Source organism: Paraburkholderia sp. J11-2, from assembly GCF_905220185.1.
Lineage (GTDB): Bacteria > Pseudomonadota > Gammaproteobacteria > Burkholderiales > Burkholderiaceae > Paraburkholderia.
In genome coordinates this window covers 229,833-345,175 of sequence record NZ_CAJMYY010000003.1, presented here as the reverse complement: position 1 = coordinate 345,175, position 115,343 = coordinate 229,833, and the positions used below count along the sequence as shown (strand labels likewise).

The window sequence follows — 115,343 nt, the reverse complement described above, 5'->3', positions numbered from 1 at the left end:
CACTTCGTGCCCGGTTTCCCCGTGATGGCCTGGCCGATGATCGAGTGGGTGCTCGACACGAAGTACGCGCACCTGCATCACCAGACGCCGCACGCCGAGAAGTCGCTGCTCGTGTTCGAGTTGCCGGAGTCGACGCTCACGCCGCTCATGGAGTGCATCGAGCGCGATTTTCCGGGCGTGCGGGTGTTCAGCCTGCCGAGCGTCGGCGATACGGAGCGCGGCGGCATTTACGCGCGCCGGCATATCGATCTGGGTGTGAAGGGCGAGCCCGAGGCCGTGGCGGCCGCCTTCGTGAAGCTGCGCGAAGGCGTGCACGAACTGGGCGGCGATGTGGTCGAGCCGCCGGCGCCGGGCGAGGGCGCGCCCGATCGCGAGCGCCGCAGCGGGCCGCGCGCCGGTTTTTGAGTCAGCGAGTCAAGGTGCGCCGCGTAGCGCGGTAGGGCTGGCGGCGCATCATCGGCGTGTCACACGGGGCGCTCAGAGTGGCCCGTTGGGTTGCAGCGGGCCAGTTTCAGGGCTTTATGCGCCGATCCACGGCAAGCCGCGGAAGCACCAGCCTGTGACGGTTTTGCGGTGTCCCTGGCCGTCTTTGTCGCCTTCGAAACCTTCGAGCAGGTCATAGGCTTTCGTGAAGCCGGCCTTTGCGGCTTCGATGGCGGCGAGCTTGGAGCGTGCGGCGCTGCGGCACAGGAACAGCACGGGTGCGTCGGTTTCCACGGCGCTCTTGAGCTGGGTGAGGAACTCGGCGTTGGGCACGCCTCCCGGATAGCGGGTCCATTCGACGTGCGAGTATTGGCCGTCGCCCACGACGGGACGGCCGACCCAGTCGAGTTCAGCGCGCGTGCGCACGTCAACGAGGCGCGCACGCGGGTCGAGCTGCAGAAGCTCGAATGCCTCTGCGGGCGATACCGCGCCCGCGTAGGGCAGCTGGTTCTCGACGCGGCGCTTCTCGGCCTGGGCGTACAACTGTTCGAGCGTACTCATGACAACGGATCTCCTGTTTCGCGTTGGACCAAAAAACCATTCTAGCGCGTGGGGACGGAGCGAGGCGGCCAGTCCGGGCAACGCAAAACCGCAACCGCGCGGTGCTTGACCAACATAAAGGGCGGAATGCATTAAGTTGGTGCATGCGAGGCGTTTTGCACCATAATAAAGAGAGATTCGCGCGCCAAATTCGGGATTGCACGAATTTGGTGCCGATGAGTCGCCACCTTGGTGGCTCCACAAAAGCGCGGCGCACGATTTTTGATTGCAAGTGTGTGTCGCGAAAGGGATTTGCGCCACGTTGGCGCATGCATGGCACGGAAGCTGCTTTATATGTCTCGATCGATTCGCAGCCGGCCAGTCGAGGTCAGCAGGACGGACCTGGGAAGGAGGCGGCCGGCGAGGATCAACAAGATTGGGACGGCGGCAGCGTTCGCCGAAATCGTTAATCAGGAGAATAGGTTATGAGTAAATCCGTGGCCGACGTCATGCAACTCGTCAAGGACGAAGACGTCAAGTTTGTCGACTTCCGCTTCACGGACACGCGCGGCAAGGAGCAGCACGTTTCGGTTCCGCTGTCGGCATTCGACGAAGACAAGTTCGAGTCGGGTCATGCGTTTGACGGTTCGTCGATCGCCGGCTGGAAGGGCATCGAAGCCTCGGACATGCTGCTCGTGCCGGACCCGAACACGGCCTTCATCGACCCGTTCTACGAAGAATCGACGCTGGTCCTGACCTGCGACGTGGTTGAGCCGGCCGACGGCAAGGGCTACGAGCGCGACCCGCGCTCGCTGGCAAAGCGCGCTGAAGCCTATCTGAAGAGCACGGGTCTCGGCGACACCGCCTTCTTCGGTCCGGAGCCGGAATTCTTCATTTTCGATTCGGTCCAGTGGAACACGGATCAGTCGGGCTGCTTCGTGAAGATCGGCTCGGATGAAGCACCGTGGTCGTCGGGTCGCGAAATCGAAGGCGGCAACACGGGTCACCGTCCGGGCACGAAGGGCGGCTACTTCCCGGTCGCGCCGGTCGACACGTTCCAGGACATCCGTTCGGAAATGTGTCTGCTGCTCGAGCAGATCGGCATTCCGGTCGAAGTGCACCACCACGAAGTGGCGGGCCAGGGCCAGAACGAAATCGGCACGAAGTTCTCGACGCTGGTTCAGCGCGCGGACTGGACGCAGCAACTGAAGTACATCGTCCACAACGTGGCGCACACGTACGGCAAGACGGCGACGTTCATGCCGAAGCCGGTCGTTGGCGACAACGGTTCGGGCATGCACGTTCACCAGTCGATCTGGAAGGACGGCCAGAACCTGTTCGCGGGCAACGGCTACGCAGGCCTGTCGGAATTCGCGCTGTTCTACATCGGCGGCATCATCAAGCACGCTCGCGCGCTGAACGCCATCACGAACCCGGGCACGAACTCGTACAAGCGTCTCGTTCCGCACTTCGAAGCGCCGGTCAAGCTCGCTTACTCGGCACGCAACCGTTCGGCGTCGATTCGTATTCCGCACGTGTCGAACCCGAAGGGCCGCCGTATCGAAACGCGCTTCCCGGATCCGCTCGCCAACCCGTACCTGTGCTTCTCGGCACTGATGATGGCAGGTCTGGACGGCGTGCAGAACAAGATCCACCCGGGCGAAGCCGCCGACAAGAACCTGTACGACCTGCCGCCGGAAGAGGATGCAAAGATCCCGACCGTTTGCGCCGGCCTCGACCAGGCGCTCGAAGCGCTCGACAAGGATCGCGAGTTCCTGACGCGCGGTGGTGTGTTCACCGACGGCATGATCGACGCGTACCTCGCGCTGAAGGAAAGCGAACTGCAACGCGTGCGTATGACCACGCACCCGGTCGAGTTCGAACTGTACTACTCGCTGTAATTGGCGATGGCGCTTCGCTGCACGCTGTACAGCGAAGCGCCGGTTCAGTTTGTACGACTCGCAGGACGCTTAGGCGTTGGTCTCCAAGGGACGGCGGTGCCGTCCCTTTTTCGTTGGGCGCTTGATGCACGCCGACCCGCTCATTGAACAGTACTAACGACCAGGACCGTAGCCGGTGCGCCGCGTGGCGGCCGGCCTGAAACATGGTGCTCAAGAATCTGATCAAGGCAAGAAAGGGCCACGCCGAACCGCTCTCCGGCGACGCGCCGCTCATCGAGTCGGGCCTGTTGCCCGGCTTCGAGGCGCTGCCCACGGTCGTGCTCGTGCTCGACAAGCGCACGCTGCGTGTCGCCTTCGCGAATCCTTCGGCGGAGGCGATGCTCGATCTCTCGCGCCGTCAACTCGCGCAGATGGCGTGGTCGGATCTCTTCTCGAACGCGGACGAATTGCTTTCGACGATCGCGTCGATCGCCGAGCATCGCTTTCACGCAACGCGGCTCGACGCTTCGCTAGAACGCCTTGGCCGCGAGCCGCTGAACGTGCATGTGGTGGTGGGCTTTCTCGAAAGCGCGCCCGACTATGTGTTGCTCGAACTGTTCGAGAACGAGCGGCATCTGCGCAGCGATCGCGAGGAGCGCATTCACGACCTCACGGCCGTGAACAAGCATTTGATTCGCAATCTCGCGCACGAGATCAAGAACCCGCTCGGCGGCATTCGCGGCGCCGCGCAACTGCTCGAATTCGAGCTTGGCGCGCTGGAGCGCGACGAATTGCGCGAGTACACGCAGGTGATCATCAAGGAGTCGGACCGCCTGCAAACGCTCGTCGACCGGCTGCTGGAGCCGCACCGTCATCCGCATATCGTGGGCGACGTGAATATTCACGAAGTGTGCGAACGCGTGCGCGCCGTGATCCTCGCGGAATTCCCGCGCGGCCTCACGATCGAGCGCGACTACGACGTGAGCGTGCCCGACCTGCGCGGCGACAAGGAGCAGCTGATCCAGGCACTGCTGAACATCGTGCGCAACGCGGCGCAGGCGCTGCGCGAGCGTATCTCGCAGGGCGACGCGCGCATCGAATTGCGCACGCGTGTTGCGCGCAAGATCACGATTTCGAAACGCCTGTGCAAGCTGGCATTGGACTTGCATATCACTGACAACGGACCCGGCATTCCCGAAGATATTCGCGACCGCATCTTCTATCCGCTCGTTTCCGGACGCGAGGATGGCAGCGGTCTCGGCCTTACGCTCGCGCAGACGTTCGTCCAGCAGCACGACGGACTCATCGAAGTGGATAGCCGGCCGGGCCACACCGAGTTTCAGATATTGCTGCCGCTTGATAGTTGAACAAACAACGACTCAAGTTGTTAACGGATTTACCGATACCGCACGCCACCAGGACTTCTGACCGATCTTATGAAGCCGATCTGGATAGTAGACGACGACCAATCGATACGCTGGGTGCTCGAAAAGGCCCTTGCCCGCGAGAACTTCGCGACCCGCAGCTTTTCGAACGTGCGCGAAGCCGCGAGCGCGCTCGATCACGACAGCCCGCAGGTGCTCGTCTCCGACATCCGCATGCCGGGCGGCTCGGGCCTCGAGCTGCTGCAAACGGTGCGCGAGCGTGTGCCGGGGTTGCCCGTCATCATCATGACGGCGTTCTCGGACCTCGACAGCGCGGTCGCCGCGTTTCAGGGCGGCGCGTTCGAGTATCTCGCCAAGCCTTTTGACGTCGACAAGGCCGTCGAGCTGATTCGCCGCGCCGTGGACGAAAGCATGCGCGGCGAGCAGCAGTGGGACGAGCGTCCCGCTGAGGCGCCCGAGATGCTCGGCCAGGCGCCGGCCATGCAGGACATGTTCCGCGCCATCGGACGGCTTTCGCATTCGGCGGCCACCGTGCTCATCACGGGCGAGTCTGGCACCGGAAAGGAGCTTGTCGCGCGCGCCTTGCACCGACATAGCCCACGCGCGAACGGTCCGTTCATTGCGCTGAACACTGCCGCCATTCCGAAGGATCTTCTGGAATCCGAACTGTTTGGCCACGAGCGCGGTGCGTTCACGGGCGCGCAGGCCATGCGCCAGGGCCGCTTCGAACAGGCCGAGAACGGCACGTTGTTCCTCGACGAAATCGGCGACATGCCGTTCGATCTGCAAACGCGCCTCTTGCGTGTGCTCTCGGACGGGCAGTTCTACCGCGTGGGCGGACACAATCCGCTGCGCGCGAACGTGCGCGTGATCGCCGCGACGCACCAGAATCTCGAAACGCGTGTGCGCCAGGGCCTCTTCCGCGAGGACTTGTATCACCGGCTCAACGTGATTCGCCTGCGTTTGCCCGCGCTGCGCGAACGCAGCGAGGACATTCCGTTGCTCACGCGCCACTTCCTCCAGAAGAGCGCGCGCGAACTGGGCGTGGAGCCCAAGCGCGTCTCCGACGAGGCGCTTGCCTGGATGTCCGCGCTGCCGTTTCCGGGCAACGTGCGCCAGCTCGAGAATCTCGCGAACTGGCTCACGGTGATGGCGCCCGCGCAGACCATCGAGATCAAGGATCTGCCGCCTGACCTCGTGCCTGCGCACGGCTCTGCGAGTGCGGCGGCGCATCTCGGCGATGCCGCGGCCGAAGCCAGTGCGGCGGCCAATGGCGCGAGCGCTGCATCGCCCGTTGCGGGTGCTTTGGCGGGCGCGGGCTTGCCTGGCGCCATGGGCGGCGTCTCGGGCGGCGTGGTGTTCGGCACGCCTGCGTTCGGCGCGTCTAACGGTGCCGCGGCTGCCGTGGCGACGCTGAGCGTGTGGGAGAGCGGTTTGCGCACGGAAGTCGCGCGTCTCTTGCGCGAGAACAGCGCCGACGTGATGGACGAACTCTCGCGGCGCTTCGAAGCCGCCGTGATCCGCGAGGCGCTGGATTTCACGCGCGGTCGCAAGGTCGAGGCCGCCGAGCGTCTTGGCATTGGACGCAACACCATTACGCGCAAGATCCAGGAACTCAATCTGGAATGAGCGTGCGTTAGCATGTGGCAACGGGCCGGCCTCGCGCAATGCGAGCCGGCCCGCTGCGCAGTGCGCCGGTGCGCACACAGGGCATAATCGACGCTGTTTTCCTGTCGACGACCGATCATGCCCGTGACTTCTCCCTGGCCCGCCGAGGCCGACCCCTTCCTTTCGCTCGAATCGCTCGACGACCCCGCCGTCATGGCCTGGGTCGAGTCGCAGAATGCGCGCACGCGCGCCGCGTGGCAGGGCGGTGCGCGTTTCGAGGCGCTGGAAAAGCGCCTCGCGCAGGCCTACCTGCCTCGCGAGCGGCCCGTGATCCCGAGCCGCTGGCAGCAGTGGGCCTACGACCTGTGGGAGGACGAGGACAATCCCAAGGGCCTGTGGCGCCGCGCGCTCTGGGCCGACTGGCGCGCTCACAAGCCGCAGTGGCAAACGCTCATCGACTTCGACGCGCTCGGTGCGAAAGAAGGGAAGCCATGGGTGTGTGCGGGTATCGACGTCCTTTACCCGGACGGCGACCGTGCGCTGATCCAGCTCTCCGATGGCGGTTCCGACGCAGTCATCGTGCGCGAGTTCGATATCGTGAAGCGCGAATTCGTGAGCGATGGCTTCGCGATTGCGAAGGAAGGCAAGCACATCATTTCGTGGATCGATCGCGATACCGTGTACCTGGGCTGGGATGCGGGCGGCAAAGCCGGCAAGAAGATGCTCACGCGCTCGGGCTACCCGCGCGAGGTGCGCCGCTGGACGCGCGGCACGGCGCTCGCGGACGCGCCGGTGGTATTCAGCGGCGAGTTCGACGACATCAGCGTCGAGGGCGACTACGACCCGGTTGAAAAGCGCCACGACGTGGTGCGCAGCGTCGACTTCTTCGATTCCTATACCTATCGCCTGGATGAGCGTGGCGACTGGCAAGTGTACGACGTGCCCACGCATGTCTCGGTGGGCGCGTGGCATGGCTGGCTGCTGCTCGAACCGCGCCTCGACTGGACCGTTGCGGGCGTGACGTACAAGGGCGGCGCGTTGCTCGTGATTCGCGAGGACGCTTTCCTCGCAGGTGACCGCGCCTTCACGGCGCTCTTCACGCCGACTCCCGTTACGTCGGCATGCGACTGGACCAATACGCTAAACGTCCTGATCGTCTCCTGGCTCGACGACGTGGAGAGCCGCACGATGCTCTGGCAGCCGCGGCAGGAGGATGGCGCGTGGCGCTGGGAGTCTCGCGTGTTTCCCGCACGTGCGAGTTCGCAGGTGGACGTCTCGCCCATTGAAGACACGCTCAACGACGAGGTATTCGTCGACGTCGACGATTACCTGCTGCCGCCCGAATACTGGTTGGCCGATCTCGCGCAAACCGATCTCCAGCAGTGGGAATTGCTCGACCGCTGGCCCACGCAGTTCGATGCCGGACCGCTCACGGTCATTCGCTCGCACGCGCGCTCGGCCGACGGCACGAGCGTACCGTTCACCGTGATTGGTCCGAAGGCCGTATTGGACGCCGGTTCCCGCCAGGCGTCGCCGTGCCTGCTCACGGGCTATGGCGGCTTCGCGATCGCGCTCACGCCGCAATATCTGGTGGGCTCGGGCATCGGCTGGCTGGAGCAGGGCGGTGTCGTGGCGATCGCGCACATTCGCGGCGGCGGCGAGTACGGCACGGCCTGGCACGTCGAGGCGCAGCGCGAGCATCGCCAGCGCTCGTTCGACGACTTCATCGCCGTGGCCGAACAGTTGATCGCCGATGGCTATACGAGCGCTGCGCAACTGGGTATCAAGGGCGGCAGCAACGGCGGACTGCTTGTGGGTGCGTGCATGGTGCAGCGTCCCGAACTGTTTGGCGCGGTGGTGTGCGAGGTGCCGTTGCTCGACATGCAGCGTTACCCGCTGCTGCATGCGGGCGCGTCATGGATCGACGAATATGGCGATCCTGAGGATGCCGAAGAATCGCGCGCACTCGCCGCTTACTCGCCTTACCACCATGTTAAGCCCGGTGTTGCGTATCCGCCGTCGCTGTTTACCACGTCGACGAGCGACGACCGCGTCCACCCCTCGCACGCGCGCAAGATGGTCGCGCGCATGGAGAAGCAGGGGCACGCGAACGTCTGGTATCTGGAGAACACCGAAGGCGGCCACGGCCCCGGCAGCGATTCGCTCGAGCGCGCAGAATATGACGCGCTCGTCTATCGCTTTCTGTGGACCACGCTCGCGGGAAGCTGGTAAGGCGGGCGTTTAGCCGGCGACATCGAGCGTGGCGATGACCGGCGTGTGATCCGAAGGCTGTTCCCACTTGCGCGGCACCTTGTCGACTTCACATGCGGTGAGGTGCCCCGCGAGCGCGGGCGAAAGCAGAATGTGATCGATGCGCAAGCCCGCGTTGCGGCGAAACGCGAACATGCGGTAATCCCACCACGTGAAGATCTTTTCGGGCTGCTCGAACTGGCGGAACGCGTCGACGAAGCCCAGTTCGATCAGCCGGCGGAACTGCGTACGTTCTTCGGGCGAGACGAGGTTCTGGCCTTCCCAGGCCTTCGGATCGTGCACGTCGCGGTCTTCGGGCGCGATGTTGTAGTCGCCGAGCAGCGCGAGCTTCGGGTAGCGCTGCATTTCCTGCGCGAGCCAGTCGTGCATGGCGTCGAGCCATTGCAGCTTGTACGCGAACTTCTCGGTGCCCGGCGCCTGGCCGTTCGGGAAATAGGCGCTCACCACGCGCACATCGCCGATGGTCGTCGCGATCACGCGCTGTTGCGGATCTTCGAAGCCAGGAATGTTGCGCACGACCGTGGCTTCGTCGACGAAGAGGCCTTCGCGCACGAGAATGCCCACGCCGTTATAGGTCTTCTGGCCCGCGAACCAGCTGCGATAGCCGTGCGCCTCGAGGTCGGCGCGGGGGAACTTGTCGTCGGTGAGCTTCAGTTCCTGGAGGCAGAGCACGTCGGTCTTGCTCTCGTTGAGCCAGTCGATGACGTGCTGCAGACGGACCTTGAGGGAATTGACGTTCCACGTTGCGATTTTCATGTGAGGCTCGATAGGGTGACGGTGTGCTTTCTGTGCACTTCGGCGCCATTATCGCCTGCGCCGATGACCGGTACGGCTTTCTTTGCATCATGGTGCTTGTCTCGCGCTCGTTGATGGCAGCCCGGTTTCCGGTATCTTAGGATGTCGGCGTGCGTGGGCAAAGCTGCGCAAATTTACATAGGGGAGACACAATGGGTGACGTCAACGTGCAGTTTCTGTTCGACTTCGGCAGTCCTAACGCGTATCTGTGCCATAAGGTGATCGGCGACATCGAGGCGCGCCAGCAGGTGCGTTTCGACTATGTGCCGATACTGCTTGGCGGCCTCTTCAAGCTAAGCGGCAACCGCTCGCCGGGCGAGGCGTTCGCGGGTGTCGAAAACAAGCAGAAGTTCATGATGCTGGAGATGCGGCGCTTCGTCGAGCGGCATGGACTCACGGCTTATCGGCGCAATCCGCACTTTCCGGTGAATACGCTGCAAATCATGCGCGGCGCGATTGCCGCGCAGCGTAACGGCACGTTCGAACGCTACGTCGACCGTATGTTCGCGCACATGTGGGAAGAGGGGCTCAAGATGGACGACGCTGCGGTGATCCGCACAGCGCTCCAGGCAGATGGTCTCGACGCCACCGCGTTTGAAACGGCGATTCAGGACGCCGACGTGAAAGCCGCGTTGCTGGCGAATACGCAGTTGGCGTTCGAGCGCGGCGCATTCGGTTCGCCGACGTTCTTTGTCGGTGACGAAATGTACTTCGGCAAGGATCAGTTGCGCGACGTCGAAGAGGAAATCGCGCGCGTGAAATTGCGCACATAACGCGCGCGCACAAGGCGCGCTGCTTCATGACGAAGCGAGGCGGGCGCGGCATGATCGCCCCCGCCTCGCGCCGCGCATCAAAGCGCGGCTTGCTCCTCGGCTTGCGGTGCGGTGGCCACGCCCAGACGCACGCGCGCTGCCTGATATTCGAGCTTCAAACGCTCGATGAGTTCGGCGGCCGGCACGACGCTCTTCACCGCGCCAATGCCCTGGCCCGAGCCCCAGATATCCTTCCACGGCTTCACGCGCGTCGAGCCGAAATTCATCGCCGACGGATCCGACTGCGGCAACGCTTCCGGATCGAGGCCGCTCGCGACGATGCTCTGGCGCAGATAGTTGCCGTGCACGCCGGTGAAGAGATTCGAGTAGACGATGTCGCCCGCGGCGCCGTCAACGATCATCTGCTTGTACGCGTCGACGGCATTCGCTTCATGCGTGGCGATGAACGCCGAGCCGATATAGGCGAGGTCTGCGCCTGCTGCCTGCGCCGCGAGAATCGCGTTGCCGTTGCCGATCGCGCCCGAAAGCAGCAGGGGGCCGTCGAACCATTCGCGAATCTCGTGGATCAGCGCGAACGGCGAGAGCACACCTGCATGGCCGCCGGCACCGGCGGCCACGGCGATCAGGCCATCCGCGCCTTTTTCGATCGCCTTCTTCGCGAACGTGTTGTTGATGACGTCGTGCAGCACGATGCCGCCCCATGCGTGGATCGCATGGTTGACTTCTTCACGCGCGCCGAGCGACGTAATGACGATCGGCACCTTGTATTGCGCGCAAACGCCCAGGTCGTGCTCGAGGCGGTCGTTCGACTTGTGCACGATCTGGTTCACGGCGAACGGCGCAGCCGGCGCGTCCGGGTGCTTCGCGTTGTATTCGGCGAGTTCGGTGGTAATGCGGTCCAGCCATTCACCGAGCACGGGCTCGGGCCGCGCATTGAGCGCAGGGAACGAGCCGACCACGCCCGCCTTGCACTGGGCGATCACGAGATCGGGATTCGAAATGATGAAGAGCGGCGAGCCGACGACCGGAATCGACAGGCCGCGGCGCAGCACGGCGGGCAGGGACATCCATATCTCCTTGACAGGGGCGGCGGCCGGGTGCGGCTGCCGTCGCGTGATTTGTTGCGTGACGCGTTGCAAGACGCGTTGCGCCGGCGTGGGCGCCGGCTGGCAGGCTTAAACATAGCAAAGCCGCCGAAACTATGCAACCAGTTGCATAGTGGAAAAATTCGATCCGCAACAGATCCGGCATGGGGTGGGGCGTGGTTTAGAATCGCCGCATGTCGACGCCCCACGCCATCCTCATCGCCTTGCTGGAGAAGCCTTCGTCGGGCTACGACCTCGCGCGCCGCTTCGATCGCGCGATCGGCTACTTCTGGCATGCCACGCATCAACAGATCTATCGCGAACTGGGCCGCATGGTCGAGGCGGGGTGGGTGTCGGTCGTCGAGGACGAGACGGCTGCCGCGTCGCGCAAGAAGGTGTATTGCGTGTTGCCGGTGGGGCGCGATGAGGTGGCGCGCTGGGCGCGCGAGACGGTGCTCGACCTCGACTCGCGCAACGTGTTCCTGCTCAAGCTGCGTGCCGATGCCGTGATCGGGCCGCTCGGCCTCGCCGAGGAGCTCGCGCGGCTCATCGCCGAAAATCGCGCGCGGCTCACGACTTATCGGGAGATCGAGCAACGCGATTTTGGATCGCCTTCGCTCACGCGCGGGCAGCAGTTGCAGTATGCGATCCTCAAGGCGGGCATTCACACGCAGGAGATGTGGCTGGCCTGGGCGGAAGAGGTGTGGCCGCTGGTGGAGCCTGCGCAGGCGTAGTCCAATTTGCCAGGGTGTCCGAAGCAATCGCGGTGTGACGAGCGCTCGCTCGATGATGGTCGAAGGCGTGATGTGTCACCTGAATGAAAAAGATGTTTGACGGAAGGCCTTCGATACCTTATACTTCTTTTCTCTGACGGACGCGGGGTGGAGCAGTCTGGCAGCTCGTCGGGCTCATAACCCGAAGGTCGTAGGTTCAAATCCTACCCCCGCAACCAAAGCCTAATCAGGCTTTTCGTACAAACCGTCACGCAAATGAACCCGCTCTTGAGCGGGTTTTTTGTTGCCCAGCGAAATCCGGTACGAACGGCTCCGCAGTCGTCGCCACTCACACATCTTCCTCGTATCGCAGGCGCGAAGCTTCCTCCGTAACCCGTTGCGGCAAGCCTTTGTGCCGATCCATGAAACCGCCGCGAGCGGTTTTTTCTACCTTACGCATCCCGCTCATCAAGACGGCCGACTCGCGCATAGTGACCACCATCGCTCGCATGACGTCAGCGCTCACAGGGTGGATTCATTCGACGTTTCCGGCGTGTCCGGGCCGACTTGACCGCTGACAAGTCGAGGCGACTTCCGACTTTGTCCGATGTCCAGCAGCCCTTAACCTTCTCTGCCTGCCGGCGCTTGCTGACCAGCCGACCGGCAGGCGGCAGCCTTTTCGTCTCTTGTCGCCCCCCGAACGTGCGTACCGTTTTGCCCGCAACCCCATGAAGAAACCCGTCACTTCCGATACCCATCAGTCGGCGCTCGAGCGCGTTCTGGATGGCTTCGTCGATGCGAGCGAGTCAGACATTGTGCTTCTGAGCGATCTCGTCAGCAGGATCCGCCCACGCCGCGCCTTCCATGGCGAGGCGGCCAGACATGCGGTCTACACGCTTTGCTTTCTGCTCGAGCACCGCAGCGACTATCGAGCCGCGCTGCGCGGCGCGCTGCGGCGCCTGCTGACCGAGCGCAAGCAGGTGGCACTGTATACGGACGTTGGCATTTTCCCGAACAACGGTTTTTTCACCGAAGTGACGCACCGGCTCGTTCGCAGCACGCTGCTGCCCGATTTGCTCGATCTGGGCCAGTTGCGCGATGTGATCGCCAAGGTCTTCGGGCGCGCAAGCGATCATCTGTGGGTGCGCGAGGTGGGTGTCGACGCGTGGACCGACCTGCTGCGCGCGCTGCGATTCGACGAAGACGCAGAGGAAGAATGCGCACGCGACGCGCCGGGCGCGGTGCAGCCTCTGCATCAAGTGCTCGAAGCGTTGCGCGTGCTGTCTTACCGGATTGCCGCCATTGGCCTCGAGCCCGAAATGCTGCGGCACGACCCGATGCTCGAATCGGAACGCTCGCCATTCATCGCGCAAAATCAGGAAATACTGGCCTACATTGCGAGCTTCGAGACGTCGCCCGCCCGCACCGCCGGCATCGACTCGCAACACGTTGCGGTGCTGCTGGATCAGTGCCGCGCCGTCGGCGACCGGATTCGCAAACGCGCGGCGCGCGCTGGCACCAGCGTCTCGCTGACATTGCATCTGCTGCGCTTGAACCAGCATCTCTCCCGTGCCGAAACGCTGATCGACCTGGTGGCGGCGCTGCGCGAGTCGCTCGAGGCCGATATCGTGCTGCCGATGATCGCCGACCTCGCATCCGGGCTCATTCAGGCGGAATGCTGCCGCAACAATTTGCGCGATTACTTCCGCCAGAATGTCGAGTTGATCGCACTGCGCGTGACCGAAAATGCCGGCCATGCGGGCGAGCACTATATTGCGGCAAGCCGCAAGGATTACTTTGCGCTGCTACGTTCGGCGCTGCTCGGCGGTTCCATCATCGGTTTCATGTCGGCGCTCAAGTTCATCATTGCCGGGTATGGCTGGACGCCGCTCAACGAATCGTTCGCCTTCGGGCTCAACTACGGGCTCGGCTTCGTGCTGATTCACATCCTGCGCGGCACCGTAGCCACCAAGCAGCCCGCGATGACGGCCCATGTACTGGCCGCGGCAATCAAGGACAGCAGCCGCAAGGGCGGGCGCGACCTCGAGCACCTCGTGACGCTGGTTGTGCGAACCATGCGCAGCCAGACCGCGGCGATCTTCGGCAACGTGGCGCTGGCCGTGCCGGTCGCGATGTTGATCGGGCTTGCGTACCGGTGGGCGACAGGGCATCCGCTGATCAGCGCCGCCAGGGCCACGGGACTGCTCAACGAGGTGGCGTTCAAACCGTCCACGCTGGTCTACGCAGCACTTGCGGGCGTCTGTCTTTTCCTTGCCGGTCAGATCAACGGCTACTGCGACAACCTGTGCATCTACGAGCGCATTCCCGAGCGGATTACACACATCCGCTGGGCGAGGCGTGTGTTCGGCGAGCGCAATCTGCAACGCATTGCCAACTATGTCAGAGGTAACCTCGGTGCGTTGATCGGCAACCTCGTATTCGGTTTCATGTTGAGCGCGGTATGGGTGGCCGGCATGCTGCTCGGGCTGCCGCTCGACATCCGGCACGTCGCATTTGCGTCCACGTACTCCGGTTTCGCGAGCGTTTCGCTCGATTTTGCGGTACCCCAGACCTTGCTCCTGGGCGCCATGGCGGGAACCTGGGCGATCGGCACGATTAACCTGTTCGTGAGCTTCAGTCTTGCGATGTGGGTCGCGCTGCGCGCGCGCAACGTCACCTTTGGCGAGACGCGCCGGCTGTTCGGCGACGTGTTGAGTCGCCTGCGCCGTCATCCCAGGGACTTCTTTTTCCCGCCGCGCACACATCTCGCAGCGGGTCATGATGTGCCAGGCGAGACAGGCGGTTAGCCCCCCAATGACCAATCCACCGCGGCCTGCGCATGTAACGCGGTGGTGTCGAATACCGGCAGGGTCGAATCTTTCGGGCCAATCAGCAGCGTGATTTCCGTACAGCCGAGAATGACGGCCTGCGCGCCGCGCGCGGCGAGGTCTTCTATGACGCGCTGGTAGACACGGCGCGATTGCGCATTCACATTGCCGTGACACAACTCGTCATAGATGATGCGATGCACATCCGCGCGATCGTGTTCGTTCGGTACGATCGCTTCGATACCGTGTGCTTCGCGCAGCCGTCCCACATAAAAGTCCTGCTCCATCGTGTAGCGCGTGCCGAGCAGCGCCGCGCGCGTGACGCCGGCGGCGCGCAATGCCTGGCCGGTCGGGTCCGCGATATGCAGGAAGGGAATGGAGATTGTCGCCTCGATCGCCGCGCATACGCGGTGCATGGTGTTCGTCGCGAGCAGCACGATGTCCGCGCCGCCGCGTTCGAGCTGGCGGGCGGCGTCGGCCATCTGCACGCCGAGCGCGTCCCAGTCGCCCGCGCGCTGGCGTTCCTCGACTTGCGCGAAGTCCACGGTCACCATCAGGCTGCGTGCGTTGTGATGCCCGCCCAGACGCGCTTTCGCATGGCGGTTCAGCAGCCGGTAGTACTCGGCCGACGATTCCCAGCTCATTCCTCCGATCACGCCGATCGTCTTCATCGATTTCCCTCTCACGCTCTTGGACTAGTCAGTCCGCACGAGTATAGGCGTGTCCGGCGCGCGGTACAGGTACGCTCGGGCCGATCCGACGCAGTACGGTCATGGGCGCGGCCCGCATACAGTCCGTTTGTTAAGTACCCGGACCGTGAAAGCGCATGCTTGCGACCTCGCGCCGCCGGTTACGGTGATGGCGGCGCTATTCTGGCGTCGCTAGAATCGAAGCGAAAGGCACTCGCCGCCCGACCAGAACAAGGAGCCGCAGATGGACCTGATCATTCGCCGCGCGGTGCTCGCGCATGCCCATCCCGCCGGGTATCCCACGGTGGATATCGGCATCGACGGCGGGCGCATTGCCGCCGTGGAACCGCATCTCGCGGCGGCGGCACGCGAGGAGATCGATGCGGCGGGTGCGCTCGTGAGCGCACCGTTCGTCGACGCGCATTTCCACATGGACGCCACGCTCTCGTATGGCCTGCCGCGCGTGAATGCGTCGGGCACGCTGCTGGAGGGCATTGCGCTGTGGGGCGAGCTCAAGCCGCATCTCACGCAGGAGGCGCTCGTCGAGCGCGCGCTTCAGTACTGCGACTGGGCCGTCGCGCGCGGGCTGCTCGCCATCCGCTCGCACGTCGATGTGTGCGACGCGCGGCTGCTCGCGGTCGAAGCGCTGCTCGAAGTGAAGCGCCGTGTCGCGCCGTATCTCGATCTCCAGCTTGTGGCGTTTCCGCAGGATGGCGTCTTGCGCAGCCCCGGCGCTTTCGACAATCTCAAGCGCGCGATCGCGATGGGCGTGGACGTGGTAGGCGGCATTCCCCACTTCGAGCGCACGATGGCGGAGGGCGCCGAATCGGTGCGCCTGCTCTGCGAGTTCGCCGCCGAAAAGGGCCTGCGCGTGGACATGCATTGCGACGAATCCGACGACCCGCTTTCGCGCCACATCGAAACGCTCGCGGCGCAAACGCATCGCCTGGGCCTGCACGGGCGCGTGACCGGCTCGCATCTCACGTCGATGCATTCGATGGACAACTACTACGTGAGCAAGCTGATTCCGCTCATGTGCGAATCCGGTGTCGCGGCGATTGCGAATCCGCTCATCAACATCACGCTGCAGGGGCGCTCCGATACCTACCCGAAGCGCCGCGGCATGACGCGCGTGCCTGAGTTGATGGCGGCAGGCGTGACTGTTGCATTCGGCCACGATTGCGTGATGGACCCGTGGTACAGCTTCGGCTCGGGCGACATGCTCGAAGTCGCGCATATGGGTCTGCACGTCGCGCAGATGACGGGCACCGACGCCTCGCGCGCCTGCTTCGATGCGGTGACCGTGAATGCCGCGACGATCCTTGGCCTTGAAGGCTATGGCGTGGCGCCCGGGTGCGCGGCGAACCTCGTCGTGCTCGACGCGCGCGATCCCATCGAGGCGATCCGGTTGCGCGCAGCGCGGCTCGCAGTCGTGAGCCGGGGCAGGGTGGTGAGCCGGCAACCTGCACAGCGCGCGGCGCTTTCGCTCGAGGGGCGGCCGGAAAGCGTCGATTTCAGGCTGCATCGATAAAACGCAAAGGCAACAAAAAACCGCGCATGGGTTGCACACCCATGCGCGGTTTTAGTTCGGATCGCTTACGAGCGAGTCACGTGATCATGACTGTGCCGGCGGCTGCTCCATGCCGTTGTGACGCAGCAGCGCGTCGATGTTCGGCTCGCGGCCGCGGAAGGCCTTGAACGACTCCATCGCCGGGCGGCTGCCGCCCACTTCGAGAATTTCCTTGCGGTAGCGCGTGCCGGTCGCTTCGTCGAGCACGCTCGACTTCGCGGCCTGCGCGGCTTCCTCGAAGGCTGCGTAGGCGTCGGCGGAAAGCACTTCGGCCCACTTGTAGCTGTAGTAGCCGGCCGCATAGCCGCCCGCGAAGATATGGCTGAACGTGTTCGGCCAACGCGAGAACGAAGTCTGCGGAATGACGTGATAGCGCTCGTTGATCTCGCGCGCCAGGTCGTTCGCGCTCTTGCCCTTCGAAGCGTCGAAGTCGACGTGCAGCGCCATGTCGAACATCGAAAACACGATCTGGCGCAGCGTGCCGAGACCGCTCTGGAAGTTCTTCGCGGCGAGCATCTTGTCGAAGAGTTCGCGCGGCAGCGGCTTGGCGGTTTCAACGTGCGAACTCATCTCGCGCACCACGTCCCATTCCCAGCAGAAGTTCTCCATGAACTGCGAGGGCAGTTCGACGGCGTCCCACTCCACGCCGTTGATGCCCGATACGCCCAGTTCATCGACACGCGTGAGCATGTGGTGCAGGCCGTGGCCGAACTCGTGGAAGAGCGTGATGACTTCGTCGTGCGTGAAGCACGCGGGACGGCCGCCCACCGGCGCCGAGAAGTTGCACGTGAGATACGCGACGGGCGTTTGCACGCCGTTGCCTTCGAGCTTGCGGCGCGAGCGTGCGTCGTCCATCCATGCGCCGCCGCGCTTGCCTTCACGCGCGTAGAGATCGAGATAGAACTGCGCGACGAGCGTGCCGTCCGCATTTTCCACGCGGAAGAAACGCACATCGGGATTCCACACCGGCGCGCTGTCTGCGCGGATACGCACGCCGAACAGCGTTTCCGTGACCTTGAACAGGCCCTGCAGCACGAAGTCTTCGGGGAAATATTGCTTTACCTCGTTCTCGGAAAACGAGTAGCGCTTCTGGCGCAGGCGCTCGGCGGCGAACGCCATGTCCCACGGTTCGATCTGCGCGAGGCCCAGTTCGCTCGCGGCAAATTCGCGCAGCTCTTCCCAGTCCTTTTCGGCGTGCGGGCGCGCGCGCGTGGCGAGGTCCTCGAGGAAGCTCATGACCTGGGCCGGCGTTTCCGCCATCTTCGGCGTGAGCGAGACTTCAGCGAAGTTGTTGTAGCCGAGCATCTTCGCTTCTTCGGCGCGCAGCTTCAGTTGCTCCTCGATGATCGCCGTGTTGTCCCATTCGGCCTTGCCGCCGCCGTAGACGGGACCGAGTTCCGATGCGCGCGTGACGTAGGCGCGGTACATCGTTTCGCGCATCGCGCGGTTTTCCGAGTACTGCAGCACCGGGAAGTACGAGGGGAAGTGCAGCGTGAATTTCCAGCCTTCCTTGTTCTCGCGCTCGGCGGCTTCACGCGCGGCGGCGATCACGTCTTCGGGCAGGCCCACGAGATCGGCTTCGCTCGTCGCGTAGAACGCGTACCCATTGGTCGCGTCGAGCACGTGGTCGGAGAAGGCTTTGGCGAGCGCGGCCTGGCGCTCCTGCAGTTCGGCGAAACGCGGCTTCTGGTCTTCGGGCAACTCCGCGCCCGAGAGGCGGAAGTCGCGCAGCGAGTTGTCGAGGATCTTCTTGCGCTCGCCCGAAAGCAGTTCGAACGAGTTGTGATTCGTGATGGCCTTGTACTTCTTGAACAGTTCGAGATTCTGGCCGACGCTCGACCAGAATTCGGTCACACGCGGCAGGTTCTCGCCGTGGGCGGCGCGCAGTTCGGGTGTGTCGGCGACGGCGTTCAGGTGACCGACTACGCCCCAGGCGCGCGAAAGCGGCTCGCTCGCTCGCTCGACCGGCTCGACCACGTCGCTCCATTGCGAGGGCGTCATGGGCTGCGCGGCGCGCTCCACCGCGGCCTTTGCGTTCGCGAGCAGCACGTCGAGCGCGGGCGTCACATGCTCGGGGCGGATTTCGCCAAAGCGCGGCAGGCCGGTGAAATCGAGGAGCGGATTGTCGGAGGGGGTAGTAGCCATGATGCTTCCTGTTCCTGTCTGTCGCGGGTTAGGGGACCGGGGCGCGGCATGCGCGCGCGTGCCCGATATTTCGGTTATTGGGGCGCCAAGTGCACTTTCCAACCGGGCTATCCGAGCAAATTAACAGATGTGGCGCAACGGCGGCGAAATCCCTGCCCGCGTGACGCGCGCGGGCGGTCGTCGCAAAAAGAAAGCGGCCCGTAATGGGCCGCTTCCGGAACGTCATGCTGTAACGCGCGCTCGCACAATGCTTATGCTGCGGCCGCGCGCTCCGCCGCTTCGATCGTGTTCACGAGCAGCATGGTGATGGTCATCGGGCCGACGCCGCCCGGCACCGGCGTGATGAAGCCGGCCACGTCCTTGAGGCCAGCGAAATCGACGTCGCCGCAGAGCTTGCCGTTGTCGTCGCGGTTCATGCCCACGTCGATCACGGTGGCGCCGGGCTTGATCATGTCGGCGGTCAGCACGTTGCGTTTGCCCACCGCGGCGACCACGACATCGGCGTCGCGCGTGTGCTTCGCGAGGTCGCGCGTCTTGCTGTGGCAGATCGTGACCGTCGCGCCCTTTTCGAGCAGCAGCAGCGCCATGGGCTTGCCGACGATGTTCGAGCGGCCGATCACCACGGCGTTTGCGCCTTCGAGTGGGATCTTGTATTCCTCGAACATCTTCATCACGCCATAGGGCGTGCACGGGCGAAAGAGCGGTTGGCCCGTCATGAGCGCGCCCGCGTTGGCGACGTGAAAGCCGTCAACGTCCTTCTCGGGCGCGATCGCCTCGATGACCTTGTGGCTGTCGATGTGCTTGGGCAGCGGCAACTGCACGAGAATGCCGTTGATCTTCGGGTCGCGGTTCAGTTCGTCGATGCGCTTGAGCAGGTCGGCTTCGGAAAGCGACTCGGGATAGCGGTCGTACGACGAGTAGAGGCCGTTGTCTTCGCAGGCTTTGACCTTGTTGCGCACGTAGACTTCGCTCGCCGGATTGTCGCCGACCAGCACGACGGCGAGTCCCGGCTGATGGCCGCGGGCGGTGAGGGCGGCGGCGCGCATGGCGACGTCGGCGCGCAGTTTCTTGGAGAGGGCGTTGCCGTCGATGATAGTGGCAGTCATGGTCGGTCGGGGTCGAGAGTGGGCAATGCGGGCTCGTGGGGGCGCGAGCGCTGGCGCGCGTGGGGTGCGGGCGAGCGGCATAGGGCGGGCGCCATTCGAAGGCCGACATTATACCCGCGCGCAGGGCGGGCTCTGACCTGAACGGGCGATGGGCGAAGCAGGAGGGTCGCGGCGAGACGCCGCGGGCTGCATTGGCGCGCTGAGGCGCGCGCCAATGCAGCGCGGGAAGGGGGCGCTTACTGCTGCGCCTGTTGCGGCTTGTTGGAGAGCGCGAGACGCAGCAGGTCGGCGACCGTGTTGACGTTGAGCTTCTCCATGATGTTGGCGCGGTGCGCCTCCACCGTTTTGATGCTGATGCCAAGGTCGTCGGCGATTTGCTTGTTCAGGCGGCCCGCGATGATGCGCTCGAGCACCTGGTGCTCGCGCGCCGTGAGCTTGCCGAGGCGTTCGGCGGCCGCGCGCTGTTGCTGCACGTTCGTGCTTTCGTTGCGCGCCTTGTCGAGCATGCGCTCCACGAGCTTGCGCAGTTCGGCTTCGTCGAAGGGCTTCTCGATGAAGTCCATCGCGCCCTTCTTCATGGTCGAAACGGCCATCGGCACGTCGCCGTGGCCCGTCACGAAGATGGTCGGCAGCGCGGCGTTTTCTGCGATCAGACGTTCCTGCAATTCGAGACCGCTCATGCCCGACATACGCACGTCGAGAATCAGGCAGGCGATCTGGCCGGCCTGTTGTGCCGGCTGGTAGGCCTCGAGGAACTCCTCCGCGCTATTGAAACACTGGACGCGGTAGCCGTTCGCTTCGAGGAGCCATCGCAGGGAGTCTCGTACGGCCTCGTCGTCATCGACAACAAAGACGGTTTCCTGGGTGGTGACTGGGCTGTTCATGGCTCTCCCGTAACGGTTTGTGGAGTCGGTTCGTCGGTGTTCCGCGAGGGGGTGTCCGATTCGCCGATGGGCAGACTGCAATGGAACGTTGCGCCGCTGATGTGGCCGTCGGATTCGACGTTGTTGACCACCCAGAGACGCCCGCGGTGCGATTCAATGATGGAACGGCAGATGTTCAGGCCCATGCCCATGCCGTCCGATTTGGTGCTGTAGAAGGGTTCGAAGAGGCGCTCGGCCGTGGCTTCGTCCACGCCCGGGCCCTGATCGACGACGCTGATGCACACGTTGCCGCCTTCGCGTTTCACGATCACGCGGATCACCGGGTCGATCGCATTCGGGCGCGCATCGGCCATGGCTTCTGCTGCGTTCTTCAGCAGATTGACGAGCACCTGCTCGATCAGCACCGGATCGACGTAGATCACGGGCATGCGCGAGCGCATGTCGGTCACGATGCGGATGCGGCGCTTGCGCGCCTCGATCTCGGCAAGACCTACCGCGTCGGCGACGATGTCGGCCACACGCGCGGCCTGCCGCTTCGGTTCGGAGCGCTTCACGAATTCGCGGATGCGCTTGATGATCATGCCGGCGCGCACGGCCTGCTGCGCCGTTTTTTCGAGCGCGGGCAACAGGTTCTCGGGCGCGCCGCGGCCCGACTTCACGAGCGCGACGGTGCCCGAGGCATAGTTGTTGATGGCGGCGAGCGGCTGATTCAGTTCGTGCGCGAGCGACGAGGCCATTTCGCCCATCGTCATCAGGCGGCTCGTGAACTGGAGCTTTTCGTCCTGCTGGCGGGCCAGTTCCTGCGCCTGCTTGCGCGTGGTGATGTCGGTCGCGATCTGCATCTGCGCGAGGTGGCCGTCGACCCACTGGATGTACTGGCGGCGCACTTCGAACCACTTCTGGATGCTCTCGACGTACACCTCCTGGGCATCCGCCGTGCTTTCGGTGAGCGCGGTGGCGGGCAGGCCGGCGAACGCGTCGACCATGTCGATCGAGTCCGAGGAAGCGCTGGCCGAATCGAAGCCGCCACCGCCCGCGAGTTCCAGATGGCCGTCCGGGCGGATGCCGAACAGGTGGCGGTAGTAGCGGTTCGCAAACAACAGTTCGGCTTCGTCGGCGGCGAGCACCGAGACGGCGGCGTCGAGGCTTTCCAGCACCGTGGTGAAGCGCTCGTGCGCGGCGGCGAGTTCTTCGCGTGCGCGCTTGGGTTCCGTGATGTCGGTCATCGACGACATCCAGCCGGTCTGGCGGCCTGAGCTATCGATGAGCGGCGAGACATAAAGCCGCGCGTGGAATTGCGAGCCGTCCTTGCGGCGCACGCGCAACTCGAAGCCTGAGGAGGGCGCCTTGCCGCGCAGCGTCATGTCGAGCTGGCGCTGCATTTCGGGGTAGGCGTCGCGCGGCCAGTAGGGGAACGGTGCGTTCTTGCCCACGAGGTCGCTTTCGTCCCAGCCGGTCATGCGGCAGAACGCCGGGTTCACGTGCGTGATGCGCCCATGCATGTCGAGCACACGCATGCCGATCAGCACCGAATTTTCCATGGCGCGGCGGAAGAACGCTTCCGCGTAGAGCGCCTGCTGCGCCTCGAAGCGCTGGCGCGTGTGCTTCCACAGGCTCCAGAGACTCCACAGCACGAAACACGACAGACCGGCAACCAGCCACACGAGCGTGTTGTTCGTGAAGTTGGTCATCTGCGGGTACGAGTACACGCGCACCGAAACGCCCTGGCCCGGCGGGTCGAGCGGCAGGTCGTAGTAGACGTCGCGCGGCAGGCGCGGGCGCGTCGAGGTGGTGGCGAGCTCGCGGTTGTTCGCGTCGAGAATCGAGATCTTGTACTTGGCCGACAGCTCGGGCGGGATGTCGTGCTTCAGGATGCCTTCGACTGAGAACACGGCCGCGATCGAACCAAGGAATTCCCGATCGCGGTATACCGGCGTTTGCAGCGTGATGTAACCGTTACCGACGTCGTCGTAAATGAGCGGCGAATACACCTGGCGGCGCGTGGCGCGCGCCTCGGCGAATGCGGCCTTCACGGCCTCGTCCATTTGCGCGTCGTTCGGCTTCGCGAGGCGCTGGCCGAATACCGGCATCGCCGTGTTGGGCCAGCGCGGCTCCTCCTGGCTCGTGTACCAGTTGAGATAGAGGATCTCGGGATGGCCCTGCATGATGTCCGTCGTGGACGTCTGGAAATACTGCGGGTCGCTATGCCCCGCGGCCAGGTCGCGAGCCAGCGCCTGCAGCTGCTCCTGCGCGCCTGTCATGGAAAGCCGGATCTGCTGCTGGGCCCACGCCACGTTGCGGTAGAGCGTGTCTTCCTGCTGCTGTTGCTCGCGGCGGTTCAGGCTCCACAAGATCAGGCTCATGACGATCAAAAACACGAGGATCGACAGGAGCGGCGTCAGCAAATAGGAATTCGACCACCAGGGTCCGTGGTGCCAGCGAGATGGCGACGACTCGCCGGGCGTTCCGGGCGGCCGCGCCGAGCGTGCGAAAAGCCGTTCGGTCAACATGGCAAGGATTGTAGCTCAGCGTAAGACGCCGAAATGCCGTGAAAAAAGCCGTAAATCGCCGATAAACGGGTGCAAACTGGCCGTTATCGGCACAGGGGCACGAACGATTAAGCGTGCGCTGCAGCAATTTTTCACATTATAAAATTGCATCTCGCAATTCGAAAATTTTGTTGCGCGATGGTCAGGGGGGTCATTACAATCGCCCCGAAGCTGCTGCGGTTGGCCCGGTCACGTCTTAAGCGTCGCCGCCCGCATGGTCCGATCAACAGCGTTCCCCTACATCCAGGAGACGAGCATGTCCGCTGTACCCGACGAAGTCCTCAAGTACGTTGCCGCCGACAAGGACGAGGATCCCCAGGAAACCGCCGAATGGCTCGAAGCGCTGGATGGCGTGATTTCGACGGTCGGCCCTGATCGCGCCCACTACCTGATCGAAAAGCAGATCGAATTCGCCCGCGTGCACGGCGAGCATCTGCCGTTCTCGGCGAACACGCCGTACATCAACACGATCCCCGTCGCCAACCAGGTGCAGAACCCGGGCGACCAGGACATCGAACACCGCATTCGCTCGTACACGCGCTGGAACGCCATGGCCATGGTGCTGCGTGCGGGCAAGCACACGAACGTGGGCGGCCACATCGCGTCGTTCGCCTCGGCGGCCACGCTTTACGACGTCGGCTACAACCACTTCTGGCGCGCGCCCTCGGCTGAGCATGGCGGCGACCTCGTGTTCGTGCAGGGCCACTCGTCGCCTGGCGTCTACTCGCGCGCGTTCCTGCTGGGCCGCCTGAGCGCGAACCAGCTCGACAACTTCCGTCAGGAAGTGGACGGCGGCGGCATTTCGTCGTACCCGCACCCGTGGCTGATGCCGGACTTCTGGCAGTTCCCGACCGTCTCGATGGGTCTCGGCCCGATCATGGCGATCTACCAGGCGCGCTTCATGAAGTACCTGCAGGCGCGCGGCATTGCGAAGACCGACGGCCGCAAGGTCTGGGCCTTCCTCGGCGACGGCGAGACGGACGAGCCGGAATCGCTCGGCGCGATCGGCATGGCCGGCCGCGAGCACCTGGACAACCTCGTGTTCGTCATCAACTGCAACCTGCAGCGTCTGGACGGCCCGGTGCGCGGCAACGGCAAGATCATCCAGGAACTCGAAAGTGAGTTCCGCGGCGCCGGCTGGAACGTCATCAAGGTCATCTGGGGCAGCCGCTGGGACGCCCTCTTCGCACGCGACAAGACGGGCGCGCTGATGCGCCGCATGATGGAAGTCGTCGACGGCGAATACCAGACGTACAAGTCGGAGTCGGGCGCGTTTGTTCGCGAACACTTCTTCAATACGCCTGAACTGAAGGCACTCGTCGCCGACTGGTCCGACGACGACATCTGGAACCTGAACCGCGGCGGCCACGACCCGCACAAGATCTACGCGGCGTTCCATCAAGCCCAGCACGCGAAGGGTCAGCCGACCCTCATCCTCGCGAAGACGATCAAGGGCTATGGCATGGGCGAAGCTGGCCAGGCCATGAACATCACCCACCAGCAGAAGAAGATGCAGGTGGATCAGCTCAAGAAGTTCCGCGACCAGTTCCGCCTGCCGATCACGGACGAGCAGATCGTCGACGTGCCGTACCTCACGTTCGAGGAAGGTTCGAAGGAACTGGACTACATGCGCCAGAAGCGCATGGATCTCGGCGGTTACCTGCCGGCGCGCCGCCAGAAGGCCGAGTCGCTGCCGGTGCCGGCGCTCGACGCGTTCGAGCCGCTGCTCAAGGGCACGGGCGAAGGCCGCGAGATCTCCACGACGATGGCGTTCGTGCGGATCCTGAACATCCTCTTGAAGGACAAGGCGCTCGGCAAGCGCGTCGTGCCGATCGTGCCGGACGAGTCGCGTACCTTCGGTATGGAAGGCCTGTTCCGCCAGATCGGTATCTGGAACCAGGAAGGCCAGAAGTACGTGCCGGAAGATTCCGACCAGCTGATGTTCTACAAGGAATCGCAGACGGGCCAGATTCTCCAGGAAGGCATCAACGAAGCCGGCGGCATGTGTGACTGGATCGCAGCCGCGACGTCGTACTCGACGCACGGCGAGATCATGGTGCCGTTCTACATCTTCTATTCGATGTTCGGCCTCCAGCGCATCGGCGACCTGGTGTGGGCGGCGGGCGACATGCGTTCGCGCGGCTTCCTGCTGGGCGGCACGGCTGGCCGCACGACGCTCAACGGCGAAGGTCTGCAGCACGAAGACGGCCACTCGCTCCTGTGGGCCGCTTCGGTCCCGAACTGCGTGAACTACGACCCGACGTTCGGCTATGAACTCGCGGTCATCATGCAGGACGGTCTGCGCCGCATGGTGCAGGAGCAGGAAGACGTGTTCTATTACATCACCGTGATGAACGAGAACTACGAGCACCCGGCGATTCCGCAGGGCGAGCACGTGGCGGCCGACATCATCAAGGGCATGTATGCGTTCCGCAAGGGCGCCGACAACGCCAAGGCGCCGCGCGTGCAGCTCATGGGCGCGGGCACGATCTTCAACGAAGTGATCGCCGCGGCCGACCTGCTGAAGAACGACTGGGGCGTCGAAGCCGACCTCTGGAGCGTGCCGAGCTTCACCGAACTCGCGCGTGAAGGTCACGAAGTCGAGCGCTGGAACCTGCTGCACCCGAGCGAGCCGCGCCGCGAATCGCACGTCGAGAAGCTGCTCAAGGACACGCAAGGTCCGGTCATCGCTTCGACTGACTACGTGCGTGCGCTGGTCGACCAGATCCGTGGTCTCGTGCCGCGCAAGTTCGTGGTGCTCGGCACCGACGGCTTCGGCCGCTCGGACACGCGTGAAAAGCTGCGTCACTTCTTCGAAGTCGATCGTTACTGGACCACGGTTGCGGCGCTCAACGCGCTCGCGGACGAAGGCAAGATCGAGCGCAAGGTGGTTGGCGAAGCCATCGCCAAGTACAACCTCGATCCGTCCAAACCCAACCCGATGACCGTCTAACCCATCACCCCTGTGCATGGCATGTGCGCCTCCCCGAAGCGGGGAGGCGTGTTGTATGCGGCCCCGGAGACACTAACAATGAGTCAAGCGATCGAAGTCAAGGTGCCGGACATCGGCGATTACAAGGACATTCCTGTAATCGAGGTGCTGGTGAAGGCGGGCGATACCGTCGAAAAAGAGCAGTCCCTCGTTACGCTCGAGTCGGACAAGGCGACCATGGATGTGCCGAGCCCGGCGTCGGGCACGGTCAAGGAAGTGAAGGTCAAGGTCGGCGACAACGTGTCGGAAGGCTCGCTCGTGCTGGTCCTCGACGGCGCTGGCGCCGCTGCGGCTCCTGCTGCCGCGCCTGCCCCGGCACCGGCTGCCGCTGCACCGGCTCCCGCCGCTGCACCCGCACCGGCCGCCGCACCCGCCGCCGCGAGCGGCGGCGTGCAGTCCGTCAAGGTCCCCGACATCGGCGACTACAAGGACGTACCGGTCATCGAGATTGGCGTGAAGGTTGGCGACCGCGTCGAGAAGGAGCAGTCGCTCGTCACGCTCGAATCGGACAAAGCGACGATGGACGTGCCGAGCCCGGTGGCTGGCGTGGTCAAGGAAATCAAGGTCAAGGTCGGCGACAACGTGTCGGAAGGCACCGAGATCGTCATCGTCGAAGCCGAAGGCGCTTCGGCTGCGGCCGCCGCACCCGCGCAGAAAGCGCCGGTCGAACAACCGTCCGACGCGCCACAAGCCGCACCGGCCAAGCCCGCGCCGGCCGCACCGTCGGCACTCGCACAGGCGCCGATCATTCCGGCAGGCGAAGGCGGCGCGCGCCGTCCGAGCCACGCTTCGCCTTCCGTGCGCAAGTTCGCGCGCGAACTCGGCGTGGACGTTGGCCGCGTGGCGGGCACGGGCCCCAAGGGCCGCATCACGCAGGACGACGTCACCGCGTTCGTGAAGGGCGTGATGACGGGCGCGCTGGCGGCACCGGCTGCGGCTGCTGCCGCTCCGGCGGGCGGCGGCGCGGGCCTGAACCTGCTGCCGTGGCCGAAGGTCGACTTCACGAAGTTCGGCCCGATCGACACGCAACCGCTCTCGCGCATCAAGAAGATCTCGGGCGCGAACCTGCACCGCAACTGGGTCATGATCCCGCACGTCACGAACAACGACGAAGCGGACATCACCGACCTCGAAGCGCTGCGTGTGCAGCTGAACAAGGAAAACGAGAAGGCGGGCGTGAAGTTCACGATGCTCGCGTTCGTCATCAAGGCCTGCGTCGCCGCGCTCAAGAAGTTCCCGGCGTTCAACGCGAGCCTCGACGGCGACAACCTCGTCTTCAAGCAGTACTACCACATCGGTTTCGCCGCCGACACGCCGAATGGCCTCGTCGTGCCGGTGATCCGCGACGCGGACAAGAAGGGTCTTGTCGACATCGCCAAGGAAATGGCCGAGCTCTCGAAGCTCGCGCGCGAAGGCAAGCTCAAGCCGGACCAGATGCAAGGCGGCTGCTTCTCGATCTCGTCGCTCGGCGGCATCGGCGGCACGCATTTCACGCCGATCATCAACGCGCCGGAAGTGGCGATCCTCGGCCTGTCGAAGAGCGCGATGAAGCCGGTGTGGGACGGCAAGCAGTTCGTGCCGCGCCTCACGCTGCCGCTGTCGCTCTCGTACGATCACCGCGTGATCGACGGTGCAGCTGCCGCGCGCTTCAACGCGTACCTCGCTTCGATCCTCGGCGATTTCCGCCGCGTGATTCTGTAAAACCGATCTGACCGGCTCGCGCTGCCGCGCCGCACGTTCATGACGTGCGCGCAGCGGCAGGCGCGGCCGGTCATCCTTTAGGGGTAGGGGACACCATGAGTCTCGTCGAAGTGAAAGTGCCGGATATCGGCGACTTCAAGGACATCGACGTCATCGAAGTCAACATCAAGGCGGGCGACGTCATCGAGAAAGAGCAGACGCTGCTCTCGCTCGAGTCGGACAAGGCCACGATGGAAGTGCCCAGCGACGTCGCGGGCACGGTCAAGGAAGTGAAGATCAAGGCTGGCGACAAGGCTTCGCAAGGCACGGTGATCGCGCTGGTCGAAGCCGCCGTTGGCGCGGCCGCGCCCGCGCCGAAGGCCGAAGCGCCCAAGGCCGCTGAAGCGCCCAAGGCTGCCGAAGCACCGAAGGCCGCAGCGCCGGCACCGCAAGCCGGCAGCTTCAGCGGCAGCGCCGACGTCGAATGCGACATGCTCGTGCTTGGCGCCGGCCCCGGCGGCTACTCGGCAGCGTTCCGCTCCGCCGACCTTGGTATGAAGACCGTGCTGGTCGAGCGTTATTCGACGCTCGGCGGCGTGTGCCTGAACGTGGGCTGCATTCCGTCGAAGGCGCTGCTGCATACGGCGCTCGTGATCGACGAAGCCGAAGCGCTCGGCTCGCACGGCATCACGTTCGGCAAGCCGCAGATCGATCTGGACAAGCTGCGCGACTTCAAGTCGGGCGTCGTCAAGAAGCTCACGGGCGGCCTCGCCGGCATGGCGAAGGCGCGCAAGGTCGAAGTCGTGACGGGCGTGGGCGCGTTCCTCGACCCGAACCACATGGAAGTGGTGGGCGAGAACGGCAAGAAGATCGTCAAGTTCAAGCAGGCGATCATCGCTGCCGGCTCGCAAGCCGTGAAGCTGCCGTTCATGCCGGAAGACCCGCGCGTGGTCGATTCCACCGGCGCGCTGGAACTGCGTCAGATTCCGCAGAAGATGCTCGTGATCGGCGGCGGCATCATTGGTCTCGAAATGGCGACTGTCTACGCGACGCTTGGTGCGCAGATCGACGTCGTGGAAATGCTCGACGGCCTGATGGCGGGCGCGGACCGCGATCTCGTGAAGGTCTGGGAAAAGTACAACGCGAAGCGCTTCGCGAACGTCATGCTCAAGACCAGGACCACGAAGGCCGAGGCGAAGGACGACGGCATTTATGTGTCGTTCGAGGGTGAGAAGGCGCCGGCCGAGCCGCAGCGCTACGACCTCGTGCTGGTCGCCGTGGGCCGCTCGCCCAACGGCAAGAAGATCGGCGCGGACAAGGCCGGCGTGGCGGTGACGGATCGCGGCTTCATCGACGTCGACAAGCAGATGCGCACCAACGTGCCGCACATCTTCGCGATCGGCGATGTGGTCGGCCAGCCGATGCTCGCGCACAAGGCCGTGCACGAAGGCCACGTGGCGGCGGAAGCGGCGCATGGCGAGAAGGCGTACTTCGACGCGCTGCAGATTCCGTCGGTGGCCTACACCGATCCGGAAGTGGCGTGGGCCGGCAAGACCGAAGAGCAGTGCAAGGCCGAAGGCATCAAGTACGGCAAGGCAGTGTTCCCTTGGGCCGCTTCGGGCCGCGCGATCGCTAACGGCCGCGACGAGGGCTTTACCAAGCTGATCTTCGACGAAGAGACGCATCGCGTGATCGGCGGCGGTATCGTCGGCCTGAACGCGGGCGACCTCATCAGCGAAGTGTGCCTCGCCGTGGAAATGGGCGCGGATGCGACGGACATCGGCAAGACGATCCACCCGCACCCGACGCTGGGCGAGTCGATCGGCATGGCGGCCGAGTTGTACGAGGGTGTCTGTACAGACCTCCCGCCGCAGAAGAAGAAGTAAGTTCGTGTCGCGCCGCTCGTTGCGGCGCGCACGAAGAAACGGCGCACTCCGTGAGGAGTGCGCCGTTTGCATTTTGGGGTAACGCTCAGTGCTGCGTGATGTTGCGAGAGGCGCCGGAGCGTAAAAAAGATTCCCGGTCGGCGACCGGGCAAGTGACATGCCGGGCGGCATGCCGGAGCGTTCAGGTCCGACGCACGGTGCGCCGCTGCTGCTGCGCGCGCACCGGTTCAATGTGCAACGTTCAGACCGTCTTCTTGGCCGAAGCGGCAGCCGAGCGCGACGCCTGGGCGGCAGCCTTGCTCGCAGCAGCGGTGGCGGCGTTGAAGTTGCTTTCCGCCATTTCCACGGCTTGCTTCGTAGCCTTGTGGACCGTTTCGTAGGTCGTGTTCGCGGCGTTGATGGCCGACTTGATCACGGCAACTGCGGTTTCCGAGCCAGCCGGTGCGTTCTTCGCGACGTTGTCGACGAGCGATTGAACCTTGCGGTTCTGCTCTTCGTAGTGGGCTTCGGCGACCTTCGCAAACTCAGCCTGGGTGGCCGAGGCGATTTCATACACATGACGGCCGTACGACAGCAGCTTTTCGGTCAGCGGCTGGGCATAGCTCGTTTGCAGGGCCAGGAATTCCTGCGCGTCCTTCACCGACAGTGCGCGCTGGGCGTGTTCCTGCGATTCCGCCAGATTCGAGCGGACAGCCTGAAGGTTCAATTCGACGAGCTTTTCCACGCCTTCGAATGCCTTGCCGGTGAGGCCGAACAGGGTTTCGAGGTTGGCTTTCTGGGCAGCGGCGAATTGCTCAGGGGTCAGCAGACTCATGTTTACGCTCCTGTATGTCGGCGGCCTTCGTGGGTCGCCTGAAGTAAGTGGCACGGCGCTGGTGCTCTGTCACTCGCTTTGTGCGTCGCAACATTGACTCGATTTTAGGATGCTCCGGAAGAAAGTCAAGGCTTTTTGGTGCGTCGCACAATGTCGATAATTTATTATTAAACAGTCACTTATGCCTCGCGCATGGCGCAGGTGCGACAACGGCGCCGACGCCCCAAGGCGCTAGCCCCACGGCGGGTTGCGGGCGGCGGCGGGCAGGGTGAGGCAAGCGCGGAAACGCGGCTTCTGGCAAGATGCGGCATGGATCACATGAACGCGCCTATGGGATTTGTCCTGGGTGCGTACACCAAATTCCTACATGGAACGTTAATGATCCATTGCGGTCGAACGCGCGTCGCGCGGCACGGCGGCACTGGTGGTCAGGCAATCTCACCCGTATTTTCCTCAGTTCAAGTTCCGTACGACGAACGCCGTTAACGCAGCAAGCGCACTGTGCGTGCGCCGCAAACGTTATCAGCAGGCGGCGCCGTGGCGAGAGGAGCGGCTTGGGCAATTGTCTGACTCCATCGAATGCGGGAAGTGCATTGGCCAGCTCAATCGAAGGTCATACTTCGGTTTAATGAGCGCCGATAAGTGCTTCAATTTGCGAATTTTTCGTGGTTTTACTACACTTGGCGAACGATCCCGCCGCTCCATCAAGAACACCAATGAAATCCGACAAGCTCCTGTCGTTCTCACTGATGCCGTCGTCGGTTATCAGCACCGCGTTGTCGGTTGCTATTTCCGTCGCGATCAGTGCGACGCTCGTGGCGCCTGAGGGCGCCTTTGCTGCGTCGCAAGACGCTGCACCGGCCAAAACGGCCAAGGCGAAAAAGGCCACCAAGAAGGTTGCGAAGGCTGAGCCGGAATCGGCAAAGGCCACCAAAAAGGCGGGCGCAACCCGTACCGTCGCCGCGAAAGACGACGATGCGCGTCCGGTGGCGAAAAAGCGCCGCGTCACTTATACGATGAACGGCCGCCATCATTCGGCGGTGCGCCGTGTCGCGTTCGAACCGCGCCAGCCGACCGTCGGTCAGGCGTTCGGTCTGCACGAGACGCCTGACTCGCTGATGCTGCGCTCGGGCGTTGCGTACGTGGTCGACCAGAACACGCTCGAGCCGCTGTTCGACAAGAACTCGCACGCCGTCGTGCCGATCGCCTCGATCTCGAAGCTCATGACGGCGATGGTCGTGCTCGACTCGAAGGAGTCGCTCTCGGAGCAAATCGAAGTCACGGACGAAGACCGCGACTACGAAAAGAACACGGGCTCGCGTCTTTCCGTGGGCTCGGTGCTCTCGCGCGAAGACATGCTGCACATCGCGTTGATGGCCTCGGAAAACCGTGCGGCGGCAGCGCTCTCGCGCTATTACCCGGGTGGCCGTCCGGCGTTCATCGCGGCGATGAACGCGAAGGCAAAGCAACTCGGCATGACCGATACGCACTTCGAGAATTCCACGGGGCTCACGAGCCACAACGTCTCGACCGCGCGTGACCTTGTGAAGATGGTGAATGCGGCCTACCAGTACCCGATGATTCGCCAGTTCTCGACCGACCGCAGCTACGACGTGTTCACGGGCAAGCGCAACCTCGCCTACAACAGCACGAACGCGTTGGTCCGCAATGCGTCGTGGGACATCGGCTTGCAGAAGACGGGCTTCATCAACGAAGCGGGTGAATGCCTCGTCATGCAGACGACGGTTCATAATCGTCCGGTGATCATGGTCCTGCTCGATTCGAGCGGAAAGTATTCGCGCTTCGCGGATGCAACGCGCGTACGCACGTGGCTCGACAATGGCGGCGCCGACCAGCAGCCGCGCATTACGAGCGCCGACGCAGGCGGTCCTGGCACCTGATCCCAGTCGTTTCCGATTTACCCGACAAACGCCCCGCAACTGCGGGGCGTTTTGCTTTCTGATGCGTGGTGGTCGTCCTATGACGATCGGCAGACTGTCTCGTCATTTGGTTCGTCGGCAACATTGCCCGGTAAGTACCTGGCGCCCATTCCCGCCTGGCTTTTGTGCCCGGTGATACGGGGTTTTGATGGTTGTCAATTGACAACCAATCCGACGATGCATACACTGAGTTTGTCGATGAGACGTTCGCACCCAAAGAAAGAGATCGAAGCCGTGCTTGCTTACGCCGAGAAACAAGGCTGGTTAGTTCAGCCAGGTAAAGGCCACGGGCACGCGTGGGGTCGCATGTACTGCCCATACAACGATGCCGCCTGTCGTTGCGGGGAATTCTGCATCACGAGCATCTGGACCACGCCGCGTAACGCGGGCAATCATGCCTATGTGCTCAAACGAGTGGTCGACAATTGCACGACCCATCGTAACAACGCGGCAGCCGCATGTGCGGCGGCCGTTGCGCCGGAGTAACGCATGGATTATCTGTTCACTCTCAAGTACCAACTGCCGGCCGAAGACAGCGATCACGAGGCGCTCGTGGAGCGCCTCGCCGTCGCAGGCTGCGACGACGCGACAATCGGCGTTGGGTTGCCAGGTCGAATCGCGCTGACGTTCATGCGCGACAGTGCGAATGCATGGTCGGCAATCTATTCGGCGCTGCAAGACGTCAAAAAGGCGGTGCCTGCCGCGCGCCTCGTAGAAGCCGCGCCAGATTTCGTCGGCTTGACCGATGCCGCCGACTTGACCGGCATGTCGCGCCAGAACTTGCGCAAGCTGATGCTCGGGCACGCGGCGGAATTTCCCCAGCCCGTGCACGAGGGCAATCCGTCGCTATGGCATTTGAGCGACATCCTGGCCTGGCTGACGGGTCGCGACGGATACAGCATCGACTCGGCGCTGCTCGAAACGGCGCGCACGGCGAAGCAGGTGAATCTCGCAAAAGAAGCGCGCCATCTCGATACGAAGCTGAATCGCAAGCTCGATGAACTGGTGGTGTGAGGACGGCGGCGAGCCAAAAAAAAAGCGGAGGGCACGCCTCCGCTCTTCTCGATTCTGCCTCGCGCTGACTTCACGCGGGCTGCGCGTTGCCTTCAGCGGGCTCCGCGTGATAGCCCAGCGACTCCGAAATCGTGAGCGCCGTCTTGCTCAATTGACCGAGCCACGAATCTTGCAACCGATCCGCGGGCGCGGAGAGCGAAAGGCCTGCTACGAGCTTGCCGGTATCGTCGTAGATGCCAGCGGCGATGCACCGTACGCCGAGTTCGAGCTCCTCGTTGTCACGTGCGCAGAACTGCTGGCGTACGTGGGCGAGTTCGCGCTCGAGGCGCCCAAGGTCGGTAATGCTGTTGCGCGTATGGCCCGAAAGGCCGGTGCGCGTGGCGTAGGCGCGCACGCGGTTCGCTTCGTCGGCGGCGAGAAAGAGCTTGCCGACCGAAGTGAGGTGCAGCGGGGCCCGGCCGCCAATGGCGCGCACCACCTGCATGCCCGAGCGCTCCGAGTAGGCGCGTTCGATATAGACGATTTCGTCGCCCTGGCGCACAGAGAGGTTGACGGTCTGACCCGTGAGGCGGTGCAGTTCGCGCATCGGTGTGAGCGCCGCGTCGCGCACGGAAAGGCGTGCCTTCACCAGGTTGCCGAGTTCGAGCAGCCGCATGCCAAGCCGGTAGGTGCCCGGGTCGGACCGGTCGACGAGCCGGCAGCTCACCATATCGTTCAGGATGCGGTGCGCAGTCGAAGGGTGCAGTTCGGTGCGCTGCGCGAGTTCCTTCAGGCTGACCGGGTCGCTGTGCGCGGCCAGCGCGTCGAGCAGGCGCATCATGCGCTCGATCACCTGAATCGAGGTCTTCGGATCTGGATGGGTGTCGCTCATGAGTTCAGATTCGTTTGACGCTTGAGGCGGAAATGCATTGTATCTCGTATTGTGAAAAAAGTAAGCGGTAGGGCGGAGGCTTGTGCTGCGCTGCGGCGGGCCGGCGAGGGTGATGCAGACCCGCGTTGGTCGTGGCGACGAAACAGCGGATAATCGGGGACGGTTTTAACGAGGAGTCCCCATGCGAGTCGGTTTGTTCGTCACGTGCCTCATCGACACGATGCGTCCGGAAATTGGCTTTTCGGCGCTCAAATTGCTCGAAGAGGCAGGCTATGAAGTCGTCGTGCCGCCTGCGCAGACCTGCTGCGGCCAGCCGGCCTACAACTCAGGCGAGCGCGCGCTCGCGCGTGATCTCGCGGAAAAGACGCTGCGCGAATTCGAGCAGTTCGACTATGTCGTCGTCCCATCGGGCTCCTGCGGCGGCATGATCCGCGTGCACTACGGCGACCTGTTCCGGGACGATCCGGAACTGATGGGGCGCTACGGCAAGTTGCGTGAGCGCGTCTACGAACTCACGGATTTCCTCGTCAACGTCGCGAAGGTCACGCTGCCGCAAGGGGAGTTCAGCGGGCCGGTGACCTACCACGACTCGTGCTCTGGCCTGCGCGAACTTGGCGTGAAGGCACAGCCGCGCACATTGCTCGCCCAGCGCGGCGTCGAAGTGCATGAGATGAAGGATTGCGAGCACTGCTGTGGTTTCGGCGGCACCTTTGCCGTGAAGTACGGTGACATTTCGACGGCCATTGCCGACGAAAAATGCGCAAATGTTCAGGCGAGCGGCACGGGCGCCGTGGTGCTCGGCGACCTCGGCTGCATGCTGAATATCGAAGGCCGCCTGCGCCGCACCGGCGACACCGCCACGCGCGTGCTGCACGTTGCCCAGGTGCTGGCAGGCGACGTGTGATGCGCCGCTGGTTGCCATCGCGCCTTTTGCGCGCAGTGCACGAATAGCCCCAGATCCTGCCGAACACCGCACAACATCGCCCACACGCCATGCAAGTCCAATCGATGCAGTTCAAGGCGCGCGCCGGTCAGAAGCTGGCCGATGAGCGCCTGCAGCACAACCTCAAGAAGCTCTCGACGAAGTTCGTCTCGGCGCGCGCCGAGGCGATCACCGCGATCGATTTCCCCGCCACGCGCGCCGCGCTCAAGGCGCGCCGCAACCGCGCGCTCGAGAATCTCGATGTCTGGCTCGAACAGTTCGAAACCGAGGCAACGCGGCGCGGCGTGACCGTGCTCTACGCGGAAACGGCGCAGGATGCGGCGAAGCTCGTCGCGGACATCGCGCGGCGCCACGACGTGCACAAGGTCATCAAGACCAAGTCGATGGTTTCGGAGGAAATGCGGCTCAATACGGTGCTCGCGGAAATGGGCGTGCAGTCCATCGAGACCGATCTGGGCGAGTACATCCTGCAGATCAACGACAACGAGCCGCCGAGCCACATCATTGCGCCCGTCGTCCACAAGGACAAGGATGAAATCGCCGATCTCTTCGCGAAAACGCACGACAAACCGCGTCTGACCGAAATCCCCGATATGACGCGTGAGGCGCGTGAAGTCCTGCGTCCGCATTTTCTCTCGGCGGATATGGGCGTGACGGGTGGCAACTTCCTCGTCGCGGAAACCGGCTCGGTCGTGCTCGTGACCAACGAAGGCAACGAGGGCATGTGCACGGTGATGCCGCGCGTGCATGTGGCGGTGACGGGCATCGAGAAGGTGCTGCCTACGCTTGAAGACCTCGCGACGGCCATGCGTCTGTTGCCGCGCTCGGCAACGGGGCAGGCCACGTCGAACTATTTCTCGGTTTTGACGGGCCCGCGCGGACCCGAAGACCAGGACGGCCCGGAGCATATGTACGTCGTACTCGTGGACGGCGGCCGCACTGGCCTGATTGGCGGGGAATTCCAGGAGATGCTGCGCTGCATCCGTTGCGGGGCGTGCATGAACCACTGCCCTGTCTATCAGAAGGTGGGCGGCCATGCGTACGGCTGGGTCTACCCGGGACCGATGGGCTCCGTGCTCACGCCAAGCTACGTTGGTCTCGAAAAGACGCTCGATCTTCCTCAGGCCGCTACGCTCTGCGGCGAGTGCAATAGCGTCTGCCCGGTGGGCATTCCGCTGTCGGATTTGCTGCGCAAACTGCGCGAGAAGCAAGCGGAGCGGCATCTGCGCCCGTGGCGCGAGCGTGCGGCGCTCGCCGCGTGGGGCTGGCTCGCGCTGCATCCAACGGCCTACGCATTGCTCACCAAACTCGGCGTGCGGATCCTGGAGCGCATGGGCGGCCAGGCCCGGCTCATTCGCAAGCTGCCATTTGCGCGTGGCTGGACCAACGGGCGCGACATGCCCGCGCCGGTCGGCCGCACGTTCCGCGAACTGTACGCGGCGCGGCACACGCATCTGGACACGACAAAGCGCCCCGAACAGGCCTGACGCGCGCCCATCGGTCAAGCTCAGGTCGCCGACTATTTAAGCTGGCGCAACAGTGTGTTCGTCCGGACCGGGTTTTTCCTGATTGCGACTCTCTATATCATCTCGACTGGCGATAGTGCGTCCGCACCTGTCGCTTCACAGTCGATAGAGAGTCGCATCATGAGAAAGAAAATAACGGTGTACTGGCCGCTGGCGCTGATCGTGCCGCTCGCGGTGATCGCATGGGTCCATGCATGGAAAACCGCCGAGCAGCAAATGCCGCTCGCAGCCGATCAGGTCACGGCGGAACTTGCGCGCGCGGTCTCGTATGGCCTCGTGGGCAGCGAAGGCAAGACGCCGGTGAAGGCAATGAACAGTATTGCGCCGCTGCCGCGAGCCAGCGCGATCTGACGATCCCGCTGGCGTCAACGCGCAGCGCGCACTTCGTGCGCTTTGTATAATTCAAGATTCGCCTGCGCGCACTGAACGCCGACCGCTGTTTCAGCCCCCACGAATGAAAAAGGTTTCCGTCTGCTTCGTTTGTCTTGGCAACATCTGCCGCTCGCCCACGGCCGAGGCCGTGATGTTGCGCCTCGTGGATGAAGCGGGGTTGGCGGGGCACGTCGAGGTCGATTCGGCGGGCACGGGTGACTGGCACATCGGCGAGGCGCCCGACGCGCGCGCGCAGCGGGCAGGCGGCCAGCGCGGCTACGATCTCGCGCCGTTGCGCGCCCGCCAGATCGCTGCCGAGGACTTCGGCCGCTTCGACCTGATCGTGGCGATGGACGACGCGAACGTCAGCGCGCTTCAGGATGTCTGCCCGGCGAGCGAGCGCGACAAGATCCGTTTGTTGATGGAGTTCGCACCGCAGGCGCAAGCGCGGGTGGTAGTCGATCCCTATTTCGGCGGCGACGCAGGCTTCGAAATGGTGCTCGATCAGTGCGAGGCTGCCTGCGCGGGTCTGCTCGCCGCATTGCGTGGGCAACTGGCGGACTGAGATGAGCGGCGTGGATCTGCCGGATGCAGAAATCGCGCCATTTTTGCGATTCGCAGCGCACCTAATAACCCAGATCGCGACGTTGATACTTGACTAAACTAGTCATGTATTTATACTTGACGAAAATTGTCGAGAATTGCGGTTCCCCTACATCATGAGACTCACCACCAAAGGCCGTTTCGCCGTCACGGCGATGATTGACCTGGCCCTGCGCCAGGAGCAGGGCCCGGTGACGCTTGCGGGTATCAGCCAGCGGCAGCATATCTCGCTGTCGTACCTCGAACAGCTGTTCGGCAAGCTGCGCCGTCATGAAATCGTCGAATCGGTCCGCGGGCCGGGCGGCGGGTACAACCTCGCGCGTCGCGCGGAGGATGTCACGGTCGCGGACATCATCATCGCTGTGGACGAGCCGCTCGACGCCACGCAGTGCGGCGGCAAGGGCGCCTGCGAGGGCACCAAGCAGCACGACGGCCACTGCATGACGCACGAACTCTGGTCGACCCTGAACCAGAAAATGGTCGAGTACCTCGATTCGGTGTCGCTCAAGGATCTGGTGGACAAGCAGCGCGCCCGCGAAGGCGCCGCGCCCGCCGTCCTGCGCGACCGCCGCGCCGAGGCGCCGCCGGTGGAGCCGGTCAGGGCGGTGCCGCTAGGTCCGAACTCGATCTTCAACATGGCGGGTTCGTAGCCCCTTCGAGCGCCGCCAGAACGCCGTAGTTGGCCGCAGTTGACAATACAGACAGTACAGCGCAGCACACAAGATTCCCCGGAGCGATAGATGAATAACGACATTCCCCACCTGCCCATTTACATGGACTACAGCGCGACGACCCCCGTCGACCCGCGCGTGGTGGACAAGATGATTCCGTATCTGCGTGAGCAGTTCGGCAATCCGGCGTCGCGCAGCCACGCTTATGGCTGGGACGCGGAGCATGCTGTCGAGGAAGCGCGCGAGCAGGTCGCCGCGCTCGTCAACGCCGACCCGCGCGAAATCATCTGGACCTCTGGCGCGACCGAATCGGACAACCTCGCAATCAAGGGCGCCGCGCACTTCTACAAGAGCAAGGGTAAGCACATCATCACGGTCAAGACCGAGCACAAGGCCGTGCTCGACACCTGCCGTGAACTCGAGCGCGAAGGCTACGAAGTCACCTATCTGGACGTCAAGGACGACGGCCTGATCGACCTCGACGTGTTCAAGGCCGCGCTGCGTCCCGACACGATCCTCGTTTCCGTCATGCACGTGAACAACGAGATCGGCGTGATCCAGGACATCGCGACGATCGGCGAGATCTGCCGCGAGAAGGGCATCATTTTCCACGTCGATGCCGCTCAGTCCACGGGCAAGGCGCCTATCGACCTGCAAAAGCTCAAGGTCGACTTGATGTCGTTCTCGGCGCACAAGACCTACGGCCCGAAGGGTATCGGCGCGCTGTACGTGCGTCGCAAGCCGCGCGTGCGCATCGAAGCGCAGATGCACGGCGGCGGTCACGAGCGCGGCATGCGCTCGGGCACGCTGGCGACGCACCAGATCGTCGGCATGGGCGAAGCGTTCCGCATCGCGCGTGAAGAGATGGCCACGGAAAACGAGCGCGTGCGCATGCTGCGCGACAAGCTCCTGCGCGGCCTGAAGGAAATCGAAGAAACGTATGTGAACGGCGACATGGAACAGCGTGTCCCGCACAACCTGAACATCAGCTTCAACTTCGTCGAAGGCGAGTCGCTGATCATGGCGGTCAAGGACGTGGCGGTGTCGTCGGGTTCGGCTTGCACGTCTGCGTCGCTCGAGCCGTCGTATGTGCTGCGCGCGCTCGGCCGCAACGACGAACTGGCGCACAGCTCGATCCGCTTCACGGTGGGCCGTTTCACGACGGAACAGGACGTCGATTACGTCATCAACCTGCTGAAGACGAAGATCGCCAAGCTGCGCGAGCTGTCGCCGCTGTGGGAAATGCACCAGGACGGCATCGATCTGTCGACCATTCAGTGGGCGGCGCACTAAGGCTTTCGCGGCGCAGTCAGCATCGCGCAGTTGCATCGAAAACGAACCGGCCGCAGCGCAATGAGCAGAGCACTGCATGCAGCGCGGCCAACGAATTGAAGGAGTGTGATCATGGCATATAGCGACAAGGTTCTGGACCACTACGAAAACCCGCGCAACGTCGGCTCGTTCGCCAAGGACGACGACGCGGTCGGCACCGGCATGGTCGGCGCGCCGGCGTGCGGCGACGTGATGAAGCTGCAGATTCGCGTGGGCGCGGACGGCGTGATTGAAGACGCAAAGTTCAAGACCTACGGCTGCGGCTCGGCGATCGCTTCGAGCTCGCTCGTGACCGAGTGGGTGAAGGGCAAGACGCTCGACCAGGCCCTCGACATCAAGAACACGCAGATCGCCGAAGAACTGGCGCTGCCGCCGGTGAAGATCCACTGCTCGATTCTCGCGGAAGACGCGATCAAGGCAGCGGTCGCTGATTATCGCCAGCGTCACACGACTGAAGCGAAGGCCGACGCGGCTTAAGCGCAGCAGCGTCGATGCAGGACGGCGCCGGACCATGGGGTGCGGCGCTCTGGGACTAACGATTTTGGATGCAGCAGGGTTGCGTCGCGACGCAAGGGAAGGCGAAAGCCGAACCCGGCGGCGCGAGGCGCGGCGAAGATGCTATGGCAATTACGTTGACTGAAAAAGCGGCACAGCACGTGCAAAAGTACCTGACCCGTCGCGGCAAGGGCGTGGGCCTGCGTCTTGGCGTGCGCACGACGGGCTGCTCGGGCCTCGCGTACAAGCTCGAGTACGTCGACGAGCTCGCGCCCGAGGACAACGTCTTCGAGAGCCACGGCGTGAAGGTCATCGTCGACCCGAAGAGCCTTGCCTATATCGACGGCACGCAACTCGACTTCGTGCGCGAAGGCCTGAACGAGGGCTTCCGGTTCAACAACCCGAATGTGAAGGACGAGTGCGGCTGCGGCGAGTCCTTCCGCGTTTGAGCCCGCGTCGAGCGGTGAAAAGGCGGCCTGTGCCGCCTTTTTGATTTTGATGGCCCTGATAGACCCACCCGAACGTTCCAGCCGATGAGCACGCCTTCCACGTCTACCCGATCGCTCTCCGACAGCCACTTCGTGCTGTTCGGCCTGCCCGAGCAGTTCGCGATCGATGCGAACGCGCTCGACCACGCCTACCGCACGGTGCAGGCACAGGTGCATCCCGACCGTTTCGCTGCGGCCGGCGAGGCGCAAAAGCGCATCGCCATGCAATGGGCGACGCGCACGAACGAGGCGTACCAGACGCTGCGCGATCCGCTCAAGCGCGCGAAGTATCTGCTGCATTTGCGCGGTATCGACGTGGGCGCAGAGAACAACACCGCGATGGAGCCCGCGTTCCTCATGCAGCAGATGGAGTGGCGTGAGGCGATCGAAGACGCGGTCGGCGCGAAGAACGTCGATGCGCTCGATGCGCTCGCGGGCGAGCTGCGCGACGACGAACGCGTGCGCTTCACGAAGCTCGCGGCGCTGCTCGACAGCGGCTCGAACCAGCCGGCCGCCGAGGCGGTGCGCCAGCTCATGTTCATTGAGCGCGTGGCGGGCGAGATCGACTCGCAGATCGAGCGTCTCGAAGGCTGAAGCGGATATCGGGCGCTCGCGCTCATCAGGTTTAAAGCAGGTTAAAAAGCAGATTACACAGATGGCATTACTGCAAATCTCCGAACCCGGCATGGCGCCGGCGCCGCATCAGCGGCGACTCGCCGTCGGCATCGACCTCGGCACGACGAACTCGCTGGTCGCAGCGGTGCGCAGCGGCGTGCCCGACGTGTTGCCCGACGAAGACGGCCACGTGCTGCTGCCTTCGGTCGTGCGCTATCTCGCGAATGGCGGCCGTCGGATCGGCCGCACGGCGAAGGCTGAAGCCGCCACCGATCCGCGCAACACGATCGTGTCGGTCAAGCGCTTCATGGGCCGCGGCAAGTCCGAAGTCGAAGGCGCGGCCAACGCGCCGTACGATTTCGTCGACGCGCCGGGGATGGTGCAGATCCAGACCGTGGACGGCGTGAAGAGCCCCGTCGAAGTTTCGGCGGAGATTCTCGCGACGCTGCGCCAGCGCGCCGAAGACACGCTCGGCGACGAGCTCGTCGGCGCCGTCATCACGGTGCCTGCGTACTTCGACGAAGCGCAGCGCCAGGCGACCAAGGACGCCGCGCGTCTCGCGGGCCTGAACGTGCTGCGTCTGCTCAACGAGCCGACCGCGGCGGCGATTGCCTACGGGCTCGACAACGGCGCCGAAGGTCTCTACGCGGTCTATGACCTCGGCGGCGGCACGTTCGACCTGTCGATTCTCAAGCTCACGAAGGGCGTGTTCGAAGTGCTGGCGGCCGGCGGCGATTCGGCGCTCGGCGGCGACGATTTCGACCACGCGCTCTTTGCGTATGCGCTGGAGCAGTCCGGCATCGAGCGCGCGAGCCTCGCACCCGAAGACGTGCGCCTGTTGCTCGACCGCGTGCGCGATGCGAAGGAGGCGCTCTCGTCCGCGCCCGAGGCGCGCATCGAGGCGAGCCTGTCGAACGGCAAGCAGATCGCGCTGACGATCGACGAGCCGCGCTTCGAAGCGCTCACGCAAGCGCTCGTGCAGCGCACGCTCACGCCGACAAAGAAGGCGCTGCGCGACGCAAAGGTGGCTGCGAAAGACGTGAAGGGCGTGGTGCTGGTGGGCGGTGCGACGCGTATGCCGGTGATCCGCCGCGCCGTGGAGCAGCACTTCGGCCAGGCGCCGCTTACGAATCTCGACCCGGACCAGGTCGTCGCGCTCGGCGCGGCGATCCAGGCCGACCTGCTCGCGGGCAACCGCGGCGGCGAGGACGACTGGCTGCTGCTCGACGTCATTCCGCTGTCGCTCGGTGTGGAGACGATGGGGGGCCTCGTCGAGAAGATCATCCCGCGCAATTCGACCATCCCGGTCGCGCGAGCGCAGGACTTCACGACCTTCAAGGACGGCCAGACGGCCATGGCGATTCACGTCGTGCAAGGCGAGCGCGAACTCGTTGCCGACTGCCGCTCGCTCGCGCGTTTCGAACTGCGCGGCATTCCGCCGATGGCGGCGGGCGCGGCGCGCATTCGCGTGACTTACCAGGTGGATGCGGACGGCCTCTTGTCCGTGTTCGCGCGCGAGCAGCTCTCGGGCGTGGAAGCGTCGGTGGTGGTGAAGCCGTCCTACGGTCTCGCCGATGACGACGTGGCCCGCATGCTCGAAGACAGCTTCAAGACCGCCGAAGTCGACATGCGCGCCCGCGCGCTGCGCGAGGCACAGGTCGAGGCGCAACGCATCATCGAAGCGACGAACGCCGCTTTGGGCGCCGATGGCGAACTGCTCGACGAAGCCGAGCGTGCGCAAGTCGACGCGCTGATCGCCGCGCTCGCGCAAGTCGCGCAGGGCGACGACGCCGGCACGATCGAAGCGGCGACGAAGGCGCTTTCCGAAGGCACCGACGAGTTTGCCGCGCGCCGGATGAACAAGGGCATCAAGCGCGCGCTGGCGGGCAAGAAGCTCGACGAGATCGGCTGAAGCCGCGGTTAAAAGCGTGGCTGAAACCTCAACAGCTTAAAGGTGAACGCGTCGTTAGCAAACGGCGCGCGCGTGCGTGCTTTCCCGATGTGGCGGAGCACGCACCGACAGTAGAATGGGCACATGCCGCCGTCGGAGGCGGGGCATGCGCCCGATATGAAAGTTATTGGATACGGAAATCACAATGCCTCAAATCGTGGTGCTGCCCCATGTCGAACTGTGCCCTGAGGGTGCGGTCATCGACGCCAAGCCGGGCGAGAGCGTGTGCGACGCGCTGCTCGAACACGGTATCGAAATCGAGCACGCATGCGAGAAGTCGTGCGCCTGCACGACCTGTCACGTGATCGTGCGCGAAGGTTTCGATGCGCTCGTGCCGTCCGAGGAAGACGAAGACGATCTCCTCGACAAGGCGTGGGGACTCGAGCCGACATCGCGGCTGTCGTGCCAGGCCATCGTGCCTGCGAACGACGATCTGGTGGTCGAGATTCCGCGTTACTCGATCAACCACGCGAAGGAAAACCACTGAGCCACTGAACATCAGGAGGAGCGCGCAGCCATGAAATGGACCGATACGCAGGACATCGCGATGGCCTTGACGGACACCCATCCAGAAGTGGACCCGCAGTACGTGCGCTTCACCGATCTGCACCGCTGGATCACGCAGCTCGACGGCTTCGACGACGACCCCGAGCGCTCGAACGAGAAGATTCTCGAGGCGATCCAGGCGGCGTGGATCGAAGACGCGGACTACTGATTCCCGGCACGCCCGCGAAGCAGACGAAAAGACGAGAAAAAGGCGATTTGCCCTTACGGCAAATCGCCTTTTTTATTGCGCAACTAGCTTCCCGGCGTCAGCGCAATCAACCCGCGACCAGCGTGCCGTTCTCCACGCGCACGCGCTCGCCCTGCTGGAACGGCGGCGCTTCGTGATACGTGAAGTAGCGCGTCTTGCCGTTCTCCATGCGCACGCGCACCGAATAGGTTGTCGTGCTGCGCAGGTGCTTTTCGACCGAGTTGCCCGCGAAGCCGCCACCGAGTGCACCTAGCAACGTCATGGCCGTGCGGCCGTTACCCGAGCCGAACTGGTTGCCGACCACGCCGCCGGCCACCGCGCCGCCCACTGCGCCGATACCGGTACCGTGGCCTTCTTGCTTTGCCTCGGAAATCGCGACGACCGTGCCGCACGTCGAACACGCGGGCTGGGCGGGCGGCGCTTCCTGTGCGTACTGCTGTTGCGAAGGCTGCGGCGGCTGGCCAGGCTGTTGACCATATTGCTGCGCAGGCGCGACGGGCACGGCCGCTGGCTGTTGAGCCTGTACCGGCGCCGGTTGCGTCTCGGTGGGCGCATTCTGGTCGTTCTGCGCGTATTGCGAAGCCTGCACCGGCCTCGTCGAGTCAACGACAGCCGGCTGTGAAGCCATCATCGACGTCTGGCCCGTCTGCACCTGAGCGCTTTGCTCGGTGGTGCTGGAGGCTTTCGGGAAAACGCCGGTGATGGCTGCGGTGGCCGCGAGGCTTGCGACGATGACGGCCGCCGCCGCGGTTGCGATCAATGGGTGGAGGCGGCGTTTCGGTGTGATTGGATCAGTTGTGTTCATGACAGGCTCCGTCTTTGGCAGAGTTGGCTCGCTTGTGAGACTTGTGAGACCCAGTGTGAGCCAATCCAATTCTGTGAGCGTTTCAATTTGTAACCCGGCGCATCGGCGGCATTGTGACGAACAGTGCGCAATCGTCGCGCAGCGTTGCACAGCGCGGTTTTCCACGCTGGCGCAATGGATGTGCCCGTTTCAGCCGTTGCGCTAGCCGGCAGATCTTACCGATGGTTACAAACCTGGGCGTTGAGATGCCATAAAGAAACGGGGCGCATGCGGTGTGAACCGCATGCGCCCCGTCATGTCAGGCAGAGCTTGCGCTTAGTCTTCGCGGCGCAGGTGCGGGAAGAGGATCACGTCACGGATGCTCGCGCTGTCCGTGAGCAGCATGATCAGGCGGTCGATGCCGATGCCGCAGCCGCCCGTCGGGGGCATGCCGTACTCGAGCGCGCGGATGTAGTCGGCGTCGTAGAACATCGCTTCTTCGTCGCCGGCGTCTTTCTGCTCGACCTGCTTCTTGAAGCGGGCGGCCTGGTCTTCCGGATCGTTCAGCTCCGAGAAACCGTTGGCGATCTCGCGGCCCGTGATGAACAGCTCGAAGCGCTCGGTAATGCCCGGCAGCGTGTCCGAGGCGCGAGCAAGCGGCGAAACTTCGACAGGGTAGTCGATGATGTAGGTCGGCTCCCACAGCTGCGACTCGGCGGTCTCTTCGAACAGCGCCAGTTGCAGCGAACCCACGCCCGCATTCAGGAACTGCGGCTGGTTTGCGTCCACGCCGAACTTCTTCAGTTCCGAGCGCAGGAAGGCGGCGTCGGCGAGTTGCTCGTTCGTGTACTGCGGCGCGTACTTCTGGATCGCCTGGACGATCGTCAAGCGATGGAACGGCTTCGAGAGGTCGAGTTCGCGGCCCTGATACGTCAGCACGGCGGTGCCGCTCGCGTCGATGGCGGCCTGGCGGATCAGCTGCTCGGTGAAGTCCATGAGCCACGCGTAGTCGGTGTACGCCGCGTAGAACTCCATCATCGTGAATTCCGGATTGTGACGCGGCGAAACGCCTTCGTTACGGAAATTCCGGTTGATTTCGAACACGCGCTCGAAGCCGCCCACGATCAGACGCTTCAGATACAACTCGGGCGCGATGCGCATGAACATCTGCATGTCGAGCGCGTTGTGATGCGTGACGAACGGCTTGGCGGCCGCGCCGCCCGGGATCGGGTGCAGCATCGGCGTTTCGACTTCCATGAAGTCTGCGTTCGCCATGAAGTTGCGCACCGACGAGATTGCCTTGGTGCGCGCCTGGAACGTCTGACGCGCTTCGGGCGTGACGATCAGGTCGACATAGCGCTGGCGATAACGCATTTCCTGGTCGGAGAGGCCGTGGAACTTGTCCGGCAGCGGACGCAGTGCCTTCGAGAGCAGGCGCAGTTCCGTGCAGCGGACCGAAAGCTCGCCCTTGTTGGTGCGAAACAGCACGCCCTTGGCCGCGACGATGTCGCCCAGGTCCCACTTCTTGAACGCTTCGTAGGTGGCTTCGCCCACGTCGGCGGGCGTGATGAAGAACTGGATCTGGCCCGAGCCGTCGCGCACCGTGGCGAAGCTCGCCTTGCCCATCACGCGCTTGAGCATCATGCGGCCGGCAATGGCGACTTCGAGCGGATTCGCTTCGAGCGCGTCCTTGTCGGTGTCGGCGTAGTCGCGCTGCAGGTCGGCGGCGTGGTGGGTGGGGCGGAAGTCGTTCGGATAGGCGACGCCTGCCTCGCGCAGTGCGCGCAGTTTCTCGCGACGCTCGGCGATGATCTGGTTGTCGTCGAGTTCGGGCGCGGCGCTGGGCGCGTTCTGCTGGGTCGGTTCGGTCATGATGGCTCGGAGTTCTTTGATTCGCAGGTGTTTCGGCGAGTTTTCGGGGCGGCGGCCCCGGTATGGTCCTTCGCGGGACACGGCGCGCACGGCGCGCAGATAAGCGGACTTCGGTTCCTGCTGCGCGCCGCATGCCTCGCAGTCGAGGCGGGCGGCGCAGCAGGAGAGGGCGGCATGCGGTGTTCTGCAGCGCCCGTGGCGTGCGGCAAGCTTACACGCCCTGTTTCAGGCTCGCGCTGATGAAGGCGTCGAGATCGCCGTCGAGCACGGCCTTGGTGTTGCTGATTTCGACGTTGGTGCGCAGGTCCTTGATACGGCTGTTGTCGAGCACGTAAGAGCGGATCTGGTGGCCCCAGCCCACGTCCGACTTGCCCGCTTCGAGCTTGTCCTGTTCCGACTGGCGCTTGCGCATTTCGGCTTCGTACAGGCGCGATTTGAGCATGGCCATGGCTTCGGCGCGGTTGCGGTGCTGCGAGCGGTCGTTCTGGCACTGCACGACGATGCCCGACGGAACGTGCGTAATACGCACGGCGGAGTCGGTCTTGTTGATGTGCTGACCGCCCGCGCCCGAAGCGCGGTACGTGTCGATGCGCAGATCGGCCGGATTGACTTCGATCTCGAACGAATCGTCGATTTCCGGATACACGAACACCGACGAGAACGACGTATGACGCCCGCCCGATGAATCGAACGGCGACTTGCGCACGAGGCGGTGAATGCCGGTTTCGGTGCGCAGGAACCCGTAGGCGTATTCGCCTTCGACCTTGATCGTCGCGCTCTTGATGCCGGCCACGTCGCCTTCGGACTCTTCGAGCACTTCGGTCTTGAAGCCCTTGCGTTCGCAGTAGCGCACGTACTGGCGCAGCAGCATGGAAGCCCAGTCGCACGCCTCGGTGCCGCCGGCGCCGGCCTGGATGTCGATGAACGCGTTGTTCGGGTCGGCCGGATTCGCGAACATGCGGCGGAACTCGACGTCGGCGACGCGTGCTTCGATCGCGTGAGTGTCGGTTTCGATGGCGACGAGCGTGTCCTCATCGCCTTCCTCGCGGGCCATCTCGAAGAGATCCTGCGTGTCGCGCGTGTCGTTCTCGATGCCGTCGAGCACGTGCACGACGCCCTCGAGCAGCTTCTTTTCCTTGCCGAGACCCTGGGCGTGCTTGGCGTCGTTCCAGACGTTGGGGTCTTCGAGTTCGCTGTTGACTTCGACGAGCCGTCGGGCTTTTACGTCGTAGTCAAAGATACCCCCGTAGCTCGCCCGCGCGCATGCGCAGGTCCGCCAAAAGGGCTTCGATCGCGTTGAGACGTTCCGCTTCCATTTGTGTCGTGATCCGGCGTGTAAAACATTGAATTATAGCCGATTGGACCCGGATCAAGGGCGGCGCGGACCATCTGGGGGCCCGCGCGTGGGCGCTCATGGCGCACTCAGAGCGCCGCGTGCTCCACGACGAGTTGCACGCGCGAGACGCCGTTCCAGGTGTCGCGCACGAGCCGGTAAGCGACCGTGGTGTGCTGCGGCAGCGACTCGGTGTGATTGAACCAGATCGCGTTGAAGCGCTGGCGCCCGCGCAGCAATTGCAGCTTGAGGTGCTTGTCTTTCACGAGCGCCTGCGAAGCCACTTCGAATTCTCCCGAAAACACGGGCGCCGGAAAGCCTTGGCCCCACACGGCGGCATCGAGCATCTCCACGAAATCGGGCGTGAAGTAGGCGTCTTCGAGATCGCCGTCAGTCTCGACGGTGCGGGCGAGCGCTTCTTCGGTGAGCCATTCGCGGCCCACGCGTTCGAACGCGGCGGCGAATCGCGGCACATCGGCGGCGGCGATCGTCATGCCCGCGGCCATGGCGTGGCCGCCGAACTTCTGGATCAGGCCCGGCTCGCGTTTGCTGATGAGATCGACGGCGTCGCGCAGATGGAAACCGGGGATCGAACGGCCCGAGCCCTTCACGAGTTCGCCGTCGTCGTCGGCCGGGGCGAAGGTGAACGAAGGGCGGTGAAAACGCTCCTTCAGGCGCCCCGCGACGATGCCGATCACGCCCTGGTGCCAGCCTTCGTTGAACAGCGTGAGCGTCGCCTTGCCTTGCGGATCGACATCGGCGAGATCGGCAAGCGCCTGCTGCTGCATGCCCGCCTCGATCTCGCGGCGCTCGCGGTTCATCGAGTCGAGCTGCTGGGCCAGTTCCCACGCGCGGCCGACGTCGTCGGTGGTCAGGCATTCGATGCCGAGCGACATGTCCGAAAGCCGGCCGGCTGCGTTCAGACGGGGCCCGAGCGCGAAACCAAAGTCGAAGCCCGAGGCGCTTTTCGCGTCGCGCCCCGCAGCGCGAAAGAGCGCTGCGATGCCCGGCTGCATGCGGCCGTTGCGCACGCGCTGCAAGCCCTGCGCGACGAGCACGCGGTTGTTGCAGTCGAGCTTCACGACGTCGGCCACGGTGCCGAGCGCGACGAGATCGAGCAGGCCGTCGAGGCGCGGCTCGGGCTTGCCGTCGCTGAACGCGCCGCGCTTGCGCAATTCCGCGCGCAGCGCGAGCAGCGTGTAGAACATGACGCCCACGCCCGCGATGCACTTGCTCGGAAACTCGCAACCCGGCTGGTTCGGATTGACGATGGCGCGCGCGTCGGGGAGCGTGTCGCCCGGCAGGTGGTGATCGGTCACGAGCACCTCGATGCCGAGCTCGTTGGCGGCTTCGACGCCTTCCACGCTGGCGATGCCGTTGTCCACCGTGATCAGGACGTCGGGTGGCCCGCCTTTGCGTTGGGCGGCGAGCGCGACGATCTCAGGTGTGAGGCCGTAGCCATACTCGAAGCGGTTCGGCACGAGATAGTCAATCTGCGCGCCGAACATGCGCAGGCCGCGTACGGCCACGGCGCAGGCGGTCGCGCCGTCGCAGTCGTAGTCGGCGACCACGAGCATGCGGCACTCCGCTTCGAGCGCGTCGGCGAGCAGCGTGGCGGCCTCGTCGATGCCCTTCATGCCCGTGGGCGGAATCAGGCGCGCGAGTCCGGTTTCGATCTCGTCAGGCTGGCAGACGCCGCGCGAGGCGTAAAGGCGTGCGAGCACCGGATGCAGGCCGTGGCGCACGAGCGCTTCGGTGTCGGCGGGCGAGCAGGCGCGGGTGACGATTCGGGTCATGCGTGAGTGCGGAAGAAAGAGGTCATTCGGGGATCATTCGATAAAGAGCGACGCGAACAGGCGGCGTCGCCAGAACTTGCGCAAATCGCCGCGCGTGATAGAGAGGGTGACCGAGCCGGTGTCGCCGCACAGCGTGAGGTCGAGCGCGGCGAGCGCGCCCGTTTGCAGCGCGGCGAGCGCGGGCGCGAACCAGTCGCGCTCCAGTTGCGCGAACGCGGCGTTCCAGCGGCCCCAGTCCTGCTGGATGAAGGCGGCTGAAAACGGATCGAGTTCGACGAGCGTCGCCCCCGTGCCCGAACCGTTGTTGAGCGAGGCTGCGAGCGCGGCGAAGGTCGCAGGCGCGGCGCTGACTTCCGACTTCGCGGCGAGTGCCAGGCCACGTGTGGCGGCTGCGTCGGAGCGCACGCGTGCATAAGGGCTCGTGACCGGGCGCAGCTCGCCTTGCGCGTGGAACCAGATCGAATTGACGGCGGGCAGACCGCGCGCCTCGCGCGCCTCGTTCACAGGATGCTCGAACCACGCCATCTGCACTTCGTTCTGCACCTTCATCCACGCGCGCGAACGCTGGCCCGACTGGGCCTCGTGCGGCAGCCAGATCTCGATGTTGCGGCCGCTCGCGCGCAAGGGCGAAGCGCCCGCGAGCGTGCCGAACGCTTCTGAGGAGAGGTACCAGCGCTGCGGAGTCGGAGCCTCGACGCGCACGCCCAGCTCTTCGATCAGCGGGCGGGCGACGGTGTAGAGCGTGGCGGCGTCGGCGTCGGCGAGTTCGAGCGAAGCGGGGTCGATCAGCACCAGATGGTCGTGCGCGATGCGCACGTGCACGGGCTGCACGCATGCCCACGTGGCGTTGCCTGGCGTGCCGCCATCGGCGAGCAGCATGTAGGGCGCAAGGGGCGCTTCGTCGTCGGCGGCCGGCGCGGGTCTTGCGTCGTTTGCGTTCGCGGCACCGAGCGCGCCGAACTGGCGCGCAACCCAGCGCTCGTGCGGCAGCGTGCGCTGGAAGTCCTCGCCGATCACTTGCTCGCCGAGTGTCGCGCGCGCAACCAGTTTCGCGAGCGCCGGGTATTCGAGGCCCGCAAGCGCGGTGGAGGCGGCCGCAGCGGACGGCAAGGCAAAAGGAACGAGGAGATGGAGTCGGTCGGCGGGCATGATGGTGCGCATTGTACTTCGGCGCCTGGCGCGCCGGGCGGCCCTCTGGCGTATCGCAACGGGCCCGCATCGCTCCGTTATGCTTGTGCGGCGGCACTTGTGGACGAAATGCGGCTCGAAGGAGAGGGCGGGCAAACGCCCGCGGGCCGTGCGTGTCGCAGGCGCGCAAGTTTGTGCGATCGCCGGCGAAAGTCGGTCGAATGTCCGTGGAGGGGCGCCAGTATGGCAAACTTCGCGGTTGATCGCCGCCCGACCCGGCACGATATTGTTCGGGCGTCCGGCGCACTGGCCCCAGGGTCACCCAGGGTCAATACGCGCCGCCGGAGCGCAACGAAGACGCAAAAAGGATTCGCTTGAAACTTCCCTACGAATGGCAGATAGGCTGGCGCTACACCCGCGCTGGCAAACGCACGACCGGCAACGGGTTCATCTCGTTCATCGCGCTCATCTCGATGTCGGGCATCGCGCTCGGCGTCGCGGCGCTGATCGTCGTGCTCTCGGTGATGAACGGCTTCCAGCGCGACGTGCGCGACCGCATGCTCTCCGTGCTCGCGCACATCGAGATCTTTTCGCCCACGGGCACGATGCCAGACTGGCAGCTCACCGCGAAGGAAGCGAAGACCAATCCGGAAGTGATCGGCGCGGCGCCTTACGTGGACGCCCAGGCGCTGCTCACGCGCGGTGACAGCGTGAACGGCGTCGCGCTGCGCGGTATCGAGCCTTCCGAAGAGCCGCAGGTGTCGGACATCGGCAAGGAGATGAAGGCGGGCAGCCTGAACGACCTCACGCCCGGCAGCTTCGGTATCGTGCTCGGCGCCGATCTCGCCGTGAACCTCGGCGTTACAGTGGGCGACAAGGTCACGCTCGTCGCGCCCGAGGGCTCGATCACGCCGGCCGGCATGCTGCCGCGCCTGAAGCAGTTCACGGTGGTGGGCGTGTTCGAATCGGGCCACTACGAGTACGACAGCACGCTCGCGCTCACCAACATCCGCGACGCGGAAGTGCTGTATCGCCTCGGCGCGCCAAGCGGCGTGCGTCTGCGCCTGAAGGACATGCAACGCGCGCCGGCGGTGGCGCGCCAGCTCGTGCATACGCTCTCGGGCGACCTCTATATCCGCGACTGGACGCAGCAGAACAAGACCTGGTTCTCGGCCGTGCAGATCGAAAAACGCATGATGTTCATCATCCTCACGCTCATCATCGCGGTCGCGGCGTTCAATCTCGTTTCGTCTCTCGTCATGACCGTCACCAACAAGCAGGCCGATATCGCGATCCTGCGCACGCTCGGCGCGCAGCCGGGCTCGATCATGAAAATCTTCGTCGTGCAGGGCGTGACGATCGGCTTCGTGGGCACCGGCCTCGGCATTGCGCTCGGTTGCCTGATCGCATGGAGCATTCCATGGAGCGTGCCGGCGATCGAGCATCTGCTCGGCATCCAGTTCCTGCCGCCTTCGGTGTATTTCATCAGCGAGCTGCCTTCGGAACTCGTGGCTTCCGACGTGATCCGCATCGGCGTGATTGCGTTCGTGCTGTCCGCGCTCGCCACGCTCTATCCGAGCTGGCGTGCGGCCAAGGTTCGTCCTGCGGAGGCGCTGCGCTATGAATGACCGTCAATCGCTCATCGCCGCGGCCGGCGACTATCCGTATGTGCTCGAAGCGCACGGCGTCTCGAAGGTGTTCGGCCAGGGCGCGCTTGCCGTGCAGGTGCTGCACGACACCGATCTCAAAGTGAAGCGCGGTGAAAAGCTCGCCGTGGTGGGCGCGTCGGGCTCGGGCAAGAGCACGCTGCTGCACGTGCTGGGCGGGCTCGATGAGCCGGGCGCGGGCAAGGTCTCGGTGCTCGGCAAGCCGTTCACCGAGCTTTCCGAGCGCGAGCGCAACGAGTTGCGCAATCGCGCGCTCGGGTTCGTTTATCAGTTCCACCATCTGCTGCCCGAGTTTTCGGCGCTCGACAACGTGGCGATGCCGCTGCGCATTCGCCGCATGACGCAGGAAGACGCGCGCGCCGAGGCGATGCAGATCCTGGAGCGCGTGGGCCTCTCGCATCGTGCGCGCAACCGGCCGGGCGAGCTTTCGGGCGGCGAGCGCCAGCGCGTGGCGATCGCACGTGCGCTTGTGACGAAGCCCGCGTGCGTGCTCGCCGACGAGCCCACGGGCAACCTCGACGGCACGACGGCCGATACCGTCTTCAACCTGATGCTCGAACTTTCCGACCAGTTCGACACGAGCTTCGTGATCGTCACGCACGATCCCGACCTCGCGGCGCGCTGCGACCGCATTGTGCGTTTGCGCGACGGCATGCTGCACGAGGAACCGGTCGTCCCGGTCTGAGCTTTCCCGCGAGCGAGCGCCATGTGGATCGACACGCACTGCCATCTCGATGCCGCCGAGTTCGACGTTGACCGCGACGCGGTCGCGTCGGCGGCGCAAGCGGTGGGCGTGTCGCGCATCGTGATTCCGGCGGTCGCGCGCGAGAACTTCTCGACGGTTCGCGCGCTCGCGCACCGCACCGCGGGCGCGGTCTACGCGCTCGGCATCCATCCGCTCTATACGCCGCAGGCGCGCGACGAAGACCTCGAGGCGTTGCGCCGCGAGATCGAAGCGAGTCTCGACGATCCGCGTTTCGTTGGCATCGGCGAGATCGGGCTCGATTACTTCGTGCCGGGCCTCGACGACGCACGTCAGCAGCACTTCTACGACGCGCAGCTGCGCCTCGCGCGCGAGTTCGGCCTGCCGGCGATCTGCCACGTGCGCAAATCGCAGGATCAGGTGCTCAAGGGGCTGCGCCGCAACGGCGTGAAAAGCGGGATCGCGCATGCGTTCAACGGCAGTTTTCAGCAGGCGCGCGCGTTCATCGATCAAGGCATGCACCTGGGCTTCGGCGGCAATCTGACGTTCGAGCGCGCGCTGCAGATTCGCAGGCTCGCGCAGCAGTTGCCGCTCGAGGCAATCGTCATGGAAACCGACGCCCCCGATATCTCGCCAGCCTGGCTTTATCGCGAGCGCAACACACCCGACCAGGTGCCGCGCATCGGTGCCGTGCTTGCGGGCTTGCGCGGCTTGAGTCCCGCGGAACTTGCACTTGGCACGACGGCTAACGCTGCGGCCGCGCTGCCGCGGCTCGCGCTTTCGTCTGCATAATCGTTTCCAGGGTGGCGGGTACGGCGCGCGGTGTGCGCGGCGTGATTGTTGCGGTCGGCGCATGTTGCCCCCTCGTTGCGAGGAGGCAGGATGCGGGCGATATGGTGCGGGTTTGCGCTGGGCGTGATTGCCTTGCAGCGGCAGGCTGCGCTACCGGGGTGGGGCGCGTGGGTCGGGCTCGTTCTGGCAATCGTGCTTGCAACCGGGTGGGCGGTTTGGGGGCTCGGCGCCCATGCGCAGGCAGATGACCCACGGATGTTCGGCACGTTTGGCGACCAACGCTGGCGCACGGCGAGCGGCTGGGCGGCGGTGTGGCTCGCAGCAGGCTGCGCAGGCTTTGGCTACTCGGCCTGGCGCGCCGAACTGCGGCTTGCACAGGCGCTTCCCGCCGCCTGGCAGACGCGCAATCTCGACGTCACTGGCTCTATCTCCAGCTTGCCTTCTTACGGCGAAAACGGCGCGAGCTTCCTCTTTCGCGTTGAATCCTGGGGGCCGCACGAAGAAACACACAAAGCCACGTCACGGCTGCCGCAATTGATCCAGTTGTCCTGGGTGGCGCGCGAAGCGCCGCTGCCGCCGCTCGTGCCCGGCGCGCGCTGGCGCCTTGCCGTGCGGCTCAAACGGCCGCACGGCAATGGCAACTTCGGTCTGCGCGACACGGAGGCCACACTGCTCGCGCGCGGCGTGCGCGCAACCGGCTATGTGAGCGATCCGGCGCGGGCTGTGCGATTGCCCGTCGACGCCTCCGGTGTCGGCGTGCGCATCGAACGGGCGCGCGCGGCGCTGCGTGCGCGCATCGACGCGGTGCTCGGCGATGCGCCGCATCGCGGCATCGTTATCGCGCTCGCGACAGGCGCGCAGGACGCGGTCAGCGACGCGGACTGGCGTCTCATGCGCAATACGGGCACGAGCCATCTGGTGGCGATTTCCGGGCTGCATCTTGCGTTCGTCGCGGGGCTCGCGGGGTGGGTCGTCGGTGCAATGTGGCGGCGCGCGCGCTGGCGCGGCGTCGAGGCGCCGCTCTTTGTGCCCGCGCAGAAGGTTGCCGTTGCGGGCGCGTTGCTCGCGGCGGGCATCTATGCGGCGCTCGCCGGCTTCAACGTGCCGGTGCAGCGAGCGCTCTGGATGCTGGCGGTCGTGGCCCTCGCGCTATTCGCCGGGCGCGAAGTCGCGCGCTCGCACGTGCTGGCGTGGGCGCTTGGGCTTGTCCTGCTGCGCGATCCATGGGCAGTGACGGCCGCCGGCTTCTGGCTCTCGTTCTGCGCGGTCGGGGCGATTCTGTTCGCGGCGAGCGGCGTGCCCCGTTTGTACAGGGAAGCGCCACAGGATTTATCGGCTGACGAGATCGATCCGATGCGCGACCGAGCCGAACCACCCGCAGAGCCACCCGCGCGCGACCGCTGGCTTCGGCGTCTCGCCGCCATGGCCTTTCCGCGAGGCGGCTGGCGTGAGGCGATGCGACGCATTGCCTCGCGCGTGGGCGATAGCGCTCGCGTGCAATGGGCCGTCACCCTGGCGCTCGCGCCGCTCACGGCTTACTGGTTCGCGCAGATCCCGCTAATCGGACCGTTCGCCAATGCGTTTGCCATTCCCTGTGTGAGCATGCTTGTCACGCCACTGGTCATCGGGAGCGCGGCGCTACCCGCACCAATCGACGCGTTCGCGCTACGCGTGGCGCATAGCTGCCTCGACGGGTTGGCCGCAACGCTGGGCGCACTCGAAGGCCTGCCGTGGGCGGTACTGCGATTGCCGCAACCCGGAGCGTGGCCGCTCGCCTGCGCGGCCGTGGGCGTCGCCTGGTGTCTTGCGCCGCGCGGCTGGCCGCTGCGCTGGCTCGCGCCGTTCACGTGGCTGCCGTTACTGGTGCCCGCGCCCACAGGGCCGCCGCCGGGCGCTTTCCGGCTCACCGCGCTCGACATCGGGCAGGGTACGTCGGTGCTGGTCGAAACCGCGCATCATCGCCTGCTTTTCGACGCGGGCCCAGGGCCCGAATCGACGCAGGCGGGCGAGCGCATCGTCGTGCCGTATCTGCAGGCGCATGGCATAGGGCACCTCGACGCGCTGATGATCAGCCACGACGATTCCGACCATTCCGGCGGCGCGCAAGCCGTGCTCGATGCCCTTGATGTGGGGCAATTCGTGGCAGGCATTCTGTCCGCGCATCCGCTCTGGGCGAGCGCGCGCGCAAAGGGCGCGCAGACCGTGCAGTGCGCCGCCGGCCAGCGCTGGCGGTGGGACGGCGTCGACTTCGAGGTGCTGTGGCCCGACCCCGGGCCGCTCGCGGGCAAACCCAATGCGCATTGCTGCGTCCTGCGGGTGACAACGGCGGCGAGCGCCGCGCGCGAAACCCAGGCGGGCCCGGTTTCCGCGCTGGTCGCCGCCGACATCGAAGCGGGGGTCGAGCGTACGCTGCTTGCGCGCGACCCCGCGCGGCTGCGCGCGCAGGTGCTCGTCGTGCCGCACCACGGCAGCCGAACCTCGTCGACTGAACCGTTCCTCGACTCTGTCCGGCCGCTCGCCGCGATATTTCAGGTAGGCTATCTGAACCGCTTTCATCACCCGCATCCGGGCGTCTACGCGCGCTACGCGGCCCGTCACATCGTGCTCGCGCGCAGCGACGCCCACGGTGCCGTGCGCGTCGAGGCAGGACCCGGCGCGCTCGCCGTGGAGCGCTATCGCGATACACAGCGGCGCTACTGGATGGACCCGCCCACGCAGGACTGACGCGCCGGGCCGGCAGAGGCAGGGACGCACGCGCGATAGACGAAAGAGATCAACAAAATAGAGAGACAAGCCGCCTTTGAAAAACGTCATCCATTTCTCGCACGCAAACGGCTTTCCGGCCTCGATCTATCGCACGTTCTTCGCCGAACTGGGCGATAACTACGAACTGCGTTACATCGAGCGCATCGGGCACGACGCGCGCTTTCCCGTCACGCGCGACTGGCCGCATCTCGTCGAACAACTGCTCGACGACATTGGCCGCACCTACGAGGAACCCGTATGGCTCGTCGGCCATTCGCTCGGCGGCTACCTCTCTCTTATGGCCGCGCTGAAAAAGCCGCAATGGGTCAAAGGCGTCGTGATGCTCGATTCGCCGGTGATCGCGGGCTGGCGCAGCAGCATGCTGCGGGTTTCGCAGTGGACCGGCCTCGACGAACGGCTTTCACCGGCCGCCGCCACGCGCACGCGCCGCACGAACTGGGCGAGCCGCGACGAGGCCTGGCGGCATTTCCATTCGAAGGCGGCGTTCGCGCGCTGGGACGAGCGTGTGCTGTCCGACTATGTCGACTTCGGCATTCCTCAGACCTCGGTTGACGGCGGCCGCACGCTCGCCTTCGACCGCCAGACCGAATACATGATCTACCGCACGCTGCCGCATACGCTCGGCGCGCGGCTCGCGCACGGCTCGCCCGTGCCGGTGAGCTTCGTCGCGGGCACGCAGTCGCGCGAAGTCCGCCAGGTCGGGCTTGCGGCAACCCGGCGCATTGCGGGCGAGCGTTTTGAGTGGATCGAGGGCAGTCATCTGTACCCCATGGAGCGTCCGATCGAGACCGCGCGCGCGGTGCAGCGCATGCTTTACGCCATGGAAAACGGAGCCTGAGCGCCGGCTTTCCGGCGCTGTTGCTTGCGGGGCAGGGGAGCACGCAGGGCGACACACTACGCCTCGCATTCGACCCACATTCGGCCCGCTCAAAATTCAGGGTTAGCCCTTGCTTTCAGGTATAATCCGTTTTTCCCGCGAGCATTCAGCGATGACCAAATATGTTTTCGTCACCGGCGGCGTAGTTTCGTCCCTTGGCAAGGGTATTGCCGCCGCCTCCCTCGCCGCGATCCTCGAATCGCGCGGTCTGAAAGTCACCCTCCTCAAGCTCGATCCCTACATCAACGTCGACCCCGGCACGATGAGCCCGTTTCAGCACGGCGAAGTGTTCGTGACGGAAGACGGAGCGGAAACCGACCTCGACCTCGGCCACTATGAGCGCTTCATCACCACGAAGATGCGCAAGGCCAACAACTTCACCACGGGCCAGATCTACGAATCGGTGATCCGCAAGGAACGCCGCGGCGACTATCTGGGCAAGACCGTGCAGGTCATTCCGCACATCACGAACGAAATCCAGGCGTTCGTCGAACGCGGCGCCGCATCGGCGACGTGTGGCGAGCCGGACGTCGCGATCGTCGAAGTGGGCGGCACGGTGGGCGACATTGAGTCGCTGCCGTTCCTCGAGGCCGCGCGTCAGATGAGCTTGCGCCTTGGCCGCAACAGCGCGTGCTTCGTGCACCTCACGCTCGTGCCGTTCATCGCCACGGCGGGTGAGCTCAAGACCAAGCCCACGCAGCACAGCGTGCAGAAGCTGCGCGAAATCGGTATCTATCCGAACGTGCTGCTGTGCCGCGCCGACCGCCGTATTCCCGACGACGAACGCGCGAAGATCTCGATGTTCTCGAACGTGCCCGAAGACGCCGTGATCTCGGTGTGGGACGCCGACAGCATCTACAAGATTCCGCAGATGCTGCATGACCAGGGTCTCGACTCGATCGTCTGCGACGAGCTGAAGCTTTCCGCCAAGCCCGCAGATCTGTCGATCTGGTCGGAAATGGTCGAAAAGCTCGAGCACCCGAAGCACGAAGTCACGATCGGCATGGTCGGCAAGTATGTCGACCTGACCGAGTCGTACAAGTCGCTCATCGAAGCGCTGCGCCACGCGTCGATCAAGACGTCGGCGAAGGTGAACATCGAGTACATCGACTCCGAGCAGATCGACGAAGAGGGTGTCGAGAGCCTCAAGCATCTCGACGCAATCCTCGTGCCGGGCGGTTTCGGCCGTCGTGGCACCGAAGGCAAGATCAAGGCGATTCAGTACGCTCGCGAAGCGAAGGTGCCGTACCTCGGCATCTGCCTAGGCATGCAGCTCGCCGTGATCGAATTCGCGCGCGACGTGGTGGGCCTGAAGCACGCGAACAGCACGGAATTCGATCCGGACACGCCTGACCGCGTCGTCGCGCTCATCACCGAATGGGCCGACCGCGAAGGCAAGGTCGAGAAGCGCACCGAAGACTCCGACCTCGGCGGCACGATGCGCCTCGGCTCGCAGCGCTGCCCGATCAAGCCCGGCACGCTCGCGGCGGAAATCTATGGCAAGGATGTGAACGAGCGTCACCGTCACCGTTATGAAGTCAATAACGGCTACGTGCCCAAGCTCGAGGCGAACGGCCTTATCATCAGCGCCCGTACGCCGTCGGAAGATCTGCCGGAAATGATGGAACTGCCGCGCGACATGCACCCGTGGTTCGTCGGCGTCCAGTTCCACCCGGAATTCACGTCCACGCCGCGTGACGGCCATCCGCTCTTCAAGGCGTATGTCGAAGCGGCAGTCGCGCACCATGAGGCGCGCGCCGAGGAGAAAGCATGAATCTGTGCGGTTTCGAGGTCGGTCTCGACAAGCCGTTTTTCCTGATCGCAGGCACCTGTGTCGTCGAATCTGAACAGATGACGATCGACACGGCGGGCCGCCTGAAGGAAATCACGTCGAAGCTCGGTATCCCGTTCATCTACAAGTCGTCCTACGACAAGGCCAATCGTTCGAGCGGCAAGTCGTTTCGCGGCCTCGGGATGGACGAGGGCCTGCGCATCCTCTCCGAAGTGAAGCGCCAGCTCGGTCTGCCCGTGCTGACCGACGTGCACTCGGAAGAAGAGATCGGGCCCGTGGCGTCGGTCGTGGACGTGCTGCAAACGCCTGCGTTCCTGTGCCGCCAGACCGACTTCATCCACGCGTGCGCGCGCTCGGGCAAGCCGGTCAACATCAAGAAAGGCCAGTTCCTCGCGCCGCACGACATGAAGAACGTGATCGACAAGGCGCGCGAAGCCGCGCGTGAGGCGGGTCTTTCCGAAGACCGCTTCTTCGCCTGCGAACGCGGTGTTTCGTTCGGTTACAACAACCTCGTCTCGGACATGCGTTCGCTCGCTATCATGCGCGAGACCGGCGCACCGGTCGTGATGGACGTGACCCACTCGGTGCAGTTGCCGGGCGGGCAGGGCACGAGCTCGGGCGGTCAGCGCGAATTCGTGCCGGTGCTTGCGCGCGCGGCCGTTGCCACGGGCGTGGCGGGTCTCTTCATGGAGACGCACCCGAACCCTGCGCAGGCCAAGTCCGACGGTCCGAACGCCGTGCCGCTGAACCGCATGGCCGATCTGCTCGAAACCCTCGTGACGCTCGACCAGGCGGTCAAGCGCACGCCGTTCCTTGAGAACGACTTCAGCTGAGTTGGGAATTACGTAGTACGGCGCGCCGCTTCGATTGCATGAGCGGCGCGATGGAGGAGCAGCGCGGCGCAGGACCGCGCGCATGGCAAATGTCACGTAACGACATCATGCTGTGCGCAGCGGCGCCAACGCACCGCGTTCGATGTACAAGGCAGCGTGGCAGCGTCTCGGTCACTGGAGCGTGACCGACGCGCTGCGGCAAGTTGAACCTGGCGAGCACGCAGCCTGTCCCATGTGACGGTGTGCCCCGAGCGAGCATAGAAACTGTGCCTCGCGGGCCGATGCAGCAGGCGGCGCAGCTCGCGCAAGAATTACTGTCATTTCCTGAGGAAACCATGAGTGCAATCGTAGATATCATCGGTCGCGAGATTCTGGATTCGCGCGGCAATCCCACCGTCGAATGCGACGTGCTGCTCGAATCGGGCACGATGGGCCGCGCAGCGGTGCCGTCGGGCGCGTCGACCGGTTCGCGCGAAGCGATCGAACTGCGCGACGGCGAAGCCGGCCGCTACAACGGCAAGGGCGTGCTGAAGGCCGTTGAGCACATCAACACCGAAATCTCCGAGGCGATCATGGGCCTCGACGCGTCGGAACAAGCCTTCCTCGACAAGACCCTGCTCGAGCTCGACGGCACCGACAACAAGTCGCGTCTCGGCGCCAACGCCATGCTGGCCGTGTCGATGGCCGTCGCGAAGGCCGCCGCTGAAGAAGCCGGCCTGCCGCTGTACCGCTATTTCGGTGGTTCGGGCGCAATGCAACTGCCGGTGCCGATGATGAACATCGTCAACGGCGGCGCGCACGCGAACAACAGCCTCGACATTCAGGAATTCATGATCGTGCCGGTGAGCCAGCCGACCTTCCGCGAAGCGCTGCGTTGCGGCGCGGAAGTGTTCCATGCGCTCAAGAAGATCCTCTCGGATCGCGGCATGAGCACGGCAGTGGGCGACGAAGGCGGCTTCGCACCGAACTTCGGCAGCAACGACGAATGCCTTTCGACCATCCTGCAAGCGATCGAAAAGGCTGGCTACCGCGCCGGTGAAGACGTGCTGCTCGCGCTCGACTGCGCCGCGAGCGAGTTCTACCACGACGGCAAGTACCAGCTCGCGGGCGAAGGCCTGCAGCTGTCGTCGGCCGAGTTCGCCGACTACCTGGCAACGCTCGCCGACAAGTTCCCGATCGTCTCGATCGAAGACGGCATGCACGAGTCCGACTGGGCCGGCTGGAAGCTGCTGACCGACAAGCTCGGCAAGAAGGTCCAGCTCGTCGGCGACGACCTGTTCGTGACCAACACGCGCATCCTGAAGGAAGGCATCGACAAGGGCATCGCCAACTCGATCCTCATCAAGATCAACCAGATCGGCACGCTGACGGAAACCTTCGCGGCAATCGAAATGGCCAAGCGCGCCGGCTACACGGCCGTGATCTCGCACCGTTCGGGCGAAACTGAAGACTCGACGATCGCTGATATCGCCGTGGGCCTGAACGCGGGTCAGATCAAGACCGGTTCGCTCTCGCGTTCGGACCGCATCTCGAAGTACAACCAGCTGCTGCGCATCGAGGAAGATCTCGGTGATATCGCCAGCTACCCGGGCAAGTCGGCGTTCTATAACCTGCGTTAAGCGGAACCTGCGCCGGCAGCAGCCTTGCTGTCACCCTTCGTCATCTCTCTCCGCCGCCCTGCGTATAGCGCAGGGCGGCGTGTATTTATCCGGCACCTTTCATGCGGCTTGTCACTGTCGTTCTGATCATCCTGCTTGTGCTGATTCAGTATCCGTTCTGGTGGGGCCATGGTGGCTGGCTGCGTGTGCACGAACTGCAGCAGCAACTCGCCCAGCAGCAAAAGCAGAACGACGACGAGAAACTGCGCAACGAGCGCATTGCGGGCGAAGTGCAGGATCTGCAGAGCGGCACCGCTGCTGTCGAGGAGCGTGCGCGCTACGAAATGGGCATGGTGAAGGACAGCGAGGTGTTCGTGCAGTTCGTCTCGCCGAACCAGACGCCACCTGTGACGCCGAGCGGTTCGTCGAATACTTCGACGCGCGGCGAGATGTCGGCGGCGCCGGTGAGGGTGGTGCCGAACCCCGTTTCGCGTGTTCCTGAGAAGCGGCACGGGCACGGGAAGGAAGCGAAGAAGGCGGGTTGAGTGCGCCGCTTGTTCTGAGCACGCGGGCAAGCAAAAAGGCGCGGCATTGAGCCGCGCCTTTTTTCGTTTACGCGTTCGCGCTGGAAAGCTGCGTGATTACCAGCCCCAACCCGGATAGCCGTAGCCAATACCCGTGCCCCAGCCGTGCCCCCAACCGCCGCTGTAATAGCTGCCGTAGACCGTGACGGGCGGCGCATAGGCCCGCGACCACGCCTGTGCGGCAGCTTCCGCTGCCATGGCGTTGTCCTGTTCCGCGAGCACCTGGCGGTCGATTGCGTCGTAGCGCGCTTTTTCGTCGGGCGTGAGCACTGGCGCGGCGGCGGGAAGGCCGGACTGCGCCGCGGGCAGCCGGCTATAGATCGGCGATGGGCCGGGCGGGTCCATCATGCAGCCGCTCGTCGATGCAACGGTCGCGCCGAGTGCAGCCAACACGAGTAGCGCGCCCACGCGCGGCGTGCGGTCGCGCAACGGAAGTGCGAAGCGTTTGTTCTTGATCATGCTTCTCTCCATCTATCGGACGCCTAAATAATTTGAGATGACGGCCGGCCCGCATTTTGGTTCGGACATCCGTCTACGCGCTGCTGTACAGGGCGGCGGCGCAACACGCGTTGCGCCGCATAGGCGTTATCGGCTCAGTGTGCCCTGGTGCGCTTCGGCGCGCCTCAGTGGCGACGCTCGGCAGCGGGGCTCACGCTTTCTGAGAGCCCCGTCACGGCAAAAAGTTGCGCGACATCCACCGGGTCGAACTCATAGCGCTGGTTGCAATAGTCGCAATGAATCTCGACATGACCGCGTTCTTCGATCACGCCATCGACTTCGTCGCGGCCCAGCATCTTGAGCATCGCGCCCACCTTCTCGCGCGAGCACGAGCACTGGAAGCGCGGCGCAAGCGGCTCGAAGTGACGCACATTTTCTTGCCAGAAGAGGCGGCGGAACAACGTCTCGCCGTCTTCCGTGAGCATTTCGTCACGCGTGAGCGTGCCGCCGAGCGTGCAGACGCGCTCCCAGGTATCGAGGTCGTGCTCGCCCTGATGCGGCACGATGCCGCCGTCGCCCGGCAGCTTCTGAAGCAGCATGCCGACCGCGCGGTCGTCGTTTGCGGCGAGCCACAGGCGCGAGTCGAGCTGTTCCGAGTGATGCATGTAATGCTCGAGCACGGCGGCGATCGACTTGAGCGGGCTGCCGTCTTCGCCGTTCAGCGGCACGATGCCCTGGTAGGGCTGCTGGCCCGGCTGCTTTTTCGCCGGGTCGAGCGTGATCACGCAGCGGCCCTGGCCGTCCGGATTCACGAGGTCGGCGAACGTGAGTTCTTCGCTGAGCGGCAGGGCGTTTTCGCCCGTGAAGTCTTCTCCGAGCCGCGCGGTGGCGCGCATTGTCAGATCCGAGCCGCACTGCACGACCAGCATCTTCACGGGGCCGTCGCCGAAGATCTGCATGATCAGCGTGCCGTCGAACTTGAGATTCGCCGAGAGCAGCGCGCACGCCGCCATCATTTCTCCGAGTACGGTGCGTACCGGCGTCGGATACTGGCGGCGCTTGAGCACTTCCTGCCACGCGTTGCCCAGCGAGACGATCTCGCCGCGCACCGGGGCGGCGCTGAACATGAATTTTTGCAACTGGTCGTTCACAATCTTTTCCTTCGTTTGAATCGGGGCGGCGCGGCCCGCGCCGCACGGCGAGAGCTTGTCACTCTCACCTGCGGCTCTCAGCCGATGCGCACGAGCTGCGCCTTGAAAAATTCGCGACGCTGCGCGTAGACATCCGCGTTGCGCTTGAGGCCGGCGATGTCGGCCTCGGTCAGCTCACGCACGACTTTGGCCGGCGCACCGAGAATCAGCGAGTTGTCGGGGAACACCTTGCCTTCCGTGACCACCGCACCCGCGCCAACCAGACAGTTGCGGCCGATTACCGCGCCATTCAAGACCACGGCCTGAATACCGATGAGCGCGCCTTCCTTCACGGTGCAGCCGTGCAGCATGGCCTGATGGCCTACCGTCACGTTCGCTTCGAGCGTGAGCGGGTAGCCGGGGTCCGTGTGGAGTACCGCGCCTTCCTGAACGTTGCTGCGCGCGCCGACGGTAATCGGCTCGTTGTCGCCGCGCAGCGTTGCGCCAAACCAGACGCTCGAGTCTTCGGCCAGTTCGACCTTGCCGATGACGGTCGCGTTGTCCGCGACGAACACGCTTTCGTGAATGGTCGGTGCGGCTTCGCCAAGCTTGTAGATGGCCACGGTGTCGAGTCTCCTGATATTGGGGGCTGCTGCCGGTCCGCGGGCGTCACGCAATGGATGCGGACGACGCGAGGCAGGTGAATCGCGTATTGTAAACGGTTGCGTGCGCGGTCCGCTTGGGGCAGGTTTGGGCGGCTTCGCACAAAGGTTGGGTGCTCCCCGTTTTTCGGTCCCTGTTTCTTCTGCCGATGAATTCCGTTTTCTCCGCTGCCAGCGCAAGCGCTGACGTCTCAACTTCACTGGGTGACGCGTCCACCTGCTGGCGCCTCGCCGCGCTCGCCGCGCTGCGCGAGTGCGACCCGGCCGCCAAGGCCGACGCGGTCCGCGCGCTGCACGCGCAAAGTCAGGCTCACGCCGCGGCGCCGCGCTGGGAGCCGCAACGCGACATTGCGACGCCGGCCGGCTTGCCTGGCCGCCCGAGCGAGCCGCCGCTCGTCGAGCCGCGCGAACTGCAACGCCGCAGCATGAGCACGCCGCAGGGCCGCGTGGTGCTGCTGCACGCGCTGGCCCACATCGAATTCAACGCGATCAATCTCGCGCTCGACGCCGTGTGGCGCTTCCCCGCCATGCCCGACGCTTTCTACGCCGACTGGCTCAAGGTCGCGGCGGAAGAGGCGTATCACTTCTCCCTGCTGCGCGCGCGCCTCGCCGACTATGGTCACGCGTACGGCGACTTCCCCGCGCACAACGGCCTGTGGGAGATGTGCGAGCGCACAAGCACCGACGTGCTCGCACGCATGGCGCTCGTGCCGCGCGTGCTGGAGGCGCGCGGGCTCGACGCCTCGCCGCCCATTCGCGCGCGCCTGAAACAGGCCCGCGACGACGAGTCGGCTGCGATCCTCGACATCATCCTGCGCGACGAAGTGGGGCACGTGCGCATCGGCAACCATTGGTTCCGCCACCTGTGCGAGTCGCGCGGTCTCGACCCGCACGCGGCGTGGCTCGCGCTCGCCGAGCAGTACCACGCGCCGCGCATGCGCGGGCCGTTCAACTTCGAAGCGCGCCGCTCGGCGGGCTTCGACGAGGCCGAACTGGCTTCGCTGGCGGCCCAGGATGCGGCGGAGCAGGCCGCCACGCGGCAGTCAACGGAACGTTACTCGAACGAATGACCTGGCGCAGACGCTCAGCGCCTATATAATCGAACGATCATTCTTTTTTGCGGCGGCGCAAATGAATCAATCCCGTTCCGAATTCGTCGATGTCAATGGCATCCGGCTGCACGTGCGCCGCTGGGGTGAAGAGAGCGCACCCGCGCTCTTCATGCTGCACGGCTGGATGGACGTGGCGGCGTCGTTCCAGTTCGTCGTCGACGCGCTCGACACACGCGGCGGCAACTGGCAGGTGATCGCGCCCGACCTGCGCGGCTTCGGCCTCTCCTGCTGGCCCGTCGCGCAGGGGCAGGGCAGCAATTACTGGTTCCCCGACTACCTTGCCGATCTCGATGCCCTGCTCGCGCACTACGCGCCAGAGGGCCAGATCGATCTCGTCGGACACAGCCTTGGTGCGAACATCGTTTGCCTGTACGCGGGCGTGCGGCCCGAACGCGTGCGACGCGTGGTCGATCTGGAGGGTTTCGGCCTGCCGGCGACGTCACCGAGACAGGCGCCGGCCCGCGTGCGCGAGTGGCTCGACGAGGTCCGTACGCCGCCGCAACTGCGTACCTACGCGTCGCTAGACGACGTAGCCGCGCGGCTCGTGAAGACGAACCCGCGTCTGATCGCGCCCCGCGCGCGCTTTCTTGCCGAACACTGGTCGAAGCCGGACGGCGAGGGCGGCTACGTGCTGCTAGGCGATCCGGCGCACAAGATGCGCGGGCCGCTGCTGTATCAGCTCGACGAAGTGATGGCGATCTGGTCGAAGGTGAGTGCGCGGGTGCTGCACGTCGAAGCGGCCGGCTCCGAAACGCTCGCGCGGCTCGCGGGGGCGGTGCCCATCGACGAATTCAAGAAGCGCTTCGAGGCGTTTCCCGATTGGCGCGAGCGGATCGTCGACGGAGCGGGGCACATGGTGCACCACGACCAACCTGAAGAGGTCGCGCGCCTGATCGAGGCGTTCTGCGCCTGAGTGCCTGGCGCATCGAGCGTTGTGCATCGAGTGTTCATTCGGGCGACGTCGGCGCGCAAGGCGCCGCCCGACGACTTCACTGCGTTGCAGTAAAATGAGCGTTCACCCTTTTCGCACACGCAATGAACGCCGATCTCCACTGTCACTCGACTGTCTCCGACGGCCAACTGGCCCCCGCTGCCGTCGCGCAGCTGGCGAAAGCAGGCGGCGTGAACCTGTGGGCGCTCACCGATCATGACGTGCTCGGCGGCCAGCGCGAAGCGCGCGAGGCGGCTGAAGCGCTCGGCATGCGCTATTTGTGCGGCGTCGAGATTTCGGTGACCTGGGCGTCGCGCACGGTGCACATCGTTGGCTTGCATGTGGATACCGAGTGCGCCGCGCTCGTCGACGGACTCGCGCGCACGCGCGACGGCCGCGCGGCGCGCGCCGAAGCGATTGGCGAGCGGCTCGGCGAACTCGGCATTCCCGATGCGTACGAAGGCGCGCTCGAGTACGTCTCGAATCCCGACCTGATCTCACGTACCCACTTCGCGCGCTTTCTTGTGGAAAGCGGTCGGGCGCAGAACACCCAGGACGCGTTTTCTCGCTGGCTCGGGGAAGGTAAGCCCGGTTACATCGCGCACCGCTGGGCGAAGCTCGCCGACGCCGTCTCGTGGATCAAGGCGGCCGGCGGCGAGGCGATCATCGCGCATCCGGGCCGCTACGCGTACACCCAGCTCGAATTCGACACGCTTTTCGGCGAGTTCATCGATCTGGGCGGCAAGGCCATCGAAGTGGTCACGGGCAGCCATACGCCCAGTCAGTACGGCGAGTATGCGGCCGTGGCGAGGCGCTTTGGTTTCGAAGCGTCGCGCGGTTCGGACTTCCATGCACCCGGGCCCGACGCGATCGAGCCGGGCACGCTGCCGCCGTTGCCTTCCGATCTCAAGCCTGTTTGGGAGCGATGGCTGTAGGCCGCGCATGGCGCGTGGCCCACTGACCCGTCCCTTTGCTGCAAGGCGCTTCGCGCCGGTCAATCCCGCTTTGTCGTCACTTTGTGGTACTACGTGCAGTTGCCTGCCGTTTGCGCGCAGCGCATCGCAGTTTTTCACCACCGCCGTTTTTCTTCGCCATTCGTTAGCTGATTACTGCCATGTCCCAGTTCTTTCGGCTTCATCCAGAAAACCCGCAGCCGCGCCTCGTCAAGCAGGCGGTGGAGATCATCCGCGACGGCGGCGTGATCGCGCTGCCCACTGACTCGAGCTACGCGCTCGCCGCGCGCATCGACGACAAGCACGCGGCCGAGCGTTTGCGCCGCATCCGCGGGCTCGACGAAAAGGCGCTGCTCTCGCTGATGGTGCGGGACCTGTCGGAACTCGCGAACTTCGCCATGGTGGACAATCGCCAGTACCGGCTCATCAAGTCGGTGACGCCGGGACCGTACGTCTTCGTGCTGGTGGCGACGAAGGAAGTGCCGCGGCGTCTGTCTCATCCGTCGCGCAAGACGATCGGCCTGCGCGTGCCCGGTCATCCGATTCCGCTGGCGATTCTCGAAGAACTGGGCGAGCCGCTGCTTGCCTCCACGCTGATCCTGCCGCCCGACACCGAGCCGCTCAACGACCCCGAGGAGATTCGCGAGCGCCTCGAAAAACAGCTCGATCTCGTGATCGACGGCGGGGCGTGCCCGTGCGAGCCGTCCACCGTAATCGATCTCACCGGTGAAGAACCGGTGCTCGTGCGGCCGGGGCGGGGCGCGCTGGCGCCCTTCGGCATCGAAGAGGAAGAGGCATGACGCAACATGCACGGTATGAACGCGGCCAGAGCGCATTGACGCATTGATACAATAGCCCGCCATGGAAGCCAATCTGATTCAGACGATCGTCGTCTACGCGTTGCCGGTCATCTTCGCGATCACGCTGCACGAAGCTGCGCACGGCTACGTCGCGCGCATGCTCGGCGACAACACCGCGTACGTGCTCGGTCGCGTCTCGTTCAACCCGATGCGCCACATCGACCCGATCGGCACCATCGCGATGCCGCTCGTGCTGTATTTCCTGACGAATGGCGCGTTCGTGTTCGGTTACGCGAAGCCCGTGCCGATCGCCTTCAGCAATCTGCGCGATCCGCGCTGGGGCACGCTGTGGGTCGCGGCAGCCGGGCCGCTGTGCAACTTCGTGCAGGCCATCGTATGGGGCGTGTTCGGCGTGGCGCTCGCGGTGCTCGGCGTGGACGAGCCGTTCTTCACGCGCATGGCCGCTGCCGGCGTGGGCGTGAATCTCGTGCTTGGCGTGCTCAATCTCTTTCCGTTGCCGCCGCTCGACGGCGGCCGCGTGCTCGGGGCGCTGTTGCCCACGCGTGCGAGCATTGCGCTCGCGCGTATCGAGCCCTATGGTTTCATCATCGTGATGGGGTTGCTCGTGAGTGGCATCTTCACGCGATTCTGGCTGCGCCCGCTCGTAAGTCTAGGTTACGCCGCGGTCACCGCCATCCTTACCCCTCTTGTGTCGCTCTTTTCATAACATCATGTTCCCAGACCGTATCTTCTCCGGCATGCGGCCCACCGGGTCGCTGCACCTCGGCCACTATCACGGCGTGCTGAAAAACTGGGTGCGCCTGCAGTCCGAGTATCCGTGCTTCTTCTGCGTGGTCGACTGGCATGCGCTCACCACGCACTATGAAACGCCGGATGTCATCGAGAAGAACGTCTGGGACGTGCTGATCGACTGGCTCGCCTCGGGTATCGACCCGAACCAGGCCACGCTCTTCATCCAGAGCCGCGTGCCCGAGCACGCCGAACTCGCGCTGCTGCTCGGCATGAGCACGCCGCTGTCCTGGCTCGAGCGCGTGCCGACCTATAAGGAGCAGATCGAGAAGCTGCGCGACAAGGACCTCGGTACCTACGGCTTCCTCGGCTACCCGGTGCTGATGGCCGCCGACATCCTGCTGTACCGCGCGTCGCTCGTGCCGGTGGGCGAGGACCAGGTGCCGCACGTCGAAATGGCCCGCGAGATGGCGCGCCGCTTCAACTACATGTACGGTCGTGAGCCGGGCTTCGAAGAGAAGGCCAACGAAGCGGCGAAGAAGCTGGGCGGCAAGCGCTCGAAGCTCTATCACGAACTGCGCAATGCCTATCAGCAGGAAGGCAACGAAGAGGCGCTCGAACAAGCCCGCGCGATGCTTTCGGAGTCGCAAAGCCTCTCGATGAGCGATCGCGAGCGTCTTTTCGGCTACCTCGAAGGCTCGCGCAAGATCATCCTGCCGGAGCCGCAGGTGCTGCTCACGGAAGCTTCGCGCATGCCGGGCCTCGACGGCCAGAAGATGTCGAAGTCGTACGGCAACACCATCGGCCTGCGCGAAGACGCCGAGTCGATCACGAAGAAGGTCCGCACCATGCCGACCGACCCCGCACGCGTGCGCCGCACCGATCCGGGCGATCCGGACAAGTGCCCGGTGTGGCAGCTGCACCAGGTCTACACGGACGAGCAGACGCACGACTGGGTGCAAAAGGGCTGCCGTACGGCGGGAATCGGTTGCCTGGAATGCAAGCAGCCGGTGATCGAGGGCATCCTGCGTGAGCAGCAGCCGATGCTCGAACGTGCGCAGAAGTACATGGACGACCCGTCGCTGCTGCGTGCAATCGTTGCGGATGGCTGCGACAAGGCGCGCAAGTTCGCCAACGAAACGATGCGCGATGTGCGCGAGGCCATGGGCCTCTCGTACAGCTGATCGCGCTGATGACGTCGACGCCTGCCGCCGGTTCGCTGGCCCACGGGCTCTCCGAGCCTTCGCGCTGGGTGCGCCGCTGGGCGCACCTGATCGCACCCGGCGGCACGGTGCTCGATGTGGCCTCAGGCGCGGGCCGGCACACCCGCTGGCTCGCGGGGAAGGGCCATCCGGTCACGGCGCTCGACCGCGATGCCGCCGCGCTCGCCACGCTGCATGATGTGACGGGCGTTGCGACATTAGAGTGCGACCTCGAAGGCGCGCCCTGGCCGCTCGCGGCGGATGCCCGTTTTGCCGCCGTGGTCGTCACGAACTACCTGCACCGCCCGCTCATGCCGCGTCTCATTGACGCGCTGGCGCCGGGCGGCGTCCTGATCTACGAAACCTTCGCGCAGGGCAACGAAACGGTCGGCAAGCCATCGACCCCCGCTTTCCTGCTGGCTCCCGGCGAGTTGCTGGCGGTCTGCACGCCCGCGCTGCGGGTAATCGCCTATCAGGACGGATTTCTTTCGCAGCCGCGTGAGGCGTATATTCAGCGCATCTGCGCGGTACGGGAAAAAACGACCTCAGCGTCCCCCGAAAGAGCCGGTAATGTTCCCGAGAACCAGGTCCTACCCGTAACGCGTTACGATCTGACCGGCTAATCCGCTACAATCGCGGTTTAACCGACTCATTTTTCTGGCGTTTCATGGCTAACGGCACTCAGGACGGCATTACGCTGCAAGGCAGCATTCCCGCGATCGTCACCCCCATGCACGAAGACGGCAGTCTCGACCTGCCGGCATTCCGCAAACTGATCGACTGGCACGTAGAAGAGGGGACGGATGCCCTCGTCGTCGTTGGTACGAGCGGGGAGTCCGCCACGCTTGACGTCGAAGAGCACATTCTGATGATCAAGACGGCGGTCGAGCACGCTGCCGGCCGTATGCCGATCATCGCGGGCGCCGGCGGCAATTCCACCGCCGAAGCCATCGAACTCACGAAGCACGCAAAGGAAGTCGGCGCGCAGGCGTCGCTCCAGGTCGTGCCCTATTACAACAAGCCGACCCAGGAAGGCATGTACCGCCACTTCGCGAAGATCGCGGAGGACGTGGACCTGCCGGTCATCCTCTACAACGTGCCGGGCCGTACGGTCGCGGACATGGCGAACGAGACCATCCTGCGTCTGGCCGAAGTGCCGGGCATCATCGCGGTGAAGGAAGCGACGGGTAACATCGACCGCGCCGCGCACCTCATCAAGCATGCGCCGAACGGCTTCAAGATTTTCAGCGGCGATGATCCCACGGCGATCGCGCTGATGCTGCTCGGCGGCCACGGCAATATTTCGGTAACCGCGAACGTTGCGCCGCGCCAGATGAGCGACCTGTGCAAGGCCGCGCTCGCCGGCGACGTCAAGACGGCGCGTGCGATCCATATGAAGCTGTTGTCGCTTCACAAGAACCTGTTCATCGAATCGAATCCGATTCCGGTGAAGTGGGCGCTGCAGGAACTCGGCCGCATCGAAGGCGGCATCCGACTGCCGCTCACGCCGCTCGACGCGCGCTACCACGACGTGGTGCGTGCCGCGCTGCGCGAAGCCGGTCTGGCTGGCTGATCCGATCAGCCAGTCGCCGATTTTTCAACCGACGCCGCCACGGCCCAACCGCCCAATCACTGAAAGACCTCGGACCGACCTCGGACCCACCGTCTCGCAGAGCAAGGCTTAGCGTTCCCGTATCACACGAAGGCCCACATGAAACGTTCCGCTTTTTCCCTCCACGCAACCCGCATGGCGGTGCTGGCGCTTGCACTCGGCTCGCTCGCAGGCTGCGAGTCGCTGAACGACATGTTCGCGTCCGATCGCGTGAACTACAAGGACACGCCGACTGCGCCGCCGCTGAACGTGCCGCAGGATCTGTCGTCGGCGCCGAGCGACCAGAAGTACGTCGCGCCGCCGCCCACGGTCACGCTTGGCGGTGCTGCCCAGCGCACGGTCACGCCGGCCGGCAACGCCACGCTCGGCGTGCCGAGTACGCAGGATCCGTTCGGCATGCACGTCGAGCGCGACGGCGACCGCCGCTGGCTCGTGGTGGACGGCCGCTCGCCGGACGACGTCTGGCCGCAGCTGCAGGAATTCTGGACGGAAAACGGCTTCACGCTGACGACCGACTCGCCGTCCACGGGCATCATGACGACCGATTGGGCGGAAAACCGCGCCAACATTCCGGACGACTGGTTCCGCCGCACGATTGGCCGCGTGATCGACTTCGCGTACTCGTCGGGCACGCGCGATCGCTTCCGCGTGCTGGTCTCGCGCGGCCCGGACGGTCAGACGGATATTTCCGTCACGCATAACGCGATGGAAGAAGTGCTGACGGGCCAGGACAAGACCGGCTCGAAGTGGGTGGAGCGTCCGCGCGATCCGGCGCTCGAAGCCGCGTTCCTCGCGAAGATCATGCAGAAGTTTGGCCTGACCGACGCGCAATCCAAGCAACTTTTGACCGATGCGCGTCCGTCGACGGCGGGCGTCAAGGTCGCCGCCGGTCCTGACGGCACGACGCTCGATCTGCCCGAAGCGTTTGACACCGCGTGGCTGCGCGTGGGCCTTGCGCTCGACCGCACGAACTTCACGGTCGACAACCGCGACCGCGAGAAGGGCCTCTACTACGTGCGCTACGCCGACTCGATGCAGGAGCTCAAGGGCGACGGCCTGCTCGGCAAGCTTTTCTACAACCCGAAGAAGGCTGCGAAGGATCAGGGTCCGGAATACGTCGTGGCGGTTCGCTCGACGGGCAATTCGACTCAGGTTGCCGTGGTCGACCAGACCGGCCGCATCGACACGTCGTCGGACGCGCAACGTATCGTTTCCGCGCTCCATGCGCAGCTGAACTGACGTGCGCTGATATGCGATTTGCGAGCCTCGGCAGCGGCAGCGAGGGCAACGCACTGGTCGTAGAAGCAGGCAGCGGCACGACGCCCACGCGCGTGCTGCTCGACTGCGGATTCTCAGCGAAAGAAGTCGAGCGGCGCCTCGCCCGCGCGGGGCTGGCCGCCGACTCGCTCACCGCGATTCTCATTACCCACGAACACAGCGACCACATCGGCAGCGCACTCACGCTGGCGCGCCGCTGGTCGATTCCGCTTTACATGAGCTGGGGCACGGCGCAGGCCGTCGGCGCCGACGATGCCGCAGGCGTCGAACTCAACGTGTTGTGGGGCGATGAAGCAGTCGAAATCGGCGAACTTGGCGTGTTGCCCTACACGGTGCCGCACGACGCCCGCGAGCCGCTGCAGTTCGTGTTCGGCGACGGGGCGAGCCGGCTTGGCGTGCTGACCGACGTCGGCGAATCGACGTTGCATATCAGCAGCGTGCTGAGCGGTTGCGACGCACTCGTGCTCGAATGCAACCACGACCTCGAGATGCTCGCGGCGAGCCGCTATCCCGCATCGCTGAAGGCGCGTATTGGCGGGTCCCATGGTCACCTGAACAACGAGGCGGCCGGCGACATCCTCGCGGGGCTCGATCGTACGAAGTTGCGGCATTTGATCGCCGCGCACCTGAGCCAGCAAAACAACACTCCCGAGCTTGCGCGCGCGGCGATGGCCGCGGTTCTGGGAAACGCCGCAACGGAAATCGGGGTCGCCTCGCAAGCCGAGGGATTTGACTGGATCGCGCTCTAAGTCCTGCGCCCGCCTGGCAACCAAACGAGTGGACGAAAAAAAGCCCATGACGAAAGTCATGGGCTTTTTGCATGGTGAGGCCGGCGATCTGTCGATCCGGCCCCGCCAGGGATTGGTTGCGTTTTAGTTGCGATTGCCGCCGAAGATGCCGAGGATGGCGAGCAGGTTCGTGAACACGTTATAGAGGTCCAGATAGATCGCGAGCGTCGCCGAGATGTAGTTCGTCTCGCCACCGTTCACGACGCGCTGCACGTCGAACAGCATGTAGGCCGAGAAGATCGCGATGGCGAGCACCGAAACCGTCAGCATCAGCGCGGGCAGCTGCAGGAACATGTTCGCGACGCCGGCCAGCAGGATCACGATTACGCCCATGAACAGCCACTTGCCGAGGCCCGAGAAGTCACGCTTGCTGACCGTGGCGATGGTGGCCATGGCGGTGAAAATGATGCCGGTGCCGCCGAATGCGAGCATGATGAGCTGCGGGCCGTTCGAGAAGCCGAGGATGAACGACAGCAGGCGCGAAAGCATCAGGCCCATGAAGAACGTGAAGCCGAGCAGCACGAACACGCCCACCGAGCTGTCCTTGGTGCGCTCGATTGCGAACATGAAGCCGAAAGCGATCGCGAAGAACGCGAGCAGGCTCATGGCCGGGCTGGTGGCAGCAAAAAGCGAGAAGCCGGTCGCGACGCCCACCCACGCGCCGAGCACCGTCGGCACCATCGACAGCGCGAGCAGCCAATAGGTGTTGCGCAGCACGCGGTTGCGGGTCTCCGCCGAGGTGACGGTGCCGCCGCGGCCGAAGTTATAGGGATACTCGTTCATGCTTTCTCCTTGCGTGAGACGCGTGGGTGAGGGTGCGCAGGTGCGCGGTCCGCTCCCCCATAAGATAAGTGTGCTGACCCAGAGTTTCAACGGGTTGCCACACAGTTTCCGTTATGTTTCTACAGCGCTTGCGTACAGACTATGCCGCCAATCTTAAGCCTCTCTGAAACCTGCGGCGGCGCGGCGCTCGTGTCTGGATTGCGCTCATTAGCGCCGGTTTGCCGGACTATGAGGGTTCAATCGCAATCATACATGGGAACATGCTACAATTGCGGATTCATTTGAATCTGTAACCTCTTAATTTTTTGGAGCTTTTATGGCGATCGAACGCACCCTGTCGATTATCAAGCCGGACGCAGTGGCAAAGAACGTGATCGGCCAGATCTACAGCCGCTTCGAAAACGCTGGTCTGAAGGTCATTGCCGCCCGCATGGTCCACCTCTCGCGCGCTGACGCCGAGAAGTTCTACGCTGTTCACGCAGCGCGCCCGTTCTTCAAGGACCTCGTGGACTTCATGGTCTCGGGCCCGGTGATGATTCAAGCGCTCGAAGGCGAGAACGCCATCCTGAAGAACCGCGATCTGATGGGTGCAACGGACCCGAAGAAGGCTGACAAGGGCACGATCCGCGCTGATTTCGCCGACAGCATCGACGCGAACGCCGTGCACGGTTCGGACGCCGCTGAAACGGCTGCCGTGGAAATCGCGTTCTTCTTCCCGCAAGTCAACGTCTACTCGCGCTAAGCACAGCGCGGGCAGATTGCAGTAGTAGCATAGGGTCGCGAACGGCGATGACGCTCACCGTCCAGTTCCCGGTGCCGCGCAAGTGCGCAGGCAGCTGGGCAACGCGGGCGGTGGGCGCGCTCTCGCACTGAAATGGCAGGATTCGATATGACGAGCAGTTCCACCGTCAACCTTCTCGATCTCGACGCCCAAGGGCTCGTCGCCTATTGCGAGAGCCTGGGCGAGAAGCCGTTTCGCGCCAAACAGCTTCAGCGCTGGATCCATCAGTACAACGCCGCCGACTTCGACGGCATGACGGATCTCGCCAAATCGCTGCGCGAGAAGCTCAAAGGGCGCGCCACCATCGGCATGCCCGGCATCATTAGCGACAACGTTTCCTCCGACGGCACGCGCAAATGGCTCGTGGACGTCGGCAACGGCAACGCGGTCGAAACCGTGTTCATCCCCGAAGACAACCGCGGCACGCTGTGCGTGTCGTCGCAGGCGGGATGCGCGGTCAATTGCCGGTTCTGTTCGACCGGCAAGCAAGGTTTTTCACGCAATCTCACCACGGCCGAAATCATCGGCCAGCTGCGCATGGCGGAATTCGCCCTGCGTGCTTCCCTTCTGGGTGAAGCGGGCGGTCGCGCGACCGGCGGTGACGGCAAGGGCGAACGCGTCATCACGAACGTCGTGATGATGGGCATGGGCGAGCCGCTTCTGAACTACGACGCGGTCGTGCCGGCCATGCGCCTGATGCTCGACGACAACGCCTACGGCCTGTCGCGCCGGCGTGTCACGCTCTCCACCTCGGGCGTTGTGCCGATGATGGACCGTCTTGGGGCCGAACTTCCCGTGGCGCTCGCCGTGTCCTTGCACGCACCGAACGACGCGCTGCGCGACGAACTCGTGCCGCTCAACCGCAAGTACCCGCTGCGCGAGTTGATGGCGGCTTGCCAGCGCTACCTGGAAGTCGCGCCGCGCGACTTCATCACGTTCGAGTACTGCATGCTCGACGGCGTCAACGACACCGAAAAGCACGCGCGCGAATTGCTCGCCGTCACGCGTGACGTGCCGTGCAAGTTCAATCTGATCCCGTTCAATCCGTTCCCCGAGTCGGGCTTGCTGCGCTCGAAATCGGACCAGATCAAGCGCTTTGCGCAGATTCTGATGGATGCGGGCGTCGTCACGACCGTGCGCAAGACCCGCGGCGACGACATCGACGCGGCCTGCGGCCAGCTCGCCGGCGAGGTGAAGGACCGCACGCGCCTTGCCGAGCGCATGAGCCGGGACACGGGCAAGGTCATCGAAGTACGGCCGGTTCGGCACTGAGCCGGCATGAGGAGGGCCCACGGCGGCGTGCGGGGGAAACGCGCGGCCGTAGGCGGTAGTAAAGAAACGTTGCAGAAGCGATCGCAAGCGGCCAAAGGTTTTACAACGTGGCCGCGCATTTTGTTATAAACGGTCTGCGAATCGGGTAGACGCGGGGCGGGACGTGCCCCACCGGTTCCAGTATTGAAAAGAATCGACGCAAGGACTTTGGGATGAGCGAGCCGCAGCACCCTTTCGGGACAGACGGAACTGACAGCAACGCAGGTCGTTCGGCGCCGGGCGCGTCGCCCTCGCCGGTGCAGGCCGTGCCCGACACACTGGCTGCGGCCGGCGCGCGTCTTGCACAGCTGCGCGAGGCCAAGGGTTGGGCGATCGAAGATGTCTCGGCGCGCCTCAAAGTGGCGGTGTCGAAGCTGCGCGAACTCGAAGCGGGCGATCTCAGCCATCTGCCGGACACGACGTTCGCGCTGGGCGTGGTGCGCGCCTACGCGAAGCTGCTCGGCACCGATCCTGCGCCGTTCACGCAAGCGCTGCGCCGCGAGCGCGGCATTGCGCAGCCGGATCTGTCGATGCCCGCTTCTGCCGGCTCCGATCTGCCGCGCGGCCGCGTTTCCCTCTCGCTCGGCGGCGGTGGCGCACGTGCGCCGCGCCGTCGCGCCTCGTGGCTGTGGGGCGTGGCGATCATCGTGGTCGCGGTGCTCGCACTTTCCATGTGGCACACGAATAGTGGCGAATCGTCGGCGTGGTTTGCTCGCCTGAAGGCGATGGCAAATGGCGCGAGCGTGCAGCCGGGTGCGTCCTCGCCCACGGTGACGCAGGGCGTTGCGACCGGCAGCGAAGGCGCTTCGGCCGCCGAGGGCGCCGATCAGCCGGCTACGCCGCAAGCCGGCGACGCAAACGATGCGGGCGACAACGCCAATGCCGCGCCCGATCAAGGCGCAGGCGCGAGCGCGCCGCTTGCGGCGCCGCAAGCTACGCAACCGGCGCCGCAGGCGACGCAGCCGGCAACGCAACCGGCGCAACCTGCGGCTCAGCCGGCGCCCCAGGCGGCGAAGCCCGCCGCTGCAAGCGCAGCGCCGGCGGCTGCCGTTGCCAACGCGGCAAGCGCAGCGCACGCTCAGGCGGCGAGTGCAGCGGCCGCAGCGGCAGCGCAGAACCCGGCAGCCGACAACGGCGCGGACACTTCGACGTTCGCGATTCGCGTGACGCAGGACACCTGGGTCAGCGTGCGCCAGAAGGATGGCAAGGAAGTTTTCTCGGGCATGATCCACGGCAGCGACGCGCGTGAGATCACCGGCACCGAGCCGCTCAAGGTCACAGTGGGCAACAAGGCCGGCATCGAGTCGATGACCATCGACGGCCAGCCGGTCGACACGTCGAAGTACGCGTCGGCGCGCGGCAACGTTGCGCGCTTCGTGCTGCCCTGATCAAGACATGGCACGCGTCGCGGCCGGGCAAGTCTTCTTGCCTGCCGCGACGCTTTTTCAATTCACGCAGTGCCGTCGCCAACTAGCTGGCGATAAGCGCGCGTGAGGCGTAAATGGGTTTTTCGATGCAAAGCGAAACGCAATCCTCGACCAGCAACAGTCAGATCTGCTCGACCGAGCCGGTCCTCGGCGGCCACGCGCCGCGCCGCAAGTCGCATGCCGTGCATGTGCGCTGGGGCGGCCAGCTGGTGACGATCGGCGGCGACGCGCCGGTGCGCGTGCAGTCGATGACCAACACCGACACCGCGGACCCCATCGGCACCGCGATCCAGATCAAGGAACTCGCGCAGGCGGGCTCGGAACTCGTGCGTATCACGGTCAACACGCCGGAAGCCGCGGCGGCCGTGCCGTACATCCGCGAGCAGCTTGACCGCATGGGCGTGATGGTGCCGCTCGTCGGCGACTTCCACTACAACGGCCATCTGCTGCTGCGCGACTATCCCGCTTGCGCGGAGTCGCTCTCGAAGTACCGTATCAACCCGGGCAACGTGGGTCAGGGCGCGAAGCGCGACACGCAGTACGCGCAGATGATCGAGGCGGCCATCAAGTACGACAAGCCGGTGCGTATCGGCGTGAACTGGGGCAGCCTCGACCAGGACCTGCTCGCGCGCATGATGGACGAGAACGGCGCTCGCAAGGAGCCGTGGGAAGCGCAAAGCGTGATGTACGAAGCGCTCATTCAGTCGGCCATCGGCTCGGCGGAACGCGCGGTCGAACTCGGCCTTGGCCGCGACAAGATCATCCTGTCGTGCAAGGTGAGCGGCGTGCAGGACCTGATCGCCGTCTACCAGGAACTTGCAAAGCGCTGCGACTTCGCGCTGCACCTGGGTCTCACGGAAGCGGGCATGGGCTCGAAGGGCATCGTCGCTTCGACGGCGGCGCTTTCCGTGCTGCTCCAGCAGGGCATTGGCGATACGATCCGCATCTCGCTCACGCCGGAACCGGGCGGCGCGCGCACGGGCGAAGTCGTGGTCGGTCAGGAAATCCTGCAGACCATGGGCCTGCGCTCGTTCACGCCGATGGTCATCGCTTGCCCCGGCTGTGGTCGCACGACCAGCACGCTGTTCCAGGAACTGGCTTCGCAGATCCAGGGCTATCTGCGTGCGCAGATGCCGATCTGGCGCGACGAGTATCCTGGCGTCGAAACGATGAACGTCGCCGTGATGGGCTGCATCGTGAACGGCCCGGGCGAGTCGAAGCACGCGAACATCGGCATCAGCCTGCCGGGTTCGGGCGAGAACCCCGCGGCGCCGGTCTTCATCGACGGCGAAAAGGTGAAGACGCTGCGCGGCGAGCGCATCGCCGAAGAATTCCAGCAGATCGTGAGCGACTACGTCGCGCGCAAGTACGGCAAGGCCGAAGCGACGAACTGAGCAGGGCGGTCGATCCGCTCGTAGTTCGCTTGTGGCCGCTTGTGGTCACGATACGCACAACCGAATAAAGCCAATACGCAACGCAATGACTGAACAGAAACGCAAGCCCGAAAAGCTCACGGGCGTGAAGGGCATGAACGACATCCTGCCGCAGGAGGCAGGGCTGTGGGAATTCTTCGAAACCACGGTCAAGTCCATGCTTCGTTCGTACGGCTATCAAAATATCCGCACGCCGATCGTCGAGCATACGCAGCTCTTTACGCGCGGCATCGGCGAAGTGACCGACATCGTCGAGAAGGAGATGTACAGCTTCACCGACGCGCTCAACGGCGAGAATCTCACGCTGCGCCCGGAAGGCACGGCTGCCGCCGTGCGCGCGTCGATCGAGCACAACATGCTCTACGACGGTCCGAAGCGCCTGTGGTACATCGGCCCGATGTTCCGTCACGAGCGTCCGCAGCGTGGCCGTTATCGTCAGTTCCATCAGGTGGGCGTCGAGGCGCTCGGTTTCGCGGGTCCCGATGCGGACGCGGAAATCATCCTGATGTGCCAGCGCCTCTGGGACGATCTCGGCCTCGCCGGCATCAAGCTCGAGATCAACTCGCTCGGCGTGGCCGAAGAGCGTGCGGCGCATCGTGTCGAACTCATCAAATACCTTGAGCAGCACGTCGATCTGCTCGACGAAGACGGCAAGCGTCGCCTCTACACGAACCCGCTGCGCGTGCTCGACACGAAGAATCCCGCGCTGCAGGAGATCGCAGACAAGGCGCCGAAGCTGATCGACTTCCTCGGCGAGGCTTCGCTCGCGCACTTCGAAGGGCTGCAGCGCATTCTCAAGTCGAACAACATTCCGTTCAAGATCAACCCGCGTCTGGTGCGTGGTCTCGATTACTACAATCTGACCGTGTTCGAATGGGTGACCGACAAGCTCGGCGCGCAAGGCACGGTCGCAGCGGGCGGCCGCTACGATCCGCTGATCGAGCAACTGGGCGGCAAGCCGACGGCGGCGTGCGGCTGGGCCATGGGCATCGAGCGCATTCTCGAATTGCTCAAGGAAGAAGACCTCGTGCCGGAAGAAGAAGGTTGCGATGTCTACGTTGTCCACCAGGGCGACGCCGCGCGCGAGAAGGCGTTCATCGTGGCGGAGCGTCTGCGCGACACGGGCCTCGACGTTATTTTGCATTGCAGTGCCGACGGTCAGAGCGCGAGCTTCAAGTCGCAGATGAAGCGCGCAGATGCGAGCGGCGCGGCGTTTGCCGTGGTACTCGGCGAGGACGAAGTGGCCAAGGGCGAGGCCGGTGTGAAGGCGCTGCGCGGCACGGCCGCGGAGGCCCGCAGCGAGCAACAAACGGTAGCGCTTGAGGACTTGACCGAATATCTGATCAATGCGATGGTTGCATCCGCCGAAGACGGCGACGACTAACAGGGCCGCCCCAAGGGGCTGCCCGGTTCGCTGCGCATTCGAAAACAGGCTTCAGAATAAACGAGGAATCGCTACGCGATGAGTTACCACGACGAACAGGAATCGATCGAGAGCTTCAAGGCATGGTGGGGGCAGTGGGGTAACGCCGCTACGTGGGTCGTGCTGATCGTTCTGCTCGCGCTCGCTGCGTGGAATGGCTGGAACTTCTGGCAGCGCCGCCAGGCGGCCGAGGCCGCCGTGCTGTACGACCAGGTGCAACAGGCCGCGAACAGCAGCGACAAGTCCATGCTCATGCGCGTGGCGACCGACATGGAAGATCGCTTCGGCGGCACGGCGTACGCGCAGATGACTGCGCTTGGCGTGGCCAAGGCGCTCTACATGGCGGGCGACACGGCCGGCGCGAAGGCGCAGCTGCAATGGGCCGCCGATCACGCGAAGGACGACGAATTCCGCCAGATCGCGAAGCTGCGTCTCGCTTCGCTTCTGCTCGACGAAAAGGCCTACGATCAGGGCCTCGCGCTGATTCCGCAACCGGATTCGGGTCCGTTCAAGGGCATCGTGGCCGACGGCCGTGGTGATTTGCTGGCTGCGGCCGGCAAGCGCGACGACGCGCGCGCGTCCTACAAGCTGGCCCTCGACAGCCTGCCGAAGAGCGACGCTTCCGAGCGTCAGCTGATCCAGTTCAAGCTGGATGCGCTCGGCGGCTAATTCGACGGCTAAGTTGCGAAGCGCGCCGTGGGTGCGCGCAGCATTGCGAAACTATTCAAACCAACTTCATTCATGCGTCGTTCACCGATGAATCTGCTGAAACGAACCGTTGTGCCCGTCGCTCTCGCGATGACCGTCCTGGCTCTCGCAGCCTGCTCATCGACGAAAGACGTGCGTCGCGTGCCGGTGCCGCTGACCGATTTCAAGCAGGCGCTGGATGTCCAGCAGGTGTGGAAGTCGAGCGTCGGCAAGGCCGGCCGCTATCTGTTCGCGCCGGTCGCGGTGGGCGACGCGATCTACGCAGCGGGCGAGAACGGCTCGGTCGCGAAGATCGACGCCGCGTCGGGCAAGGACATCTGGCGCACCAAGCTCAAGGACGACCTCTCGGCGGGCGTGGGCAGCGACGGCAATCTCACGGCGGTGGGCGGCCTGAAGGGCGATGTCTACGTGCTCGACTCGAACGGCAAGCTCTCGTGGCAGGCCAAGGCCCCGGGCGAAGTCATCTCGCCGCCGCTCGTCGGCAACGGCCTCGTGATCGTGCGCACGATCGACGGGCAGATCGTCGCCTTCAACGGCCAGACGGGCGAGCAGAAGTGGCTCTACCGCAACCGCGCCGTGCCGCTGAATCTGCGCGTGTCGGCGGGCATGACGTTCGCGGGTGACCAGGCCGTGCTGGCCGGCTTCCCGGGCGGCTCGTTCGCAGCGATCAACCTGCAAAGCGGCGACGCGTTCTGGGAAACGCCGGTCTCTTACCCGAAGGGCGTGACGGAAGTCGAGCGTATCAATGACGTGAGCGGTCCGCCCACGCTGGTGGGTGCCACCACCTGCGCGGTGACGTTCCAGGGTCAGCTTGGCTGCTTCGACGCCAATTCGGGCCGTCCGATGTGGCAAAAGGCGTTCTCGAGCACGAGCGGGATCGCTCAGGATGAAGGCACGGTGGTCGGTGGCGACGACTGGTCGGTCGTGAAAGCGTTCAGCGTGTCGACGGGCGAGCCGACCTGGACGAACGAGAAGCTCAAGAGCCGCGACGTCAGCGTGCCCGCATTGCTGGGCCATGCGGTCGTGCTGGGTGACTTTGAGGGTTATGTCCACTTCCTCTCGCTCGACGACGGCAGCTTCGTCTCGCGCGTGAAGACCGACGGCAGCCCGATCACGGCGGCGCCGGTGCTCGCCGGCAACACGCTGGTCGTGCAGACGAAGGACGGCGACCTGTACGGTCTGCGTCCGCACTAAGTGGCGCTGGCTGCGGTAGCGCCTTCGGGGCGCGCCGCAGAGACACATGACGCCGGCTCGCGCGGCCGGCGTGCAAGGCAAGAAACGCGCATCGACCCGCGCACTGCACGCATACGCAGTTGGCAGCGCCTCACGAGCGGCGCTCCGATGCATGCAGATGCTCGAGGTAGCGGAGCCGGCAGGTTCCGATGCCTAACCCGCTGGCCGGCTCAAGCCGGCCATGCGCATTTTGGGACGGCGGCGTGCACGACCTCGCCGTTCATCCGCTGTTCACCCGCTGTTCACCGTTACCGCCCCAGGCGGTTGCGCGGCGTCCAGCCCCGGTCGCGTTGCGCTTTCGGCTCGGGGACGCGGCCCTGCTCGTGAATTTCGTGATAATTTGCAACTGATGCAGCCCCGCAGGCGCAGGGCTTGCCGCGCAGCGCGCCGGACTCTCCGGCGCTGCGCCTTACTGTAGAAAAGATCAGATGAAACCCGTAATCGCCCTCGTCGGGCGCCCCAATGTGGGGAAATCCACGCTGTTCAACCGGCTCACGCGTTCGCGCGATGCGCTGGTGGCCGACCTGCCTGGCCTCACGCGCGACCGTCACTACGGTGAAGGGCGCGTGGGCGAGCGCCCGTATCTCGTGGTCGACACCGGTGGCTTCGAGCCGGTCGCGAAGGACGGCATCCTGCACGAAATGGCGCGCCAGACGCGTCAGGCTGTGGAAGAGGCCGATATCGTCGTGTTCATTTGCGACGGCCGTAATGGACTCGCGCCCCAGGACAAGCACATCGCCGATTATCTGCGCAAGACCGGCCGGCCGATCTTCCTTGTGGTGAACAAGGCAGAGGGCATGAAGTACAGCGCCGTGGCTGCCGACTTCTATGAACTCGGTCTCGGCGACCCGCGCGCGATTTCCGCGGCGCACGGCGACGGCGTGACGGAAATGATCAACGAGGCGCTCGAACAGGCGTACGCCGATCAGCCCGAGGAAAGCGAAGAGGACGCCGCCAAACACGGGATCAAGATCGCGATCGTCGGTCGCCCTAACGTGGGCAAGTCGACGCTCGTCAATACGCTGATTGGCGAAGACCGCGTGATCGCATTCGACATGCCGGGCACGACGCGCGATTCGATTTACGTGGATTTCGAGCGCGGCGGCAAGAAGTACACGCTGATCGACACGGCAGGCCTGCGCCGCCGCGGCAAGGTGTTCGAAGCGATCGAGAAGTTCTCGGTGGTGAAGACGCTGCAGTCGATCGCCGACGCCAACGTGGTGATTCTGCTGCTCGATGCGCAGCAGGAAATCTCGGACCAGGACGCGCATATCGCGGGCTTCGTGGTGGAACAGGGCCGCGCGCTCGTGGTGGGCGTGAACAAGTGGGACGGCATGGACGACCACGCGCGCGAGCGCACCAAGCACCACCTGCAGCGCAAGCTCAAGTTCCTCGACTTCGCGGAAATGCGCTTCATCTCGGCGACGGAGAAGTTCGGCATCGGCCCGCTCATGCGTTCGGTGGACGACGCCTATGCCGCCGCCATGGCGAAGCTGCCCACGCCGAAGCTCACGCGCGCGCTCATCGAAGCCGTGGAGTTCCAGCAGCCGCGTCGCCGCGGCCCGGTGCGTCCGAAGTTGCGCTACGCGCACCAGGGGGGACAGAACCCTCCGATTATCGTCATTCACGGCAACGCACTCGACGCCGTGACGGAAACCTACAAGCGCTATCTGGAGAACCGTTTCCGGGAAACTTTCTCGCTCACCGGCACTCCATTGCGCATAGAGTTTCGCTCCTCGACGAATCCCTATACCGAGAAAAACTAGGCTGTTGCTGAATAGCGTTCGCTACCCCGCAAAGGCCGCCTGGCCGAACCGCCAGGAACCGCGCGGGGGAACGAGAATCGGCTATAGTGTAGCGATTGGTGGTGGATTTCTTTTTCTTCATCCCAATATAAGTTAAACCTGCAAAAAAATACGGAGTTTGCTATGAGCAACAAAGGGCAATTGTTACAAGACCCGTTTCTGAACGCGCTGCGCAAGGAGCACGTGCCTGTTTCGATCTATCTGGTCAACGGCATCAAGCTTCAAGGGAACATCGAATCGTTCGACCAGTACGTCGTGTTGCTCCGTAATACGGTTACGCAAATGGTTTACAAGCACGCCATCTCCACGGTGGTTCCGGCCCGTCCGGTGAATTTCCACCCGGATACGGAAGCGTCCTGACCCATGACGCGGCCGGACCGGGGCGCCTCGCAGGCTGCTCTGGTCCGGCCGCTTTCATTTTGACATCCTCTAATTTGATCAACGCCGCACTCGTCGGCATCGACTTCGGCAAGACCGACTTCGAAGCCAGTCTCGAAGAACTCAGCCTGCTCGCTAAAAGCGCGGGCGCCACTCCTGCTGTCACGCTCACCGGGCGACGCTCCAGCCCCGACGCCGCCATGTTCATTGGTAGCGGCAAGGCCGAGGAACTGCGTCTCGCCTGCGAAGCGAACGACATCGAAATCGTCATCTTCAATCACGCGCTGTCGCCCGCCCAGCAACGCAATCTGGAGCGCGCGCTCAATCGTCGCGTGGTCGACCGCACGAGCCTCATTCTCGACATCTTTGCCCAGCGCGCCCGCAGCCATGAAGGCAAGCTGCAGGTCGAACTCGCGCAGCTGCAATACCTCGCCACGCGCCTCGTGCGCGCCTGGACTCACCTTGAGCGCCAGAAGGGCGGTATCGGCCTGCGCGGCCCGGGTGAAACGCAGCTCGAAACCGACCGCCGGCTGATCGGCGAGCGCATCAAGATGCTGCAGGGCAAGCTTGCGAAGCTGCGCCGCCAGCACGGCACGCAGCGGCGTCAGCGCGAGCGCACCCGCACGATGTCGGTGTCGCTCGTGGGCTATACGAACGCGGGCAAGTCCACGCTCTTCAATGCGCTCACGAAGGCGCAGGCCTACGCCGCCGACCAGCTGTTTGCGACGCTCGACACGACCTCGCGGCGCCTCTGGCTCGGGGACGAAGTGGGCCAGATCGTGCTGTCCGATACCGTCGGGTTCATCCGCGAGCTGCCTCACCAGTTAGTCGCCGCATTCCGCGCGACGCTGCAGGAAACGGTTCAGGCCGACTTGCTGCTGCACGTGGTGGATGCGTCGAGCGCCGTGCGTCTCGACCAGATCGACGAGGTGAACAAGGTGCTGCGTGATATCGGCGCGGACACGATCCGTCAGGTGCTGGTCTTCAACAAGATTGACGCGGTGCCGGAACTGGCGGCCCGTGGCGGAACGGTCGAGCGTGATGAATATGGTAATATTTCGCGCGTCTTTTTGAGCGCACGCACGGGCGTCGGACTGGATGCGCTGCGCTCCGCCATCGCCGAAATCGCGACTGCCGAGCCGCTTGCCGACGCGCCGCAGTCCCTGGCCGCAGACTGGAGCGCGGTGCAGGAAGAACCTCGCTGGGAACCCGAACACGAGCGCTGAAGCGCGCCCGGCATTGCCTCGCAAGCAAGGCCGGCCCCGCGGCTCCGATGGAATCCGCACGCAATTGACCCGCTGTCTACTCTGGTGAACGAACACAGGTGAACGATTACAACAAGCGGACTGGCTGGCAGCGCACGCGCGCCATTTTCTCGTTGAACGACCCGCGTTGGGGTCGAGGCGACGGCAATGGCCAGCGTTCTGACGACGGGCGTCGCCCGCCGGGCAACAAGGGTGACAACGGCGACAAGGGAGACGGTCCGCCGGATCTCGACGAAATGTGGCGCGACTTCAACCGCCGCGTGTCCGCTTTCTTCGGCCGCAAGGGCAAGGGGCCGGGTGGCTTCGGGCCGCGCCCGGACAACGGCCACGGCGCGCGCATCGGCGTGGGCATCGTAATCGGCGTGCTCATTGCGATCTACGTGGGCAGTGGCGTGTTCGTCGTCCAGGAAGGGCAGGCCGGCGTCGTGCTGCAGTTCGGCCAGTATCGCCACACGGTGGGTCAGGGCGTGCACTGGCGCATGCCGTATCCGTTCCAGACGCATGAAATCGTCAATGTCGGCCAGATCCGCACCGTCGAGATCGGCCGCAACAACCTCGTGCGCCCGGCAAACGTGAAGGACGCCGCGGTCATCACGCACGACGGCGACATCCTCAACGTGCGCTTTACCGTGCAGTACCAGGTCAAGCAGCCGACCGACTATCTGTTCCGCAGCGTCGATCCCGACCTCACCGTCACGCAGGCCGCGCAGGCGGCGGTGCGCACCGTGGTGGGCGCGCGCAGCACGAACGACATGCTTTACGCCGACCGCGAGCCAATTCGCGCCCAGCTTGCCGACACGATCCAGCACGCGCTCGACGAGTACAAGACGGGCCTCGGCGTGACCGGCGTGGCGATCCAGAGCGTCTCGGCGCCCGATCAGGTGCAGGCGGCACTCGACGACGAAGCCAAGGCGCGCCAGGACCGCGACCGCGCGAAGCGCGATGCCCAGGCCTATGCCGACCAGCTGCTGCCGCGCGCGCAGGCCGACGCGGCGCGTCTCATCGACGAAGCCAAGGCTTACAGCGAACGTGTGGTGTCGCAGGCACAGGGCGATGCGCAACGATTCACGCAGGTCTACGAACAATATGCGAAGGCGCCGGCTGTGATTCGCGAGCGCATGTATCTCGAGACGATGCAGCACATCTATTCGAATGCGACGAAGGTGTTCGTCGACAGCAAGTCGGGCAACAACGTGATTAATCTGCCGCTCGACAAGCTCGTCGACATGACACGTCAGCGCGCCGCCGTGGCTGCGGGCGCAACAGGCGCGGCTGCGGCCTCGGCTTCGAGCGCCGGTGCCGGTGCCGGTGCCGGTGCGGCAACGGCCGGCGCGGCTTCGGACGCCAACGCGGCCTCCGCTCCGGCAGCCGGCAGCGACTCACAGCAAGGCGCACAGCAGCAAGGTGCACAGCAGGGCGCCCAGCAGCAGGGCGCAGCTCCCGCAACTACGGCCAGCGACGCGGCAGCCGCCGCGAGCGACGCCTTCCGTTCGCGCGATGCGTTCCGCTCGCGCGGCCGCGAAAGCGACGTGCAATAAGGGGAGCGCCACTATGAACAAGATCATTGCGCTCGTCGTTGCCGTCGTGGTTGTCGTGCTGGTTGCGTCGTCGGCCGTCTTCATGGTCGATCCGCGCCACGTCGCCATCATTTCCTCGTCGGGCGGGGCCAACGCCACGCTCGCGGGTCCTGGGCTGCACGTGAAGCTGCCGCCGCCGTTCCAGACCGCCACGTTCATCGACACGCGCATTCAGGCGTTCGATGCGCCCGATGCCGACCGTTACACGACGTCGGACAAGACCGAACTGCTCGTGAACCCGGTCGTGCGTTATCGCATTTCCGATCCACTCAAGCTTTTCGCGGCCACAAAGGGCGATGCACAGACGCTTTCCGACCGCCTCGCGTCGCTGTCGCGCGACGCGCTCGGCGACGCGATCTCGAAAGTCACGCTCACCGAGGCGCTGGCGCAGCAGGAAGCCATTGCCAACGGCGCGCGCGACGCGCTCAGGCAAAGCGCGGCGCCGCTCGGCATCGACGTGATCGCGATCGAACTCACGCGCGTCGATTACCCGCCGGAGCTGGCGCAAACGATCTTCAAGCGCATGAGCGCCGCACGCGAGCAGGCCGCTGCCGAGATTCGCGAGAAGGGCGCGGCCGAGGCGCAGCAGATCAAGGACGACGCACAGCGCAAGCAGCAGGGCGTGCTGGCCGACGCCTATGCGCAGGCGCAAGCGATCAAGGGCGAGGGTGACGGCAAGGCCGCCGCGATTGCCGCCGAGGCGTTCGGGCGCGACCCGGACTTCTACCGGTTCTATCAAAGCATGCTCGCTTACCGCGAGAGCTTCCGGCCCGGCGACGTCATCGTGGTCGACTCATCGAGCGACTTCTTCCGCTTCATGCGTGGCCCGAACGGCGGCGCGAATGGCGGAGATAACGCATCGGCTTCCGCCACCCCGCGCAAACACTAGACAAAACGAGACACACGCGCCGCGCACTGCGCGGCGTCTTTCTTCGCATGGACATAGCTGGCTCCCTCTTGCTCGCGATCGCATTGATGCTGATTATCGAGGGCATGTTCCCGTTCGTTTTTCCGACGGCGTGGCGTGACACATTCCGTAAAATCGCGGAACGGCCGCCGCATCACATCAGGATTGGCGGGCTCATCGTGATGGGGCTCGGCCTCGTCCTGCTGATGCTGGCGACCTGACCGCATCATGCCGCCGCGGTTTTCAGATGCGGTGTGCGATGGGCGTTTTTTGACGGATTCCGAATTACCGGGCGGCGTGGCGTTTCGCCGCGCGTGGCCCTCATTGTGGTAGGACTCAACCGATGTCGACCTGGTTACTCCCCGAGAATATTGCGGACGTGCTGCCGTCCGAAGCGCGCAAGATCGAAGAGCTGCGCCGCCGCCTGCTCGATCGTTTCCGCGCCTATGGCTACGAAATGGTCATGCCGCCGTTGCTCGAGTATCTCGAGTCGCTGCTCGTGGGCAGCGGGCGCGACCTGAACCTGCGCACGTTCAAGCTCGTCGACCAGCTCTCGGGCCGCACGCTCGGCCTGCGCGCCGACATGACGCCGCAGGTCGCGCGCATCGACGCGCACCTGTTGAACCGCCAGGGCGTGACGCGCCTGTGCTATGCGGGCAACGTGCTGCACACGCGCCCGCGCGGCTTGCACGCCACGCGCGAACAGATCCAGACCGGCGCCGAAATCTACGGCCACGCGGGCCTCGAAGCCGACCTCGAAATCCAGCAGCTGATGCTCGATGCGCTGCGCCTCGCGGGCCTCGCGAAGGTGCGCCTCGACCTCTCGCACGCGGGCGTGCTCGCGGCGATCTTCGAAGCGGACCCGGCTGCGGCTGCACTCGGCGATGCCTTGTATGAAGCACTCGCTGGCAAGGACGTGCCGCGCCTCGCGGAACTCACGCAGAACCTCGACGCCGCCACGCGCGACGCTTTGCGCGCGCTGCCGTCGCTCTACGGCGACGCGAGCGTGATCGACGAGGCGCGCGCGCGTCTGCCGGCGCTGCCGGGCATTGCGCGAGCGCTCGACGACCTCGCGTTCCTCGTGCGCGAGATCGAGGGTGCGGAGCTGATGCTCGACCTCGCCGATCTCGGTGGCTACGCGTACCACAGCGGCGTGATGTTCTCCGCCTACGTGGACGGCGTGCCGAACGCCGTGGCCCGTGGCGGCCGTTACGACAAGGTGGGTGAGGCCTATGGCCGCGCCCGCGCGGCAACGGGTTTTTCGCTTGATTTGCGCGAAGTGGCGCGCATTTCCCCGGTCGAAGCGCGCAGCAGCGCGATCCTCGCGCCGTGGCGCCATGACGAGGCGCTGCGCGCCGCCGTCGCCGCGCTGCGCGATGCGGGCGAGGTCGTGATCCAGGCGCTGCCGGGCCACGAGCACGACATGGACGAGTTCGCCTGCGACCGCGTGCTCATCGAGCGCGACGGCGTCTGGGTCGTCGAAAAACACGCCTGATACTGCACCGGGGCGGCCATTCGCGCCGCCCGCGAAGCGGCCGCGCAGCCGTGCCAAAGCACGCTTCGCTTCGCGCATGCCGTTGAGTGCAAAAGGAAATTCCGCGAATTTCGGGAAAAAAAGGCGGCCTTGCCGCTGAACCCAGGTAAAATACGTTTTTAACCAGCTAACGAAACACCATGTCTGCCAGCGCAGTGAATGTAACCCCGGGACGCAATGTCGTCGTCGTGGGCACCCAATGGGGCGATGAAGGCAAGGGCAAGATCGTCGACTGGCTGACGGACCACGCGCAAGGCGTGGTGCGTTTCCAGGGCGGTCACAACGCCGGCCACACACTCATCATCGGCGGCAAGAAGACCATTCTCCGGCTGATCCCGTCGGGCATCATGCGTGCCGGCGTCGCCTGCTACATCGGCAACGGCGTGGTGCTCTCGCCCGAAGCGCTTTTCAAGGAAATCGGCGAGCTCGAAGAAGCGGGCATCGACGTCCAGAAGCGCCTGTTCATCTCCGAAGCCACCACCCTCATCCTGCCGTACCACATCGCCATCGACCAGGCGCGCGAAGCCAAGCGCGGCGCCGCGAAGATCGGTACGACGGGCCGCGGCATCGGTCCGGCCTACGAAGACAAGGTGGCGCGCCGCGGTCTGCGTGTGCAGGACCTGTTCGAGCCGGAAAACTTCGCCGCTCGCCTGCGCGAGAACCTCGACTACCACAACTTCGTGCTCACGCAGTACCTGGGCGCGCCGGCCGTGGACTATCAGCAAACGCTCGACACGATGCTCTCGTACGCCGAGCGTCTGAAGCCGATGGTCACGGACGTTTCGCGACGTCTGTACGACGTGAACAACGAAGGCGGCAACCTGCTGTTCGAAGGTGCACAGGGCACGCTGCTCGACATCGACCACGGCACCTATCCGTTCGTCACATCGAGCAACTGCGTCGCGGGTGCAGCTTCGGCCGGCGCGGGCGTCGGTCCGCAAAAACTGAATTACGTGCTCGGCATCACCAAGGCGTATTGCACGCGCGTCGGTTCGGGCCCGTTCCCGAGCGAACTGTACGACGCCGACAACGCCGATCGCCAGGAAGAAGTGGGCCTCACGCTCGCGAAGGTCGGCAAGGAATTCGGTTCGGTCACGGGCCGTCCGCGCCGCACCGGCTGGCTCGACGCTGCTGCACTGCGCCGCTCGATCCAGATCAACGGCGTGACGGGTCTGTGCATCACGAAGCTCGACGTGCTCGACGGTCTCGACGAAGTGAAGCTCTGCGTCGGCTACAAGGTCGATGGCAAGGACGTGGACATTCTGCCGCGCGGCGCCTCGCAAGTGGCCGCATGCGAGCCGGTCTACGAGACGTTCGAAGGCTGGAACGAAAGCACCATCGGCATCACGCAGTTCGACGCGCTGCCCAAGAGCGCGCAGGCGTATCTCACGCGCGTGCAGGAAGTCGCCGGTGTGCCGATCGACATGGTTTCGACGGGCCCGGATCGCGACGAAACGATCCTGCTGCGTCATCCGTTCAAGGTCTAAGTAGCAAGAAGGCAGAAGCAAAAATGATTCAAATGATGGACCCGCGCAACGACGACAAGAACCTGTGGGTCGGCTGGGATGAGTATCACCGGCTGATCGAACTGCTCGCGCTCAAGGTGCACGAGTCGCGCTGGAAGTTCGACCAGATCCTGTGTCTCGCGCGCGGGGGCTTGCGCGTGGGCGACCAGCTCTCGCGCATCTACGATCTGCCGCTGGCGATCCTCGCAACCAGCTCGTACCGCGAAGCCGCAGGTACGGAGCAGGGCGATCTCGACATCGCGCAGTACATCACGATGACGCGCGGTCACCTGGAAGGCAACGTGCTGCTAGTCGACGACCTCGTCGATTCGGGCGTCACGCTTGCCCGCGTGCAGGAGCACCTCAAGGAGCGTTACCCGGCTGTGACCGGCGTGCGCTCGGCGGTGCTCTGGTACAAGGGCTGCTCGAAGGTGACACCGGACTATTTCGTCCAGCATCTGCCGACCAATCCGTGGATTCACCAGCCGTTCGAGGAGTGGGACACGGTGCGCCCGCACAATCTCGGTGCGTGGATCAAGCGTGGTCTGCAGCAGGCGCAAGCGGCGCAGAAGTAAGCAGGGGTTATGCCGCCGTCAGGGTTTTCGGACCCGTGGCGCGCTGATCCAGAGACGGAGCCTTTATGGCTCCGTTTTTTTTTGCGTATCGCCCACGTTCCCTGGCGGCAGCGCAGGCGGGCAGACGTCATCTGGGGCCGGTGCTAAACTGCGCGGGGACAAGGGGATGTCGCAGTGCCGCGACGGCCGCTCGGTTTTGGCCACAGCCCGGTTTAGAATAGCGCTCGTTTTTTCCGCCTCGCAACGGATTACCGCGTATATGACAACTAGCACACACGTGGCCAAGCAGCCGCTACCTACTCTCGCCGTAGCGGCCATCGGCGTGGTGTTCGGCGACATCGGCACGAGCCCGCTGTATTCGCTGAAAGAGGCGTTCAGCCCTTCGCACGGCATTCCGCTCAACGACACCTCCATTCTCGGCGTCATTTCATTGCTGTTCTGGGCGATCGTGATCGTCGTCAGCGTCAAGTATGTCCTTTTTGTGATGCGCGCCGACAACAACGGCGAGGGCGGCGTACTCGCGCTCATGGCGCTCGCCATGCGCTCGTTCAACCGCAAGAGCAAGTCGGCAGCCTTGCTCACGGCATTGGGCATCTTCGGCGCGTGCATGTTCTACGGCGATGCCGTGATCACGCCGGCGATCTCGGTCATGTCGGCAGTGGAAGGCCTCGAAATTGCTGCGCCCAAACTCTCGCATCTGGTGCTGCCGTTCACGATGGTGATCCTGATCCTGCTGTTCTGGATCCAGCGGCACGGCACCGCGCTGGTCGGCCGTCTGTTCGGCCCGATCATGGTGCTCTGGTTCATCACCATCGGCGTGCTCGGCGTCTCGCGCATCGTGCAGGCGCCTGGCGTTATCGCGGCGCTCAGTCCGTACTACGCGGTCAGCTTCATGGGCGCGCACATGCTGCAGGCTTACGTGGTGCTCGGTTCGGTCGTGCTGGTGCTGACCGGCGCGGAAGCGCTCTATGCCGACATGGGCCACTTCGGCGCGAAGCCGATTCGCTGCGCCTGGTACACGCTCGTGATGCCCTCGCTCGTGCTGAACTACTTCGGCCAGGGCGCGCTCTTGATGCAGGACCATCGCGCGATCGAAAATCCGTTCTTCCTGCTCGCGCCTGACTGGGCCTTGCTGCCGCTCGTCGTGCTCTCGACGGTCGCCACCGTGATCGCCTCGCAGGCCGTGATCTCGGGTGCATACTCGCTCACGAGTCAGGCCATTCTGCTTGGCTACGTGCCGCGCATGAAGGTGCTGCACACGTCGGATCTCGCCATCGGTCAGATCTACGTGCCGGTCGTGAACTGGATGCTGCTCTTCATCATTCTGTGCATCGTGGTCGCCTTCAAGAGTTCGGACAATCTGGCCGCCGCCTACGGTATCGCCGTGACCGCGACGATGGTGATCACCACGGTGCTCGTCGCCGTCGTGATGACGAAGGTATGGAAGTGGAACAAGGCGCTCGTCGCCTGCATCATCTCGGTGTTGCTGGCCGTCGACCTGGGGTTTTTCGGCGCGAACCTGCTTAAGGTCGAAGAGGGGGGCTGGCTGCCGCTTGGCATCGGCGCGCTGCTGTTCTTCCTGCTGATGACCTGGTTCAAGGGCCGCATGATCGTGAAGGACCGCACGGCCGCCGACGGTATTCCGCTCATGCCTTTCCTGCAAGGGCTGCTCGCGCACCCGCCGCATCGCGTTTCGGGCACGGCCATCTACCTCACGGGCAGCGAATCGCTCGTGCCGGTCAGCCTGCTGCACAACCTCAAGCACAACAAGGTGCTGCACGAGCGCACGATCTTCCTCACGTTCGTGATCCGCGATATTCCGTATGTGGCTGACGCCGAACGCGTGTCGGTCAAGGATATCGGCGGTGGGCTCTATCTCGTGAAGGCCGATTACGGCTTTAACGAAACCCCCGACGTGCAAGCGGTGCTCGATGACATTTCGCGCACGCACAACATGACGTTCGAGATGATGGACACGTCGTTCTTCCTCGCGCGCGAGACGGTCGTGCCGACGCAACTGCCGGGCATGTCGATCTTCCGCGAACGCATATTCGCGTGGATGCATCAGAACGCCGCGAAGCCCACCGACTTCTTCAGCATTCCTGCGAACCGCGTAGTCGAACTCGGGACGAAGATCGAGATCTGATCACGGCGTTTCGACCAACAAAAAAGGCACCCGAGGGTGCCTTTTTTGTTGCGCATACAACGTAAGCCGTTGCGGCCCACGTGGCGTCATGCGGACATCAGCGTTGCTTGAGCTTCGCGAATGCCGCCGCCATTGCGCCTGCCGGTTCCGCATCGCGCGAACGCTGGCCGCCGCGATTGTCGCGATTGCCGCTGCCGCGGTTGTCACGATTGCCGGACTGGCCCGCGTTACCGCCGCTGCGTGAGCCGCCCGCGCTCATGGGGTCGTCGTCCAGACGCATCGTGAGCGCAATGCGCTGACGCTTCACGTCGACCTCGAGCACCTTCACCTTCACGACCTGGCCGGCCTTCACGACTTCGTGCGGGTCCTTGATGAACTTCGTCGACAGGGCGGAGACGTGCACGAGTCCGTCCTGATGCACGCCCACGTCGATGAACGCGCCGAACGCCGCCACGTTCGTCACGACGCCTTCGAGCAGCATGCCCGGCACGAGGTCGGACACCTTCTCGACGCCATCGCGGAACGTTGCTGTCTTGAACTCGGGGCGCGGATCGCGGCCCGGTTTTTCCAGCTCGCTCAGGATGTCGCGCACCGTCGGCAGGCCGAAACGTTCGTCCACGAACTCGGTGGGCGCGAGGCCCGACAGCGCTTCGCGGCTGCCGAGCACGTCGCCGATCGTGCGCTTGATCTTCGCAAGCATGCGCTCGACGACGGGGTACGCTTCCGGGTGCACCGACGAGCGATCGAGCGGATTGTCGCCGCCGTTGATGCGCAGGAAGCCTGCGGCTTGCTCGAACGTCTTGTCGCCCAGACGCGGCACCTTCTTCAGATGCTCGCGGGACGGGAAGGGGCCGTTCGCGTCGCGGTAATCGACGATATTGCGCGCGAGCGTGGAGTTCAGGCCCGACACGCGGGCGAGCAGGGCGACCGAAGCCGTGTTCGCATCGACGCCCACGGCGTTCACGCAGTCCTCGACGACAGCGTCGAGCGAGCGCGCAAGTTCGCGCTGGTTCACATCGTGCTGGTACTGGCCCACGCCAATCGCCTTCGGCTCGATCTTCACGAGTTCGGCGAGCGGGTCCTGCAGGCGGCGCGCAATGGAGACCGCGCCGCGCAGCGAAACGTCGAGCTCGGGGAATTCCTTCGCAGCCAGTTCGGACGCCGAATAAACCGACGCCCCGGCTTCGGAGACCACGATCTTCTGCAGCTTCAGTTCGGGATGCTTCGAGATCAGCTCGCTCGCGAGCTTGTCGGTTTCACGCGAAGCCGTGCCGTTGCCGATGCTGATGAGTTCCGCTTGCGTTTGCGCGGCGATGCGCGCGAGCTTTGCGAGCGAGCCGTCCCAGTCGCGGCGCGGTTCGTGCGGGTAGATCGTGTCGGTGGCGAGCAGCTTGCCGGTGCGGTCGACCACAGCGACCTTCACGCCCGTGCGCAGACCCGGATCGAGACCGATCACGGCCTTGGGGCCGGCCGGCGCGGCAAGCAGCAGATCCTTCAGATTGCGCGCGAACACGCGGATCGCTTCGTTTTCGGCCTGCTCACGCAGATTCGTGAGCAACTCGTTTTCAATATGCGGCTGCACCTTCACGCGCCAGCACCAGCGGCAGACGTCGGAGAGCCATTTATCGGCCGGACGGTTCTGGTTCGCAATGCCGAAGTGGCGCGCGATCATCGCTTCGCCCGGATGCGGCACCTGTGCGTCCAGTTCGCCGCCAAGGCCGAGCTTGACCATCAGCACGCCGGCGTTGCGGCCACGGAACAGCGCGAGCGCACGGTGCGACGGCACGGTCTTGATAGTCTCGGAGTAGTCGTAGTAGTCGCGGAACTTCTCGCCTTCCTCGCTCTCCTTGCCCTCGACCACGCTCGACATCACCACGCCCTGGTTGAACAGCCAGTCGCGCAGTTTGCCCAGCAGTTCGGCCGTTTCGCCGAACTGCTCGGAGAGGATGTCGCGTGCGCCGTCGAGCGCGGCCTTCACGTCCGCGACGCCCTTCTCGGCGTCCACGTACTGCGCGGCTTCCGTTTGCGGGTCGAGCAGCGGGTTCGCGAGCAGCGCGTCGGCGAGCGGCTGCAGGCCGGCTTCGCGTGCGATTTGCGCGCGCGTGCGGCGCTTGGGCTTGTAGGGCAGATAGAGGTCTTCGAGGACCTGCTTGCTGTCGGCGGCTTCAATGGCGATACGCAGCTCATCGGTGAGCTTGCCTTGTTCCTCGATGCTCGCGAGAATCGCCGCACGGCGGTCTTCGAGTTCGCGCAGATAGAGCAGGCGCTCTTCGAGCGTACGCAGTTGCGTATCGTCGAGATTGCCCGTGACTTCCTTGCGGTAACGGGCGATAAACGGAACGGTCGAGCCTTCGTCGAGAAGCTGCACGGCGGCTGCGACCTGGCGCGGCTGCACGCTCAGTTCAGTGGCGATACGCTGGACGATCTTGAGTGCTACGGTTTCCGTCATAGGGTCTGGATATTCCTGCGAGGATCGGTTTGCGGTCCGGCGGCCGGTGCGGGCTCGAGCGCCCGCAGTGCCCAAAAAAGGCACGTTGCCGGGTGCGCCGCCGGCCGGTGGAGCGGGGCATTTTGCCATAAATGGCCGAGCGCTCAACCCGGGGGGTGTTAGAATTTCAGCCATGTTCCGCTGCCCACAGAAGACGTTGACGACCTCCCGCTTCTCCCCCGATTTGCCCCTTGCCCGGTTTCGCGCGCCTGTTGGCGTCACTCGGCGGTTCCCCGCTCTTGGGGCAATTTGTGCCGTCGCGTTGAGCCTTGGTGCGAGCGTTCCGGCCCTCGCGCAGGCGGTCGGGGTATCGGGGCCGCTACAGCAGCAAGGTGCGGCAGCAGCACCGGTCATGAAGCCAGCGGCTTTGGGCAACGCGCCGCTCGCAGCGTCTGATGGAGGGGGCGCTGGCACGTCGGCGTCGCAGCAGAGCGATTTCGATCAGCGGCAACAAGTGCTGGACCGTCGGAGTGCGGAGAACGACTATCAGTTTGCCGTCGCGCAGCACAACTGCTACAGCACGTTCTTCGTGAATCATTGCATCGGCAAGGCGCGCGACAAGATGCGTGTCGTGCAGGCCGATATCCGCCGCGAGCAACTGGCGCTCGACGACGAAAAACGCGCCGCGCATGCGCAGCAGCGCGACCAGCAGGCCGCATTGAAGCGCGCGCAAGACGAAGCCAACGCGCCGCAGCGCGCCGCCAACGAAGCGGCGAGTGCACAGGCGTACGAACAGAAGCAGCAGCAACACGCGCTCGATCAGGCGCAGCGCCAGGCCGAAGCGCCGCAGCGTGCGGCGAACGAGCAGGCGTATCAGGAAAAGCAGCGCCAACATGCGTTGGCTCAGGCGCAACGCCAGGGCGAGCAATCGCAGCGCGACGCGAACCAGGCGGCGTACGATCAGAAGCAGTACCAGAACCAACTGGACGAAGCGCGCCGCCAGGGCGAGCAGAAGGGCCAGGAGCGTGCGGAAAAGGCCCAGCGCTACCAGCAGAAGCAGGAAGACGCGGCGAAGCATAAGGCCGATGTCGAAGAGCGTCAAAAACAGGCGGCCGAGAAGGCGCAGCAAAAGCAGCAACAAGAACAACAGCAGCAGCAACAACAAAAGCAGCAGCAGGAAGAACAGCAGGACCAGTAGCACGAGTAGCACGCTTTTTCAGCCGGACTGCAACCTCAGGCGCGTTGTCCTTCGCAAGCGCGCGCCGCATATGTCGAGGAGGCGAGCATGCGCGAGCATCGTGAAGTCAAGACCGAGGTCCTTCGTGACCGCATTCTGCAGCTGGAATCGGAACATGGCGATCTGGACCGCCTGATAGACAGGATGTCCGATACCCCGGACTATGACGATCTCGAACTGCAGAGGCTGAAGAAGCGCAAGCTCAAGGTCAAGGACAACATCCTCCTGCTGCAACTGCAGCTGGACCCCGATTCAACGAAGACTTCGGACGGGCACGCCTGATCCCGGGTCCTGGCAGGCGCCGGGGCGCGGCAGTCGGCGGGTTGCGCCCTTCCGGACCGAGCAGGAACCGCTTGCCTTGAATTCAACGACCGTTTCTCGTTCCCGGCCCGCGCGCGAAGGCGGCGCGCCGGAGGCCGACGCGCGTGCGACGCAAACAGCCGCAGCCCCCGTGTTGAGCGCACGCCGTGCCGCCGAGCTCGAGCAGCTCTTCGCGGCCGACGGCTTGCTTGCGCGTGAGATCGACGGCTATCGCCCGCGCGCGGCGCAGATCGAAATGGCGCGCGCAGTTGCGGCCGCAATGGAAGCCGCCGCGCAATCCCAGCCGGACCCCGCAATGTTCGAACTCCAGTCGCGCCCCGCGCGGCGGCTCGAGCGTGGGGCACCGGCACAGCCGGGCGCCGGGGAAGCGGCGAGCGCCGCCGCCGAGAACGGTGACAATACGCTCATCGTCGAAGCGGGCACCGGCACCGGCAAGACCTACGCGTACCTCGTGCCGGCCATGCTGTGGGGCGGCAAGGTGGTCGTCTCGACGGGCACGAAGCACTTGCAGGATCAGCTCTTCGCGCGCGACATCCCCACGGTGCGCGACGCGCTAGCGGTGCCTGTGAGCGTCGCAATGCTCAAGGGCCGCGCCAACTATCTGTGCCATTACTACCTGCAGCGCACGGCCGACAACGGCCGGCTCCCGTCGCGCCAGGAAACCGCGTATCTGCAGGAAATCGTGCGTTTCGCGAAGATCACGCGCTCGGGCGACAAGGCCGAACTCGCGAGTGTGCCCGAGACGGCTGCCGTGTGGTCGATGGTCACATCGACGCGCGACAACTGTCTTGGCCAGGAGTGTCCGCATTACAAGGACTGCTTCGTAATGCAGGCGCGCCGCGAGGCGCAGCAGGCCGATATCGTGGTGGTGAACCACCATCTGTTCTTCGCCGACATCATGCTGCGCGACACCGGCATGGCCGAACTGCTGCCGAGCGCGAATACGATCATCTTCGACGAAGCGCATCAACTGCCCGAAACGGCAACGCTCTTTTTCGGCGAAACCCTCTCGACTGCGCAGTTCCTCGAACTCGCGCGCGATTGCGTGGCCGAGGGCCTGAGTCATGCGCGCGACGCCGTCGAGTGGGTCAAGCTCGGCGCTGCGCTGGAGCGCGCGGCGCGCGACGTGCGGCTTGCGTTCAAGGAAGATTCGCTGCGGCTGTCGATCACGCAGTTGCCCGAAGACCATCCGCTCTTCGACGCGCTCGATGCGCTGCAGACCGAACTGGGCGCGCTTGCCACGGCGCTCGCGGGTCAGGCCGAACGCGCCGAATCGATCGGAGCCTGCTTGCGCCGCGCGCGCGAACTGCAAGGCATCCTTTCGGGCTGGACCGTACCGCAGAGCGGCGCCCCAGCGCACGAAACACGCAAGACCGATGCAAACGGCCAAGACGAAAACGCTCACGCTGCGGACGACGCGGACGAGAAAGTCCGCTGGGTCGAGGTGTTCTCGCACACGGTGCAGTTGCACGAAACCCCGCTTTCCGTGGCGCCGATTTTCGCGAAGCAACGCGCGGGCGTGCCGCGCACGTGGGTCTTCACATCGGCCACACTTTCGGTGCGCGGCGACTTCACGCACTACGCGGCGCAAATGGGTTTGAGCTCGCGCCGCTCGATGACGCTGCCAAGCCCGTTCGACTATCCCGCGCAAGGTCTGCTTTACGTGCCGCGCAATATGCCGCAGCCGTCGTCGCCGCAGTTCACCGACGCCGTGTTCGATGCGGCGTTGCCGGCGATCGAGGCGTCGGGCGGCGGTGTCTTCATGCTTTGCACGACGTTGCGCGCCGTCGACCGCATCGCGCAGAAGCTGCGCGACACGATCGAGGCGCGCGGCTGGAACACGCCGCTGCTCGTACAGGGCGACGCGAGCCGCACGGAGTTGCTCGAGCGTTTCCGCGCCTACGGCAATGCAATTCTCGTGGGCAGCCAAAGTTTCTGGGAAGGCGTGGACGTGCGCGGCGATGCGCTTTCGCTCGTGGTCATCGACAAGCTGCCGTTCGCGCCGCCCGACGATCCGGTATTGGCGGCACGGCTCGACGCGCTGGCGAAGAAAGGCCTGAGCCCGTTTGCGGTCCACCAGCTCCCGCAGGCGGTGATCACGCTCAAGCAGGGCGCGGGGCGGCTGATTCGAGCGGAAACCGACCGCGGCGTGTTGATGATTTGCGACACCCGTCTCGTCGACAAGCCGTACGGTCGACGTATCTGGCAAAGCCTGCCGCCGTTCAAGCGGACGCGGGAAATTGAGGTGGTGCAGGCGTTCTTCGAAGAGAAGAACGAGGAGGCAGGGGAGCAGGGCGAGGCACGTTAAGCCTCATGCGCACCGCATAACAAAAAAGCCACGAACGTGAGTTCGTGGCTTTTTCGCTTGCCCGCCGTATGTCTGAAGCGCGTTTGACGCAGGCAGCAGACCGTACGACGGTTCGCTGCGATGCTCGCCGGGACCGTGGTCTCCAGCGAGCGTCGCGCGAACGCAACTTACTGGCTTGCGCCCGAAGCAGCAGCCGGAGCCGAAGCGCCTGCGTCCGAAGCAGCAGCGCCAGCGTCCGAAGCAGCGGCGGTAGCCGAAGCAGCAGCGTCGCTCGCAGCAGCAGCAGCGCCCGAAGCAGCAGCAGCAGCGTCCGAAGCAGCAGCAGCCGGTGCCGAAGCAGCAGCAGCGTCGCTAGCCGGCGCAGCAGCTTGGTCGCTGCTCTTGTTGCACGCAGCGAGTGCAACAGCTGCCAGCAGGGATGCTACGAGGAGGGATTTCTTCATGATCACGTCCTTTTATGGTTAAAGGTAAGCAACAGCGCAAAATAATACCGGTAAATGTGCCCCAACACCGACCTGAGCCGCTGGTGGAGATGCACTGCAAGAGCGTGAATCTTCCCTACGGCCTGGCCGGAAATTATAGGCACTTTCGTATCGACCGTCGACAAATCCGGGGACAATACGTTGTCTTTCTCATACAAGCACTATTTTAGTACGGTATAACAGTCCGAAGCGCTTAGGCAAGCACCCCGGTCCGAATCCAGCCCGCACGATACCACTCGTGTAGCAACGCTGTCACACACGAATCGTGTGAGAGTGTTACAAAGCGTTTCCCGTCCATAGAGCGCCTGTCGGCCAGTGCCGGCAGCCACTTTCTTGCCTCTTTGAGCAAGTACTGTTCCCCGTTCAGGTAATACGACCGCGAATCGTAAAGCAGGATTGTCCTGCGGTCGAGTGTTATCCCATTTTTTGCCGCTTGCGCAACGAAACGGGCTTCGTCGAGCGGCTTTTCGGGGGCGTCGAATACGACATTGGCTTTCGGTTCGGACAGCCAGGAGCCTACGAACGAGGAGACATCGGCGTTGCTCCAGCGCACTTTAGCAAGCACGCCTCCAACACGCTCTACGAGTGCCGGGGGCAGCTGCGCGGGGTGCGCAACGGCCGGCTGGTCGGGGTCGCGATAGAGCGTGGGCTTGCCGTTGTCGTCGTTCGCGCCGCGCTCGGCGAGCCAGTATAGAAACTGGCTTGTCAATTCACTCGTGGAAGGAGAACGAAAGCCGATCGAGCACGTCATGCATTCGCCCTCGGCGACGCCGTCGTGCGCGATATGTGGCGGCAGGTACAGCATGTCGCCTGGCTCCAGCAGCCACTCTTCTTCAGGTTCGAAATTCGCGAGAATCTTGAGCGGCAAACCTTCCTGAAGAGAGAGGTCGCGCTGCGCGCCAATGCGCCAGCGGCGCTTGCCATGCACCTGCAGCAGGAAGACATCATACGAATCGAAGTGCGGGCCCACACCGCCGCCGTCCGACGCGTAAGAGATCATGAGGTCGTCGAGCCGCGCGTCGGGCGCGAAACGAAAGCGCTCGAGCAGGGCGCGCGCGCGGTCGTCGTGCAGGTCGGCACCTTGCACGAGCAGCGACCATTGGCGAGTCTTCGGCGTGGGCAGTTCGTCCGGCGAGAACGGACCGTGTTCGAGCGCCCAGCGGCGGCGAAAATGGGTGATGAGCCGCGACTCGACGTCGTCGCTGTCCGCAAGCGCGAAGAGTTCGTCGCGAGAGAGTGGCGCTTCGATCCCGGGAATCGCCTGGCGGATCAAGAGGGGCTTTTTCTGCCAGTATTTGCGCATGAACTGCGCCGGAGTCAGGCCGCCCAGGAGCGGCGTGGCAACATCGGGCGCGGGGCATGCCAGGGGGAGGGAGGCGCGCTGCTTGCGCGCGTCCACCGGGTGGTCTGGGGACCGCTTCGGCATCGTATAATGTGGTCTGTAATCTGGAGGAACGAATGAAAATTGCAAAGGACACCGTCGTGTCGGTCGCTTACAAGCTATCGGATGCGCAGGGCAATCTGATTGAGGAAAGCGACGAGCCGATGGTCTATCTGCACGGCGGCTATGATGGCACGTTCCCCAAGATCGAGGAAGTGCTGGACGGGCAGGAGCCGGGCTTCGAGACCCAGATCCAGCTTGAGCCGCAGGACGCCTTCGGCGAATACGATCCCGAGCTCGTGAAGATCGAGCCGCGCAACCGCTTTCCGGAGCCGCTCGAAGTGGGTATGCAGTTCGAAGGCACGCCCGAAGAAGGCGACGAAGACCTCGACGCGCTCATCTATACGGTCACGGACGTCGCCGAAGACAAGGTCGTGCTCGACGGCAATCACCCCCTGGCGGGCATGGCGCTGCGCTTCGCCCTGACGGTCAAGGAGGTGCGTGTCGCCACCGAAGACGAAATCGAACATGAGCACGCGCACGGCGCGGATGGCCTCGAAATCGTCGACGAAGACGAAGAAGACGACGGCGACGAAGGCGCCTCGAAACCCACCCTGCACTAATCGCCGATCAATGCGCGAAGCCGCCCGACGCCGGTGCGCCGGGTGGCTGCAACTGGCCGCCGCTATTCCCACCTTCCGGGCTGTTCTGCCCACTTGTACCATCTAGTCCATTCTGGCCACCCTGCGCGGGCCATACCGGCTTCGGCACGCCGTTTTCAGGCGCCGGCAAGCCTTGCGGCACGGCGGTTCCGGATGCGCCCGGCGTCACGGGCGCCACGTCGGGCGACTGCGGCATGCCCGGAATCTCGGTCACATCCGGCATCGACGACACTTCGGGCATTTCCGGCATCGCGGGCGACGCTACGCCTGGCAGATTCAACGACGGTGGTGTGGGAAGCACTGGCAGATGTTTCGGTACGTCGCGCACGCTCACGCGCAGAGGCGTACGGCGCGCCATGTCGGCGTCTACCTGCAGCCACTGCGTAAGTGGGTCGCGCAGCGAGAACGCGATGCGCGTGACGTTTTCTATCCTGGCGCCTTTGTCGTTACGCAGCGGCTGATCGATCGTGAAGCCGCGTGCGAGCTTCGAGTCGTCTGCATTCACGATGATGATCTGGCCGCGGAACGTTTCGGCGAGCTTCACGAGGCTGCGGCGCAACTCGAGATAGCCGTCGCGCGGCGCACGGTGAAAGCGCAGCCACGCGAAGCGATCCGGCCGCTCGTAATGCTCGGGCATCGCGTTGCCCTGCATGAAGATGACAATTGCGCGCGCGTTGCGGCGCTTCGCATATTCGGCCGCATGTTCGAGCCAGAAGCTGTTGGCGATCACGCGGTCTTCGAACTCGCCATTGCGCCCGCCTGCATTGAGATAGTGATTGTTCCCGTCCGGCACATTCAGCCCAATGAACACGGTGTCGCCAAGTTGCCAGCGCACGTTTTCCCGATACGGCCGGAAGCGCGAAACTTCGCTCTCGCGCGTGAGCGTCAAGGGTGTCTGACCGAGCGCATTGGGATCGGAGAAAAAGTTCTGTCGCAGGAAATCGAGTCGCTCTGCGGGATCGTAGGCACCCGAGCCATTCATGCCGCAGGTGACCCAGTCGCGCTCGCCTGGCACGAACACGAGCGGCGCACGTGACGCATCGAGAATGTCGTGACGCCGCTCGTAGAGATGGTCGGCGCAGGTCTCGCGTGCGCCTTTGAGATTGCCGTCGTAGACGATGAAGGCGATTTGCGGGTCGCGCCCGATGGCATCGATGAGCCGCTGCGCCGACGCTTCCTCGGACTGCGAGGTGAGTGCGTTCGCCACGACCGCGAAGGCATAGCGCGGCGCTTGTGCGAGCGCCGCGAGCGGCGAACCCAGCAACGACGCCAGCATCAACGCGCATGACACACGGCGCATAATTTTCAGATAGCGCGAACGGGGGCTGCCGCGGCCCGCCGGTTGCGGTGGCCGCGGCGGCGTCGCGAGGCGACGCTCAGCGCTTCGTGTCCGGCGCCGTGGCCAGCTCATGCAGTTCGTACAACAGGTCGAGCGCGTCGCGCGGGCGCAATTCGTTCGGATCGAGTGCGCGCAGCCGCTGTGCGACGAGCGACGCGCCCAGATCTTCCTCTGCGGCCGGCGCAGCGCGATCTTCCACGAACGGTGCTTCGTCGTCGTAGTCGGCGGCGGGCGCGGCGAACAGGTCGAGTTGCGGCGTGGGCTGTCCTGCCGATTGCTGCTCCAGATGCACGAGATGTTTGCGCGCCGCGCGGATCACGGCGGCGGGCACACCCGCGAGCTGCGCGACCTGCAGGCCGTAGCTCTGGTTCGCCGGCCCTTCCTGCACCGCATGCAGGAAGACGATGCCGTGACCGTGTTCGACGGCTGAAAGATGCACGTTCGCCGCTTGAGCAAATTCCGTCGGCAGTTGCGTGAGCTCGAAGTAGTGCGTGGCGAAGAGCGTGTGGCAACCGTTGTGCGCGAGCAGATGCCGCGCAATGGCCCACGCGAGTGCGAGGCCGTCGAACGTCGACGTGCCGCGCCCGATCTCGTCCATCAGCACGAGGCTTTGCGGCGTGGCGTCGTTGAGAATGGCGGCGGCTTCGGTCATTTCGACCATGAAGGTCGAGCGGCCGCCCGCGAGGTCGTCGGCGGCGCCGATGCGCGTGAAGATGCGGTCGATCGGCCCGAAGCTTGCGCGCTTCGCCGGCACGTAGCTGCCCACGTAGGCGAGCAGGGCGATAAGCGCGGTCTGCCGCATGAAGGTCGATTTACCGCCCATGTTCGGGCCGGTGATGAGCAGCAGCTTGCGCTCGGCAGAAAGCAGGCAGTCGTTGGCGATGAACTGCTCGACCTGTGCTTCGACCACGGGATGCCGGCCTTGCTCGATCTCGATGCCGGGGGCTTCCGTGAACGTGGGCGCATTCCAGTCGAGCGCGCGGGCGCGTTCGGCGAAGGCGGCCAGCAGGTCGAGTTCGGCGAGCGCGGCGGCCACGCGCTGGCAATCGGGAATGAACGGCAGCAGCGATTGCAGCAGCGCGTCGTAGAGCGCCTTCTCGCGCGAAAGCGCGCGTTCCTGCGCCGAGAGCGCCTTATCCTCGAACGTCTTGAGTTCAGGCGTGATGTAGCGCTCGGCGTTCTTGAGCGTTTGACGACGGCGATAGTCGTCGGGAACCTTGTCGGTCTGGCCGCGCGTGACTTCGATATAGAAGCCATGCACCTTGTTGTACTCGACGCGCAGATTGCCGATGCCGGTGCGCGTGCGCTCGCGCGTTTCGAGGTCGAGCAGGAACTGGCCGCAGTTCTCGGAGATGTCGCGCAGTTCGTCGAGGTCCGCGTCGTAGCCGCGCGCGATCACGCCGCCGTCGCGCACCATGGCGGCCGGCTCGGGCGCGACTGCGCGCAGCAGCAGCGCCGCGCATTCTGCTGGCGGTTCGAGCGCCTCGGCGATGTGCGCAAGCGACGTGGCCGCGCCGCTTGCGGCTGCAACCTGTTCGCGCAGCGCGGGCAACGCCGCGAAGGTGTCGCGCAGGCTCGACAGGTCGCGGGGGCGCGCGGAAAGCAGCGCGAGCCGCCCCGTGATGCGCTCGACGTCGGCGATCTGGCGCAGCGCGCCGCGCAGCGTATCGACGCTCGCTTGCGGTGGCGCCTCCAGCAGCGCGCCGATGGCTTGCTGGCGCATTTGCGCAATCGCAGCCTGGCGCGGCGGGTGATGGAGCCAGTGACGCAGCAAGCGGCTGCCCATGGCGGTACTGCACGTGTCGAGCAGCGAGCAGAGCGTGGGCGATTCGGTGCCGCGCAACGTTTCGGTGAGTTCGAGGTTGCGGCGCGTGGCCGGATCGAGCCCGATGTATTCCGATTCGGCTTCGACTTTCAGGCTGCGCACGTGGCGCAGTTGCTGGCCCTGCGTGGCCGCCGCATAGAGCAGCAGCGCGCCCGCCGCGCCGCACGCGCTCGTGAGCGTTTGCGCGCCGAAGCCGTCGAGGCTCGCCACGTCGAGCTGGTCGCACAGGCGCTGCTTGCCCGAGCCGACGTCGAAGTGCCAGGCGGGTACGCGCGTGAGCGCGCCCGATCCGGCGGGCGGCGCCCAGGCGGACGTTTCCGCCGGCATTTCCGCGACGAGGATTTCCGCCGGCCGAATACGCTCGAACGCCGTGGCGACCTGTTCCGGCGCGACTTCCGCGAGGCGCAGCGCGCCGCTGGCGAGATTGAGCCACGCGAGCCCGACATTGACGGTCACGCCGCGGCGGTTGTGGCCGGGGCAAACGGCCATCAGGTAGACGTCGTTCTTGTCGGAAAGGAGCGCTGCGTCTGTCAGCGTGCCGGGCGTCACCACGCGCACGACCTTGCGCTCGACCGGGCCCTTCGACGTGGCCGGGTCGCCGATCTGCTCGCAGATCGCGACCGACTCGCCCAGCTTCACGAGCTTTGCGAGATATTGCTCGACCGCGTGATGCGGCACGCCCGCCATCTTGATCGGATTGCCCGCCGACGCGCCGCGCTGCGTGAGCGTGAGGTCGAGCAGGCGCGCGGCTTTCTCGGCGTCTTCGAAGAAGAGCTCGTAGAAGTCGCCCATGCGGTAGAACACGAGCGTACCCGGATGATCGGCCTTGATGCGCAGGTACTGCTGCATCATGGGAGTGTGTTGCGCGGTGTCGGCTGCGCCTGCGGTGTGTGTAGCCATCCTCGGTGTCTTGCTAGGGGTTCAGGGCGTGAGTTTAACGCGCGCCGATTGCATGTAAAGCCAGCCTTTCGGCTAACGCCATCCGATCATTCGTCGACCAGCGCCTGCAGGTCCACGGTGCGCGCGTTTGCCGCACTGTGCCGCATGGCGAGCCAGATCATCGTGGAAACGAACACGCCGAACACGACGATGATCCACTGCACGGGTACCTTCGCGGTGAGCAGCAGCGCATACGCGCCGAGCATGAGCAGCACCGCGAGATTCTGGTTGAAATTCTGCACCGCGATCGAGTGGCCCGCCGAAAGCAGGGTCGCGCCGCGATGCTGGAGCAGGGCGTTCATCGGCACGATGAAAAAACCGGCGAGCACGCCGAGCAGCACCATCAGCGGATACGCGAAAAGCAGATAGAAGGGCACGATGAACGTGCCGAAGCGCACGCCCACGCCTTGCGGAAACAGGCCCTTGCTGTAGAACGCCATGCCGATCGCCACTGCGCCGCACAGCACGCCCACGGGCAGCACGCGCAACGAGGCGCGCAGCGACACCCATGCGGCTGCCGCGCCCGCGCCCAGCGCAATGCCGAGTCCCGTCACGCCCTGCATCACGGCGGCTTTCGAGAGCGAGAGTCCGAGATTCGCGTCGGCCCATTTGAGCACGAGCAATTGCAGCGTGACCGCCGCGCCCCACATCAGGGTCGTGACCCAGAGTGCGATTTGCGCGAGCTTGTCGGTCCAGAGCACATTGAAACTATGCGTGAAATCGCCCATGAGCCGCGCCGGCTCCCTGAGCCGGTTTTCATAGCGGGCAAGCGTGTCGGGAATGCCGATGTTGATGATCGCGGCGCACACATACGTGATCATCACGGCGAGCATCGCGAGGTGGGCGGCCGAATGGATGAGCGGTAGCGGATGGCGCGTGACGAAACGATCGGCGTACGTCGAAACGAGCGCGCCGCCCATCATCGTGCCAACGATGGTGGATAGCACCGTGGCCGATTCGAGCCATGCATTGGCGGCGATGAGTTTTTCGGCCGGCAGCAATTCCGTCAGGATTCCGTACTTTGCTGGCGAGTACGCGGCGGCGCCGAAGCCGACCACGCCATACGCGAGCATGGGATGCACGCCTGCGATCATCAGCAGGCAACCGCCCGCCTTGAGCGCGTTCGAGACGAACATCACGTGGCGCTTTTGCAGGGCGTCGGCGAACGCGCCGACGAAAGGCGCGAGCAGCACGTAAGAGATCGTGAAGAAGATCTGCAGGAGCGGCGTCACCCAGGCGGGCGAAGCAATCACTGTGAGCAGCGCGATCGCCGCGATGAGGAGTGCGTTGTCGGCAAGCGACGACACGAACTGCGCGGCGATGATCGTGTAGAAGCCTTTTTTCATCGGATGCGTGCGTGGCCCTCTTGCGGCAGGGCGACCGGCGAAACAAAAAAGCGGCCGAAGCCGCTCGCTGCGCATGGGTGGGCCAGGGCTGACCTGGCGCGCGCGTTGCACGCGTCGCGGTGGAACAAGGCGTGCACCGCGACGCGCATGGACGATCAGGCCGCCTTCGTGACGCGCGTGTACTTCGAGAGGATCGGCACCATTTGCGCGTAGATCTTCGGGTTGCCCGCGACGACTTCGCCCACGTGCAGGAAGTCCGAGTCGCCCGTGTAGTTGCCGATCAGACCGCCGGCTTCCGTCACGAGCAGGCCGCCCGCGGCGACGTCCCACGGATTGAGACCCTGCTCGAAGAAGCCGTCCATGCGGCCGGCGGCGACGTTGGCCAGATCGAGCGCGGCCGCGCCCGGGCGGCGCAGGCCCGCGCACGCGTTGGTCATGTCGGCGAACAGTTCGCAGTAGCTGTCGAGGCCGTCCTTTTCGCGGAACGGGAAGCCGGTGCCGATCAGGCCGTCGGCGAGACGGTCGCGGCGGCCCACACGGATGCGGCGGTCGTTCAGGAACGCGCCGCGGCCGCGCGAGGCGGTGAAGAGATCGTTGCGAGTCGGGTCATAGACCACGGCCTGCGTGACAATGCCCTTGTGCGCGAGCGCGATCGAGACGCAGTAGTACTGGAAGCCGTGGATGAAGTTGGTGGTGCCGTCGAGCGGATCGATGATCCACTGGTACTCGGACTCGTTGTCCGATTCGCCCGATTCCTCGGCGAGGATGGCGTGGTCGGGGTAGGCCGTCTTGAGCGTTTCGATGATGGCGGCTTCGGCCGCCTTGTCGACTTCCGTGACGAAATCGTTATGCTGCTTCTTCGCGACCTGCACGAGGTCGAGGTCGAGCGACGCGCGGTTGATGATCTGTCCGGCGCGGCGCGCGGCCTTGACAGCGATGTTGAGCATGGGATGCATGAGCCAGGATCCTTGTTGTCCGGCGCTCGCGCGAAAGCTCGCTGCGTGCCGGTGGTGCAAAAGATAAAAGCGTCTAACGATTGGACAGGGCGCGGGTCACGAATCGGACCTGCGGAACCTGTCCCGTCAACGGAGACGAATTGGATAAGAGCGGTGCGCGGCGGCGCGGTTTGCCAGAAAGTGGCCAGCAATGTGCCGAGCGTCTGGCGGGCAACCACACGGCTGCGCGATTCGCCCGACGCGCGCGAAACCGCCATTTTACCCGAGTATCGGCATTTCTATGGCTTCTCCCGGGCAGGATATCGGGATTTCTATGGATATGACGTTCGGCCGGTCTGCGCGCCGGCGCAAACGCGATGGCGGGCGGCCTGGCGCGCCACGATCCGCGTGAGCGGCCCTCGCCGCGGCGCGAGGCGCGCTAACATAGATATTTCAATCTCCCTTTCGCAGTTAGAGAACCATCTTGGCGCACCCCGATTCACCTGATTCCCACGCACCGGCGCCGGCTTTCGGCGACGCCCACGAGCCGCTGCGCGGCGGCTTCACGTCCACCCGCTTCGTGCTCGTCGAGCCGAGCCACCCCGGCAATGTCGGCGCGGCGGCGCGCGCGCTGAAGACCATGGGATTCTCGCGCCTCGTGCTGGTGGCGCCGCGCGTGCCGCAGGTCCACTGCGACCCGGAAGCCGTCGCGATGGCGAGCGGGGCCGACGACGTGCTCGCGGCCGCCCACATCGTGCCGACGCTCGCCGACGCGCTGGCGGGCGTGCAATGGTCGCTCGCGCTCACTGCGCGCACGCGCGAGTACGGGCCGCCGCCCGCCGCGCCGCGCCGGGCGGTGCAGGACGCTTGCCGCCAGGTGGCGCACGGCGGCGACATCGCGCTCGTGTTCGGCAATGAGCGCACGGGCCTCTCGAACGACGATGTCGAGCGCTGCAGCGCGCTTGCGCACATCCCGGCCAACCCCGCCTATAGCTCGCTCAATCTTGCCCAGGCGGTCCAGGTGCTCTCCTACGAACTGCGCCTCGCGTATCTCGGCGAGAGCGCGCCTGCCGCGGCGTTGCCGGCGGCTGGCGGAGCGGGCGGGACTTCCCAGCTTTCGGCTGGATCGCCGCTTGCGACGAGCGACGACATCGAGCGCATGTATGTGCACCTCGAGAACGCGCTCATCGCGCTCGACTTTCTCGACCCCGCCAATCCGAAGAAGCTGATGTCGCGACTACGGCGGCTCTTTGCCCGCTCGGGGCTCGAGCGCGAGGAGGTCAATATCGTGCGCGGCATCGCCAAGCACATTCTCATGCTCAAGGGCAAAGGCGAGAACCGTTGATGCGCCGGGCCGGCGCGACGTGCGCGCCGGCGTCCGACCTTGCCGCTGTCGGGGACTTCCGACCGCAAATCGGCTTTGCGCCTACAATCGGCTGAAAACCGGCGATAAATTCATAAGCAAATGCGCGTGGCTGCAATAGCCGCTGCGCCGCTTCGCGCGCACGCTGCGGTGGCGTGCGGCCGCCATTCCCCCTGTTTCACACGTTTTTTTGCGTGACTGCCATGTTCAAGAGACTTCGCGAAGACATTGCCACGATCCGCGAGCGCGATCCCGCCGCGCGCAGTGCGTGGGAGGTCCTGACCTGTTATCCGGGTCTGCATGCGCTCGTGCTCCATCGCTTCGCGCATGCGTGCTGGCGCGCGCAGCGCCGCTGGCTCGCGCGTTACGTTTCGCAGATCGCACGTTTTCTTACCGGCATCGAAATCCATCCGGGCGCGACCATCGGCAGGCGCGTGTTCATCGATCACGGCATGGGCGTCGTGATCGGCGAGACGGCCGAGGTCGGCGACGACTGCACGATCTATCAGGGCGTGACGCTCGGCGGCACGTCGCTCACGCGTGGCGCCAAGCGCCATCCGACATTGGGTGCGGGCGTGATCGTCGGTGCGGGCGCGAAGGTGCTCGGCGGCTTCACGGTGGGTGCCGGGGCGAAGATCGGCTCGAACGCCGTCGTCGTGAAGCCGGTGCCGGACGGCGCGACGGCGGTGGGCAACCCCGCGCGCGTCGTCGCGCCGGCGAAGACTGCGCCGGTGCAGGCCAAGCCGGCTTCGGCGCGCGAGGGCTTCTGCGCTTACGGCATCACGCCCAATGCGGACGACCCGGTTTCGCTCGCGATCCACGGCCTGATCGACCACGCAGCCACGCAGGCGCAGCGTGTCGATGCCATCGTCGTTGCGCTCGAGCGCCTCGGCACGCGTCTCGAGGCGCTGCACGGCGCCGATGCGGCGCTCGCCGAATTGCGGCGTCTGTCGGAGGGGTTGGAATGTGGCGGTCCGCAGGCCGTTGCGGCGGCCAGCGAAGAAGAGAAAGCGCCCGTGCGCGTTTGACGCGCGGCGCGACCAGGGTGCTAGAAGCGGCACACCTCGGTTTCAGTCCAGCGGCAAGACCCTGAACCCTTCGGCGTCCACGCGCAGATAGCCGCCGCGTGGCTTGCCGTGATCGAGATCCCAGTCGGGCAAGACCCAACGCGTGCCGCCGGGCTCCTGGTGGCGCGCCGGCCTGTGCGTGTGACCGTGCACGATGGTGTTCGCACGCGCGCGCTTGAAGAGCGCCGCCACGCCTTTTGCCGTGACGTCGTACTTCGGCAGGCGCGGCCCGCTGCGCTTGCTTTCGCTCGCGTAGCGCGCGCGCTCGGCAATCGCACGCCGCCAGCGAAACGGCCATGCGAGAAACAGCAGTTGCACGAGCCGGTTGCGCGCGAGCTTGCGAAAGATCTGATAGCCGTGATCGTCGGTGCACATCGCATCGCCGTGCGCGAGTGCGAGACGCGTGCCGAACGCGGTGATCGCGATGGGGTCGGGCAGCCAGATCGCGCCCGCGGCTTTCATGAAGCGCTTGCCCATCAGAAAGTCGCGGTTGCCGTGCATGATGTAGAGCGCGATGCCGCGCTCGGAGAGCGTATGCATGAGTGCAGCCATGCGCGCGGGGAACGGATCGCTGAGCATGTCGTCACCGATCCAGTATTCGAAGAGGTCGCCGAGTATGAACACCGAGTCGGCCTGATCGGCCGTGACCCGGATAAAGCGCTCGAACGCGGCGACCGTACGCGGAATCCCTTCATTCAGATGGACATCGGAAATGAACAGGAACGGGCGAGCCGCGTGCGGGCGCTTGCCCTCGCCGGGCACGCCCGCGGCAGCGTGTCGTAAAGCCTTTTCCTGCAGCATCGATGAAGGGTGTGCGTGAGAGTGGGTTGAAGCTTATTCGACGACGACAGCCTTTTCGATCACGACGTCGTCGACCGGCACGTCCTGATGGAAGCCCTTCGAGCCCGTCTTGACCTTCTTGATCTTGTCGACCACTTCGAGGCCTTCCACGACCTTGCCGAACACGGCGTAGCCCCAGCCTTGCGGCGTCGGCGACGAGTGGTTCAGGAAGTCGTTGTCGGCCACGTTGATGAAGAACTGTGCCGATGCCGAGTGCGGGTCGTTGGTGCGCGCCATGGCGATCGAGCCGCGTTCGTTCTTCAGGCCGTTGTTCGCTTCGTTTTCGATCGGCGCTTCGGTCGGCTTTTGCTTCATGCCGGCGTCGAAGCCGCCGCCCTGGATCATGAACCCGTCGATGACGCGGTGGAACACCGTGCCGTCATAGTGGCCGTTCTTCACGTAGTTGAGGAAGTTGGCGACCGTCTTCGGGGCCTTCTCGGCGTTCAGTTCGAGCTTGATGACGCCGTGGTTCGTGTGCAGTTCGACCATGATGGGATCCTTTGCCTGTGGCTGGGGGAGTGAACGTCGCTGCATCGGCAAGAGGCGGGGCGTGTTGCCCAACGCGTGTGCCGGCGCCGCGACGTGCGACGGGTGAGGGCGGCATTGCCGCCCGGTTAGTCGATGATGACCTGGCGTGTTGCCGGCGCTTTACTTGCCGACGACGGTCGCCGATTCGATCACGATTTCCTTTTGCGGCACGTCGGCCATCGGCCCGCGCGAGGTGGTGGGCGCCGCTTCGATCTTCTTCACGACGTCCATGCCCTGCGTGACCTTGCCGAACACGGCATAGCCGTTGCCGTCCGGGTTCGGATAGTCGAGGCCGGCGTTGTCGACGGTGTTGATGAAGAACTGCGCGGTGGCCGAATTCGGGTCGCTCGTGCGCGCCATCGCGATCGTGCCCGTGAGGTTCTTCAGGCCGTTCTTGCTTTCGAGCGCGACCGGCGCGCGCGTGGGCTTCTCGACGAAGCTTTGCGTGTAGCCGCCGCCCTGGATCATGAAGCCGCGAATCACGCGATGAAAGATCGTGCCGTTGTACTGGCCAGCCTTCACGTACTGCAGGAAATTGTCGACGGTCTTCGGCGCTTTCTCCGGATAGAGTTCGACGCGAATGTCGCCTTCACTGGTCTTGAAGAGCACTTGCGGATGCGCGGCGGCCGGCTGGCCGTTTTGCGCAAAGGCGGGTGCGTTCGCGATCAGGGCGGCGCTGCCGAGCGCCAACATCAACCATTTCATGAGTATCCTCGGAAGTGCGGGAAAAACGTGTTGCGGCGCGCGAGGTGCTGCGCGCCACGTGTTAGTTCGACGGCGCCACGAAAGGCGGCATCGCCAGCGACCCCGTCGAGCCGCCGAACTGGTACGCGGGATTGGTGAACGCGGGCACGAGCGCCGTCGGGCTTGCGCCCGACGCGGCTTCTGGCGCTGCCGCAGCGGCGTTCGCTTTCTTCGCAGCGGGCGGCGGCGAGATGATCTTCGCGATGTCGGCGAGGCGTTGCGACGTCGCGCCGCTCGTGTGACCGAGCGTTTGCGCGCGTCGGTATGACGCATCGGCCAGGCGCAGGTACAGGTCGCCGAGATTCTCCCACGCGAGACTGTACGAAGGGTTCGCCTTCACCGCCGTTTCGAGTGCGACGCGCGCCTCCTCGTAGCGGCCATGCTTGGCATAAAGCGCCGCGAGATTGTTGTAAGGCTCGGGCAGTTCGGGGTAGA

At 64.7% G+C, this 115,343-nt stretch carries 99 protein-coding genes and 1 tRNA gene (2 of these 100 cut by a window edge); 70 read left to right on the top strand and 30 right to left on the bottom strand.

The features are described from left to right. On the top strand, positions 1–405 hold the final stretch of the coding sequence (locus U5A57_RS05960) for a competence/damage-inducible protein A (RefSeq protein ID WP_321909012.1). It extends 453 nt beyond the left edge of the window; 405 of the gene's 858 nt are visible here — the last part of the coding sequence; its start codon lies beyond the left edge, outside the window; the stop codon is at positions 403–405. 114 nt (positions 406–519) lie between these two features. On the opposite strand, the gene U5A57_RS05955 is transcribed toward U5A57_RS05960, so the two are convergent. Then, complete coding sequence (locus U5A57_RS05955) at positions 520–984, bottom strand: rhodanese-like domain-containing protein (RefSeq protein ID WP_321909010.1); 465 nt, start codon at positions 982–984, stop codon at positions 520–522. A 464-nt stretch (positions 985–1,448) separates the two neighbouring features. On the opposite strand from U5A57_RS05955, the gene glnA reads away from it, so the two are divergent. From glnA to U5A57_RS05935, 4 genes are all read left to right on the top strand, one after another. Next, on the top strand, positions 1,449–2,864 hold the full coding sequence (glnA, locus tag U5A57_RS05950) for a type I glutamate--ammonia ligase (protein ID WP_042264808.1): 1,416 nt from the start codon (positions 1,449–1,451) through the stop codon (positions 2,862–2,864). A gap of 203 nt (positions 2,865–3,067) precedes the next feature. Next, positions 3,068–4,210 carry a nitrogen regulation protein NR(II) gene (gene glnL, locus U5A57_RS05945; protein WP_321909009.1) on the top strand — a complete coding sequence of 381 codons (1,143 nt, stop codon included), beginning with the start codon at positions 3,068–3,070 and terminating at the stop codon, positions 4,208–4,210. A 69-nt stretch (positions 4,211–4,279) separates the two neighbouring features. Continuing rightward, positions 4,280–5,857 carry a nitrogen regulation protein NR(I) gene (gene ntrC, locus U5A57_RS05940; protein ID WP_321909008.1) on the top strand — a complete coding sequence of 526 codons (1,578 nt, stop codon included), beginning with the start codon at positions 4,280–4,282 and terminating at the stop codon, positions 5,855–5,857. A 117-nt stretch (positions 5,858–5,974) separates the two neighbouring features. Continuing rightward, positions 5,975–8,068, top strand: coding sequence for a prolyl oligopeptidase family serine peptidase (locus tag U5A57_RS05935; protein ID WP_321909006.1), 2,094 nt, complete (start codon positions 5,975–5,977; stop codon positions 8,066–8,068). 9 nt (positions 8,069–8,077) lie between these two features. On the opposite strand, the gene xth is transcribed toward U5A57_RS05935, so the two are convergent. Further along, entirely contained in the window at positions 8,078–8,863 is a 786-nt protein-coding gene (gene xth / locus U5A57_RS05930) for an exodeoxyribonuclease III (protein ID WP_321909004.1), read from the bottom strand. 191 nt (positions 8,864–9,054) lie between these two features. Here xth and U5A57_RS05925 point away from each other — a divergent pair, with 191 nt between their 5' ends. Then, complete coding sequence (locus tag U5A57_RS05925) at positions 9,055–9,675, top strand: 2-hydroxychromene-2-carboxylate isomerase (protein ID WP_321909002.1); 621 nt, start codon at positions 9,055–9,057, stop codon at positions 9,673–9,675. Between the two features lie 77 nt (positions 9,676–9,752). Here U5A57_RS05925 and U5A57_RS05920 read toward each other — a convergent pair whose 3' ends face one another. Then, complete coding sequence (locus U5A57_RS05920; RefSeq protein WP_321909001.1) at positions 9,753–10,742, bottom strand: nitronate monooxygenase family protein; 990 nt, start codon at positions 10,740–10,742, stop codon at positions 9,753–9,755. 212 nt (positions 10,743–10,954) lie between these two features. Between U5A57_RS05920 and U5A57_RS05915 the strand changes: the two genes are divergently transcribed. The 3 genes from U5A57_RS05915 to U5A57_RS05905 all read left to right on the top strand — a co-directional run bounded on the left by U5A57_RS05915 (position 10,955) and on the right by U5A57_RS05905 (position 14,280). Beyond that, a complete protein-coding gene (locus U5A57_RS05915; protein WP_321908999.1) occupies positions 10,955–11,494 on the top strand; it encodes a PadR family transcriptional regulator in 540 nt (179 codons plus the stop codon). Between the two features lie 141 nt (positions 11,495–11,635). Next, positions 11,636–11,712 (top strand) — tRNA-Met (locus tag U5A57_RS05910). Positions 11,713–12,201: 489 nt separating this feature from the next. Next, the gene (locus tag U5A57_RS05905) at positions 12,202–14,280 is read left to right on the top strand and encodes a site-specific recombinase (protein WP_321908997.1); all 2,079 of its coding nucleotides are present in this window, start codon (positions 12,202–12,204) and stop codon (positions 14,278–14,280) included. Here U5A57_RS05905 and U5A57_RS05900 read toward each other — a convergent pair. Continuing rightward, a complete protein-coding gene (locus tag U5A57_RS05900) occupies positions 14,277–14,972 on the bottom strand; it encodes an aspartate/glutamate racemase family protein (RefSeq protein WP_321908995.1) in 696 nt (231 codons plus the stop codon). The genes U5A57_RS05905 and U5A57_RS05900 overlap by 4 nt on opposite strands. 262 nt (positions 14,973–15,234) lie before the next feature. Here U5A57_RS05900 and U5A57_RS05895 point away from each other — a divergent pair, with 262 nt between their 5' ends. Then, the gene (locus U5A57_RS05895; protein WP_321908993.1) at positions 15,235–16,521 is read left to right on the top strand and encodes an amidohydrolase family protein; all 1,287 of its coding nucleotides are present in this window, start codon (positions 15,235–15,237) and stop codon (positions 16,519–16,521) included. Between the two features lie 84 nt (positions 16,522–16,605). On the opposite strand, the gene U5A57_RS05890 is transcribed toward U5A57_RS05895, so the two are convergent. The 4 genes from U5A57_RS05890 to fixL form a co-directional block, all read right to left on the bottom strand. Further along, positions 16,606–18,705: a M3 family metallopeptidase gene (locus U5A57_RS05890; protein WP_321908991.1), complete on the bottom strand. Its 2,100-nt coding sequence runs from the start codon at positions 18,703–18,705 to the stop codon at positions 16,606–16,608. A gap of 251 nt (positions 18,706–18,956) precedes the next feature. Continuing rightward, complete coding sequence (folD, locus tag U5A57_RS05885; protein ID WP_321908989.1) at positions 18,957–19,811, bottom strand: bifunctional methylenetetrahydrofolate dehydrogenase/methenyltetrahydrofolate cyclohydrolase FolD; 855 nt, start codon at positions 19,809–19,811, stop codon at positions 18,957–18,959. A 236-nt stretch (positions 19,812–20,047) separates the two neighbouring features. Next, positions 20,048–20,695, bottom strand: a complete 648-nt coding sequence (fixJ, locus tag U5A57_RS05880) for an oxygen response regulator transcription factor FixJ (protein ID WP_158757559.1) — start codon at positions 20,693–20,695, stop codon at positions 20,048–20,050. Then, positions 20,692–23,205, bottom strand: a complete 2,514-nt coding sequence (gene fixL, locus U5A57_RS05875; RefSeq protein ID WP_321908987.1) for an oxygen sensor histidine kinase FixL — start codon at positions 23,203–23,205, stop codon at positions 20,692–20,694. The genes fixJ and fixL overlap by 4 nt, the downstream gene beginning before the upstream one ends. Before the next feature lie 295 nt (positions 23,206–23,500). Between fixL and aceE the strand changes: the two genes are divergently transcribed. From aceE to lpdA, 3 genes are all read left to right on the top strand, one after another. After that, a complete protein-coding gene (gene aceE / locus U5A57_RS05870; protein ID WP_321908985.1) occupies positions 23,501–26,197 on the top strand; it encodes a pyruvate dehydrogenase (acetyl-transferring), homodimeric type in 2,697 nt (898 codons plus the stop codon). 78 nt (positions 26,198–26,275) lie between these two features. Next, a complete protein-coding gene (gene aceF / locus U5A57_RS05865; protein ID WP_321908983.1) occupies positions 26,276–27,937 on the top strand; it encodes a dihydrolipoyllysine-residue acetyltransferase in 1,662 nt (553 codons plus the stop codon). Between the two features lie 95 nt (positions 27,938–28,032). Then, positions 28,033–29,802: a dihydrolipoyl dehydrogenase gene (gene lpdA, locus U5A57_RS05860; RefSeq protein WP_321908981.1), complete on the top strand. Its 1,770-nt coding sequence runs from the start codon at positions 28,033–28,035 to the stop codon at positions 29,800–29,802. A gap of 241 nt (positions 29,803–30,043) precedes the next feature. On the opposite strand, the gene U5A57_RS05855 is transcribed toward lpdA, so the two are convergent. Further along, complete coding sequence (locus tag U5A57_RS05855; protein ID WP_042264853.1) at positions 30,044–30,616, bottom strand: phasin family protein; 573 nt, start codon at positions 30,614–30,616, stop codon at positions 30,044–30,046. 716 nt (positions 30,617–31,332) lie between these two features. Here U5A57_RS05855 and pbpG point away from each other — a divergent pair. The 3 genes from pbpG to U5A57_RS05840 all read left to right on the top strand — a co-directional run bounded on the left by pbpG (position 31,333) and on the right by U5A57_RS05840 (position 33,570). After that, positions 31,333–32,517 carry a D-alanyl-D-alanine endopeptidase gene (pbpG, locus tag U5A57_RS05850; protein ID WP_321908979.1) on the top strand — a complete coding sequence of 395 codons (1,185 nt, stop codon included), beginning with the start codon at positions 31,333–31,335 and terminating at the stop codon, positions 32,515–32,517. A 237-nt stretch (positions 32,518–32,754) separates the two neighbouring features. Continuing rightward, positions 32,755–33,042, top strand: coding sequence for a hypothetical protein (locus tag U5A57_RS05845; RefSeq protein WP_321908977.1), 288 nt, complete (start codon positions 32,755–32,757; stop codon positions 33,040–33,042). A gap of 3 nt (positions 33,043–33,045) precedes the next feature. Continuing rightward, on the top strand, positions 33,046–33,570 hold the full coding sequence (locus tag U5A57_RS05840; RefSeq protein ID WP_321908976.1) for a DNA-binding protein: 525 nt from the start codon (positions 33,046–33,048) through the stop codon (positions 33,568–33,570). A gap of 70 nt (positions 33,571–33,640) precedes the next feature. Here U5A57_RS05840 and U5A57_RS05835 read toward each other — a convergent pair whose 3' ends face one another. Then, a complete protein-coding gene (locus tag U5A57_RS05835) occupies positions 33,641–34,441 on the bottom strand; it encodes an IclR family transcriptional regulator (RefSeq protein WP_321908974.1) in 801 nt (266 codons plus the stop codon). Positions 34,442–34,622: 181 nt separating this feature from the next. Here U5A57_RS05835 and U5A57_RS05830 point away from each other — a divergent pair, with 181 nt between their 5' ends. The 12 genes from U5A57_RS05830 to iscX all read left to right on the top strand — a co-directional run bounded on the left by U5A57_RS05830 (position 34,623) and on the right by iscX (position 44,152). Then, on the top strand, positions 34,623–35,345 hold the full coding sequence (locus U5A57_RS05830; protein ID WP_321908971.1) for a (Fe-S)-binding protein: 723 nt from the start codon (positions 34,623–34,625) through the stop codon (positions 35,343–35,345). 89 nt (positions 35,346–35,434) lie between these two features. Next, entirely contained in the window at positions 35,435–36,871 is a 1,437-nt protein-coding gene (locus U5A57_RS05825) for a lactate utilization protein B (RefSeq protein ID WP_321908970.1), read from the top strand. 159 nt (positions 36,872–37,030) lie between these two features. Further along, positions 37,031–37,261: a hypothetical protein gene (locus U5A57_RS05820; protein ID WP_321908968.1), complete on the top strand. Its 231-nt coding sequence runs from the start codon at positions 37,031–37,033 to the stop codon at positions 37,259–37,261. 103 nt (positions 37,262–37,364) lie between these two features. Next, positions 37,365–37,847, top strand: a complete 483-nt coding sequence (locus tag U5A57_RS05815) for a low molecular weight protein-tyrosine-phosphatase (RefSeq protein WP_321908966.1) — start codon at positions 37,365–37,367, stop codon at positions 37,845–37,847. A gap of 154 nt (positions 37,848–38,001) precedes the next feature. Beyond that, on the top strand, positions 38,002–38,535 hold the full coding sequence (gene iscR / locus U5A57_RS05810) for a Fe-S cluster assembly transcriptional regulator IscR (protein ID WP_321908964.1): 534 nt from the start codon (positions 38,002–38,004) through the stop codon (positions 38,533–38,535). A 90-nt stretch (positions 38,536–38,625) separates the two neighbouring features. Next, on the top strand, positions 38,626–39,849 hold the full coding sequence (locus tag U5A57_RS05805) for an IscS subfamily cysteine desulfurase (protein ID WP_321908962.1): 1,224 nt from the start codon (positions 38,626–38,628) through the stop codon (positions 39,847–39,849). Between the two features lie 111 nt (positions 39,850–39,960). Further along, positions 39,961–40,365 carry a Fe-S cluster assembly scaffold IscU gene (gene iscU / locus U5A57_RS05800; RefSeq protein WP_028216879.1) on the top strand — a complete coding sequence of 135 codons (405 nt, stop codon included), beginning with the start codon at positions 39,961–39,963 and terminating at the stop codon, positions 40,363–40,365. Between the two features lie 143 nt (positions 40,366–40,508). Then, complete coding sequence (iscA, locus tag U5A57_RS05795; RefSeq protein WP_028210067.1) at positions 40,509–40,832, top strand: iron-sulfur cluster assembly protein IscA; 324 nt, start codon at positions 40,509–40,511, stop codon at positions 40,830–40,832. Positions 40,833–40,916: 84 nt separating this feature from the next. Next, positions 40,917–41,465: a Fe-S protein assembly co-chaperone HscB gene (hscB, locus tag U5A57_RS05790; RefSeq protein ID WP_321908959.1), complete on the top strand. Its 549-nt coding sequence runs from the start codon at positions 40,917–40,919 to the stop codon at positions 41,463–41,465. A gap of 61 nt (positions 41,466–41,526) precedes the next feature. Continuing rightward, positions 41,527–43,398 carry a Fe-S protein assembly chaperone HscA gene (gene hscA / locus U5A57_RS05785; protein ID WP_321908957.1) on the top strand — a complete coding sequence of 624 codons (1,872 nt, stop codon included), beginning with the start codon at positions 41,527–41,529 and terminating at the stop codon, positions 43,396–43,398. Positions 43,399–43,582: 184 nt separating this feature from the next. After that, positions 43,583–43,924: an ISC system 2Fe-2S type ferredoxin gene (gene fdx / locus U5A57_RS05780; protein WP_158757575.1), complete on the top strand. Its 342-nt coding sequence runs from the start codon at positions 43,583–43,585 to the stop codon at positions 43,922–43,924. A gap of 30 nt (positions 43,925–43,954) precedes the next feature. Next, the gene (gene iscX / locus U5A57_RS05775; RefSeq protein ID WP_028204168.1) at positions 43,955–44,152 is read left to right on the top strand and encodes a Fe-S cluster assembly protein IscX; all 198 of its coding nucleotides are present in this window, start codon (positions 43,955–43,957) and stop codon (positions 44,150–44,152) included. Positions 44,153–44,258: 106 nt separating this feature from the next. Here the strand turns inward: iscX and U5A57_RS05770 are convergent, their stop codons facing one another. The 5 genes from U5A57_RS05770 to U5A57_RS05750 form a co-directional block, all read right to left on the bottom strand. Continuing rightward, entirely contained in the window at positions 44,259–44,996 is a 738-nt protein-coding gene (locus tag U5A57_RS05770; RefSeq protein WP_321908955.1) for a glycine zipper 2TM domain-containing protein, read from the bottom strand. A gap of 315 nt (positions 44,997–45,311) precedes the next feature. Continuing rightward, entirely contained in the window at positions 45,312–46,847 is a 1,536-nt protein-coding gene (lysS, locus tag U5A57_RS05765) for a lysine--tRNA ligase (RefSeq protein WP_321908954.1), read from the bottom strand. A 211-nt stretch (positions 46,848–47,058) separates the two neighbouring features. Further along, positions 47,059–48,163, bottom strand: a protein-coding gene (prfB, locus tag U5A57_RS05760) for a peptide chain release factor 2 (protein ID WP_321908951.1) whose coding sequence is annotated in 2 segments (ribosomal slippage) — positions 47,059–48,081 and positions 48,083–48,163 — 1,104 coding nt in all. Because the reading frame shifts where the segments join, the coding sequence is not laid out codon by codon here. A gap of 106 nt (positions 48,164–48,269) precedes the next feature. After that, positions 48,270–49,976: a single-stranded-DNA-specific exonuclease RecJ gene (gene recJ / locus U5A57_RS05755; protein ID WP_321908950.1), complete on the bottom strand. Its 1,707-nt coding sequence runs from the start codon at positions 49,974–49,976 to the stop codon at positions 48,270–48,272. 33 nt (positions 49,977–50,009) lie between these two features. Continuing rightward, entirely contained in the window at positions 50,010–51,137 is a 1,128-nt protein-coding gene (locus tag U5A57_RS05750) for a regulator (protein WP_321908949.1), read from the bottom strand. A gap of 341 nt (positions 51,138–51,478) precedes the next feature. Between U5A57_RS05750 and U5A57_RS05745 the strand changes: the two genes are divergently transcribed. The 9 genes from U5A57_RS05745 (at position 51,479) to ftsB (ending at position 62,677) form a co-directional block, all read left to right on the top strand. Further along, positions 51,479–52,732, top strand: coding sequence for a lipoprotein-releasing ABC transporter permease subunit (locus U5A57_RS05745; protein ID WP_321908947.1), 1,254 nt, complete (start codon positions 51,479–51,481; stop codon positions 52,730–52,732). After that, on the top strand, positions 52,725–53,456 hold the full coding sequence (gene lolD, locus U5A57_RS05740; protein WP_321908945.1) for a lipoprotein-releasing ABC transporter ATP-binding protein LolD: 732 nt from the start codon (positions 52,725–52,727) through the stop codon (positions 53,454–53,456). Before U5A57_RS05745 ends, lolD begins: the two co-directional genes overlap by 8 nt. Positions 53,457–53,477: 21 nt before the next feature. Beyond that, positions 53,478–54,266 carry a TatD family hydrolase gene (locus U5A57_RS05735; protein ID WP_321908944.1) on the top strand — a complete coding sequence of 263 codons (789 nt, stop codon included), beginning with the start codon at positions 53,478–53,480 and terminating at the stop codon, positions 54,264–54,266. A gap of 90 nt (positions 54,267–54,356) precedes the next feature. Then, positions 54,357–56,990, top strand: a complete 2,634-nt coding sequence (locus U5A57_RS05730; protein ID WP_321908943.1) for a ComEC/Rec2 family competence protein — start codon at positions 54,357–54,359, stop codon at positions 56,988–56,990. Between the two features lie 76 nt (positions 56,991–57,066). Then, entirely contained in the window at positions 57,067–57,870 is an 804-nt protein-coding gene (locus U5A57_RS05725; RefSeq protein ID WP_321908941.1) for an alpha/beta hydrolase, read from the top strand. A gap of 151 nt (positions 57,871–58,021) precedes the next feature. Then, a complete protein-coding gene (locus U5A57_RS05720; RefSeq protein WP_321908940.1) occupies positions 58,022–59,683 on the top strand; it encodes a CTP synthase in 1,662 nt (553 codons plus the stop codon). Next, entirely contained in the window at positions 59,680–60,534 is an 855-nt protein-coding gene (gene kdsA / locus U5A57_RS05715; protein WP_028204156.1) for a 3-deoxy-8-phosphooctulonate synthase, read from the top strand. The genes U5A57_RS05720 and kdsA overlap by 4 nt, the downstream gene beginning before the upstream one ends. Before the next feature lie 335 nt (positions 60,535–60,869). Further along, complete coding sequence (eno, locus tag U5A57_RS05710) at positions 60,870–62,153, top strand: phosphopyruvate hydratase (protein WP_103703989.1); 1,284 nt, start codon at positions 60,870–60,872, stop codon at positions 62,151–62,153. Positions 62,154–62,254: 101 nt separating this feature from the next. Further along, positions 62,255–62,677 (top strand): cell division protein FtsB, encoded by a 423-nt coding sequence (gene ftsB, locus U5A57_RS05705; RefSeq protein ID WP_321908938.1) that lies wholly within the window; start codon positions 62,255–62,257, stop codon positions 62,675–62,677. 96 nt (positions 62,678–62,773) lie between these two features. On the opposite strand, the gene U5A57_RS05700 is transcribed toward ftsB, so the two are convergent. The 3 genes from U5A57_RS05700 to U5A57_RS05690 form a co-directional block, all read right to left on the bottom strand. Further along, a complete protein-coding gene (locus tag U5A57_RS05700) occupies positions 62,774–63,175 on the bottom strand; it encodes a hypothetical protein (protein WP_415774212.1) in 402 nt (133 codons plus the stop codon). 164 nt (positions 63,176–63,339) lie between these two features. Further along, entirely contained in the window at positions 63,340–64,305 is a 966-nt protein-coding gene (gene hslO / locus U5A57_RS05695; protein ID WP_321908936.1) for an Hsp33 family molecular chaperone HslO, read from the bottom strand. 77 nt (positions 64,306–64,382) lie between these two features. Further along, entirely contained in the window at positions 64,383–64,907 is a 525-nt protein-coding gene (locus U5A57_RS05690) for a gamma carbonic anhydrase family protein (protein WP_321908935.1), read from the bottom strand. Positions 64,908–65,095: 188 nt separating this feature from the next. On the opposite strand from U5A57_RS05690, the gene U5A57_RS05685 reads away from it, so the two are divergent. From U5A57_RS05685 to U5A57_RS05640, 10 genes are all read left to right on the top strand, one after another. After that, positions 65,096–66,016 (top strand): ferritin-like domain-containing protein, encoded by a 921-nt coding sequence (locus tag U5A57_RS05685; protein WP_321908933.1) that lies wholly within the window; start codon positions 65,096–65,098, stop codon positions 66,014–66,016. 61 nt (positions 66,017–66,077) lie between these two features. After that, positions 66,078–66,971, top strand: coding sequence for an alpha/beta hydrolase (locus tag U5A57_RS05680; RefSeq protein ID WP_321908931.1), 894 nt, complete (start codon positions 66,078–66,080; stop codon positions 66,969–66,971). Between the two features lie 122 nt (positions 66,972–67,093). Next, positions 67,094–67,924: a 3',5'-nucleoside bisphosphate phosphatase gene (locus U5A57_RS05675; protein WP_321908930.1), complete on the top strand. Its 831-nt coding sequence runs from the start codon at positions 67,094–67,096 to the stop codon at positions 67,922–67,924. Positions 67,925–68,103: 179 nt separating this feature from the next. After that, complete coding sequence (locus U5A57_RS05670; RefSeq protein ID WP_321908928.1) at positions 68,104–68,742, top strand: L-threonylcarbamoyladenylate synthase; 639 nt, start codon at positions 68,104–68,106, stop codon at positions 68,740–68,742. 61 nt (positions 68,743–68,803) lie between these two features. Then, positions 68,804–69,469, top strand: a complete 666-nt coding sequence (locus tag U5A57_RS05665; protein ID WP_321908927.1) for a site-2 protease family protein — start codon at positions 68,804–68,806, stop codon at positions 69,467–69,469. A gap of 4 nt (positions 69,470–69,473) precedes the next feature. Then, positions 69,474–70,676, top strand: coding sequence for a tryptophan--tRNA ligase (locus tag U5A57_RS05660; RefSeq protein ID WP_321908926.1), 1,203 nt, complete (start codon positions 69,474–69,476; stop codon positions 70,674–70,676). 8 nt (positions 70,677–70,684) lie between these two features. Continuing rightward, a complete protein-coding gene (locus tag U5A57_RS05655) occupies positions 70,685–71,317 on the top strand; it encodes a class I SAM-dependent methyltransferase (protein ID WP_321908924.1) in 633 nt (210 codons plus the stop codon). Between the two features lie 44 nt (positions 71,318–71,361). Further along, entirely contained in the window at positions 71,362–72,267 is a 906-nt protein-coding gene (dapA, locus tag U5A57_RS05650; protein ID WP_321908921.1) for a 4-hydroxy-tetrahydrodipicolinate synthase, read from the top strand. Between the two features lie 138 nt (positions 72,268–72,405). After that, on the top strand, positions 72,406–73,545 hold the full coding sequence (bamC, locus tag U5A57_RS05645; protein ID WP_321908919.1) for an outer membrane protein assembly factor BamC: 1,140 nt from the start codon (positions 72,406–72,408) through the stop codon (positions 73,543–73,545). An 11-nt stretch (positions 73,546–73,556) separates the two neighbouring features. Next, on the top strand, positions 73,557–74,333 hold the full coding sequence (locus tag U5A57_RS05640; RefSeq protein WP_321908918.1) for an MBL fold metallo-hydrolase: 777 nt from the start codon (positions 73,557–73,559) through the stop codon (positions 74,331–74,333). Positions 74,334–74,456: 123 nt separating this feature from the next. On the opposite strand, the gene U5A57_RS05635 is transcribed toward U5A57_RS05640, so the two are convergent. Then, positions 74,457–75,155, bottom strand: coding sequence for a Bax inhibitor-1/YccA family protein (locus U5A57_RS05635; protein WP_158757600.1), 699 nt, complete (start codon positions 75,153–75,155; stop codon positions 74,457–74,459). A 316-nt stretch (positions 75,156–75,471) separates the two neighbouring features. Between U5A57_RS05635 and ndk the strand changes: the two genes are divergently transcribed. From ndk to U5A57_RS05550, 17 genes are all read left to right on the top strand, one after another. After that, a complete protein-coding gene (ndk, locus tag U5A57_RS05630; RefSeq protein ID WP_321908916.1) occupies positions 75,472–75,897 on the top strand; it encodes a nucleoside-diphosphate kinase in 426 nt (141 codons plus the stop codon). 147 nt (positions 75,898–76,044) lie between these two features. Next, complete coding sequence (gene rlmN, locus U5A57_RS05625; RefSeq protein ID WP_321908914.1) at positions 76,045–77,208, top strand: 23S rRNA (adenine(2503)-C(2))-methyltransferase RlmN; 1,164 nt, start codon at positions 76,045–76,047, stop codon at positions 77,206–77,208. A 212-nt stretch (positions 77,209–77,420) separates the two neighbouring features. Then, positions 77,421–78,635, top strand: coding sequence for a RodZ domain-containing protein (locus U5A57_RS05620; RefSeq protein ID WP_321908912.1), 1,215 nt, complete (start codon positions 77,421–77,423; stop codon positions 78,633–78,635). Positions 78,636–78,760: 125 nt separating this feature from the next. Then, positions 78,761–80,068, top strand: coding sequence for a flavodoxin-dependent (E)-4-hydroxy-3-methylbut-2-enyl-diphosphate synthase (gene ispG / locus U5A57_RS05615; protein WP_321909204.1), 1,308 nt, complete (start codon positions 78,761–78,763; stop codon positions 80,066–80,068). An 85-nt stretch (positions 80,069–80,153) separates the two neighbouring features. Continuing rightward, a complete protein-coding gene (gene hisS, locus U5A57_RS05610) occupies positions 80,154–81,491 on the top strand; it encodes a histidine--tRNA ligase (RefSeq protein ID WP_321908911.1) in 1,338 nt (445 codons plus the stop codon). A gap of 78 nt (positions 81,492–81,569) precedes the next feature. Further along, entirely contained in the window at positions 81,570–82,199 is a 630-nt protein-coding gene (locus tag U5A57_RS05605) for a tetratricopeptide repeat protein (RefSeq protein WP_321908910.1), read from the top strand. A gap of 87 nt (positions 82,200–82,286) precedes the next feature. Further along, the gene (gene bamB, locus U5A57_RS05600; RefSeq protein ID WP_321908909.1) at positions 82,287–83,432 is read left to right on the top strand and encodes an outer membrane protein assembly factor BamB; all 1,146 of its coding nucleotides are present in this window, start codon (positions 82,287–82,289) and stop codon (positions 83,430–83,432) included. Positions 83,433–83,899: 467 nt separating this feature from the next. Continuing rightward, positions 83,900–85,237 carry a ribosome biogenesis GTPase Der gene (der, locus tag U5A57_RS05595; RefSeq protein ID WP_321908907.1) on the top strand — a complete coding sequence of 446 codons (1,338 nt, stop codon included), beginning with the start codon at positions 83,900–83,902 and terminating at the stop codon, positions 85,235–85,237. A gap of 162 nt (positions 85,238–85,399) precedes the next feature. Continuing rightward, positions 85,400–85,636, top strand: coding sequence for an RNA chaperone Hfq (hfq, locus tag U5A57_RS05590; protein WP_027793540.1), 237 nt, complete (start codon positions 85,400–85,402; stop codon positions 85,634–85,636). Between the two features lie 74 nt (positions 85,637–85,710). Continuing rightward, entirely contained in the window at positions 85,711–86,880 is a 1,170-nt protein-coding gene (hflX, locus tag U5A57_RS05585) for a GTPase HflX (RefSeq protein WP_321908906.1), read from the top strand. A gap of 98 nt (positions 86,881–86,978) precedes the next feature. After that, on the top strand, positions 86,979–88,457 hold the full coding sequence (gene hflK, locus U5A57_RS05580; RefSeq protein ID WP_321908905.1) for an FtsH protease activity modulator HflK: 1,479 nt from the start codon (positions 86,979–86,981) through the stop codon (positions 88,455–88,457). Positions 88,458–88,470: 13 nt separating this feature from the next. Further along, positions 88,471–89,385: a protease modulator HflC gene (locus tag U5A57_RS05575; protein ID WP_321908903.1), complete on the top strand. Its 915-nt coding sequence runs from the start codon at positions 88,471–88,473 to the stop codon at positions 89,383–89,385. Positions 89,386–89,432: 47 nt separating this feature from the next. Next, the gene (locus tag U5A57_RS05570) at positions 89,433–89,624 is read left to right on the top strand and encodes a DUF2065 domain-containing protein (RefSeq protein WP_028210024.1); all 192 of its coding nucleotides are present in this window, start codon (positions 89,433–89,435) and stop codon (positions 89,622–89,624) included. A gap of 122 nt (positions 89,625–89,746) precedes the next feature. Continuing rightward, entirely contained in the window at positions 89,747–90,898 is a 1,152-nt protein-coding gene (locus U5A57_RS05565) for an ATP phosphoribosyltransferase regulatory subunit (RefSeq protein ID WP_321908901.1), read from the top strand. Between the two features lie 179 nt (positions 90,899–91,077). Beyond that, a complete protein-coding gene (locus U5A57_RS05560) occupies positions 91,078–92,424 on the top strand; it encodes an adenylosuccinate synthase (RefSeq protein ID WP_321908899.1) in 1,347 nt (448 codons plus the stop codon). A 23-nt stretch (positions 92,425–92,447) separates the two neighbouring features. Beyond that, on the top strand, positions 92,448–93,017 hold the full coding sequence (locus U5A57_RS05555; protein WP_321908898.1) for a phosphoribosyltransferase: 570 nt from the start codon (positions 92,448–92,450) through the stop codon (positions 93,015–93,017). Positions 93,018–93,276: 259 nt separating this feature from the next. After that, positions 93,277–95,163 (top strand): potassium transporter Kup, encoded by a 1,887-nt coding sequence (locus U5A57_RS05550; protein ID WP_321908896.1) that lies wholly within the window; start codon positions 93,277–93,279, stop codon positions 95,161–95,163. A 97-nt stretch (positions 95,164–95,260) separates the two neighbouring features. Here U5A57_RS05550 and U5A57_RS05545 read toward each other — a convergent pair whose 3' ends face one another. Beyond that, entirely contained in the window at positions 95,261–97,612 is a 2,352-nt protein-coding gene (locus U5A57_RS05545) for a Tex family protein (RefSeq protein ID WP_321908894.1), read from the bottom strand. A gap of 172 nt (positions 97,613–97,784) precedes the next feature. On the opposite strand from U5A57_RS05545, the gene U5A57_RS05540 reads away from it, so the two are divergent. The 3 genes from U5A57_RS05540 (at position 97,785) to U5A57_RS05530 (ending at position 101,457) form a co-directional block, all read left to right on the top strand. Then, positions 97,785–98,789 (top strand): colicin transporter, encoded by a 1,005-nt coding sequence (locus U5A57_RS05540; protein WP_415765207.1) that lies wholly within the window; start codon positions 97,785–97,787, stop codon positions 98,787–98,789. A gap of 87 nt (positions 98,790–98,876) precedes the next feature. Further along, positions 98,877–99,110 carry a DUF465 domain-containing protein gene (locus U5A57_RS05535; RefSeq protein WP_028204122.1) on the top strand — a complete coding sequence of 78 codons (234 nt, stop codon included), beginning with the start codon at positions 98,877–98,879 and terminating at the stop codon, positions 99,108–99,110. A gap of 76 nt (positions 99,111–99,186) precedes the next feature. Then, a complete protein-coding gene (locus tag U5A57_RS05530; RefSeq protein WP_321908891.1) occupies positions 99,187–101,457 on the top strand; it encodes an ATP-dependent DNA helicase in 2,271 nt (756 codons plus the stop codon). A 167-nt stretch (positions 101,458–101,624) separates the two neighbouring features. Here U5A57_RS05530 and U5A57_RS05525 read toward each other — a convergent pair whose 3' ends face one another. Both U5A57_RS05525 and U5A57_RS05520 read right to left on the bottom strand, forming a co-directional pair. Continuing rightward, positions 101,625–101,900, bottom strand: a complete 276-nt coding sequence (locus U5A57_RS05525) for a hypothetical protein (RefSeq protein WP_112172866.1) — start codon at positions 101,898–101,900, stop codon at positions 101,625–101,627. 232 nt (positions 101,901–102,132) lie between these two features. After that, on the bottom strand, positions 102,133–103,365 hold the full coding sequence (locus tag U5A57_RS05520; RefSeq protein ID WP_321908890.1) for a cupin domain-containing protein: 1,233 nt from the start codon (positions 103,363–103,365) through the stop codon (positions 102,133–102,135). Positions 103,366–103,397: 32 nt separating this feature from the next. Here U5A57_RS05520 and U5A57_RS05515 point away from each other — a divergent pair, with 32 nt between their 5' ends. Next, positions 103,398–103,943 (top strand): peptidylprolyl isomerase, encoded by a 546-nt coding sequence (locus tag U5A57_RS05515; protein ID WP_321908888.1) that lies wholly within the window; start codon positions 103,398–103,400, stop codon positions 103,941–103,943. Positions 103,944–103,950: 7 nt separating this feature from the next. On the opposite strand, the gene U5A57_RS05510 is transcribed toward U5A57_RS05515, so the two are convergent. From U5A57_RS05510 to U5A57_RS05495, 4 genes are all read right to left on the bottom strand, one after another. Then, positions 103,951–105,258 carry a hypothetical protein gene (locus tag U5A57_RS05510; RefSeq protein ID WP_321908887.1) on the bottom strand — a complete coding sequence of 436 codons (1,308 nt, stop codon included), beginning with the start codon at positions 105,256–105,258 and terminating at the stop codon, positions 103,951–103,953. A 100-nt stretch (positions 105,259–105,358) separates the two neighbouring features. Further along, on the bottom strand, positions 105,359–108,046 hold the full coding sequence (gene mutS, locus U5A57_RS05505) for a DNA mismatch repair protein MutS (protein ID WP_321908885.1): 2,688 nt from the start codon (positions 108,044–108,046) through the stop codon (positions 105,359–105,361). A gap of 86 nt (positions 108,047–108,132) precedes the next feature. After that, complete coding sequence (lplT, locus tag U5A57_RS05500) at positions 108,133–109,431, bottom strand: lysophospholipid transporter LplT (RefSeq protein WP_321908883.1); 1,299 nt, start codon at positions 109,429–109,431, stop codon at positions 108,133–108,135. Positions 109,432–109,586: 155 nt separating this feature from the next. Next, positions 109,587–110,387: an inositol monophosphatase family protein gene (locus tag U5A57_RS05495; protein ID WP_158757622.1), complete on the bottom strand. Its 801-nt coding sequence runs from the start codon at positions 110,385–110,387 to the stop codon at positions 109,587–109,589. A gap of 529 nt (positions 110,388–110,916) precedes the next feature. Between U5A57_RS05495 and U5A57_RS05490 the strand changes: the two genes are divergently transcribed. Next, the gene (locus tag U5A57_RS05490; RefSeq protein ID WP_321909203.1) at positions 110,917–111,711 is read left to right on the top strand and encodes an RNA methyltransferase; all 795 of its coding nucleotides are present in this window, start codon (positions 110,917–110,919) and stop codon (positions 111,709–111,711) included. Between the two features lie 221 nt (positions 111,712–111,932). Further along, positions 111,933–112,757 carry a serine O-acetyltransferase gene (gene cysE, locus U5A57_RS05485; protein ID WP_321908881.1) on the top strand — a complete coding sequence of 275 codons (825 nt, stop codon included), beginning with the start codon at positions 111,933–111,935 and terminating at the stop codon, positions 112,755–112,757. Positions 112,758–112,799: 42 nt separating this feature from the next. Here the strand turns inward: cysE and U5A57_RS05480 are convergent, their stop codons facing one another. From U5A57_RS05480 to U5A57_RS05465, 4 genes are all read right to left on the bottom strand, one after another. Then, positions 112,800–113,597 carry a UDP-2,3-diacylglucosamine diphosphatase gene (locus U5A57_RS05480; protein ID WP_321908880.1) on the bottom strand — a complete coding sequence of 266 codons (798 nt, stop codon included), beginning with the start codon at positions 113,595–113,597 and terminating at the stop codon, positions 112,800–112,802. Between the two features lie 33 nt (positions 113,598–113,630). Then, positions 113,631–114,125 (bottom strand): peptidylprolyl isomerase, encoded by a 495-nt coding sequence (locus U5A57_RS05475; RefSeq protein WP_321908879.1) that lies wholly within the window; start codon positions 114,123–114,125, stop codon positions 113,631–113,633. 159 nt (positions 114,126–114,284) lie between these two features. Next, positions 114,285–114,869, bottom strand: coding sequence for a peptidylprolyl isomerase (locus U5A57_RS05470; RefSeq protein WP_158757625.1), 585 nt, complete (start codon positions 114,867–114,869; stop codon positions 114,285–114,287). A 61-nt stretch (positions 114,870–114,930) separates the two neighbouring features. After that, positions 114,931–115,343, bottom strand: partial view of a tetratricopeptide repeat protein gene (locus U5A57_RS05465; protein ID WP_321908878.1) — the 3' portion only. Its footprint extends 304 nt past the window's final position; 413 of the gene's 717 nt are visible here — the last part of the coding sequence; its start codon lies beyond the right edge, outside the window; it ends in the stop codon at positions 114,931–114,933.

Bases quoted from the DNA above. Each gene is read 5' to 3' on its own strand.
- U5A57_RS05540 (WP_415765207.1), top strand. From the start codon at position 97,785: ATGTTCCGCTGCCCACAGAAGACGTTGACGACCTCCCGCTTCTCCCCC.
- mutS (WP_321908885.1), bottom strand. From the start codon at position 108,046: ATGGCTACACACACCGCAGGCGCAGCCGACACCGCGCAACACACTCCC.
- U5A57_RS05905 (WP_321908997.1), top strand. From the start codon at position 12,202: ATGAAGAAACCCGTCACTTCCGATACCCATCAGTCGGCGCTCGAGCGC.
- U5A57_RS05640 (WP_321908918.1), top strand. From the start codon at position 73,557: ATGCGATTTGCGAGCCTCGGCAGCGGCAGCGAGGGCAACGCACTGGTC.
- U5A57_RS05680 (WP_321908931.1), top strand. From the start codon at position 66,078: ATGAATCAATCCCGTTCCGAATTCGTCGATGTCAATGGCATCCGGCTG.
- lysS (WP_321908954.1), bottom strand. From the start codon at position 46,847: ATGACCGAACCGACCCAGCAGAACGCGCCCAGCGCCGCGCCCGAACTC.
- iscX (WP_028204168.1), top strand. From the start codon at position 43,955: ATGAAATGGACCGATACGCAGGACATCGCGATGGCCTTGACGGACACC.
- bamC (WP_321908919.1), top strand. From the start codon at position 72,406: ATGAAACGTTCCGCTTTTTCCCTCCACGCAACCCGCATGGCGGTGCTG.
- U5A57_RS05890 (WP_321908991.1), bottom strand. From the start codon at position 18,705: ATGGCTACTACCCCCTCCGACAATCCGCTCCTCGATTTCACCGGCCTG.
- U5A57_RS05475 (WP_321908879.1), bottom strand. From the start codon at position 114,125: ATGGTCGAACTGCACACGAACCACGGCGTCATCAAGCTCGAACTGAAC.
- U5A57_RS05840 (WP_321908976.1), top strand. From the start codon at position 33,046: ATGGATTATCTGTTCACTCTCAAGTACCAACTGCCGGCCGAAGACAGC.
- U5A57_RS05670 (WP_321908928.1), top strand. From the start codon at position 68,104: ATGTCCCAGTTCTTTCGGCTTCATCCAGAAAACCCGCAGCCGCGCCTC.
- U5A57_RS05830 (WP_321908971.1), top strand. From the start codon at position 34,623: ATGCGAGTCGGTTTGTTCGTCACGTGCCTCATCGACACGATGCGTCCG.
- U5A57_RS05735 (WP_321908944.1), top strand. From the start codon at position 53,478: ATGTGGATCGACACGCACTGCCATCTCGATGCCGCCGAGTTCGACGTT.
- U5A57_RS05535 (WP_028204122.1), top strand. From the start codon at position 98,877: ATGCGCGAGCATCGTGAAGTCAAGACCGAGGTCCTTCGTGACCGCATT.
- U5A57_RS05605 (WP_321908910.1), top strand. From the start codon at position 81,570: ATGAGTTACCACGACGAACAGGAATCGATCGAGAGCTTCAAGGCATGG.
- iscA (WP_028210067.1), top strand. From the start codon at position 40,509: ATGGCAATTACGTTGACTGAAAAAGCGGCACAGCACGTGCAAAAGTAC.
- der (WP_321908907.1), top strand. From the start codon at position 83,900: ATGAAACCCGTAATCGCCCTCGTCGGGCGCCCCAATGTGGGGAAATCC.
- U5A57_RS05660 (WP_321908926.1), top strand. From the start codon at position 69,474: ATGTTCCCAGACCGTATCTTCTCCGGCATGCGGCCCACCGGGTCGCTG.
- dapA (WP_321908921.1), top strand. From the start codon at position 71,362: ATGGCTAACGGCACTCAGGACGGCATTACGCTGCAAGGCAGCATTCCC.
- U5A57_RS05655 (WP_321908924.1), top strand. From the start codon at position 70,685: ATGACGTCGACGCCTGCCGCCGGTTCGCTGGCCCACGGGCTCTCCGAG.
- pbpG (WP_321908979.1), top strand. From the start codon at position 31,333: ATGAAATCCGACAAGCTCCTGTCGTTCTCACTGATGCCGTCGTCGGTT.
- iscR (WP_321908964.1), top strand. From the start codon at position 38,002: ATGAGACTCACCACCAAAGGCCGTTTCGCCGTCACGGCGATGATTGAC.
- U5A57_RS05835 (WP_321908974.1), bottom strand. From the start codon at position 34,441: ATGAGCGACACCCATCCAGATCCGAAGACCTCGATTCAGGTGATCGAG.
- hfq (WP_027793540.1), top strand. From the start codon at position 85,400: ATGAGCAACAAAGGGCAATTGTTACAAGACCCGTTTCTGAACGCGCTG.
- U5A57_RS05955 (WP_321909010.1), bottom strand. From the start codon at position 984: ATGAGTACGCTCGAACAGTTGTACGCCCAGGCCGAGAAGCGCCGCGTC.
- U5A57_RS05920 (WP_321909001.1), bottom strand. From the start codon at position 10,742: ATGTCCCTGCCCGCCGTGCTGCGCCGCGGCCTGTCGATTCCGGTCGTC.
- U5A57_RS05470 (WP_158757625.1), bottom strand. From the start codon at position 114,869: ATGAAATGGTTGATGTTGGCGCTCGGCAGCGCCGCCCTGATCGCGAAC.
- U5A57_RS05825 (WP_321908970.1), top strand. From the start codon at position 35,435: ATGCAAGTCCAATCGATGCAGTTCAAGGCGCGCGCCGGTCAGAAGCTG.
- U5A57_RS05900 (WP_321908995.1), bottom strand. From the start codon at position 14,972: ATGAAGACGATCGGCGTGATCGGAGGAATGAGCTGGGAATCGTCGGCC.
- U5A57_RS05665 (WP_321908927.1), top strand. From the start codon at position 68,804: ATGGAAGCCAATCTGATTCAGACGATCGTCGTCTACGCGTTGCCGGTC.
- ftsB (WP_321908938.1), top strand. From the start codon at position 62,255: ATGCGGCTTGTCACTGTCGTTCTGATCATCCTGCTTGTGCTGATTCAG.
- U5A57_RS05635 (WP_158757600.1), bottom strand. From the start codon at position 75,155: ATGAACGAGTATCCCTATAACTTCGGCCGCGGCGGCACCGTCACCTCG.
- fixJ (WP_158757559.1), bottom strand. From the start codon at position 20,695: ATGAACAGCCCAGTCACCACCCAGGAAACCGTCTTTGTTGTCGATGAC.
- cysE (WP_321908881.1), top strand. From the start codon at position 111,933: ATGTTCAAGAGACTTCGCGAAGACATTGCCACGATCCGCGAGCGCGAT.
- U5A57_RS05720 (WP_321908940.1), top strand. From the start codon at position 58,022: ATGACCAAATATGTTTTCGTCACCGGCGGCGTAGTTTCGTCCCTTGGC.
- ispG (WP_321909204.1), top strand. From the start codon at position 78,761: ATGCAAAGCGAAACGCAATCCTCGACCAGCAACAGTCAGATCTGCTCG.
- U5A57_RS05750 (WP_321908949.1), bottom strand. From the start codon at position 51,137: ATGCGCACCATCATGCCCGCCGACCGACTCCATCTCCTCGTTCCTTTT.
- rlmN (WP_321908914.1), top strand. From the start codon at position 76,045: ATGACGAGCAGTTCCACCGTCAACCTTCTCGATCTCGACGCCCAAGGG.
- U5A57_RS05480 (WP_321908880.1), bottom strand. From the start codon at position 113,597: ATGCTGCAGGAAAAGGCTTTACGACACGCTGCCGCGGGCGTGCCCGGC.
- U5A57_RS05915 (WP_321908999.1), top strand. From the start codon at position 10,955: ATGTCGACGCCCCACGCCATCCTCATCGCCTTGCTGGAGAAGCCTTCG.
- ntrC (WP_321909008.1), top strand. From the start codon at position 4,280: ATGAAGCCGATCTGGATAGTAGACGACGACCAATCGATACGCTGGGTG.
- lplT (WP_321908883.1), bottom strand. From the start codon at position 109,431: ATGAAAAAAGGCTTCTACACGATCATCGCCGCGCAGTTCGTGTCGTCG.
- xth (WP_321909004.1), bottom strand. From the start codon at position 8,863: ATGAAAATCGCAACGTGGAACGTCAATTCCCTCAAGGTCCGTCTGCAG.
- U5A57_RS05770 (WP_321908955.1), bottom strand. From the start codon at position 44,996: ATGAACACAACTGATCCAATCACACCGAAACGCCGCCTCCACCCATTG.
- U5A57_RS05700 (WP_415774212.1), bottom strand. From the start codon at position 63,175: ATGATCAAGAACAAACGCTTCGCACTTCCGTTGCGCGACCGCACGCCG.
- fdx (WP_158757575.1), top strand. From the start codon at position 43,583: ATGCCTCAAATCGTGGTGCTGCCCCATGTCGAACTGTGCCCTGAGGGT.
- U5A57_RS05925 (WP_321909002.1), top strand. From the start codon at position 9,055: ATGGGTGACGTCAACGTGCAGTTTCTGTTCGACTTCGGCAGTCCTAAC.
- U5A57_RS05675 (WP_321908930.1), top strand. From the start codon at position 67,094: ATGAACGCCGATCTCCACTGTCACTCGACTGTCTCCGACGGCCAACTG.
- U5A57_RS05620 (WP_321908912.1), top strand. From the start codon at position 77,421: ATGAGCGAGCCGCAGCACCCTTTCGGGACAGACGGAACTGACAGCAAC.
- U5A57_RS05820 (WP_321908968.1), top strand. From the start codon at position 37,031: ATGAGAAAGAAAATAACGGTGTACTGGCCGCTGGCGCTGATCGTGCCG.
- U5A57_RS05555 (WP_321908898.1), top strand. From the start codon at position 92,448: ATGATTCAAATGATGGACCCGCGCAACGACGACAAGAACCTGTGGGTC.
- hisS (WP_321908911.1), top strand. From the start codon at position 80,154: ATGACTGAACAGAAACGCAAGCCCGAAAAGCTCACGGGCGTGAAGGGC.
- aceF (WP_321908983.1), top strand. From the start codon at position 26,276: ATGAGTCAAGCGATCGAAGTCAAGGTGCCGGACATCGGCGATTACAAG.
- U5A57_RS05570 (WP_028210024.1), top strand. From the start codon at position 89,433: ATGGACATAGCTGGCTCCCTCTTGCTCGCGATCGCATTGATGCTGATT.
- lpdA (WP_321908981.1), top strand. From the start codon at position 28,033: ATGAGTCTCGTCGAAGTGAAAGTGCCGGATATCGGCGACTTCAAGGAC.
- U5A57_RS05575 (WP_321908903.1), top strand. From the start codon at position 88,471: ATGAACAAGATCATTGCGCTCGTCGTTGCCGTCGTGGTTGTCGTGCTG.
- U5A57_RS05550 (WP_321908896.1), top strand. From the start codon at position 93,277: ATGACAACTAGCACACACGTGGCCAAGCAGCCGCTACCTACTCTCGCC.
- hscA (WP_321908957.1), top strand. From the start codon at position 41,527: ATGGCATTACTGCAAATCTCCGAACCCGGCATGGCGCCGGCGCCGCAT.
- U5A57_RS05730 (WP_321908943.1), top strand. From the start codon at position 54,357: ATGCGGGCGATATGGTGCGGGTTTGCGCTGGGCGTGATTGCCTTGCAG.
- U5A57_RS05560 (WP_321908899.1), top strand. From the start codon at position 91,078: ATGTCTGCCAGCGCAGTGAATGTAACCCCGGGACGCAATGTCGTCGTC.
- U5A57_RS05520 (WP_321908890.1), bottom strand. From the start codon at position 103,365: ATGCCGAAGCGGTCCCCAGACCACCCGGTGGACGCGCGCAAGCAGCGC.
- kdsA (WP_028204156.1), top strand. From the start codon at position 59,680: ATGAATCTGTGCGGTTTCGAGGTCGGTCTCGACAAGCCGTTTTTCCTG.
- glnA (WP_042264808.1), top strand. From the start codon at position 1,449: ATGAGTAAATCCGTGGCCGACGTCATGCAACTCGTCAAGGACGAAGAC.
- eno (WP_103703989.1), top strand. From the start codon at position 60,870: ATGAGTGCAATCGTAGATATCATCGGTCGCGAGATTCTGGATTCGCGC.
- ndk (WP_321908916.1), top strand. From the start codon at position 75,472: ATGGCGATCGAACGCACCCTGTCGATTATCAAGCCGGACGCAGTGGCA.
- recJ (WP_321908950.1), bottom strand. From the start codon at position 49,976: ATGACCCGAATCGTCACCCGCGCCTGCTCGCCCGCCGACACCGAAGCG.
- iscU (WP_028216879.1), top strand. From the start codon at position 39,961: ATGGCATATAGCGACAAGGTTCTGGACCACTACGAAAACCCGCGCAAC.
- U5A57_RS05815 (WP_321908966.1), top strand. From the start codon at position 37,365: ATGAAAAAGGTTTCCGTCTGCTTCGTTTGTCTTGGCAACATCTGCCGC.
- aceE (WP_321908985.1), top strand. From the start codon at position 23,501: ATGTCCGCTGTACCCGACGAAGTCCTCAAGTACGTTGCCGCCGACAAG.
- U5A57_RS05895 (WP_321908993.1), top strand. From the start codon at position 15,235: ATGGACCTGATCATTCGCCGCGCGGTGCTCGCGCATGCCCATCCCGCC.
- U5A57_RS05565 (WP_321908901.1), top strand. From the start codon at position 89,747: ATGTCGACCTGGTTACTCCCCGAGAATATTGCGGACGTGCTGCCGTCC.
- fixL (WP_321908987.1), bottom strand. From the start codon at position 23,205: ATGTTGACCGAACGGCTTTTCGCACGCTCGGCGCGGCCGCCCGGAACG.
- U5A57_RS05510 (WP_321908887.1), bottom strand. From the start codon at position 105,258: ATGCTGGCGTCGTTGCTGGGTTCGCCGCTCGCGGCGCTCGCACAAGCG.
- U5A57_RS05855 (WP_042264853.1), bottom strand. From the start codon at position 30,616: ATGAGTCTGCTGACCCCTGAGCAATTCGCCGCTGCCCAGAAAGCCAAC.
- U5A57_RS05845 (WP_321908977.1), top strand. From the start codon at position 32,755: ATGAGACGTTCGCACCCAAAGAAAGAGATCGAAGCCGTGCTTGCTTAC.
- folD (WP_321908989.1), bottom strand. From the start codon at position 19,811: ATGACTGCCACTATCATCGACGGCAACGCCCTCTCCAAGAAACTGCGC.
- U5A57_RS05805 (WP_321908962.1), top strand. From the start codon at position 38,626: ATGAATAACGACATTCCCCACCTGCCCATTTACATGGACTACAGCGCG.
- lolD (WP_321908945.1), top strand. From the start codon at position 52,725: ATGAATGACCGTCAATCGCTCATCGCCGCGGCCGGCGACTATCCGTAT.
- U5A57_RS05545 (WP_321908894.1), bottom strand. From the start codon at position 97,612: ATGACGGAAACCGTAGCACTCAAGATCGTCCAGCGTATCGCCACTGAA.
- hscB (WP_321908959.1), top strand. From the start codon at position 40,917: ATGAGCACGCCTTCCACGTCTACCCGATCGCTCTCCGACAGCCACTTC.
- U5A57_RS05525 (WP_112172866.1), bottom strand. From the start codon at position 101,900: ATGAAGAAATCCCTCCTCGTAGCATCCCTGCTGGCAGCTGTTGCACTC.
- U5A57_RS05495 (WP_158757622.1), bottom strand. From the start codon at position 110,387: ATGCATCCCATGCTCAACATCGCTGTCAAGGCCGCGCGCCGCGCCGGA.
- U5A57_RS05515 (WP_321908888.1), top strand. From the start codon at position 103,398: ATGAAAATTGCAAAGGACACCGTCGTGTCGGTCGCTTACAAGCTATCG.
- U5A57_RS05935 (WP_321909006.1), top strand. From the start codon at position 5,975: ATGCCCGTGACTTCTCCCTGGCCCGCCGAGGCCGACCCCTTCCTTTCG.
- glnL (WP_321909009.1), top strand. From the start codon at position 3,068: ATGGTGCTCAAGAATCTGATCAAGGCAAGAAAGGGCCACGCCGAACCG.
- bamB (WP_321908909.1), top strand. From the start codon at position 82,287: ATGAATCTGCTGAAACGAACCGTTGTGCCCGTCGCTCTCGCGATGACC.
- U5A57_RS05685 (WP_321908933.1), top strand. From the start codon at position 65,096: ATGAATTCCGTTTTCTCCGCTGCCAGCGCAAGCGCTGACGTCTCAACT.